Genomic DNA, 86,086 nt, shown 5'->3' on the forward strand with positions numbered 1-86,086 from the left:
GATGGTCCCGACGACGTCCTTCGCGGTCACGGCGTTGCCGTCGGTCCACTTGATCCCCGAGCGCAGCTTGATCGTCAAGGTGGTGGCGTCCAGGGTCACCGACTCGGCGAGCTGCGGGGTCCACTCCAGCGTGTCCCAGTTCAGGATCGCGCAGCGCGGGATGAACAGCTCCGCCACGGGGGCGGCGGTCAGCAGCACGCCGGTGTTCAGGGCCGCGTTGTAGTGCTCGACCGAGACGTCGAAGGGGTACACGTACACGAACTTGCCGCTCGCGCCGTCGCCGCCGTCGCCGCTGTCGGCCTGGCAGGCGCCGAGCACGGAAGTGGTCGCAACGGCGCCCGCGCCGAGGCCGACCGCCTGCATGAGGTTGCGTCGGCTGAGCTCGAATCGCTGAGAGGTCATCGCCGGTTCCTTTCAATGTAGAGGGCGATAGAAGTGATGAGGATGAGGAACAGTCCGAGTCCGACGGTCAGCGCGCTGACGGAGGACTCCGCGGTTCCGCTTGGGGTGAGGAGCAGGAGGAGCAGGGCGGCCAGGGTCAGCAGGACCCCGAACGCCAGCCCCGCGCGGGCGATCAGGCCGACCATGCCGCTCCCGGTGACTTGTTTGGATCGAGGACGAGCGTCCGGTCGTCGCAGCTCTGCGCATGTTGGACGCTTTCCCGCCGCTGGTCCCGCGCCACGATGTGGCACGCGACCCGGCGGCGGCCGCCGGCCGCGCCCGTGCCTTCGAGCGCGGGCTCGGTGCTGTCGCACACGCCCGGTTCGAAAGCGGGGCACCGGGGGTGGAAGGCGCACCCGGCGGGGAGGTCGGTGAGGGACGGGATCTCCGCGGAGCGGAGCTGCTCGGAGGACCGGTTGGCCCTGGCGAGGTCGGGGTCCGGCTCGCACACGGCGCCGATGAGCGCCTTCGTGTACGGGTGCTGCGGGTTCCCGATGACCTCCGGGGTGGGTCCGTGCTCGACGACCTTCCCCAGGTACATCACCGCGATCTCCCCGTCCCACGCGAAGTACTTCGCGACGGCGAGGTCGTGGGTGATGAACAGGAAGCCCACGTCGAGGTCGTCGCGGAGCCGCCCGAGGGTGTTCAGGAGGCTCACGCGGATCGAGACGTCCAGCATCGAGGTGGACTCGTCGCAGATGAGCAGCTCGGGGTTCATGGCGAGCGACCTCGCGACGTTGACGCGCTGGCGCTGGCCGCCGGAGAGCTGGTGCGGGTAGGAGTCGAGGTAGGACTCGGGCGGCGTCAGGTCGACGAGCGTGAGCAGCTCGGCGGCCTTCGCGCGGGCCTCGGTGCGGTTCTTCACCAGGCCGTGGCGCTTGAGCCCGGCGGTGAGGGTCGAGGCGACGGTGCGCGTGGGGTTGAGCGCCGCGTACGGGTCCTGGTGGATGTACTGGACGGCGCGGCGGTAGGCGGTCTTCTCGCCGGGGGTCATGTCGGTGAGGGACTTCCCGCGGAACTCGACGGCCCCGGCGGTGGGCCGGGTGATCCCGGCGGCCGCGCGGGCGGTGGTGGTCTTGCCGCAGCCGGACTCGCCGACCAGGCACAGGACCTTCCCGGCCTTCACTTCCAGGTCGACGCCGCCGACGGCGGCGACGGGGCCCTTCTTGGTCTCGAAGACCTGCTCCAGCGCGCGGAGCCTCAGCAGGGGAGCATCAGACATTGGCGTTCTCCTTCTGCTTGCGCTGGAGGCGGACCTGGTCGTGGTGGACGCACGCGACGGAGTGGCCCATGGCGAGCGGGCGCTCGGCGAGGAGTTCGAGCGGGACGCGGTCGCGCTTGCACTCCTCGGTAGCGAAGGCGCAGCGCGGGTTGAACGCGCAGCCGTCGGGCATGGCCTTGAGGCTCGGCGGGTAGCCGGGGATGGACTCCAGGGCCGGGCGCTCGCCCTTGACGGGCATGACGGCGTTGATGAGCCCCGCGGTGTACGGGTGCTTCGGCGTGTAGAAGATGTCGCGGGCCGAGCCGGTCTCGATGATGCGGCCGGCGTACATGGTGGCGACGCGGTCGGCGAGCTCGGCGGCGAGGCCGAGGTCGTGGGTGATGAACACCATCGTGAACCCGAACTTCTTGCGCAGCTCGTGGAGCTGCTGCACGATCGAGCGCTGCGTGAGCAGGTCGAGCGCGGTGGTCGGCTCGTCGAGGACGAGGACCTGCGGGTCGAGGGCGATGGCGAGCGCGATGAGTGCGCGCTGCTTCATGCCGCCGGACAGCTCGTGCGGGTAGGACTGGAGGACCCGGTCGGGGTCGAGGCGCACGGTCTCCAGGAGCTCCCCGGCGCGGGCCTCGACGGCGGCCTTCGTCCAGCGCTTGCCGTTCTCGGCGTGGTCGCGGAGGGTGTCGGCGAAGTGGTCGCCGATCTTGATGACCGGGTTGAAGGCGTTCATGGCGCCCTGGAAGACCATCGCGGCCTCGCTCCAGCGGAAGCGGCGCAGCTGCTCCTTCTTCATCTTGAGGAGGTCGGCGCGGGTGCCGTCCTTGAGCCGGTAGGTGAGGGAGCCGGAGGTGATCTCGCCGAGGCCGGGGAGGAGCCGCAGCAGGCCCAGGCCGAGGGTGGTCTTGCCGCAGCCGGACTCGCCGACGAGCGCGAGGGACTGGCCCTCGTACAGGTCGAGGTCGACGCCGCTGACGGCGGTCACGGACTCCTTGCGGCCGGTCCGGTACGCGATCGCGAGGTCGCGGACGCTGAGGATCGGGTCGGTCATGGTCTCACCTTTCCCGGAGGCGCGGGTTGAGGGCCTGGTCCAGGCCGCGGCCCATCGTCACGAGCCCGATCGTGAAGAGCACGATCATGATGAGCGGGGTGACGACGAAGGGCAGGGCGACCGGGTTGAGGTAGAAGTTCTGGCTCCAGGACTGGTGGATCATCAGGCCCCAGTTCGGCGTGCCGGAGGGCATGAGGCCGAGGACGTAGAGGCCGACGATCGCGTAGATCGCCTGGTTCACCGAGATCACGAAGTTGACGAAGATGAACCCGGCCATGTTCGGGAGGATCTCGCGGAAGACGATCCGGGAGGCCCCGAGGTTCTGGAGCCTTGCGGCCTCGACGAACTCGCGCTCCTTGAGGGACATGACCTGCGCGCGGATGGACCGGAACAGGAACGCCCACATGGTGGAGCCGACGACGATCGAGATGCCCCACGGCGGGATGTCCTCGAAGAACGCGACGACCGCGAGCATGAGGAGGAACTGCGGGATCGTGACGGTGACGTCGGTGAGCTGGAGGAGCACCGCGTCGATGCGGCCGCGGAAGTACCCGGCGACCGAGCCGAGGGTGACGGCGACGAACGTCGCCATGAGCGCGGCGAGCGTCCCGACCCAGATGGGCTGGGCGCCGGAGTTCACCAGGATCGTGAAGGTGTCCTTGCCCTCGTACTGGGTGCCGAGCCAGTGCTCGGCGGAAGGCGAGGTCCAGATCTGGGTCGTGTCGGTGGGGTTGTGCTGGTCGATCAGGAGCGGGCCGACGAAGGAGAACAGCACGATCGCGAGCACGAGGACCGTGCCGGCGAACCCGGCGGGGGAGCGGGTGAGCCCGGTCCACAGGCGTCCGAAGAACGATTCGGAGAAGTGCTTGCGGGGCTTGGCGATTACCGCGTCGAGGGTGGTGGTCACGCGTCCTGCCCTTCGGTCTTGATGCGCGGGTCGATCCTGACGAGGAACAGGTCCACGATGAGGCTGGCGATGACCACGGAGGTCGCGAGGATGATGACGGAGGCCTGGACGACCGGGTAGTCGCGGTTCGAGATGGCCTGCATGAGCATCTGGCCCGCGCCGGGGTACTGGAGGATCTGCTCGATGACGATGGAGCCGCCGACGAGCGTGCCGAGCTGGAGCGCGACCTGCGGGATGATCGGCAGCATCGCGTTGCGGCCCACGTAGCTGCGGCTGATGCGGCCGGGCTTGAGGCCGCGGGCCTGCGCCACGGTCACGTAGTCCTCGGTGAGGACTTCGGTGGTGGCGGCCTTCATGTTGAGCATGAAGGAGCCGGTGGCGGTGAACGCGAACGCGATGATCGGCAGGATCGCGTGGAACAGCGCGTCGCCGAAGAACACCGGGTCGAACCCGGGTTCAACGCCCGCGGTGATGCGCCCGCGCATGTCGAGGAACGGCAGGACCCCGAGGATCGTGTAGCCGACGACGATGACCGCGGCGATGAGGATGTAGTTGGGAACGCCGGTGAGGAAGGACCCGACGGAGGTCATCGCGTGGTCGAACCAGGAGCCGCGGCGGTAGGCCATCGCCATGCCGACGCTGAGGCCGACGACGATCGCGAGGACCACGCCCGCGCCGACGGCGAACAGCGTCCACGGCAGGTACTCCATGACGTGCTCGAAGACGGTCTTGGAGGGGTTGGTGAGGGAGTTGCCGAGGTCGAAGGTGACCAGGCCCTTGAGGAAGTCGAGGTACTGGAGCCAGACGCTCGCGTCGGGGTCGTACGCGATGATGTTCGACGCGGTGGCGACGGCCTGCTCGTGGCTCATGCCGGCGCTGTTGAGGCGCCCGGCCATGATCTCGATGGGGTCGCCGGGCATGAAGTGCATGAGCAGGAACGTGATGGTCGCGACCAGCCAGATCACGAAGACGGACTGGCGGATGCGGCGGAACGCGTAGGAGGCCCAGATCCGGCGGAGCAGGCTGCCGGCGGTGCGGGGCGGACCGTCCGCAACGCGGGGCTGCGGCGGGGGTGCGGCGGGTGCGGTCACCTCGGCACTCCTTCGTGCACTAGTCGAGCGACGGCCCGCGTACCAGCGGTGGGACGGGGCCGAAACAAATTGGAAAGATTGTTTCTAGTTAGAGACGCTACCTGTCGTGACCCGGGGCACGCCAGTCTTGAGACGGAATCGTTATCGGAGGTTCCGGGGCTGTGACCACCGACTCGCCGGGCTGGGGTTCGGCCTTGGAAGCTTAGCCAGTACGCTCGTACTGTTAGGAGCTGCTGCTCCCCGTCCCGACCACGCGCGGCGAAGCGCAAGGAGAGGTGCCGAAACCCATGGCGAAGATCAAGGTCGCGAACCCCGTCGTCGAACTCGACGGCGACGAGATGACCCGCATCATCTGGAGCAAGATCAAGGACGAGCTGATCCACCCCTACCTGGACGTGGACCTGCGCTACTACGACCTCTCGATCGAGCACCGCGACGCCACCGACGACCAGGTCACCGTCGACGCCGCGAACGCGATCGCCGAGCACCACGTCGGCGTCAAGTGCGCGACGATCACCCCCGACGAGGCCCGCGTCGAGGAGTTCGGCCTCAAGAAGATGTGGCGCTCCCCGAACGGCACCATCCGCAACATCCTCGGCGGCACCATCTTCCGCGAGCCGATCATCATGAGCAACGTGCCGCGCCTGGTCCCGGGCTGGACCGAGCCGATCATCGTCGGCCGCCACGCCTTCGGCGACCAGTACCGCGCCACCGACTTCAAGGTCGACCGCCCCGGCACGCTCACCGTCTCGTTCACCCCCGACGACGGCACCGAGCCGATCGAGTTCGAGGTGGCCCGCTACCCGGAGGGCGGCGGAGTGGCCCTGAGCATGTACAACTTCAAGAAGTCCATCGAGGACTTCGCCCACGCCTCGTTCCGCTACGGCCTCGCCCGGAACTACCCGGTGTACATGTCCACCAAGAACACCATCCTGAAGGCCTACGACGGCATGTTCAAGGACACCTTCCAGGAGATCTTCGACAACGACTACAAGGCCGACTTCGAGGCCAAGGGCCTCACCTACGAGCACCGCCTCATCGACGACATGGTCGCCGCGGCGCTCAAGTGGGAGGGCGGCTACGTCTGGGCCTGCAAGAACTACGACGGCGACGTCCAGTCCGACATCGTCGCGCAGGGCTTCGGCTCGCTCGGCCTCATGACCTCGGTCCTCATGACCCCCGACGGGCAGACCGTCGAGGCCGAGGCCGCGCACGGCACCGTCACCCGCCACTACCGCGCCCACCAGCGCGGCGAGAAGACCTCGACCAACCCGATCGCCTCGATCTTCGCGTGGACCCGGGGCCTGGCCCACCGCGGCAAGCTCGACGGCACCCCCGAGGTCGAGGGCTTCGCGAACGCGCTGGAGCAGGTCATCATCGACACCGTCGAAGGCGGCAAGATGACCAAGGACCTGGCCCTGCTCATCGGCAAGGACGCCGAGTGGCAGACCACCGACGAGTTCCTCGACACCCTCTCGGAGAACCTGTCGAAGGCGATCGCCTCGAAGTAGGGCGTAACCGGGCCCGCCCCGGACTCGTTGTAGAGGGAGCGGTCACCGTTCGCGGTGCCCGCCCCTTCCCAGTTGGAGGCCCCGGCCGACGTGTGCAGGCGCACACTCGGCAGGGGCCTCCCCCCTTTCGCGGCTTGTAAACTAGCCGGGTTGCACACCGGTTCGCGCAGATTGCGCCGCCGGTGCCCCCCGACCGAAAGGCAGACATGAGAGGCGTCATCCTCGCCGCCGGACAGGGGCAGCGCCTGCGCCCCGACACCGACCGCCTCCCGAAGACGCTCCTGCCGGTCACCGCGACCGAGACCATCCTCGACACCATCGTCCGCGGCCTCGCCGAGGTCGGCGTGACGGACATCGCGGTCACCGTCGGCCACGCCGCCGAGAAGATCCGCGAGCACGCCCCCGCACTCGAATCGCGCTACGGCGTCACGGTCGCGATCGTCGACAACGACAGGCCGCACTGGAACAACGCCTACTCGCTGTGGACCGCCCGCGAGCGGTACGCCGAAGGCGCGATCCTCGTCAACGGCGACACCGTCCACCCCGCGAGCATCGAGCGGAACCTCCTCGCCGCCGCCGAGGACGACCCGCGCCTGCTCCTGGCCCTCGACGACCACAAGCAGCTCACCGACGAGGCGATGAAAGTGCGCATCGGCGAGCACGGCGTGGAACTCATCCACAAGCAGCAGCCCATCGAGGCCGCCGCGGGCGAGTACATCGGCGTGAGCCTCATCCCCGCCGGGATCGCCGAGGATCTGACCAAGGCCCTCGAAGCGACCTTCACCCGCGACTCGACCCTCTACTACGAGGACGCCTTCCAACTGCTGGCCGAGGCCGGGCGCATCGGCACGGTCTCGACCGGGCCCGTCGCCTGGACCGAGGTCGACGACCACGCCGACTGGGCGCTGGCCCGCGACATCGCAAAGGCGCTGTAGTGCCGACGTTCGCCCGCACGGTGCTGGCCCCGATCACCGTCGAGGTCTCCGCGGGCGCCGTCGGGCGCCTCCCGGAGCTCCTCGCGGACTCCCGGATCTCCTCGGGCGGCCGCGTCGCCGTCGCGCTCGGGCCGGGCCTGGGCGAGACCATCGCCGACCAGCTCGACCACCTGCCCGACGCCACGGTCCACACCGTCGTCCCCGGCAGCCTCGACAGCGCCAAGGAGCTGACCAAGCGCCTGCGCGACGACCACCGCGTGGACGCCCTCGTCGGCATCGGCGGCGGGAAGCTCCTCGACACCGCCAAGTGGGCCGCCTCCGACCTGGGCCTGCCGATGGTCTCGGTCGCCACGAGCCTCGCCCACGACGGCCTCGCCTCCCCCACGGCCTCGCTCGAACGCGACGGCCACTCCGTCTCCTACGGGGTCCACCCGCCGCTCGCGGTCCTCGCCGACCTCGACTTCATCCGCAGGGCCCCGGCGCACCAGCTCCAGTCCGGGATCGGCGACGCCCTCACGAACCTGTCCGCGGTCTCCGACTGGCAGCTCTCGCACGAGGTGAACGGCGAGCCCGTCGACGGCCTCGCCGCCGCCATCGCGCGCACCGGCGCCGAAGCGGTGCTGCGCCACCCCGGGACGATCGCCGACGACGCGTTCCTGGCGACCCTCGCCGACGCGCTCATCCAAGGCGGCCTCGCCTCCTCGATGGCCGGATCGTCGCGGCCCTGCTCAGGCGGGTGCCACGAGATCGCGCACGCGATCGAGGAGCTGCACCCCGGCCTCGCGACGCACGGGGCCGAAGGGGCCCTCGGGGCGCTCGTGTGCACCTGGCTGCGGGGCGACGAGGCCCTGTTCGCCGAGCTCGCTTCGGCCATGAAGCGGCACGGGCTGCCGCGCACCGCGAGTGAACTCGGATTGACTTCGGCCCAGCTCGCCACAGCGGTGGCCTACGCGCCGAGGACCCGGCCAGGCCGTTATACGATTCTCGAACATCGTGAACTGGACTCGGTGGCGCTGGAGCGACACCTGACGGAGATGATGCATGAGCTCGATTAGCCCGCACCCCGACGGCGTCTCCGGCCCAGCCGGGAACCGCGACGGGAGCCCGGACTCCAACGACGCCGCAGCCCCCCAGGGCGGCCTCGGCGCCGGGCCGTCGGCCACTCCCGCGGGATACCCGCAGGGGGCCATGAGCTCCGGATCGGCAGCGTTCGCGAGCCCGCCTCCGTCGGCCGCTCCCGGCATCACCCCGCCGCCCCACCCGGGCCAGCCCGGGCAGCAGGGGCACGCCCCCGCCGCTCCGGGAGCGCCTGCGCCGCAAGGCTATGCGCCCCAGCCCGGCTTCAATCCCGCTGCGCCCCAGCACCCCGGCGCGCACCCGGCGCCCGGCCACCCGCAGGCCCCGCCGCCCGCCGCGTACGGCTCGCAGCAGCCTTACGGGGCCCCGCAGGCGCCCTACCACCCGGGCCAGCCGCAGCAGTCCCCGCAGCCGCAGCACCCCGGGCAGCCCCAGCACCAGACGCCGCCCCCGCCCCACCCGGGCCAGCAGCCGCCCCCCGGCTACGGGCAGCCCGGCCAGCAGCCGCCGCAGCCCTACGGGCAGCCGAACCACTTCCAGCCGCAGACGCCTCCGCCGCCCCCCGCGGTCGCGCCCCCGCCGCCGCACGTGGCCGCGGGCAGCCCGGGCCAGGTCCCGCAGGCGCCCTACGCGACCCGCGCCGAGCCGGGCCGCGACATGCCCATGGCCGGGCAGTCGCCGATCCGCCGGAACATCGACGACACCGCCGAGCTCCCCGCGTTCCTCGACTCCGCGCGCAGCGACGAGGGCCCGATCGACAACACCCGCGAGGCCGAGGCCAAGCCGCTCAAGCGGAAGTTCCCGCTGACGACCGGCTTCACCGCGCTCCTGCGCCACCGGTACGCGATGTCGGTCCTGGTCCGCCGCGACCTCGCCGTCAAGTACCAGTCCACCGTCATGGGCTACGTGTGGTCGCTCATCGAGCCGCTGGGCCTGACGCTCATCTATTGGTTCGTGTTCGACCTCGTCTTCGGCGGCGGCAAGTCGATGCCGAACGACCCGGGCACGCCGCAGGCGGGCTACCTGCTCTTCATCGTCTCCGGCATCTTCGCGTACCAGTGGTTCAGCACCGCCGTCAACCAGGGCCAGTCCGCCCTCGGCGGGCAGGCGAGTCTCATCACGGTCATGAAGGTCCCCCGAGAGGTCTTCCCGGTCTCGAAGGTCTTCGCGCGCTTCGCGGAGTACCTCGTGGGCTTCCCGATCCTCGTCGGCGTCGCGATCCTCGGCGGCGGCACGTTCGGGCTCAACCTGCTGTGGCTGTTCCCGGCGATCATCGTGCAGGCCATGCTCACCACCGGCATGGTGTTCGTGCTCGCGGCCGCGAACGTCCTCTACAAGGACGTCTCCCGGTTCATGCCGCTGGTGATGCGCGTGCTGTTCTACGCCTCCGCGATCATCTACCCGGTCTCGAAGGTCGCCGATGCGGACACGATGAAGGAGCACCCGTGGCTCTTCGACGTGTTCTCCTCGAACCCGCTCGTCGGCATCTTCTCGATGCACCGCGGCGCGTTCATCCCCGAGCTGGCCCCGAACACGTACCAGGTCTCCGTGGCCTTCGGCTTCTCGGTCTTCCTGCTCTTCTTCGGCCGCTGGATCTTCTACAAGCTCGAACCGCGCGTCCTCAAGGCGCTCTAGGCGAAACGCGGCCCCGACCTGCCAGGTCGGGGCCGCGTCGCCGTTCTGGTGCCCTGATGCGGTTGCGGGAGCGACATTTCGGGCCGTCAGGGCCCGTGCGGCACCGCGCGGCGGGACCGCCCTCGGTACGATGTGAGCAAGGCCCGCAACCAGTTGCGTGTCCGGTTGGTCGGATTGGTCACCACCGAGTCCGCGAGAGGGCCGGATGCGCCTAGGATGGGGCGCGACCCAGCCCCGGCGATCCGCAGACGGAGACACTCGCACCATGACCTCGCCCCAGCCCCCGCAGTCCCGAGCCGCTACCGGGGGCGGCGTCAACGAGGAGACCCTCCACCTGCCCACGACCACGCCCGGCTCCGCCGCCCATCCCGCCGCGGCCACTCAGCGCACCGCCCCCAGCCCCTACCCGGTCCGGCCCCCGTTCCGCGCCCCCGCGCCGCCGCCCGCGGCCCCGGCCCCGCCGGGGATGCGCACCACCGGCGCGCACCCGCGGCCCGCGCCCGCCCCGGTCCGCCCGCCGCAGCGCTGGGAGGGCGTCGGCTTCCGCCCCGACATCCAGGGCCTGCGCGCCGTCGCCGTGGTCCTGGTGCTCCTGTCGCACGCCGGGTTCGCGTTCGCGCAGGGCGGGTACGTCGGCGTCGACGTGTTCTTCGTCGTCTCCGGCTTCCTCATCACCTCCCTGCTCGTCAAGGAGGTCTTCGACACCGGGAAGATCTCGATCGCCGGGTTCTACGCCCGCCGCGCCCGCCGCATCCTCCCCGCCGCCAGCGCCGTCACCATCGCCACGGCCCTCGGCGCGTGGCTGTGGTTCCCCGTGACCCGCCTCGAAGCGGTCATGCAGGACGCGTTCACCGTGATCGTCTACGCCGTGAACTACCGGTTCGTGGCGACCGAGACCGAGTACCTCAACGCCGACCAGATGCCCTCGCCGTTCCAGCAGTACTGGTCCCTGGCGGTCGAGGAGCAGTTCTACGTCATCTGGCCGCTGCTGCTCATCGGCCTGCTCGTGCTCGCCAAGCGCGCGCCCCGCAAGTTCGCGAACGCGGCGCTCGCCGCGTGCGCGGGGCTGTTCGCGCTCAGCCTGGTCCTGTCGGTGCTGACGACGCAGGTGTCGCAGCCGACCGCGTACTACGCGGCGCACACGCGGATCTGGGAGCTCGCCGCGGGCGCGGTGCTGGCGCTCATGCTGCCGACGCTCAGGCGCATCCCGGCGGCCCTCGCGTGGGTCCTCGGCATCGCCGGGCTCGCCGCGATCATCGCCTCGGGCGTCCTCTACGACTCGTCGACGCCGTTCCCCGGCTACACCGCGCTCCTGCCGGTCCTCGGTGCGGCGGCGCTCATCGCCGCGGGCACGGGCGCCAAGAACCCGTCCAGCTCGCTGCTGGGCACCGGCCCGTTCCAGTACGTCGGGAAGATCTCCTACAGCCTGTACCTGTGGCACTGGCCGATCCTCATCCTCATCCCGCTCGCGGTCGACGCCGAGCCGACGGTGGGCCTGAACGTGGTGCTGCTGCTCGCGACGGTGGCCGTCGCGCAGCTGTCGTACCTGTACATCGAGGAGCCGCTGCGCCGCGCCCGGCCGCTGAAGACCAGCAACATGTGGGGCCTGGTCACCGGCGTCGCGTGCTCGCTGCTGGGCATCGGCATGGTCCTGGTCCTGACCCTCGGGTTCGGGAAGGTCCCGCCGCAGGAGGACGACGCGGTGGACCTGGAGGCCGTCGAGGAGGTCGAGGACGTCTCGCAGATCGAGGTGCGGCTCCAGGAGGGGATCGCGACCACGCAGGTCCCGGCCGACCTGGAGCCGTCGCTGACGGCCGTGGCGACCGACCAGCCGGAGATCTACGGGAACGGCTGCCACCTGGACGCGTGGACCGAGGACCTCCCCGGCGACTGCGTCTTCGGCGACACCGGCGGCGACAAGACCGTCATGCTCGTGGGCGACTCCCATGCGGCGCAGTGGTTCCCGGCGCTGGAGCCGATCGCGGAGGCGAACGGCTGGAAGCTGCTGACGCGCACTAAGAGCGCGTGCACCCCGGCGACGGTGACGGTCTCCAACAGCGACGTCGGCGGCGAGTACACCGGCTGCGCCGAGTGGCGCGAACGCGTCCTCGACGAGATCGACGAGCTCAAGCCCGCCATGGTGGTCCTCAGCGGCGAGGACGCGCCGCCGCTGGTCGACTGGGAGGACGACAGCCCCGAGCGGTGGGCCCAGGGCTGGACCGACACGCTCGCGCGGATCACCCCCTCGGCCGGGCAGACCGTGGTCCTCACCGACACCCCGCGCAGCCCGTACGGGCCGGTGCCCGACTGCGTCGCGCTGCACCAGGACGCGGTGAACGAGTGCGTCATGCAGCGCACGGAGGCCGTGGACGACTCGGGGAACCGCGAGGCCGCGTTCGCCGCCGAGCAGGAGGCCGGGGCGCAGGTCGTCGAGACCGTCGGCTGGTTCTGCTACGCGGGGGAGTGCCCGGTGGTCACCGGGAACCTGCTCGTGTACCGCGATTCGCACCACATGAGCACCCCGTACGCGCGGTCGCTGACCCAGCTGCTGGAGGAGCAGCTCCCGGCGCTGTGACCTGTGGCGCAGGCCGGTCGGCGCCCTGCTCGCGGGCCTCGTCCGTGGAGGGCGCTTGGTACAGTGTGTATCGAGCCCTTCCCCGTCGGGAGCCCGAGATCCCCCTTGAGAGGAACGCCCCATGCGCAGGCTGACCGCACTCGCCGCACTCGTGCTGCTGTTCGCCGCCGGCTGCACCGGGTCGGACGACCCCGGCACCGGCGAGGACCCGGGCGGCGACGAGTCGACCGCCCCGCCCGCGCCCACCGCGCCCCTCGAACTGGCGCTGGAGGCGCCGGCCGGGTTCACCGCGGCCGAGGGCGAGGACCGCGAGGTCCTCTTCGCGAACGACCACTTCACGTACACGTTCTACGTGGCGGGCGCCGAGGGCGGCTACGACCGCATCCAGGTCACCTCGTACCTGCTCAGCGAGGGCGCGGACACGTCCTCCTATGACGCGCAGGCGAACCTGGTGACCGACTACTTCGGGAAGCTGAACCAGGACATCTCCCTGGACAACTACTACCCGACCGTGGTGCACCGCCACGACGGCGTGTACCGGTTCGGCTCGGTCGACATCGACGGCGTCACCGTCAAGTGGCAGGACCACTTCGTGTTCGCGGGCCAGTACCTCATCGACATCACGTGCTCGTGGGACGCGGCCTTCGCGCAGGTCGACGCCGCGTGCGGCGAGATGACCTCGTCGTTCCCGTTCCCCGAGGACTTCACGGCCACCGCCGCCTCGTAAGGGGCCGCCTGCGGTCCGCTCCTACAGGTCGAGGCCGAGCGCGCGGAAGCGCGCCCGGTGCGCCTCGTGGCTGAACAGCCGCCGGGTGGTCTCGAAGCCCGCCTCGCGCTGCTCCAGCCACTTCGCGTGGTCCCCGGTCAGCTCGGTGACGAGCGCGGCCACGTCGGCGGGCTCGGCGTAGAGCGCCCCGGATCCGAACGCGGGCTTGAACACCGGCGGCAGGACCACCGGGACGCCCGCGGCCATCGCCTCGACGGGCGCGCGCCCGAACGCCTCCAGCCACGACGAGCACGTGTAGTACACGTACACGTCGAGGCCGCGCAGGAACTCGCCCACGGCGACCTCGTCGAAGCGGTGGCCCACCCAGTTGGACGGCAGCCGCCCGAGGGTCCGCCGCGGCACGTCGACGCCGCCGAGGACGCGGATCTCGAAGCCGGGACCGGCCGGGTAGCAGGCCCGCAGCTGCCCCGCGAGCTCCGGCCACTTCGACAGGTGGTCGCGGGAGTGGCGGCCGATGCGCACCACGTCCCCGACGGGCTCCTCGCCCCGGACCTCGGTGGCCTTCAGGTCGATCGAGGGGTACCAGTAGTCGGCCGAGAGGTCCACGCCGTCGAGCTCGTCGGCGTGGAAGTCGAGCAGCGCCTGGTGGACGAGCGGGCCGACGGTGACCCAGCGGTGCTCGCCGATCCAGCCGGTGAGCTTGCGGTGCACGCGGTCCACGTCCCACACGCGCTTGCGGCCCACGCCGCCCTCGTAATAGGTCATGGGCGCCTGGTTGACCACGAGCATCCGCTGCGCGGCCTCGATCTCGGGCAGGTCGTCGCGCAGCTGCGACGCGAACGGCGGGAACCGCATGAGCAGCAGGTCGGCCTTGACCTTCGCGCGGTCGCCGACGATGCGGACCCGGTCGCCGTCCACGGCGTCGAGGACCTTCCCGTTCAGCGGCCGCCCGGGGTGCATCTCGAACAGCGGGTTGTGGACCAGGCCCACGCGCATCCCCGCGGCCTTGAGCAGCGCGATCTCGTTCAGGTTCGAGGAGGTGGTGCCGCCGGGCAGGTTGAAGTTCGAGGCGATGACGACGTCGTACCGCTCCTCGGCGCCCGCACCGGTCGCGCGGGGCGTCGCGAGCGCGGCGGCCGCGGCCTTGCGGACGGTCCTCGTGTGGCCGCCGTCGGCGGCGATCGAGGCGAGCGCGGGCGACGCGGCGGACACGAAGCCCGCGTCGAGGCGCTCCTGCCACTTGCGCACGTTCGCGAGCGCGCGGGTCTCGCGCTGCGCGGCCCGCAGGCGCCGCCGCGACAGCAGTTGCAGCGGGCTCGCGACCCCGGAGTCGCGCATCCGGTTGCGCAGCAGGTAGACCACGAGCGCGGCCTCCCCGGCGAGGACCGCGGCCATCGCGGGCAGGTACACGACGGGCGGTGCGGCGAGGGCGAGCGCGGCGACCGCGAGCGTCACGGCCCCGAACACGGCCCCGGCGAGCGCGAGCCTCTTGGCGGTGCGCATGCGTGCTCCGATCATCGGCGGGCCGCCCGCCGCAGGAGGGCCTTGAACCGGGCGAACCCGGCCGAGGACAGCGCCGCGACGGCGGTGCCGCCCGACGCGGACAAGGCGATGAACGTCAGGGCCGCGGCGACATCGGCGCCCGCGACGAACCACGAGGCGGCCGCTGCGGCCCACAGCAGGACCAGCGCGGCGCCGAACGCCCCGGCGAGGACGCGGCGCGGGCCCTTCCCGTCGGGGCGGGACTCCTTGGACTCGCCGCTGCGCTTGGCGCCCTTCTGCTTCACGAGGGCCGTCTTCAGGGCCGCGGTCGGCGTGATCGTCCGCTCCCACATCTCGACGCGCCCGGTCTCGGTGAACGCGAACTCGTCCGACCGGCCCTCCCACAGGGACGGGTCGGTGACGACGAGCCGCACGGCCGCGACCTTGTCGACGGGTGCGACGAACTCGACCGGGTTCGGGCCGTGCGAGGACTCGTTGAGGAAGTCGAGGATCTCGGGGCGCAGGTGCCGCAGCTCGTCGCGCAGGCGCAGCAGCGACTCGACGTGCGCGATCCCGACGCGCTTCCCGGCGCCGGCGGCCTCGCGCACGAGGTCGAGCGCCCTTTGCTGCCCGTCCTCCCAGAACCGGCAGTCGAGCACGTACAGCTCGTCGAACTCCCGCCCGTCGAGGCGGATGCCGCGGCTCAGGCTGGGCGCGTACAGCTCCCGCTCCACCTGGTCGGCCTCGATGAACCCGCTGGACTGGCCGCGGCGGATGCGCTCGCGCCAGTGCTGGTGCGCGGACTGGTACGCGGACCGGGAGGGGTGCTGCCAGCCGTTGTCGATCTCGCGGGAGGTGAGCGTGTCGCCCGCGAGTCGCACGAGCGTGAACACCTCGCCCTGGAGCTTCTTGACCGCCCGGTTCCCGAACACGGCCTTGAACCGGAAGTGGAACTCGGTGTCGGCGCCCTTGCGCAGCGCGTCGAAGTAGCCCATGCGCTCGCGCACGGGCTCGGTCCGGAACATCACCGACGTCGACCGCGGCCCCTGCACCGGCCGTCCGGTGTGGACGGCCGTCAGGTCCTCGCGCACGCGGATGCAGTTCGCGAAGGTCATCACCAGCGCCGGGTCGGCGAGCATCGGCGCGACCTGCCGCTCCAGCCACCGCGGATGCGCCCAGTCGTCGGAGTCCAGGCCCGTCGTGAAGACCCCCTTGGCCTCCATGAGCGCCCGGTTCCGCGCCTTGTACGTCCCGGAGTTCTCCGGCAGCCGGAACAGCCTGATCCGCTCGTCGAGCGCCGCCGCCCTGGCGAGGATCTCCCCGTACTCGGGCCCCGACGCGTCGTCGACGAGCAGCAGCTCCCAGTTCTGCCAGCTCTGCGCCACCACCGAGTTCACCGCCGTGAACAGCGTCTCGTCCGGCTTGAAGCACGTCATGACCACGCTGATCCGCCGCTGCGTCCGCACCGGCGCGGCCGGCCCGGCCCCGAGCCGGTCGAACCGCACCCCGTCGCCTTCGGCCACTTCCAGATCGGGCATCCCCGCGAGCACCCGGAACCGCTCCAGCCACGCCGCTTCGTCCCCGCCCCGGTCCGGATGCGCCTCATCGGCTTCGAACGCATGCCGCCACCTTGGCACCATCCCGTCGAACCGCTCCAGCACCCCCGCAGCCGACCCGGTCGCCGCCAGCGCCGCCTCCGCGTACCGCACCTGGAACTCCGCGACGATCGCCCCCGGATCCAACCGCTCCGCCAGCCCGAACAGCGCATACGCGTCCCGGTACTCCCGCCGCCGCGACAGCGCGGCCGCATACCCGGCGAGCCGCGCGGCGTCGATCCCGGAGGTGTCGGGCGCGTCGGCTTCGGCGAGGGCCACGAGCTCCTCGCGGGAGAGGCCGGGGGCGGCGAGTTCGCGTGCGAGCTCGACGGCGAGCGCCGAGCGGGTGCGGACCGTCGTGGCGTAGAGGGCTTCGACCGGTTGCGACCTCGCTTCGTCGAGCAATGCCTGCCTGAGCTCCGCGGCGTGCGGACCGGGGTCGGCGGGCGCCGTGGGAGTGGACTGCTGTGCGGGCAGCGGAGTCGCGGAAGTCGTCGAGGTCATGAATGCAGTCAGTCAGCCATCAGGAGAAAGGAAAGAGGATTGCGAGAGGCGCACACCGGGCCGAGGCGATCCTAGCATGCAGGGCGGCCGACGCTGGTCGCCAGAGTTCGCGGGGGACGGCCTCCCCGCGTCCGCAGGCGCAGGTCAAGGGCGGTCCGGCGCGGCGGCCCCGAGCCGGGCGACCCGGCGGACCAGCGCGGCCGGGGAGAAGTCCTCCTCGACTGTAGCGAGGGCCCGCAACGCCTGCGCCGCATACGCGTCGGGGTCGGCGGCGAGCGCGCGCACGGTGTCGGCGACGTCCTCGGGCGCGCAGTAGACCGCGGCGTCGCCGAAGAGCGCCTCGAACCGGGAGTCCATGACGCAGGGGACGCCCGCGGCCATCGCCTCCAGCGGGGAGCGCCCGAACGCCTCGATGCAGTCGTCGGCGATGAAGTACACGAACACGTCGAGGCCGTAGAGGAACTCGCGCGCGGGGACCGACCCGAACGGCAGCTCCGTCCAGTTCGCCGGGAGCTCCCCGAGCATCTCGCGGGGCGTCGCGGCCCCGCCGAGGGCCCGCACCTCGAACGCGGGGTCGGCGGGGTAGCAGGCGAGGAGCTTCTCGGGGGTCTCGGGCCATTTCAGGGGCGCGTCCCTGGTGTGGCGGCCGATCCGGATCCGCCCGTCGCCGTCGGGGCGCGCGTCCCGGCGCCATTCGGCGGTCTCGATGATCTCGTACCAGTACTCGTCGGCGATGTCGATGCCCTCGATCGCGTCGCCGTGGTGGCGTTCGAGCGTGCGGCGCACCTCGGGGCCGACGAGGTACCAGGTGTGGTCGCCGAGCCAGGCCTGGACGGTGTCGTGGACGGCCCGCGGGTCCCACTGGGGGCGGCGGCCGCCGTCCGCGTCGTAGTAGGTGAACGGCACCTGGTTGACGATGAGGACGGTGCGCCCGGCCTCGATCCTCGGGAGGTCGTCCATGAGGCGGCCCATGATCGTGGGGAGGCGGACGATCGCGAGGCCGCAGCGGACGGTGTCGTGCGCGCCGACGAGGACCACGTGCTCGCCGTCGACGAGCTCGGTGATCTTCGTGTTGAGGGGGACGGCGACGTCCCACCGGTAGACGGGGTGGTGGAGCAGGCCCACGCGGAGCCCGGCGGCGGTGAGCGCGGTGATGTCGGCGACGTTCGCGGAGGTGTTGCCGCCGGGGAGTCCGAAGTGGGACACGATGAGGACGTCGAGGTCGCGCTCCTGGGCGGCTTCGCGGGCGAGCTCGTCGGCCTGGAGCCACGCGTCGAGGGTCTCCAGCACCTGGAGCCGGTGGTCGGGCGGGTTGTCCTGGTTGCGGGCGGTGCGCAGGAGCGGTTCGAGTGCGGTGGCGGAGAACCCGTGCTCCAGGCGCGCGGCCCACTTCTCGTGGAGCAGGCGCTGCTCCTCGGCCGGGTCCTCGGCCGGTACGGGCGCGGCGGCGCGTTCGAGGCCGCGGCGGACCGCGAGGTTGCGGGCGCGGCGGGCCACGGCGGCGAGCAGGACGGCGATGACCGCGAGTTCGGCCGCGGCGACGACCCCGGCGGCGGCGAGCGCGGCGGTCATCGGGCCTGCACCTCGACGCCGAGCTCGGCGACGCGGCGCAGCAGCGCCTCGTGGGAGAAGTGCTCGCGGACTGTCGCGAGCGACCGCTCCGACTGCTCGCGGTACCGGCCGGGCTCCATGAGCGCGCGCACGACGGCCTCGACCTCCTCGGGTTCGCAGTAGACGCCGCCGTCGCCGAACAGCGGCTCGAAGCGCGGCGGCATGACGCAGGGGAGCCCGGCGGCCATGGCCTCCATGGGGGAGCGGCCGAACGCCTCCACGTAGTCCTCGGCCGTGAAGTACACGGCGACGTCGAGGCCGTGGAGGAACGCCTCCGGTTCGACCGACCCGAAGGGATGGCCGGTCCAGTTGCCGGGGAGCCGCCCCAGCACCCGCTCGGGGGCGTCGGTGCCGCCGAGCACGTGGATCTCCATGTCCTCCGCGTCCGGGTAGGTCGCGCGGAGGTCCTCGGCGATCGTCTGCCACTTGAGGGCGTGGTCGCGCGAGTGGCGGCCGATGCGGATCGTCCCGTCGGCCTCGCGGGGGCCGTCGCGGCGCCACCGGTCGGGGTCGAGCGACCCGTACCAGTAGTCGTCGGCGAGGTCCACGCCCGCCATCTCGGGCCCGTGATGGGTCTCCAGGGCCTCGCGCACCGACGGCCCGATCGCGTACCAGGTGCTGTCGCCGACCCAGGACTTCAGGTTGTCGCGGACGGCGGCGACGTCCCACGAGAAGTGCCTGCCGGTGCCGTCGGGCCCGTACGCCTCGAACGGGGTCTGGTTGACCAGCAGCACGGCCTTGGCGGCCTTGATGCTCGGGCGGTCGTCCATGAGCCGCATGAGCAGCGGCGGGAACCGGACGATCATGAGGTCGCAGTCGACCTCGTCGCCGGGGCCGAGCATGACGACGCGCTCGCCGTCGACGAGCTCGCTGATCTTCGGGTTGACGTCGCGGGCGACGTTCCACTCGTAGACGGGGTGGTGGAGCAGGCCGACCGTGAGCCCCGCGTCCCGGTAGGCCTTGACCTCCTCGGCGTTCGACGCGGTCGTGCCGCCCAGGAGGTTCAGGTTCGAGACCAGGACGATGTCGAAGCGGCCGCGCACCGGCTCGGCCGCCTCGCGGCGGCGCCGCTCGCGCCAGTCGACGATCGCGCCGAGCATCGCGGCGCGGAACAGGTACGTGCCCTTCTCGTTGCGCGCGTAGCGGTACATCTCGGGTAGCGCGGTCGCGGAGAACCCGTTGTTGAGCCGCGCGGTCCAGCGCCGCAGCGGACGGAGCTTGCGCGCGGGCAGCCGCCCGGGCGCCGCGGTCCTGGCGGGCTTCGCGGGCTCGACCGGCTCGGGCGCGGCGACCGCGGCCTCCTTGAGGGCCCGCAGCAGCCTCGCCAGCAGGACCGCGACGAGGCCGAGTTCGAGCAGCACCACGACGACGGCGACCGCGAGCGCCGACTGCCGGTCGGGGACGACGGCGGCGGCGAGCACGGCCGCGGCGAGCCCCGCGGCGGCCGCGAACGGCACCGGGCCGAGCCGCAGCGTGCGCTTGACGAGCGCCTTCGCCCGCCGCGCCGCCCGCTTCACCGCCGGACCCTTCCCAGGACGAGGACGATGAGGACCGCGGCGATGGCCGCCGCCGACGCGACCCCGGCCGAGACCGCGGTCAGCGCCGTCACCGGCGAATCCCCGGTCGCGAGCGCGACCACCGCGGCGAGCGCGATCGCGCACGACGCGGCGGCCCCGAGCAGCAGGTCCTTGGTCCTGAAGCGCCGCACCGGCTTCGGTACATCAGCCACCGGGACACCGCCCTCCTTCGCGGCCTCCGTGCGGACACCGTCCAGGCCGTGGTCCGCGCTGAGGTCGGCGAGCAGCGCCTCGTCGGAGGCCAACAGCAGGTCGACGTCGACCCGGTCGAGGTCGGGGAAGTCCAGGCCGTGCTCGGCGGCGAACGCCAGCACCTGCGGGGCGATCGCGGACAGCCCCGAGTCGAGGCGCTCCCACGCGACGGCGTGGACGAGCCCGACCTCCTGCCCCGCCTCGGCCGCTTCGGCGGCCCGCTCCAGCAGCTCCCGGCGGGCCCCGTCGAGGCGCCGCCAGTCGGCCGCGACGACCAGGTCGAACCGGTCCGGTGCGGCGTCCCGTTCGAGGAGCGACCGCGACGCGGGAAACGGTCGCTCGGGCGCGGACGCGGCGAGGAACGGCCGCGACCGGCCCTGCTGGATGCGCCGGTGCCAGTGCCGGAACGCGCACGCGTACGCGTACCGCGCGGGCGCCGTCCACCCCGCGGACACGTCCCCTTCGGAGAGCGAGCCGGGGCGCTGGCGCACGACGGTGAGCATGTCGTCGAGGAACGCGACCCGCTCCCTGCCGAAGGTCCGCTGGATGCGCAGCTTGAACTCGGTGTCGGCGCCCTTGAGGACGGTGTCGTAGAAGCCGATGCGCTCGCGCACCTCCTCGGCGCGGTACATGACGCACGTCGACCGCGGCTCGGTCAGGCGCTGCACGGGCGAGATCGCCGGTTCGAGGTCCGCGGTGCAGCGGATCCCCCCGGCGACCGACATGACCAGGTCCGCGTCGGCCAGCAGCGGCGCGAGCTGGCGCTCCAGCCACCGCGGATGCGCCCAGTCGTCCGAGTCCAGCCCGGTGACGAACGCGCCCTCGGCGACCCCCATGGCCCGGTTCCGCGCCCGGTACGTCCCGCCGTTCGCCCGCTGCCGCAGCAGCCGCACCCGCTCGTCCCGCGCGGCCGCTTCGAGCAGCACCGGCTCGTACTCCGGCTCCGACGCATCGTCCACGAGCAGCAGCTCCAGCCGCCGCCAGCTCTGCGCGAGCACCGAGTCCACGGCCGTCAGCAGCTCCGGTCCCGGCCGGAAACAGGTCATGACGACCGACACGAGCGGGCCGTCCTCGACCGCCTTCACGTCTTTGCCCGCGAGCCTCGCGAGCAGGCGGTCCTCAGCCCCCGCCGAGCCGAGCACCAGGTCCTCCCACCCGGCGAACTCCAGGAACGCCGGCAGCCACCGCTCCGGCGCCTCCGGCGCTTCACGCCGCGCCAGCGCGTACTCCGCTGCGCGCCACCACATCCGGGGCACCTTCCGGTACGGCCTGCGCAGCGACGCCACCAGCTCCCGCTCCCCGGCCATCGCCGCCAGCCGCACATGCGCGACCTGGTCCCGCTCCGGCACCGCCCGCCCCAGCACCTTCCGCGCCCGCCCGTACATCGCGAGCGCCGCCGCCTGGTCCCCCTCGTCCAGCGGCTGCACCGCCAGCGCGTACGCCAGATCGCAGTACGCCGCCAGGTTCAACCGCGACGACCGCACCCCCGCGTCGAACCCGACATAACCCCGGTCGCTCCGCCCCGGCAGCGCCAACGACGCCAGCAGCTCCCTGCCCCGCCTCGACCTCGCCCGCAGCACCTGCTCCAACACGACACCGCCCGCCAACCCGCCAAGACGCGGCGGCACAGCGGCGGCCTCCAGGGAACCGGGGAACATGTCCGTCATACTCCGAAAATTTCTCTCATAGGCGAAGTGTGAGCGAGCGTATCAGACAGATATGCCCCGATTTATATTGCTAGGACGGCTTCAATCAAACATGACTGCCTTTTGGCCATTGTGTCCACCAGATCTAGTCCAAAAGCGTGTCGACAATAGGAAGCATTGATCGTCCACATCGGCGGAAATCAGATTTCCGCCTCCGCGGAAGGGCCTCCTGCGCCGACCGCGAGGACCGCCGAGGGCGCGGCCGACTGGTAGCATGTGCGACGCGGGGTCCGGCCGCGGCCGCCCCCCAAATCCTCGGCGAACGGCATTGCGCACCATGCCGGACCGGTCTGACCAGCCCTTCCGGTGATAGCATCTGACCAGGACCCCTGCCCGAATTCAGCCGATTTCCCCCGTGTAGAAAGCAAAAGACCAATGAGAATCGACGTGTCGACGCAGTCCCAGGAATCCGGGACCGCCGTTGCATTCCGAATCCATCGCGAAAGCGATGACCGGGACACTGCGTACGACGGCGCGATGCTCTCCGGGGACCTCGCCATCACGGTGATGCCGCCCGAATGGTCGGCCGACGCGACCCACCCGGACCTGATCGGCGTCGCCGCGCTGGCCTCCGTGCAGCCCTGGGTCGGCACCCGCCTCGTCCTCGACCGTCCGATCTCCCCCCGCCTCGCGGCCACGGTCCGGGAGGTCTTCGGCATCGAGTTCGGCCCCGTCGACCCCGGCATCGCCCCCCGCGACGTCGAGACCGGCACCGGCAGGCCCGGCATCGCCTACACGGGCGGGGTCGATTCCGCGGCCCTCGCCGCGCTGCTCCCACAGGGCAGCCTCTACTTCCTCAACCGCGCGAACCTCGCCGACCGCGACATCCGGACCAAGTACCGTGCTGACGCCGCCCTCGCCTCCTGCGAGGACATGCGGCGGCTCGGACGGACCGTCCGCGTCGTCGACTCCAACATCGAGTACATCCGGACGCCGATCGGCGCGCCGGTCCACGAACCGTCCGAGCTCTCGTTCGCGATCCCGGTCGTCCTCATGGCCGACGTCGACGGACTCGACGCCATCGGGGTCGGCGCCGTCGCGGTCGGCGCGTACGGCCTGGGCTACGAGCAGTTCACCGACATCGACGCCGACCACCCGATCACCCAGTGGGCGGCCGTGACCGAGGCCGTCGGACTCGGCTCGGTGAACGCCGTCGCCGGCCTCGGCGAGGTCATCACCGCGAAGATCACCTCCGGCACCTGGGGCGACCGGGTCCTGGTGCAGTCCTGCGTGCGGGGCGAGCCCGGCCAGCCGTGCAAGCGCTGCTGGAAGTGCTTCCGCAAGACCCTGATCGACTCGGCCATCTCCGGCGAATGGCCCGACGACGCCTGGCTCGACGAGGTCATCTGCAGCCGCGAGATCTCCGCCCGACTGCTGGAGATCCCCATCTACAGCGAGTCCAGCCTGCTTTACAGCCTCCAGCAGTACCGCGGCCGCCACCCCCTGCTCCTCGCGCTGAAGGAGCGCCTGCGCTGCGACGAGCAGGACTTCGGCCTCTGGTCGCGCTACTACGGGCCCGCGCTCGACCTCGTGGCCAAGCCCTACCGGGCCGAGGTCAAGGATCGGCTCGAAGCGTTCGCCAACCCGATGACCGAGCACGAGGCCGAGCGGCTGCGGAACTGGCGAAACCAGGAGTCCAGGTACTCGTACACCGCGGTCATGGCCCGCGACGAGTTCGCCCGCCGCCTCGCCGAGCACTCCGCGGACTCCCGGCTCGTCCCGATGAGCTGGGACAAGCCCACCGGCAAGGCCCGCGCCTACCCGCAGGTCAAGCGCGAGCGGTCGGCCGGGAGCATCGAGATCCGGCGGAACGACCACTCCCTGCTCGACGTCCCCGGCATCGGTGAATGGACGCCGCGCCTCAGCGTCTCGGTCGTCATCCCCGCCTACCGCGACCAGGAGAAGCTCGACCTCACCCTCGCTTCGCTCGCTGTACAGACCTACCCCGAGGAGCTCATCGAGGTCGTCGTGGTCGACGACGGCAGTGAGCCCGCCCTCCGGCTCCCCGAGATCCGCCCGGCGAACTGCCGCCTCCTGCGCAACGACACCCGGTTCTGGGGCTCGGCGAACGGCGTCAACCTCGGAGTCCGGAACACCACCGGGGACATCGTGCTGCGACTCGACGCCGACATGGTCGTCTTCCCCGGCCACATCGAGTCCCACATGCGCTGGCACCACCTCATCGACAACGCCGCGATCGTGGGCCAGAAGAAGTTCGTGACCTACGAGCCAGGCTCGCTGACCCCCGAGCAGGTCTACACAGCCGCGCGTGAGGGCCGTTGCGAGGACCTGTTCCGCCGCAGCTTCGACTCCTGGAGCGAGGAGCTCTTCGACCGCACCGAGCGTATGGCGAAGGCCCGCACCAAGGACGCCTACAAGGCGTTCGTCGGCGCCACCGGCTCGGTCAACCGCGACCTGTTCGCGACGGTCGGCGGGCTCGCCGAGGACCTGGTCCTGGGAGGCGACACCGAGTTCGCCTACCGGCTCGCCCTGGCGGGAGCGGTCTTCATCCCCGACGACGGCCCGCACGGGCGCAGCTGGCACCTCGGCATCCCCCAGATGAAGTCCAACCCCGATTCGGGCGCCAAGTTCCGCCGCCCCTTCGTCATGCACCGGGTGCCCGACTCGCCGCACCGCCCCGTGCTGGGCCACCTCAAGTGGGAGGTGCCCTTCGCCGACGTCGTCGTCGACACCCGCGGATTCGAGTTCGAGACGGTCGTCGACTGCGTCGCCCCGCTGCTGGCGGGTTCGCGCACCGACATCCGGGTCTTCCTCGTCGGCGACTGGCCTGGACGGCTCGGCGCGCGCCAGGGCACGATCGACCACCCGCAGCTCGACGCGTTCGCCGTCCAGGAGGTGTTCCGCCACGACGAGCGGATCCAGCTGGTGAAGCACGTGCCGACCGCGGCTCCCTCGGTGCCGTGGCGCCTGGTGCTGCCCTGCGGGGTCGTGCCCACCGCCGAGATCATCCCGACGCTGGTCGACCTGGCTGAAGAACACGGCAAAGGCCTCGTCACCGTGGACCTCCCGGGCGGCGGCCGGATCCGCCTCGAATGGCGGCCCGCCTTCGCCCGCGCGGCCTGGCACGGAGCGCTCGGCAGCGACATCGACCAGAAGGTCAAGGACCTCTTCGGGGCGCACCGGCTCAAGACCCTGCACAAGGCCGTGTTCGTCAACGGCTACAGCAAGGACCCGATGGAGCGGCTCGTCGGTGTGTCCCAGCGCCAGAAGGAGGAGCTGGCCGAGGCCCGCGAGGAGATCCAGCGGCTCCAGAAGCGCAACCGCGCGCTGGAGCAGCGCAAGCAGGTCCTCGAACGGCGGCTGACCGAGCGGGTCCGCCGCGCGGCCCGGCGGATGCTCGGCCGGCGCTGACCCCGATTAGGCCCCGACCGCCGCGGGGGCGGCGGCCGCTGCTCGGATTCGGGCGGCGAGGTGGTCGTGGTATTCGGGGATGAAGTGGAACGGCTCGTGGCCCCAGCGGCTGTTCGGGTCGGGGATGCGGAGCTCCTCGGGCATGGAGACGACGACGGCGCGCGGGCCGAGGGCCGCGATGAGGTGGTCGTAGGCCGGTGCGAGCCAGGCGTTGCGGCGCATGGACTCGTCGATGCGGCGCACGGGGGAGCCGTCGGCCTCGCGGAGGGCCCAGAACGTGCGGTGGACGATCACGCGCTGGTCGGGCCGCAGCAGGGCGGCGAAGCGGCGGCAGGCGTCGGCGAAGGGGCCGTCGGGGCGCAGCTCGGTGTCCTCGGGGACCTTCCGGTGGCCCTGGCGGCCGAGGAAGTCCTGCTTGTAGGACTTGGTGGCCGTGACGATGCCGTGGCCGGTGTGCACCATCGGGAGGCGCTCGTCTCCGAGGTCGATGACGATCGGGTGGCCGAGCCTCGGGAGGGTCTGCGCCGCGGTCTTGCGGTGCTCCTGGAGGATGACCTGCCGGTTGAACACGTTGTCGGTGGTGATCTCGGCCGGGTCGATCGGGGAGGGCGTCGAGACGATGCTCTGGATGCGCGTGCGCGAGAAGAACTTCACGGGCCGGTTCAGCGGAGCGCGGCCGACGTCGGCGGCGTCGCGGGTCACGCAGGTGCCCAAAATGGAGTATTGCAAGGGTTCGTCCGGGGTCATGGTCGTTCGCTTCCTGCCGGTTGCTATCCGAGGGTTATTCGGTTATGACCGAAACGACCATAGCAGAGGGCCGAAGGGGCGGCGGGTGCGAAGCGGGACGGTCCCGGAGTACGGGGGCAAAGCGAAAGGGGCGCTGCGGAATCCGCAGCGCCCCTTGCAAGCCGGTTGCTAGACCAGGCCCTTCTTCTCCAGGGCCGAGCAGACGGTGTCGACGATCTTGCCGGTGACGAGGTAGGGGTCCATGTTCGCGTTGGGGCGGCGGTCTTCGAGGTAGCCCTTCTTGTCCTTCTCGACCTGCCAGGGGATGCGGATCGAGGCGCCGCGGTTGGAGACGCCGTAGGAGAACTGGGTGTAGTGGGCGGTCTCGTGGGCGCCGGTGAGGCGGTCGGCGATGCCGTCGCCGTAGACGGCGATGTGCTCGGCGGCCTTCTCGCCCAGGGCCTCGCACGCGGCGATGATGGGCTCGTAGTCCTCGCGCATCGCCTTGGTGGAGAAGTTGGTGTGGCAGCCCGCGCCGTTCCAGTCGCCCTTGGCGGGCTTGGGGTCGATCGTGGCGGAGACGTTCCACTCCTCGGCGGTGCGGTAGAGCAGCCAGCGCGCGAGCCACAGCGAGTCGGAGACTTCGAGGGCGGACGCGGGGCCGACCTGGAACTCCCACTGGCCGGGCATGACCTCGGCGTTGATGCCGGAGATCGGCAGGCCCGCGGCGAGGCAGTTGTCGAGGTGCTTCTCGACGATCTCGCGGCCGAAGATCTCGTCGGCGCCGACGCCGCAGTAGTAGCCGCCCTGCGGCGCGGGGAAGCCGCCCTCGGGGAAGCCGAGCGGGCGGTCGCCCACCATGAAGGTGTACTCCTGCTCGATGCCGAACCAGGACTCCTGGCCCGCGTACTTCTCGGCGATCTCGGCGGTCGCGGCGCGGGTGTTGGAGGGGTGGGGGGTGAAGTCGATGTCGAGGACCTCGCACAGGACCAGGAGGTGGTCGCCGCCGCGGATGGGGTCCGGGACGGACTTCACCGGGCGCAGCACGCAGTCGGAGGTGTGGCCCTCCGCCTGGTTGGTGCTGGAGCCGTCGAAGCCCCAGATCCCCGGCTCTTCACCGGCTCCGAGGATCTTGGTCTTGGAACGCAGCTTGGCCGTCGGCTCGGTGCCGTCGATCCAGATGTACTCGGCTTTGATCGCCATCGGTGGGAGCCCTTCTTCATACGCGGTCCAGCCGTGAAGCTGTGCTGCCACGCTCCCAAAGGGCAATTTCCCGCTCGTTGATCACATGTAAACAGTCTGTTAAGCGGTGCTGCGGGTGAGCAAGCAGGGACTGTGAGTCCTTCTCGCCCTATTTTGGCTAGAAAATCTGATTCACCCCGTATCCACCGTTGGTCCGGTCTCGTTCTTTAGGTGCGAGCGGCCAGACCGCTCGCGCTCAGGTTCAGGACGACGGGGGAGACGATGGGACGCATCGCCGGAGGCAGCGGGGACACCCGCCGCGCCAGCGTGCTCCGGCTCCTCCTCGGCGCCGCGCTCACAGCATTCGGGTCCCTGCTTCTAGGGGCCTTCGCGATGGCGGCGTCCGCTTGGGCATCAGACGATTCCGCGTCATCACAAGGCCTAGCCGCGATGACCGACCCCCTCTCCGCAGAGGTGTCCGACATGTCGCGCCTGGCCGCGCGACTGGTCCCGCAGAACCAGCAGGGACATCGGCCGCCGGCGGTGCAGGGGGAGGTCACGGGGCTGGTGTCGGGCCTTGCCGACTCGACGGGAACGCTGGTGGACGAGACGGACGGCACCGTGCGCACGATGCTGCCGGGCGACCCCGGCTTGCTCGACCTGGACGACAAGTCCGTCGGAGACGGCACCGCCGAAGTAGTGGCACCGCTGGTGGGAACCCTCGTGCAGGGAACGGCGTCCATTGCGGACCGCCCCGCCCCCGCGGTGTCCGGTGTCTATGAGACTGTCGCGCCCCCGACCGATCCGGTCGGCGACCTGGCGCGACTGGTGACCGATGGCCTGCGGTTCGGCGACGCGACGACGCCCGGGAGCGTCCTCGCCGCTGCCGCAGGACAGCCGAGCTTCACCACACTTGCGGCGAATGCAGACTCCAGCGAGGTGGCGGCGGCGCTCCAAGGAGCGCCCAGCGGCCGGCCGGCCGCCGCCTTCGAGTGCTCCGCGGCCGATGACGGCGCGCGGGGGACGGACCGGTCCGAGGTCGAAGAGGTGCACGGCACGCCGCGCACCGCCGCGAAGCCGTGGGGGTACCACGGCGCCGCGCTTCCGGACCTGAAGATCATCCCCGGTGGAGCCACTGGCTCGACCGCCGGTATCAGCGTCGACAGCGGCCACAACGCTGTCTGCGTCTCCCCGTCCGCCGGGGGGGAAGAGGTGTCACTCTCCCGCACGGTGATCGGGGAATTGGGGCGGCCGCTGGACCGCGCCGCCGAGCTGTCCGTCGCCCCAGACTAGCGCCGCCGCGCGTCGACGCGCGGGAACCGAAGTCCGCCTTCGAAACTCCCAACGGAACCCGGGACGAGATCCCGGAGACTCCGGCGCGCCGACGCGCGGCAGGCCGTCAGTCACCGCCGCCTCCTCTGAGGCGGGGAAACCACATGAAGACGCCCGAACGAACGGGCGCGCAACCCAGAAGGAAACCGCACATCATGCGCAAGGTTCTTTACGTCGCCGCCGCGGCCGCCGCCGCCACCGCCGGCATCGCCTCCCCCGCCATGGCCGGCACCAGCTCCGGTGTCGCCGCCGGCCCGGTCAGCCTCGTCAACATCGACGCCTCCTCCGCGGCGCACTGGCAGATCTGCGGCCAGAACGTCCTGACCCAGTCCTTCGGCCAGGTCTGCGACAACCGCGACCACATCGGCGAGGGCCCCCAGTCCGGCATCGACGCGGGTGACGTGTCGGTCGCCAACCTCGACGCCTCCTCGGCCGCCCACTGGCAGATCTGCGGCCAGAACGTCGGCGTCGCGCCGTCGCTCGACCAGCAGTGCCTGAACTACGACCACCTGAACGAGTAGGACTTCCCAGGCCGGGCCGCCCGGGAGGGCGGCCCGGACCCGAGGAGCACCAAGAAATCCGACAGAGAACGGGGAAAGAAACAATGCGCAAGGCTCTCACCGTCGTCGCCGCCGCCGCTGGTGCGGTCGCCGCTCTCGGCTCCGCCGGCACCGCCATGGCTCAGAGCTCGGGCGTCTGGGCCGGCCCGGTCAGCCTGGTGAACGTGGACGCGTCGAGCGCGGCCCACTGGCAGATCTGCGGGCAGAACGTGTTCGCCCAGTCGTTCGGCCAGGTCTGCGACAACCGCGACCACATCGGCTCCGGCCCCCAGTCCGGCATCCAGGCCGGCGACGTGTCGGTCGCCAACCTCGACGCTTCGGACGCGGCGCACTGGCAGATCTGCGGCCAGAACGTCGGCGTCGCGCCGTCGCTCGACCAGCAGTGCCTGAACTACGACCACATCACGCACGCGGCCGAGTAATTCGACCAATGGGGCGGGCTCCCGAGGGGGCCCGCCCCTCCGATCTCGAAACAGAAGGAAGCACATCAATGCGTAAGGTTCTCACCGCCGCAGCCGTCGGCGCCGGCGCGATCGCCGCGCTCGGCGCCGCCTCGCCCGTCATGGCCGCCGCCTCCGGCGTCATGGCCGGTCCGGTCTCGCTGGTCAACGTCGACGCCTCGGACGCCGCCCACTGGCAGATCTGCGGCCAGAACATCCTGACCACCTCGGTGGACCAGAACTGCGACAACCGCGACCACTTCGGCGACGACCAGGGCTCCGGCGTGCAGGCGGGCGACGTGTCCGCAGTGAACGTGGACGCCTCGGACGCGGCGCACTGGCAGATCTGCGGCCAGAACGTCCTGACCCAGTCGTTCGGCCAGGTCTGCGACAACCGCGACCACATCGGCGACAACGCGGGCTCGGGCATCCAGGCCGGCGACGTCACGCTCGCCAACGCGGACGCCTCCAGCGCCGCCCACTGGCAGATCTGCGGCCAGAACGTCGGCGTCTCGCCGTCGCTCGACCAGCAGTGCCTGAACGCCGACCACGTGTCGGACAACGGCGACCACCCCGGTAAGGGCGCCGACCAGGGCGACTACTAGCCCGACCGTTTCCCCCGGTTTGGTCGAGAGACAAAGGTAGGAACATGCGTAACACCACCATGGTGGCGGTCTCGGCCGCCGCAGCCGCGGCCGCGGCCGCGTTCACGGGAGGGGCCGCCCAGGCGTCCACTCCCGACTGGCTGACGCTCGCCGCCGTGGAGTCCGAGCACGACTCGGTGCTGCCCGGTGTCTGCGAGGCCGGAGAGCTCGGTCCGATCACCGGCGCGACCTGCGACACCGTTCTCGGCTCGCCTTCGGCGGACGAGATCGAGGCGACCGGGCAGTCCGTTCCGGAGTCCCCGGACACCGCGGGCATGCCGTCGGTCGCCAACATCGACCTGCGCAACTTCGCGAAGTGGCAGGTCTGCGGCGTCGCCGTCGCGGCTCCGAATCAGGGCTTCGACTGCGACAACTCGATCGACGGCCCGAAGGAGCCGGTGGGACCCGGCAGCGGGATCTCGCTGGTGAACGCCGACACGACCGGCGCCTTCCAGTGGTCGGTCTGCGGCGTGGCCGTGGGCCAGGCGAACGTCGACACCACCTGCTAGCAGGTCAACCTTCATACCAAAGCGGCCGGAGTCCGATCGGACTCCGGCCGCTCCCCTTTGCGCTCAACAGTGTTAGACGTCGGCGGCCCACGGGACGCCGGCGTCGAGCTTCACGGCCCGGCCGAGCATGTGCACCTGGACATCCACTGAGGACACAAGTTCCACGGCGCTGACCCGGCCGCCCCGCCAGGCGAGGCGCTCGACGGTGACGCCGCCGCGGGCCCGCAGGCCCCGGACCTCCCCGTCGGGCCACGCGGACGGCAGCGCCGGGAGCAGCTCGATCACCGGCTCGCCGTCGACGGTGCGGTGCGACTGGACGAGCATCTCCGCGATGGCCGCGGTCGTGCCGAAGTTCCCGTCGATCTGGAACGGCGGGTGCGCGCACAGGAGCGAGGAGTAGACGCCGCCGTCGGCGTACTCGACGCCCGCGCCGCGGAAGCCCACGGGCGTCAGGAACTCCCCGAGCAGGCGGTGCGCCCGGTCGCCGTCGCCCAGGCGCGCCCACAGCGCGGTCTTCCACGCGAGCGACCAGCCGGTCCCGGCGTCGCCGCGCGCTTCGAGGCTCTTGCGGGCCGCCTCCAGCAGCTCGGGGGAGTCGGCGAACGAGTCGCCGGGGAACACCCCGTACAGGTGGGAGACGTGCCGGTGGTGCGGCTCGGCCTCCTCGCGCTCGGCGGCCCATTCGAGGAGCCGCCCGTCGGCGCCGATCTTCGGGCCCGCTAGGCGCGGCAGGGCCTCCTGGAGGTCCTTGACGAGGGTGAGGTCGTCGCCGTGGAGCGTCTCGGCGACGACGTCGGCGGCCTCCACGACGAACGCGAACAGCTCGCGCACGAGCGCCGCGTCCATCCCCGTGGACTCGTCGAGCGCGGAGTTCCCTGCGGGCGTGACGAACTCGTTCTCCGGGCTCGACGCCGGGTTCGTCACGAGCCTGCCGTCGCTGCCTTCGGAGAGCCGGTCGTAGGCGAAGCGGGCCGCGCCCAGGACCGCGGGGAGCCGGTCGGCGAGGAACTCCTCGTCGCGGCCGAACCGCCAGTGCTCGGCGACGTGCATGGCGAGCCACAGCCCGCCCATCGGCCAGGCCTGCCAGCACGCGCGGCCGTCGACCGGGGTGGTCAGCCGCCAGTAGTCGGTGTTGTGGTGGCAGCACCAGCCGCCCGCGCCGTACAGCTTCCGCGCGGTCTCGGCGCCGGTCGCGGCGAGCCCGTCGACGAGGTCGAACAGCGGCCCGTGGAACTCCGGCAGGCCGCAGGTCTCGGCGGGCCAGTAGTTCATCTCGACGTTGATGTTCGTGGTGTAGTCGCTGTTCCACGGCGGCCTGACCTCGCTGTTCCAGATGCCCTGGAGGTTCGCGGCCTGCGTGCCGGGGCGCGAGGACCCGGCGAGGAGGTAGCGGCCGAACTGGAACGCGAGGACCGCGAGGCCCTCGTCCGGCTCGCCGGAGGCCCGGCGGCGCAGCCGCTCCGCGGTGGAGGAGTTTTCCACAGGCCCCTGTGGAAGGTCGAGGCAGACGCGGTCCATGACGGCCCGGTGCGCCGCGACGTGGTCGGCGAGGAGCGCCTTCCAGCCGTTCGCGGCCGCGCGCCGCGCGTCGGACTGGGCCCGGTCCAGGGCCGCGGCCTCGTCGAAGTCGGAGTGCAGCGCGATGTAGACCTCGATCTTGCGGCAGTCGGCGAAGCGGTGCCCGCCGTTCCCGGGGACGATGCGGCCGTCGGCGCGCAGCTGCGCGTTCAGGCCGAGCCGCCGCACGCCCTCGGTGGAGGAGTAGTCGGGGCCGCCCGGCCCGTGGACCGTGGCGGGGGCGTGCCCGGTGACGCTCAGCTCGTCGTAGTCGGCGACGGTGGACCCGCCCTCGTGCGGCCACTGGAAGCCCAGGTCGAGCGCGAACGGCTCGTCGGCGCTCCAGCGGATCGCGATGACGCCGTAGGCGACCGAGACGAACGCCTCCTGGCGGACGCGGCCGCGCACAGTGGTCGCGACGCCGTCGCGCAGGTCGAGCTCGCGGTGGAACGCGGGGTCGTCCTCGCCGTCGCCGGAGTGGACCGCGACGAGCGCGCCCGCGGGCTGGTACGCCTCGGTGCTCGGGCCCTGGAGCTTCGTGATGAGCTGGTCGGCGGCGTGGAACTCGCCGCGGCGCACCAGCTCGGCGGCCTCGGCGGCGATGCCCTCGACGCCGTCGGGCACGCCTTTGTTGCCCGCGCCCGACCAGAACCCGTCCTCGTTCAGCTCGATCCGGTCCCCGACGAGCATCGCCCCGACGCGGCCGTTCCCGATGGGGAGCCCCTCGTGCCAGGCCTCCGCGGGAGTGTCATAGCTCAGCTTCAATGCTTGCGGCATGCCCTATATCCTATAGGATCCACGATCCGGGCCGGGCGCGGCGCATGCGCCCCCCGTCGCACCCTCCGTCACCTGAACGTGATGCAACCTCGGCTCTTACATGAACGTGATTCATCTGCCCAACCCCGAATCCGGCACATTCGCTCCGATGGCAGAAGAAATTACGGAGAGCTCTACAGTGCAACTCAAGCGAACCCTTCAGACCGGCCTCGCGGCCGCCGCCGGCATCGCCGCGGCCCTCGCCTTGGCGACGCCCGCCCAGGCCGAAGAGGTCATCATCCTCATCAACCGCGGCAACATCCCGACGACCGCGGCGGACTTCGAGAACCAGTCCTGCGACAACCTGCCCGACCTCGCCCCGGACGAGGACGGCTGGGTCTTCGTGCTCCCCGCGTCCGCCGGGGCCGAAGGCAACTTCATCTCCGTCACCGCGACGTACGCCGACGAGACCGGCACCGAGCGGACCCGCACCACCAGGAACGACGGCGGCATCGTCGAGGGCAGCGGTGACAACAAGGCGTACATCATCACGCCCGCCGGCTGGACCCTCCTCGACGCCGACGCCCTGGTCAACGACCCCGACGAAGGCGCCTTCTTCAACCTGACGCACGCCTGCGCCGGCACGCCCGGCGAGGAGCCGTCGAGCCCCGGTGAAGAGCCCTCGTCGCCGACCGAGGAGAGCTCCTCGCCCGGTGAGGAGTCCAGCGTCCCCGGCGAGGAGTCGACCTCCCCGACCGGCACCACCCTGCCGACCACCGGCACGCCGCTGACCATCGCGCTCGTCTCGGCCGCGGCCCTCGCCGCCGCCGGCGCCGCGCTGTTCCTGGTCCAGCGCCGCCGCCGCGAGGCCCAGGACTGGTAGGCGCGACCGCCCGTAGCGGCGTCCCCGGGGCCCGGCCCCGGGGACGGCGCCTTTTTTCGGCGATTTCGCGGTGAATTGGCAGGTCAGCCGTTCGGCCGATTTCTGAATCAGCCTCTCGAACCTGCAACGCGAGTGGCTGCGGTGACGTGGACAGTTCGCCGGCGCCTGGCCCAGGCGCACGTCGAACCCCGGCACGTTCGACACCTCCGACGACCCATCACGGAGTCCACTCCCTTGAAACTCACACGCCGCCAGAAGACCTTCGGCGCCGCTGCCGCCGCCGGTCTGGCAGGAGCCGTCGCGCTCGCCTTCGCCGTCCCCGCGCTCGCGGGCGGCACCGACTTCATCGAGATCAATCCCGGCAACGTGCCCACGACCGCCGAGGACTTCAAGTCGCAGAGCTGCGACCAGATCCCGGCCGACACCGCGGACTGGCTCGACGGCTGGGTGTTCGTGCTCCCGAACTCCGTCAACGCGGAGGGCAACTTCATCTCGATCACCGCGACGTTCGACGACGCCGACGGTGCCGAGCACGTCTTCACCACGGACCACGACGGCGGGATCGTCTCCGGTTCGGGGAACAACAAGGCGTACATCATCACGCCCGCGGGCTGGACCCTCACCGCGGCCAAGGCCGAGATCAACCGCGACGGCGACGGCAAGGACTTCTTCAACCTGACCCACGCCTGCCCGGCGACCGAGGAGCCCCCGGGGGAGGAGACCCCGAGCGAGGAGCCGTCGACGGAGGTGCCGACCACGGAGGAGCCTTCGACGGAGGTGCCCACCACCGAGGAGCCTTCAACGGAGGTGCCGACGACCGAGGAGCCCTCGACCGAGGTCCCGACGACAGACGAGCCTTCGAGTGAGGCGCCGACGACGGACGAGCCCTCGTCGGAAGTCCCCACCACCGATGAGCCGTCGAGCGAAGCGCCGACCACCGACGAACCGTCGTCGGAGGTCCCCACGACCGACGAGCCCTCCTCCGATGTCCCCACGACCGACGAGCCGTCGAGTGAGAACCCGACCACGGACGAGCCGTCCTCCGAGGCCCCGACCTCCGAGAGCCCGGCCGAGTCGAGCTCCGAGCCCGCTGCGACCAGCTCCGCGCCCGGCGGGGCCTCGACCACGCCGGTCTCGCAGCTCCCGACCACGGGTTCGTCGCTGACGTACTTCCTGGTCGGCGGTGGCATCGTGATCCTCGCGGGGATCGTGATCCTCGTTGTGCTGCGGCGGAAGTCCGAGCCGGACGCGGAATAGGCGCATGCGGGCGCGGTCGTGAAAAAAGCCGCGCCCGTTATCGAACCGTTATGCAACCGCACAAGACGCCGCCGCGTTTAGCAGTTGTCTCAGGGCAGGGAGCCCGGCGCGGTCGCGCCGGGGCGAGACCTCCGAACTACCGCCCGCTGCTTGACGGTGCGGTCCTTGTCGAGCCCCCGGAATCCTGCCACCGGGGGCTCGACCCTAAGTCGACGCCCCGGAGCCGTCCCCCCCTTGGCTCCGGGGCGTCGCCTTGTGCGCGGCGCGTGAAGACTGTGTAAAACTCACAACTTCGAGGCCAGCTCGCTTTTCTTTCCGTGGCGGACCCGGTACATTACCCGCAGGTTCAGCGCCTATCCATTTACCCTGGTCCCCGGGGTGCCAGCTGCCCGGCGCCCGACGACTCGCCTGCACAGGAGTGCCCGAGACATGGCAACTGAAGCCACAGAGAAGAAGGAGGCGCCCCAGCCCGGGCGCCTCGACAAGTACTTCGGGATGACCGAGAACAAGACCAACTGGAGGCGCGAGGTCCTGGCCGGGACCACGACGTTCCTGGCGATGGCCTACATTCTCGCGGTCAACCCCGGCATCCTCAGCTTCGGCCTGTCCGAAGCCGGGGTCGACGCGCCCAACCCGGGCGCCGTCTTCACCGCGACCGCGCTCGCCTCCGCGCTCGGCTGCCTCGTCATGGGCCTGTGGGCCCGCTACCCCATCGCCACCGCCCCCGGCATGGGCCTCAACGCGTTCTTCGCCTTCACCGTGGTGCTCACCCTCGGCATCCCGTGGCAGACCGCGCTCACGGGCACGCTCGTCTCGGGCGTGCTGTTCTTCATCCTCGCCGTCACCGGCGCGCGCGAGTCGATCATCAACGCGATCCCGCCGCAGCTCAAACTGGCGGTCGGCGCGGGCATCGGCCTGTTCATCGCGTTCATCGGCCTCAAGGGCGGCGGCATCGTCGTCGGCTCCGAGTCCACCCTCGTCACCATCGGCGACTTCACCTCCGGCACGGTCCTGCTCACCGTGTTCGGCCTGATCGTCACCGCCGTGTTCATGGTCCTGGGCTGGAAGGGCGGCGTGTTCTACGGGATGCTCGCCACGCTGGTCCTGGGCGTGCTCACCGGTGTCATCGACTTCAAGCTCGCCGAGGGCTTCACCCCGAACCTCGACTCGTTCGGCGCGGCCTTCACCGGCTTCGAGGACGCGTTCACCGTCCACATGATCGCGGTCATCCTGACCATGCTGTTCGTGGACTTCTTCGACACCGCCGGGACGCTGTTCGCCGTCGCCGGGCAGGCCGGGCTCGTCAAGGACGGCAAGCTGCCGCGCGCGGGCCGCGCCCTCGCCACCGACTCGATCGCGACCTCCGCGGGCGCCGTCCTCGGCACCTCGACCACGACCGCGTACATCGAGTCGACCGCGGGCGTCTCGGTCGGCGGCCGCACCGGTCTCACAGCCGTGACCACGGGCTTCTGGTTCATCGTGTCGCTCGTGGCGTTCCCGGTGTTCGGCCTGGTCGCGAACAACCCGGCGGTCACCGCGCCCGCGCTCATCGTCGTGGGCGTGCTCATGGCGAAGGCCCTCGGCGACATCGAGTGGGCGAAGCTGGAGTACGCGATCCCGGCGTTCCTCATCGTCGCCGCGATGCCGCTGACCTACTCGATCTCCAACGGCATCGCCCTGGGCCTGGTGTTCTTCCCGATCATGATGGCCGCCAAGGGCCGCTGGAAGGAAGTCCACCCGATCGCCTGGGTGCTCATGCTCGCTTCGATCGGCTACTTCCTCTTCTTGACGGAGTAAGGCCGCCTTACTCGACAGACGCGGTACGCGAACTGCGGGCCCTATATCCTATAGGATATAGGGCCCGCAGTTTACGTTGCGGCGCTAGGCGGCGCGGCGCAGCGCCTCGCTGATCTTCATGCGCGAGCCCGTGTACAGGACGGACCGCTTGTACAGCTGCGAGCCGAGTGCGAGCGCCCCGGCCGCGGCGAGCGCGAGGAGGACGCCGGAGAGGCCGATCTGCCAGGCCGGGACGTCGGTGATCGCCATGCGGGTGGGCATCGCGATGCCGGAGAACGGCGGGACGATCGACAGGACCTCCGCGAACGTGCTCGTCGGGGCGTTGAGCAGGAAGATCGCGCCGAGGTAGCTGAGCGTCAGCGACATGATGAGCGGGGTCAGGACCGACCCGGACTCCTCCTGGCGCGACACGAGCGAGCCGACGCCGCCCGCGAGCGTCCCGAACAGGGCGAACGCGATGAGCCACCAGCCGATCGTGGAGACCGCCGCGGAGGCGGTGCCCGCGGGCAGATCGTCGAGCATCCCGGTGGCGGCCGAGACGCCGAGGCCCACGGCGACCATCGCGACGAGGTTGACGAGGGAGATGACGCCGAGGCCGATGACCTTGCCGCCGAGGAGCTGCCACGGTTTGAGGCTGGTCAGGAGGATCTCGACGATGCGGCTGGACTTCTCCTCGACGACGCCCATCGCGATGTACTGCACCGGGGTCATGAGCATCATGAACATGATGATGGAGATGATGAGGCCGGTGAAGTAGTCGAGGGTGCTGCCGACGCCGCCCTCCGACTCCAGGGTCACCCACTCCAGGGGCTGCACGGTGAGCGCGTCGGCGATCTGCTGGTCGCTGAGCCCGGCGTCGGCGAGGTTCGTCTGGACGCTCGCGGCCTGCCAGGCGGCGTCGATCTTCGCCTCGACCTCGTTGCCGACCCCGTCGCGGCTGTAGAGCGACCCGTCGGCGACCGCCGTGTCGACGGTCTCGTCCTCGACGGCCTTCTCTGCCTCGTCGGCGCTGTCGTACATCGTGATGTCGAAGCTGCCCATGGCTTCGAGCTGCGCCTGCATGGCGGGGGCGGTGTCCCCGGCGAGGCCGATCTTCTCGTCCTCGGAGTCCCCGCCGATGAGGGTCGGGAGCGCGGCGAGGATGCCGACGATGACGACGGTGACGATGAGGCTGATGACGTTGGACTTCGACAGGCCGCGGACGCGGATCTCGCGCCCGGCGACGAGCAGGAGCCCGCGCAGCCGGGAGGGTTCGTTCTGCGTCATCGGGTCACGGCCTCTCGGAAGATCTCGGCGATGGTGGGCTGGTCGTAGGCGAAGCGGGTGACGCGTCCGGCGGCCGCGGCGATGCGCAGGGCCTCCTGGTCGTCGCCGTCCTCGATGAGGTAGTCGTCGCCGTCGCGGGTGACGGTGCCGGTGAACTTCGCGGTGAGGTCCTCGTCGGCGTCGACGCTGATGCGCAGCTGCTTGACCTCCTTGGCCTTCAGCTCGTCCACCGACCCGGAGGCGATGATGCGGCCGTTGCCGATGATGGAGACGGAGTCGCAGAGCCGCTCGATGAGGTCGAGCTGGTGGCTGGAGAAGATGACGGGCGCCCCGGCGGCGGCGCGGTCCCTGAGCGCGTTGCCCATGACGTCCACGGCGATCGGGTCGAGCCCGGAGAACGGCTCGTCGAGGATGAGCACTTCGGGGTCGTGGACGAGGGAGACGGCGAGCTGGACGCGCTGCTGGTTGCCCAGCGACAGGTCCTGCACGAAGTCGCCCATGCGCTCGGTGAGGTTGAGCTGTTCCAGCAGCTCGGCGGCGGAGCGCTTCGCCTCGGCCTTCGTCATCCCGTGCAGCTCGCCGAAGTAGGCGACCTGCTCGCCGGTCTTCATCTTGGGGTAGAGGCCGCGTTCGGAGGGCATGTAGCCGAAGCGGCGGCGCTGCTCGACGCCGAGGGGCGCGCCGTTGTAGACGATCTGGCCGGAGTCGGCCGCGAGGACGCCCATCGCGATGCGCATGGTGGTGGTCTTCCCGGCCCCGTTGGCGCCGACGAATCCGACGACTTCGCCCGGGGCTGCGGACAGCGACACCCCGTCGAGGGCAACGGTGTCGCCGAACCGCTTGTGCAGGTCCTTGATTTCCAACATGACTTCACCCTAGGCGCGGACGCGGGCGGGTTCCTCCTGCTTGAGAGGGATTCCGGCCCGGCTCGCTTCATTCCCGAGAAGTAATCACGTGAGCTTGGGCCGCGGCGCGGGCACCGGCCTGCGGAAGGACCGCAGCGTGAACACGCCGACCAGCAGCGCCGTCAGCGCGAGGAGCAGCAGCCCGATCGCGTACGAGTCTGTCGCCTGGTACACCGCGCCCATCACCAGCGGCGGGAAGTACCCGCCGAGACCCCCTGCGGCCCCGACGATCCCGGTCACGCCGCCGACCCGCGCGGGCTCCACGAGCTCGGCGACGAGCGCGAACACGCCGCCCGTCCCCAGGCCGAGGAACAGCGCCATGAGCACGAAGCACGCGCCCGCGGGCACTTCCAGGGGCGGCTGGAACGACAGGAGCACCGCCATGATCGCCGCCCCGAAGAACGACGTCAGGCAGATCCTCAACGGCCCCACCCGGTCCGAGAGGATCCCCCCGGCCGGGCGGGCGACGACGGCGGCGAGGCTGAACCCGGCCGTGCGCAGGCCCGCGTCGGTCTGCGCGAGGTCGTAGGCGGTCACGAGCATCGTCGGCAGGTACGTCGAGAACGCCACGAAGCCGCCGAACGCCACCGCGTACAGCAGCGACATCTGCCAGGTGACCTTGAGCTTCGCGACCGATCTCAGGCGCGGCAGCGCGGGCTCGGTGTTCGGGCTCCACTGGGGAGCGTTGCGCGCGAAGGTCCAGCAGACCAGGCCCATGGCGGCGAGCGCGGCGCACATGACCAGGTGCGTCGGCAGCAGCCCCATGCCGTCCACGAGGCGCGGCGTCAGGAACGCCGACAGCGCGGTGCCGCCCATGCCCGCGCCGAAGATCCCCGTCGCGAAGCCGCGCCGCGCGGGCGGGTACCAGGCGTTCACGAACGGGATGCCGACGGCGAAGCTCGTCCCGGCGACGCCGAGGAGGAAGCCCGAGGCCAGCAGTGCCGCGTACGAATCGCCGGAGAGCCCGACGAGGAGCACCGGGATGATCGAGACGAAGCACGAGAACGTGAGCATGGTCCGGCCGCCGAACCGGTCGGTGAGGATGCCCGCGGGGATGCGCCCGACCGCGCCGACCAGGACCGGGAACGCCACGAGGACCGACGTCTGCGTCGGGTTCAGGTCCAGGTCGTCCGCATAGGTCTTCGACAGCGGCCCGATGAGGTTCCACGCCCAGAACGTCAGCGCGAACGCGGCCGTCGCGAGCGCCAGGTTCCTCCCGGCGCCGCGCTGCACGGTCTCGGTGGTGCCCACGGGCGGCCTCCTCGGTGCTGCTGCCACAGCGCCGATCCTCGCAGGAGCGGCGGCGCGGGGACCCGGGCGAAGGGCCCGCCGACAGTATGCCGATTAGTCCTCTTCGCGGGGACCAAAGACCCTAATCTGGGCTCCGGGCGCCTGCTTCGATGCAGGGGACCGCACCGTTCGAGGCGAGGGAGACCAGCGTGGCGCGAACCGACCGGCCCGCCTCCGCGCTGCTGCTGCGCACCGGCGTCCACCTCACCCGCTCCGAGGCCACCGGCGACCTGCGCGTGGTGATCAAGGAGGGCGGGCGCGAAGGCGACGTGTTCTACCGCGACCGCTGGTCCCACGACAAGGTCGTGCGCTCCACGCACGGCGTCAACTGCACGGGCTCGTGCTCGTGGAACGTGTACGTCAAGGACGGCATCATCACCTGGGAGACCCAGGCGACCGACTACCCGTCCGTGGGCCCCGACCGGCCCGAGTACGAGCCGCGCGGGTGCCCGCGCGGGGCCGCGTTCTCCTGGTACACGTACTCGCCGACCCGAGTGCGCTACCCGTACGGGCGCGGCGTGCTCGTCGAGATGTTCCGCGAGGCGAAAGCGCGCCTGGGCGACCCGGTCGCCGCGTGGGCCGAGATCACCACCGACCCCGCCAAGCGCGCCCGCTACCAGTCCGCGCGCGGCAAGGGCGGACTCGTGCGCATCACCTGGGACGAGGCCGTCGAGATCGCCGCCGCCGCGCACGTCCACACCATCGGCGCCTACGGGCCCGACCGCATCGCCGGGTTCTCCCCGATCCCCGCGATGTCGCAGGTCTCCCACGGCGTCGGCGCACGGTTCGTGAACCTCCTCGGCGGGTCCATGCTGTCGTTCTACGACTGGTACGCGGACCTGCCGGTCGCTTCCCCGCAGGTGTTCGGCGACCAGACCGACGTGCCCGAGTCCGGCGACTGGTGGGACGCCGCGTACCTGATCCTGTGGGGCTCCAACGTCCCCGTCACCCGCACCCCGGACGCGCACTGGATGGCCGAGGCCCGGTACCAGGGCCAGAAGGTCGTCACCGTCGCCCCCGACTACAACGACGCCGCGAAGTTCGCCGACGAATGGCTGGCCCCGCACCCGGGCACCGACGGGGCCATGGCGATGGCGATGGGGCACGTGATCCTCAAGGAGCACTTCATCGAGCAGCGCACCGCGGCCTTCGACGCCTACGTGCGCAAGTACACCGACCTGCCGTTCCTCGTGGAGCTGGAGGAGCGGGACGGCGGGCTCGCGCCCGGGAAGTTCCTGCGCAGCGGCGCCCTCGACGACCCGTACGCCGCGTGGAAGCCCGTGTTCCTCGACGAGGCGACCGGGGAGCCGGTGGCGCCCAACGGGACCCTCGGGACCCGCTGGAACGACGCCGAGCCGGGGAAGTGGAACCTCGACCTCGAAGGCATCACGCCCGCGCTGACCCTGTACGAGGACGGCGGCTCGTACGCGCCGGTCTCCTTGCCGCGCTTCGATGGCGACGGGGACGCGATGGAGCGCGGCGTCCCGGTCCGCCGCGTGGACGGCCGCCTCGTCACGACCGTGTTCGACCTGCTCCTGGCCCAGTACGGCGTGCAGCGGCCGGGCCTGCCGGGGCGCTGGCCCAGCGGGTACGAGGACGCGGCCGAGCCGTGCACGCCCGCGTGGGCCGAGTCCGTGACCTCCGTCAAGGCCGACCGGATCGCGCGCATCGCCCGCGAGTTCGCCGCCACCGCAAGGGACTCCGGAGGCCGGGCCATGATCGTGCTCGGCGCGGGCACGAACCAGTGGTTCCACGGCGACACGATGTACCGCTCGTTCCTCACCCTCCTGCTGCTCACCGGCTGCCAGGGGAAGAACGGCGGCGGCTGGGCGCACTACGTGGGCCAGGAGAAGTGCCGCACCCAGACCGGTTGGGCCGCTTACGCGTCCGCAATGGACTGGACGCGGCCCGCGCGGTTCATGGCCGCCACGCCGTACTGGTACCTGCACACCGACCAGTGGCGCTACGACACGTACGACGCCGACGCGCTCCTGTCCGCCACCGGCCCGAACCGCTTGGCGGGCACGCACACCGCCGACCTGGTCGCCGCCTCCGCACGCATGGGCTGGATGCCGTCCTACCCCACCTTCGACCGCAACCCGCTGCTCCTCGCGCAAGAAGCCAAGGAAGCCGGGAAGGAGCCCGGCGAGTACATCGCCGACGAACTCGAATCCGGCGAGCTCCGCTTCGCCGCCGAGGACCCCGACGCGCCCGAGAACTGGCCGCGGGTCCTGACCGTGTGGCGCGCCAACCTGTTCGGGTCCTCCGCGAAGGGCGACGAGTACTTCCTCAAGCACCTCCTCGGCACCCAGAACTCCGTGCAGGGCACTGAAGCCGGGCCCGGCCACCGGCCCGCCGACGTCACGTGGCACGGCCTCGCCCCGCAGGGGAAACTCGACCTGCTGCTCTCCCTCGACTTCCGGATGACCTCCACGACCCTCCTCTCCGACCTCGTGCTGCCCGCGGCCACCTGGTACGAGAAGCACGACCTGTCCACAACGGACATGCACCCGTACGTGCACGCGTTCTCGCCCGCGATCGACCCGCCCTGGCAGGCCCGCACCGACTTCGAGGCGTTCCACGCCCTCGCCCGCCGCTTCTCCGAACTCGCCGAAGACCACCTCGGCACCGCCACCGACCTCGTCGCCGCACCCCACCAGCACGACACCCCCGGCGAGCTCGCCCAGCCCGGCGGCACCGCCCCCGACTGGAAAGCCCAAGGGACGCGACCGATCCCGGGCAGGACCATGCCCGCGATCATCGCCGTGGAACGCGACTACCCCGCCGTAGCCGCGAAGATGGCCGCCCTCGGCCCCCTCGCCGAGACCAAGGGCCTGCCCGTCAAGGGCGTCGCCTTCACCCCCGACGCCGAGATCGGCTGGCTCGCCGCCAGGAACGGCACCTCCGCACAGGAGCCCGCCGTCGGCCGTCCGCTCATCGACACCGACGTCAAAGCCTGCGAGATGATCCTCGCCCTCTCCGGCACCAGCAACGGACGCCTTGCCGCCCAAGGCTTCGAGCGCCTCGCCGCCCGCACCGGCACCGACTTCTCGGAGCTGATCCACGCCGGGGCCGAACGCCGCGTCGTCTTCGCCGACGCCCAGCACGGCCCCACCCCCGTCGGCGCCAGCCCCGAATGGTCCGGGAAAGAGGCGCACGACCGCCGCTACTCGCCGTTCACCATCAACCTCGAACACGACAAGCCCTGGCACACCCTCACCGGCCGCATGCACTGCTACGTCGACCACGACTGGATGCACGAGTTCGGCGAAGCGCTCCCCGTCTACCGGCCGCCCCTGAACATGGCCGCGCTCTTCGGTGAACCGGAGATCGGGCCCACGGGGGAGAAGGCCGTCGCCGTCAGATACCTGACCCCGCACTCGAAGTGGTCCATCCACTCCGAGTACCAGGACAACCTGCTCATGCTCACGCTCTCCCGCGGCGGCCCCAACATCTGGATGAGCCCCGCCGACTCGGACGCCATCGGCGCCAAGGACAACGACTGGGTCGAGGCCGTCAACCGCAACGGCGTCGTCGCCGCCAGGCTCGTCGTCTCCCACCGCATGCCACAAGGGACGGTGTACATGTACCACGCCCAGGAGCGCGTCGTGGACGTCCCCAAGACCGAGACCACCGGCAAGCGCGGCGGCATCCACAACTCCCTCACCCGCCTCCTCGTCAAACCCACCCACCTCATCGGCGGGTACGCGCAGTTCTCTTACGCGTTCAACTACATCGGCCCCACCGGCAACCAGCGCGACGAAGTCACGGTCGTGCGCAAGCGCAGCACCGAGGTGACGTACTGATGGCCCGCATCGGGAGAGTCATGGCCCAGGTCGCCATGGTCATGAACCTCGACAAGTGCATCGGCTGCCACACCTGCTCCGTCACGTGCAAGCAGGCGTGGACGAACCGCTCCGGCGTCGAGTACGTCTGGTTCAACAACGTCGAGACCCGCCCCGGCCAGGGCTACCCGCGCCGCCACGAGGACCAGGAGCGCTGGCAGGGCGGCTGGAAGCGCACGGCCGCAGGGAGACTCAAGCCGCGCGCGGGCGGGCGGCTGAAGAAGCTCGCCACGATCTTCGCGAACCCGAAGATGCCCGCGATCCAGGACTACTACGAGCCCTGGACGTACGACTACGAGCATCTCGTCTCCGCGCCACTCGGCGACGACATCCCCGGCGCGCGGCCCCGGTCGCTCCTCACCGGCGACCCCATGCAGATCACCTGGAGCGCCAACTGGGACGACGACCTCGCGGGCGGGGAGGAGCTCGCGTCGAACGACCCGATCGTGCAGCGCATCGGCGACAAGGTCCGCTTCGAGTACGAGCAGTCGTTCATGTTCTACCTGCCGCGCATCTGCGAGCACTGCCTCAACCCCAGCTGCGTCGCCTCGTGCCCGTCGGGCGCCATGTACAAGCGGGCCGAGGACGGCATCGTCCTTGTGGACCAGGACAAGTGCCGCGGCTGGCGCATGTGCGTCACCGGCTGCCCGTACAAGAAGGTGTACTTCAACCACAAGACCGGCAAGGCCGAGAAGTGCACGCTCTGCTACCCGCGCGTCGAGGTCGGCATGCCCACGGTGTGCTCCGAGACCTGCGTGGGGCGGCTGCGGTACCTCGGGGTCGTCCTCTACGACGTCGAGCGGGTCGGCAAGGCCGCCGCCGTCAAGGACGAGCGGGACCTGTACGCCGCGCAGCTCGACGTGTTCCTCGACCCCGACGACCCCGAGGTCGCCGCCGCGGCGATCCGCGACGGCATCCCGGAGCGCTGGCTCGCATCGGCGCGGCGCTCGCCGGTGTACAAGCTGGCCAAGCACTTCGGGATCGCGCTGCCGCTGCATCCGGAGTACCGGACGATGCCGATGGTCTGGTACGTGCCGCCGCTGTCGCCGGTCGTCGACGCGCTCAGCGAGACCGGGCACGACGGCGAGGACGCCGGGAACCTGTTCGCCGCCATCGACACGTTGCGCATCCCGGTCGAGTACCTCGCGGAGCTGTTCACCGCGGGAGACCCGGAGCCGGTGAAGGCGGTGCTCGCGAAGCTCGCGGCGATGCGCGCGTACATGCGGCGCCTCAACCTCGGGCAGGAGCCCGACGAGTCGATCGCGGCGGCGGTCGGCATGAACGGCACCGAGATCCAGGACATGTACCGGCTGCTCGCCATCGCGAAGTACGACGACCGGTACGTCATCCCGACCGCGTACGGGGTCGACGAGGCCGACCGCGGCGTCATCGACGAGATCGGGTGCAGCCTCGACTTCGAGGGCGGCCCCGGCATGGGCGGCATGGGCGGCATGGGCGGCATGGGCGGCATGGGCGGCGGCGTGCCGTTCGGCGAGGCGTCCGGGCGGCCGCAGCCGGCTTCCGTGGAGAACTTCCACGCCCTGCGCGACCGCCAGACCAGCGACGGCCGCTCGGGCCCCGCGCGCCGCTTCAACCTCCTGAACTGGGACGGCAACGGGCGTCCGCCGGGGCTGTTCCCCGAACGGGAGCGGGCGGACCAGAACACGAGCGACGGAAAGTACCTCAAAGAATCCGGGGAGGCGAAGTGACCGCCGTGATCCGCCAGGCCGCCGCGATGCTCCTGTGCTACCCCGACGCCGCGTTCTTCGAGCGGCTCCCGCTGATCGAAGCGGCTGCGGCGGAACAGGAACCGGGCGACGCCCGCGAAGCGCTCACGGCGTTCTGCTCCTATGCGCGCTCGCAGTCCGAAATGGACTTGGGCCGGGAGTACGTGCGCACCTTCGACCTCAAGCGCCGCAGGGCGCTCCACCTGACCTATTACACCGACGGCGACACCCGCAGGCGCGGGCACGCCCTCGCCCGCATCAAGGAGATCTATGGCGCCTGCGGCTGGAGACTCGACGCCGCCGAACTGCCCGACCACCTGGCAGTGGTGCTCGAATTCGCCGCCCGAGGGGACGTGGAGGCGGGTGAGCGGCTCCTCGTCCGGTTCCAGCCCGGCATCGAGCTCCTGCGCGCCGCCCTCCGCGACGCCGCCAGCCCGTACGCCGCTGTCCTCGACGCCGTGGCCGCAACCCTCCCGCCCCCCGACGAAGCCCGCCGCGAGGCCGCCCGCCTGGCCGCCGCCGGACCTCCCGCCGAGGACGTAGGGCTCGACCCCTACGGCGCGGTGCGGCTCGGCATGCCCGCGAGGATCGGAGCCGCCCGATGAACCCGACCGCCGTCGACTACCTGCTGTGGGGCGCACTGCCCTACGTCGTCCTCGCCGTCCTCATCGGAGGGACGGTCTGGCGCTACCGCTACGACCGCTTCGGCTGGACCACCCGCTCCTCGCAGCTCTACGAGTCGCGGCTCCTGCGCATCGCCAGCCCGGTGTTCCACTTCGGACTCATCGTCGTGATCATCGGCCATGTGGTTGGCCTCCTGATCCCCGAGTCCTGGACCGACGCCGTCGGCATCACCAACGACCAGTACCACGTCACCGCGCTCTCCTTGGGCGGCATCGCGGGCGTGACCACCCTCGGGGGCATCGCCCTCCTCATCTGGCGCCGCCGCACCACTGGCCCGGTCTTCAGCGCCACCACCGTCAACGACAAGGTCATGTACCTCGTCCTCGTGGCCGCGATCCTCGCCGGCCTCGCCACCACCCTCCTCAGCGCCGTCGCCGGCCTCACCGGCGCCCACGAGACCGACTACCGCGAGACCGTCTCCCCCTGGTTCCGCAGCATCTTCACCCTCCAACCCGACGTCGCCGCCATGACCGCCGCCACGGGCGCCTTCAAACTCCACGCCCTCATCGGCCTCGCCCTCTTCGCCCTCTTCCCCTTCACCCGCCTCGTCCACGCCTTCAGCGCCCCCGTCTGGTACGTCTTCCGCCCCTACATCGTCTACCGAACCCGCCCCGCCACCCCGACCCAATCCACCCGCCCCCTCCGCCGAGGCTGGTCCTGAACCCTGCCGCAGCAGGCACATGTCGATGCCTCTTCCGGTATGAGGGGACCCTCTAGAATGGGAGTTTCCTTGTCTCCCCGCAGGAAGAGCCCCTTTCGATGCTCGACGAGGCCGTTCGCCGCATTCGTGAAGCCAAGCGCACCAAGCAGACCGTCCTCGACCTCACTGATCTCGACCTGCGGGAGTTCCCGGAGGAGGTCTGCGAGCTGACCTGGCTCACCGAGCTGGACCTCAAGGACAACCGGATCACCTCCTTGCCTGATGCGATCGGGGATCTCACCGGGCTCACCAAGCTCGACCTCTTCGACAACCTGGTGGCCGAGGTGCCGGAGTCGATCGGCCGGCTTCGCGCGCTCACCTCGCTCGACCTGGACAAGAACCGGTTGACCCGGGTTCCGGAGTCGATCGGGGAGCTGACCGCGCTGACCCAGCTGGACCTCGCGCGGAACGACATCGAGGAGATCCCGGCGTCGATCGGGAACCTCACGGCGCTCACCCATCTCAACCTCTACGGCAACGACCTGCGCGAGCTGCCGGAGTCGATCGGGAACCTCACCGGGTTGACACTGCTGCATCTGAGCAACAACGACCTCAAAGCGCTCCCCGAGTCGCTTGGAAACCTCACCGGCATCACCCACCTGACGTTGAACGCCAACCGCCTGGCGTCGCTGCCGGAATCCATCGGGAACCTCACCGCGCTCACGAGCCTGAACCTGGAGGACAACCGGCTCACCGCATTGCCCGAGTCGATCCTGAACCTCACCGGGCTCACCAAGCTCGACTTGGACGACAACCGGCTCACTGCACTGCCCGACGGTATCGGGCGCCTGGCCGCCCTCACCAGCCTCACCTGCCGCGACAATGAACTGCGCTCCCTGCCCGACTCGATCCGCGACCTCAGCTCGCTTGAGCGCCTCAGCTTCTGGGACAACGACGTCGAATCTCTTCCGGAGTCGATCGGCAATCTCACCACGCTCACCGAGTTCGACCCGAGCATGAACCGGCTCGCCTCACTCCCGGAGTCGATCGGGAACCTCACCGGCATCTCCCAACTCGACCTCTCGTACAACCGGCTGACCTCACTGCCCGATTCCATCGGCGGCCTCGCCAGTCTCACCATGCTCCGCCTCTGCGACAATCGCCTCAGCTCGGTGCCCGCCTCCATCGGCGACCTCGCCTCGCTGACCCTGCTCGACCTCCGCAACAACGCGCTGGCGGCGATCCCCGAGTCCGTCGGGAACCTGACCAGGCTCACCAACCTCGACCTCAGCGACAACCGGCTACGGGCTCTTCCTGAGCAGATCGCCGAGTTCCCCGACCTGGAGCAGTTCTCCGCATCCGAAAACCCGCTCCCTCCGGAGATGGCCGCCGCTGAAGCGAGCGGTGAAGGCGGGTTGATGACCTTCCTGAAGGAGGTCGCCGCTGACGGCGTCGCAGTCCGTGAAGCGAAGCTCGTGCTCGTAGGGGAAGGCGCGGTCGGCAAGAGCACCTTGCTGTCCGCGATGCTGGGGGAGCCGTTCGAGGCCGACCGCTCCTCGACGCACGGCATCGAGGTCAGGGCGCTGACCCTTTCGCGCGGGACCGCCGACGAGTGCGTGCTGAACACCTGGGACTTCGGAGGCCAGGAGACCTATCGGCCCACGCATCAGCTCTTCTTCACGGCTCCTGCTGTCTACCTCGTGGTCTGGAAGCCTCGGCACGGGCCGCGGCAGGACAACGTCGAAGAGTGGATCGAGCTGATCCGAAGGCGGGCCGGGGACGATGTCCGCGTGCACGTCGTCGCGACCCACGGGGGACCGAAGGACCGGTTCGCGCACATCGACGAGCACCGGCTCCGCCAGCTCCACGGCGATGTCATCGTGGGTTTCCACCACGTCGACAGCAGCACCGGCGCCGGGATCGAGGACCTGAAGTCCGCCGTGCAGCGCACCGCCTCCGCGCTCCCGTACTTCTCCCGGAAACTGCCCGCGAGCTGGCGCCGCTTCCAGGACGACCTGCATCAGGTTCCCGAGCCGTACCTCGAATACCCGGACTACCTCGCCCGTGCCGCGGTGCACGGCATCACCGAAGCATCGGCGAGGACCCTTGCGTCTGTGGCAACGGACCTCGGCCGCTGGTGCCACTACCCGGACATTCCCGGCCTCGACCAGTTGGTGGTCCTCAAGGGCGACTGGCTCAGTACGGCGGTCAGCCTGGTGCTCGACGACGGACGGACCGTCTTGAACCACGGACTTGTTGAGCACACCCGCCTGAAGGAGATCTGGAACGACCCGACCAACCCGCCGCACCTGCGCTATCCGGAGAAGGTCCATCGGGTCCTGTTGCGGCTCATGGAGGAGTACGAAATCTCGTACCGCGTCGGCGGCGGGGGCCATGGTGGTCGTCCGCCGACGAGCCTCATCGCGCAGCTGGTCGACCCCGCCACGCCTTCACTGGAGGCATGGCACGACTACGGCGGCGACCTCGCCGTGCAGACCCGGATCTGCAAGTTCAGCGACGCCTCGGACAACTTCCACATCCCCGAGGGTCTGATCTACCGGCTCATCGTGCGGCTGCACTCGCTTTCGCTTGGGCGCGAACGCTACGAGGACAGCCTCCACTGGACCGGCGGCCTGGTGATCGACCACGGCCTCCACGGCCGGGCGCTCATCAAGCTCGACCGGAACCGGCTGATCGTCTCGGTCAAGGCCGTGGTCCCGGACTACCTCCTCACCTTGGTCATCGAGGAGATCAAGAGCCACGTCGCCGAATTCTGGCAGGGCGTGAAGGTCCGCACCTACGTCTCCTGCGGCGGCAACTGCAACGATCCCGAAGGGCGGCAGGCAGGACAGTGGGAAATCGAGCGGCTGTTCAACCGGCGTCTGAAGGGCAAGCGCGAGATCACCTGCGGCTCTTGCGATGAGGATGTCGCAATCCAAGACCTGCTGAGCGGCGTGGTCGCGCCGGTCGACCCCGACGAGCGCTTCGAGACGGCTGTCGGAACACTACTCAGCCCTGAGTTTGCGGCACAGACCGGCAAGCGGCTCATCACCCATGCGGAGACCTACCTCCAAGACCTCCTCCAGGCGTTCGAGAGCGAAGCCGCCAATGGGCCCCGCCTGGTCACGATTGCCGCCGATGGGAAGCCTAGAGAACTCGGCTCGGGCCACACGGTCGTGCCGCTGCGGGTGAAGTTCTTGTGCGAGCACTCACGGTCTCCGGCGCCGTACCAACAGGCAAGGATGGGCTACTTCGTCGAGGTTCCGGAAGTGTGGCTGCATGAGGCGCTGCCTTGGTGCAATGCAATGGCTATTGCGCTCCAGGTCGCGCTTCCTGATGAATCCGTGCCTAGTCTGAACTACTGGGACCGGTTGGTCGCCGTGAGCGCCGAACAGGCGCGATCTCATCTCAGCTATCTCCAAGCTTGGGTCCGCGAACAGGACCCCGCCTTCGGCGGCCTCGTCCGCGTCCGCCACCGCGGGCGGTACAAGTGGGTCCTCCCCGAATTCGAGGCCGAGTTCAATCCCGGGCTCCCAGACATGGGCGACGCCGAGGGGTGAGGTCAACGGGCGCGCAGGAGTTCGATGACGCCCGCAGGGGTCTGGAGGCCCGCGATGCCGTCGACCGAGATGGTGCCGTCGATGTAGATGAGGACCTGGTATTCGGGGAAGTCCTCGACTTGGAGGTCACCGGACGGGTCGACCTGGGGGATGACGCGGATCTGGACGTCGTCGCCGAAGTCGGCGGCCCAGTAGTCGCCGTAGAAGGAGCTGTCGCGGCCCTCGAACCGGTGGCCGATCACGGGCTCCAGCGCGGCGGCGACCGCCTCGGCGTCGCCGCCCTTCACTCCGTACAGGTTCTCAACCATGGCTGTCCTTTCGCTCCGCGGGGAGCCTAGTCATCACGTCCGCGGCATGTAGCCGTAGGGGGGCGTCAGGGAGACGGTGGGGGACTGGGCGCGGTTGACGGCGAACTGGGCGTCGCGGTACGCCATGAACGACATCGGGCGTCCGCCCGTCATATCGGTGAGCTCCTTGTGGAGGTCCTTCAACCCGACCTTCTCAAGGTCCCTGTCACGCTCGATCGGCCCGGTGCGGCGGCCGCCGTTGCGCATGTCGATCCCGGCGTCCTTCGCGGCGTCCACGAGCTTGTTGCTCTCGACGGTGAGGTCGTAGTCGCTCTTCTTGCCGCCGCCGTCGAACGGTCGGCTCCCCTTGGCCGGGTTGTGGCTCACGCCGTCGGTCGCGGAGCCCTGGAGCATGACCTTCGCGTCGTCGTACCCCGCGTCGTGCAGGCCCTGGTTCAGGCGGTCCCGGAACCGCTCGAAGTCGGCCTTGTCCTTGAAGCCCGCGGGCGGGTTCAGGATCGGGCGCTCGCCCGGGCCCGGAACGAAGTCGGGACGGTCCGGCACCGGGTCCGGCTTGGGCTTCGGCGCGGGCCCGGGCGCGTCCGGGGCCTTCCCACTGAAGTCGCCGCCTTTGGCGGGGCGCAGCGTGTCCCCGTCCTTGAGGATGTTCGAGACGACCGCGGCCCCCGGGACGTCCCGCTGCGGCTTCGGAGTCTTGCGCTTCCTACCGCCCATTCATCACCGCATTGATCGCCATGCCCATCAACTGGTCGAGGATGAGCCCCGTGATGGTCTTGAAAATAGGAATCTGGAGCAGGGACGCCCCGAACGTGATCGCGGCCGTCGCGATGGCCTGCGCGATCTGGAACGCCAGGATCGCCAGCTGCACGATCACCTGGATCTTCAGCGCCAGGACGATGCCCGCCGCGATCGTGAGGCCGATGTTGATGAGGTTCGCCGGGTCGCCGGCGTCGGCGATGTTCCGCACAGCCGACTCCTTGTCGTCCCACTCCTCTTTGAACGCGTCGATCTCGGCGCCGGAGTTGTTCTCCACCAGCGTCCTAGCCGCGTTGTTCAGCGACTCCACCCGGCCAGCGATCCGGTCGGCCATGCCGGTCCACTCCCCGGCGGTCTTGAAGATCTTCTCCTCATCGGACTCGGGCCATTCGTACCCGAGCGCGCCCATGATGCTGATGAGTTCCGACGGCAGCTGCATGCCCATTGGTCGCCGCGTCTCCTACTTCGGTCCGGTCGTGGTGCCGCCGAGCTCGCCCGCGAGCTGCTTGAACGATTGGGCGGACTCGTCGTCGCCGGCCTCATGGCCGTCGGCCATCTCCCGCAGCGCCACCGCAATCTGGCCGATCTCCTCGATGTTCGTCGTGAAGCACTCGTTGACCGCGTCGGTGCACGCCTGGTGCGCCATGCCGGTCAGGGACCCGATGGTGTCGCCGCCGAACCCGTCGGCGTACTGCTCCAGCGCCGCAGTGAACTCGTCGAGCAGCGCCTGCACTTCCTCTTTGCCGGCGTCGAGCTCGTCGGCCGACTTCCGCATGGTCTCTGGATCGATGCTGAAACCAGCCACCGCCGCGCCCTCCGGTCCCCTAAATGATGCGAACCCGGCTCAATATAGTCCAGACGTTCAAGCGTGAGAACGCTCCCCGTATCAGCGCACCGGCTGCCGCGGTCACCCGTTCGGAGTAAGAATGGGAGGCGGATCAACCGCCTACGGGAGCCGGAGCCGCAAATGAGTGCACCGTACGTCATCGTCGGAGGCGGCCTCGCCGCCTCCAAGGCCGCGCAGACCCTCCGCGACGAGGGATACGAAGGCGACCTCGTGGTCGTCACCGGGGAGCCGCACCGCCCGTACGAGCGGCCGCCGCTGTCCAAGGACTACCTGCGCGGGGACGCCGGGCGCGGGGCCCTGTTCACCGTCGACGAGGAGTGGTACCGCCAGAACGCGGACCTGCGCGTCGGCACGCCCGCGACCGGGCTCGACACCGCCGCGCACCGGGTCGCGCTGGCCGACGGGAGCGGCCTCGACTACGCGAAGCTGATCCTCGCCACCGGGTCGAGCCCCCGGGCCCTGCCCGTGCCGGGCGCGGACCTGCGTGGCGTGCACCTGCTGCGCACCGTCGAGGACGCCGACCTCCTTGCGGCCGAACTGAAAGGCGGCGATGGACGCGTTGTCATCGTCGGCGACGGCTGGATCGGCATGGAGGTCGCCGCGTCGGCCCGGCAGCTCGGCCGCGACGTGACCCTGTTCGGCATGGGCGCGCAGCCCCTCGAACGCGTCCTCGGCCCCGAGATGGGCCTGGTGTTCGCGCAGCTGCACCTCGACAAGGGCGTGGACCTGCACCGCCGCACCGAGATCGCGAAGATCGTCGGCGAGGACGGCCGCGCCGTTGGCGTCGAGACCACCGACGGGGAGCGCGTCGACGCGGACCTGGTGCTCGTCGCGGTCGGCGTCGTCCCCAACGCCGGGCTCGCCGCGGCCGCGGGCCTCGAACAGCGCGAGCGCGCGCTCGGCGGCGGCCTCGCCGTCGACGGGACCCTGCGCACCAGCGCCGAGGACGTGTGGGCCGCGGGCGACGTCGCGAGCGCCCCCTACCCGCACTACGGCCGCCCGATCCGCGTGGAGCACTGGCAGACCGCGATCGACACCGGCGAGCACGCCGCGAAGGCCGTGCTTGGCTCCGACGCGGCCTTCGACAAGCTGCCGTACTTCTTCACCGACCAGTACGACCTGGGCATGGAGTACCTCGGGTTCGTCGCCGGACCCGACGCCTACGATTCCGTGGTCGTCTCCGGCTCGGTCGAGTCGCTCGAATTCGTGGCGTTCTGGACCAGCTCCGGGCGCGTCCTCGCCGGGATGGCCGTGAACACATGGGACCGGATCGGCGAGATCGAGGCGCTCATCCGGGCCGAGGAGCCGCCCGGCGAGGACGCGCTCCGGTCATTCCGGTGACCTGACTACGAAGGGCCGCAGCAGGTCCGGCACGGCCTCGGCGGCGAAGTCGAGGATCTCGTGCTCGTCGGCGTCGATCACCGCGTAGTGGCCCTTCCCGGCCGCGGTGGTCGCGTCGAGCGTCATCAGTCCCATGCGCCGCTGGAACACCGACTGCGTGAGCCGCCAGCCGATGATCCCCGACCGGTCCAAGTGGACGGCGGCCCGCCGGGTGCTCCCGCGCCGCGACACGAGGTGCCGCGCGGTGAGCGCATGGCCAAGGGACGCATAGGAGTCGAACGCGGTCCACACCGCGAACACCGAGGCCAGCACCGCCGCTAGGACGATCGCGGCGCTCAGCAGCGCCGGAAGGTCCCACAGCAGGTGCGGCACGGTGGCCGCGGCGGCGAGCACGACGACGGCGACGGCGGCCCAGCGCAGCCGCCGCGCCCGCGCGGTCCGCGGGTGCGGCGTCAGTGCGCAGTCGACGGGACCGACGACGGCTTCGGCCGCGTCGACGACGGCGGGCAGCGGCGCGGCCGGGACGAGCGTCGACAGGTCGGAGCCCTCCTGGTCGGTCTTGAGGCCGATGGCGACGACGTCGAGGCGCCCGGCGCCCGCGGAGCGCACGCCGAGCGGCTCGACGATCTCGACGCCGCGGATGCGCTCCTCCTCCAGGCTGAGCGAGCGCGACACGAAGAGGCCGCGGCGCACCCGCAGCGTCCCGCCCGGCTCGCGGTCGAGCCGGTGCCCCCACCATGCTTCGCCTTGCAGCGCAAGGCTGGCGATCGCGCCGAGCACCAGCAGCCCGACGAGGCCGAGTCCGAGCACGGCCCACGGCCCGTACTCGCCGACGAGGTCGCCGACGACCTGCACGGGCAGGCCGCCGCGCCCGAACCAGTCGGCGACCTGGAAGACCGCGCCGACGGCGGCGCCCGCGAGCATCGGCGTCAGGAACGACAGGGGCGCGTACTTGAGCCATCCGGGCCGCCAGGTGGCGAGCCGCTGCTCGCCGTCCTCGCCGGCTTCGACCGCGCTGCGGCGCAGCAGTTCCGCGCGGAGCCGGTCGGCCTCGGCGCGGGCGACCGAGTCGAGGGTGAGGGTCTGCTCGCTCGTCGATCCGGAGCCGCTGCCGGTCTCGCCGGTGCCCACTTTCACCTTCGCGAGGCCGAAGACGCGTTCGAGCGGGTTCGCGGTGAGGTCCACGGAGCGGATGCGCTCGCGCATGAGCGAGCGCCGGGTCTTGAACAGGACGCCGGTGTGCATCTCCACGCGCGCGTCGGTGACGCGGTACCTGGTGACGCGCAGGCGGATCATTTCGTAGCCGACGACGAGGCCGATGACGACCGCGGCGCCGGGCACGACGAACGCGAGCGCGATGAGCAGCCCCGGGCCGGAGCCGATGCCGATGGCGACGGGCACGCCCGCGCCGACGGCGACGCCGAGCATGTACAGGGCGGTGACCTTCAGGCCGTCGCGGTGGAGGCGGCGCCAGGGCTCGGCGCCTTCGGCGTGCTCGATGCCGTTCACGTCGCGTCCCCGGGGGTCGCGTCGGTGAGCTCGGTGAGGCGCTCGGCGAGCGCCGACGCCTGGTCCTGGTCGAGCCCTTCGAGTTTCACCGCGCCCGCCGACGACGCGGTCGTGACGACCACCGTGGAGAGGCCGAAGGACCGCTGGAGCGGGCCCTGGGTGGTGTCGACGGTCTGGATGCGCGACATGGGGGCGACGCGCCAGGCCCGCCAGAAGTACCCGGTGAGCGTGTACACGGCGGTGTCGGTGACCTCCCAGCGGTGGACGCGGTGCCACCACACGGGCATCGCGAGGGACGCGGCGACGCCGAAGACGAGGATCGCGGCGGCGGGGAGGAGGAGCCAGGCGCGGGCCGGGGCGATGAGGAGGCCGAGGACGGCGAGCGGCACGACGGGCACGGCCGTGGCGATGAGGCACTGCACGCGCCACCAGGGCAGGACGCGCGGATCGAACTGGTGCTGGGGCGGGCGGAGGGCGGTCCGTGGAGCGGTCATGCCCGAATAGTAGGAAATGACCGCGCCCGCGGCTTCCGACTTGCGGTGGATTTCCGGGCGCGTCGCGTCATACCGAGGTATCGGTCGCGGGACCGCCGCACGCGCGACGGTCCCGCTGACGCCTTGCGGGCCTTGCTATCCGATGGACGCGGCGTCGATCGCGGCGAGCTCGTCGGCGGTGAACGCGAGGTTCGCGGTCGCGGCGACGTTGTCCTCCAGCTGCTTCACGGAGCTCGCGCCGATGATGACGCTGGTCATGCGGTCGTCGCGCAGGGCCCAGGCGAGCGCGGTCTGCGCGAGCGACTGGCCGCGGGCCGCGGCGATCTCGTTGAGGGCCTTCACCTTCGCCATGGTGGCGTCGTCGAGGCGGTCCTCGTTGAGGAAGTGGCTGGTGGCGACGCGGGAGTCGGACGGGATGCCCTTGAGGTACCGGTCGGTGAGCACGCCCTGCTCCAGCGGGCTGAAGACGATGCAGCCCGCGCCGACCTCTTCGAGGGCGTCCAGCAGGTTGTCGTCCTCGATGCGGCGGTCGAACATCGAGTAGCGCGGCTGGTCGATGAGCAGCGGCGTGCCGAGGTCGCGGAGGATCGCGGCGGCGGCCTTGACCTGCTCCGACGTGTAGTTTGAGACGCCCACGTAGAGGGCCTTGCCGGAGCGCACGATGGCGTCGAGCGCCCCCATGGTCTCTTCGAGGGGCGTGTCGGGGTCGGGCCGGTGGTGGTAGAACACGTCGACGTAGTCGAGGCCGAGCCGCTTGAGCGACTGGTCGGCGGACGCGATGAGGTTCTTGCGCGAGCCCCATTCGCCGTACGGGCCGGGCCACATGTAGTACCCGGCCTTGGAGGAGACGACGATCTCGTCCCGGTACGCCTTCAGGTCGTCGGCGAGGAGGCGTCCGAAGTTCTCCTCGGCGCTGCCCCCGGGCGGCCCGTAGTTGTTCGCGAGGTCGAAGTGGGTCACGCCGAGGTCGAAGGCGCGCCGCACGATCGCCCGCTGCGTCTCCAGCGGCCGGGTGTGGCCGAAGTTGTGCCACAGGCCGAGTGAGATCGCGGGGAGCTTGAGGCCGCTGCGTCCGGAGCGGCGGTAGGGCATGGACTCGTAGCGGTCGTCCGCGGGAAGGTAGGTCACGAAGGCAGCCTATCCGATGCGGCAAGCGTTATCCCTATATCCTATATCGTATAGGATATGCGATTTCCGGAGGTGAACGGCGGGCGAAGGCTCTGAGGGGCCCTTACGCGTGCGGGTCGAACTTGTAGCCGAGGCCGCGCACGGTGACGAGGTGGCGCGGCTTGCCCGGCTCGGGCTCGATCTTGGAGCGCAGGCGCTTGACGTGCACGTCGAGGGTCTTGGTGTCGCCCACGTAGTTCGCGCCCCAGACCCGGTCGATGAGCTGGCCGCGGGTGAGCACGCGCCCGGCGTTGCGCAGCAGCATCTCCAGCAGCTCGAACTCCTTGAGCGGGAGCTGCACGTCGCCGCCGCCGACGGTGACCGTGTGCCGGTCGACGTCCATGCGCACCGGCCCGGCCTCCAGGACCGTGACGATCGGGTCGTCGGGCTCGGCGGAGCGGCGCAGCACGGCCCGGATGCGGGCGACCAGCTCGCGCGAGGAGTACGGCTTGGTGATGTAGTCGTCGGCGCCCAGCTCCAGGCCCACCACCTTGTCGACCTCGGAGTCGCGGGCGGTGACCATGATGATCGGGACGTTCGAGTTCGCCCGCAGCTCCCGGCAGACCTCCGTGCCGGACTTCTCCGGCAGCATCAGGTCGAGCAGGACCACGTCGGCGCCGGCGCGCTCGTACTCCTTGATGGCGGCGTCGCCGTCCGCGGCGACGGCCACCTCGAAGCCCTCCTTGCGGAGCATGTAGGAGAGGGCATCGGAGAACGATTCCTCGTCTTCAACTACGAGCACGCGGGTCACGAGTGAACCTTCCTAACGGGCGGCTTGCTGGCTTGTTCCGATTTCAGCCGAGTCCGGTGCCGTGGCGTCGGACGGAAGGGAACGAGCAGGCAACATCAAGGTAAACACTGATCCGGCATCGGGCATACTGGACACTTCCACCCTACCCCCGTGATTGACCGCCACATGCTTGACGATCGCCAGGCCGAGGCCGGTGCCGCCGGTCTGGCGCGACCGCGCCGCGTCCACCCGGTAGAACCGCTCGAAGATCCGGTCCAGCTCCTCCGCGGGGATGCCGATCCCCTGGTCGCGCACTGCGATGCACACCATCTTGACACCGGCCAGATGCCCGGTGGGGGACGCCACCGACGTCTCCACCTCAACGGTGGTGTTCTCAGGTGAATAGGAGATGGCGTTGCCCACGAGGTTCTTCACGGCAGTGACGAGCTGCGCCTCGTTCCCGAGCACCTCGGTGTCCTCGACGCCGGTGAGCCGGAGCTCGATGCCCTTCTCCTCGGCCGCTATCCGCGTCTGGTCGAACGCCTCCATGACGATCCGGTCGACCTCGACCGGCTCGGGGTCCGGCAGCTTCTCCGCGCCCTGGAGCCGCGACAACTCCAGCAGGTCCGTGACCAGGTGGTTCATCCGCTTCGACTCGGAGCGGATGCGGTCGGCGAAACGCGCGGCCGCGTCGGGGTCCTCCGCGGCGTCCTTGAGCGCCTCGGAGAGGATCTGCATCGCGCCCACCGGGGTCTTCAGCTCGTGGCTGATGTTCGCCACGAAGTCGCGCCGGACCCGCTCCACGCGGTGCAGCTCGGAGATGTCCTGGAACTCGGCCACCGACACGCCGTCGGGCAGCGGCGTGATGCGCACGCTCACCGCGCTCGGCTCGCCCATGACCTGCTTGGGGACCTCGATCTCCGCGTCCCGGTAGCGGCCCGAGCGCCGCGCCTGCGCGAGCAGCGCCCGCAGCGTCAGCGACACGATCTCGTGGTCGTCCACCAGCCCCAGGTCCCGGGCGGCGCGGTTGGTGTACAGGACGCGGTTGTGGTCGTCGACGAGGCACACGCCGGTCCGCAGCAGGCCGACGGCGGCCTCCCACGGGCGGGTGTCGGGGACGGGTACGGTGCGCGGCTCGGGGTGGGGCGCCCCCCGGTGCCTGATCCGCATGAGGGCGGTCGCGGCGGCGCCGAAAGCGGCACCGGCGGCGAGACCGGTCAGGACGCGCCCGACGCCTCTCCCGAGGCTCTTGGGCTGCGGTTCGTTGTGGGCCACGACCCCAGATTAAGCAGGAAACGGCCCGGCGTCGAGCACCGGGCCGCTTCGGCGACGCTTGCGAGCCGAAAAAGTGGGCTCAGTCAATGTCACGCGCTGTTCACCCAGCGCGGCCGGTTCCCTTTACTTCTTGCCCTGCGCGGCCACCGCGGCGGCGGCCTCGGCGGCGGCCTCGGGGTCGAGGTACTCGCCCCCGGCCACGACCGGCTTCAGGGTCTCCTCGTCGAGCTCGTACTTGAGCGGCATGCCCGTGGGGATGTTCAGGCCCACGATCGCCTCGTCGGAGACGCCGTCGAGGTGCTTCACCAGCGCGCGCAGCGAGTTGCCGTGCGCCGCGACGAGAACGGTCTTATTAGCGCGCAGGTCGGGGACGATCCCGTCGTACCAGTAGGGGAGCATCCGCTCCAGGACGTCCTTGAGGCACTCGGTGCCTGGGCGCACCTCGGGGGCCAGGTCGGCGTAGCGGGCGTCGCCGTCCTGCGAGTACTCGGAGCCCGCCTCGATCACCGGCGGCGGCACGTCGTAGGAGCGGCGCCACGTCATGAACTGCTCCTCGCCGAACTCGGCGAGCGTCTCGGCCTTGTTCTTGCCCTGGAGCGCGCCGTAGTGGCGCTCGTTCAGCCGCCACGAGCGCTTCACGGGGATCCACGAGCGCCCGGCCTCGGCCAGCGCCAGCTCGGAGGTGTTGATGGCGCGGCGCAGCAGCGAGGTGTGCACCACGTCGGGCAGCAGGTCGGCCTCGGCGAGCAGCCGCCCGCCCCGCCGCGCCTCGTCCTCGCCCGACGCCGACAGCTTGACGTCGACCCAGCCGGTGAACAGGTTCTTGGCGTTCCATTCGCTTTCGCCGTGGCGAAGCAGCACGAGCGTGTAAGTCATGCCCCTATCCTGCCGCGTCCCGCCCGCCCCGCCATCCCGCTTGCCGCAAAGGTGTGGCGGCCGTCGCCTCCTCACAGCAGGCGACGGCCGCCGGTGCGGACCGCCCGCGCCGCGGGCGGTCCCGTCGCGGGTCAGCGGCGGGCGGCCGGGCCGCGCCAGAGGGACGCTGCGAGCCAGGCCAGCGCGGCCGCGAGGACGAGCAGCGACATCTGGAGCGCGGCTTCGGGGACGAAGGCGCGCAGGCCGATCGGGACCGCGGCGAGGGCGTACAGCGCCAAGGGGATGCGGGGCGCGCCGCCGCGCCACAGGCCCGCGGCGTAGACGGCGGTGGCGAGGATGAACAGGAGCGACGCGGCGGTGAGGGCGGTGCCGAGCGGGCCGCCACGCAGGTGGTCGACCTGGGCGGGTTCGAGGTAGGCGAAGACGAGGTTGATGCAGACCTCGGCGGCGGTGAGGCCCGCGACGGCCGCGAGGTTCGCGACGAGGCCCGCGGTGAGGAGCGGGCCGCGGCGGCGGGACGCCGCATAGAGGCCCAGGATCAGGCCGATCGCGAAGAGCTGCGCGAGCGGGGCGAGGAGCTGGGTCGCGGCCGAAGCCGGGAGGAGTTCGGCGCGCTTGGCGGTGTTGACGAGGACGATGGCGGCGCTGAGCCACCCGGCCACCGCCGCGAGTCGGAGCTGTACGGGCGCAAGGGATTCGGTCATCTCGACCTCCAGAGGGATGGAATAACGACTGTTATCGTGATAACGATTGTTATTGATCCGGCGGAAGCCGTCAAGCGCCGGGCCGAATCGTGATCAGGAGGACGCCGTGCCGTCACCGACCGTCGCCGAGCAGCTCGTGGCCGGCGGCCGCGACCTCATCGCCAGCGAAGGCACCGGCGACCTGTCCGTGCGCCGCCTCACCGAGGCCTCCGGCCGCTCCACCATGTGCGTCTACAGCCACTTCGGCAACCGCAAGCGGCTCCTCGCCGAGGTCTACCGCTCCTGCGCCGCCGACCTCACCGGCGCGCTCGCCGCCGCCGGACCCGGCTTCGCCCGCGCCTACGCCGCCTACGCCGAGACCGCGTCCCGCCACTTCCTCTTCCTCTTCGCCGCCGACCTCGACGGCCTCGGCGTCGACCCCGGCCTGCGCCTCGACCTCGCCGACGCCGTCACCGACCTGGCCGCCGCGAGCCTGGAGGGCGCGGCCCGCGATGCGGCGCTGGCGTTCTGGCTCCCGCTCCACGCCGCGGTCTGGCTCGACACCGTGCAGCGCCTCGCGGGCGAGCCCGGTCGGTTCCCGACCGCGGCCCTCATCGCCCCCTGAAGTCCCGCCTCAGCCCTCCTCGTTGCGTGGCGCGCTCCAGTCGCTGCGCTTGTCGCGTTCACGACACTCGGGCCCGGTCATGAGCCGAATTCGGCGAACTCCCGGTGACCCCTTGCGCCCTCCGGTAGCTTCGATCGGGCGCGACCTGCCGAAGGAATCTTCTTTCAGCAAGCGGCGCAAGGGAACAGAGCAAGACGAACACCTAGGGGGACCCTGCGATGAAGCGGGTGGGACAGGCGGCCGCTGCGGCCGCCGCGGCGGCGTTCATGCTGTTCGGCGGCGCGGGCGCCGCGCAGGCCGGGCCGATCGCCGCGCCGGATTCCGGGCCGGCCGCGCCGGCCTGGCTGACCGCGGTCGAGGAGGAGGGCTGCCAGGACGTCGACGGCGGCACCTGGTGCTACGGCAGCGGGTTCGACGGCTCGACGGGCCTGAAGGGCTGCTACTCCAACTACAAGCATCCGGACAACGTCCATACGGCGACGGCGATCATCGGCAACTCGGTCAACACCGTCACCGCGGGCCCCGGCGACTGGGCCCAGGCCTACGCGACCGCCGGGTGGGGGTTCACCTGCCACGCGAAGTACAACCCGAACCCCTGACCCGGGTCCGGTCCGAGGCGCGCTCCCGTGCGGGGGCGCGCCTCTCTTCACTCCTCGGGGCGCAGGTGCTCGAAGGCTTCGAGGTTCTTGGTGGACTCGCCGCGGGAGAGGCGCCAGCGCCACTCCTCCTCGATGGAGGACTTGAAGCCGAGTTCGAGGATCGTGTTGAACGTGTCGTCGGCGGCTTCGAGGACCTGCCCGAGGACCCGGTCGAGCTCGTCGGCGGTGAGCGCGGTGAAGGGGAGGCGGCCGACGAGGTGGATGTCGTCGTTGGCGTCGGTCGCGAACGCGACGGCGTAGAGCTTCCCGTTGCGGCGCAGCAGCTCCGCCCACACCGCTTCGCGGTTCTCCTCGGGTCGGCGGGCCACGAAGGCCTCGACGCGGAGGGCGTGGTCTTCGAGGATCAGGCCGCATTCGGTGGCGAGCTTGCGCCGTCCGGGGAGCGTGACGACCGCCGAGCGCGGCGTGTCCAGGCGGTAGTCGGCGCCGGTCCCGTCGAGGGCGGCCTTGAGTCGCTCGATCACCGGTTCAGCGTAATCGCCTGGGAGCGGCGCAGGACGGTGCGCCGGTAGGCGGCGCCGAGGCCCTCGGCGGTGGCCTGCCAGGAGAAGAGCGCGGCGTGGGCGCGGGTCCCGGCGGCGAGGCGCTCGCGCAGGGCGCCGTCGCCCATGAGGCGCCCGAGGGCCCCGGCCCAGTCGTCGGAGCGGTGGGAGTCGACGAGCATCCCCGAGACGCCGTCGGCGACGGCCGTGGGCAGGCCGCCGACTTTCGCGGCGAGCACGGGCGTGCCGGTGGCCTGCGCTTCGAGGGCCACGAGCCCGAACGACTCGTTGTAGCTGGGGACGGCGACGGCGTCGGCGGCCCGGTAGACCTGCGCGAGCGCCTCGCCCGAGCGCGGGGTGCGCCACTGGACGCGGTCGCCGAGGCCGAGCTCCCCGGCGAGCTTCGGCAGCCAGTACAGGTCGGTGTTCGAGGGCCCGCCGACGAACACGGGCACGATCCGCTCGGCCAGCTCCGGGTCGGTCTCTCTCAGGCGCGCAAGCCCTCGCAACAAGACGTCAGGCGCTTTGGCTGGCTGGATGCGGCCGACGAACGCGACGACGAGCGCGTCCTGGGGGAGACCGAGCGCGGCGCGCGCGGCGTACCGGTCGCCGGGGCGGAAGACCCCCAGGTCGACGCCGGGGTGGACGACCTCGACGCGGCGGGCGTCGGCGGCGTAGTACCGCTGGAGCTCGTCGGCCTCGGCCGCGGTGTTCGCGATGAGCAGGTCGGCCTCGGTGGTGATCTGCTCCTCGCCGCAGACGCGGCCGATCGGCTCGGGCTTGTCGCCCTCCGCGAGCTGCGCGTTCTTCACCTTCGCGAGGGTGTGGAAGGTCTGCACGAGCGGGACGTTCCACCGCTCTGAGGCGACCCACGCGGCCTGGCCGCTGAGCCAGTAGTGGGCGTGGATGAGGTCGTAGTGGCCGGGCCGGTTGTGGGCCTCGGCGCGCAGGAGGCCGCCGGTGAACGCGCACAGCTGCGTCGGGAGGTCGTTCTTGGACAGGCCCTCGAAGGGCCCGGCGGGGAGGTGGTGGACGAGGACGCCGGGGGCGGCCTCGACCGTGGGGGGCTCCTCGGAGGAGGTGGCGCGGGTGAAGATCTCGACCTCGACGCCCGAACGGGCGAGTTCGCGGGCGGTGTTGAGGACGTACACGTTCATGCCCCCGGCGTCGCCGGTCCCGGGCTGCGCGAGCGGGGAGGTGTGGACCGAGACCATCGCCACGCGGTGGACCGCCTGCTTGCGGCATCGGGCCCGGAACGCCGGTGTGCGCCGTTGACTCACGTGTTCTTCCTCTCCCGCGGTTGCCATCCCCTAGAGCAACGCGCAAAACCCTCGCCATCCTTCCGTCTCGGCGTGCCCGGGCACAACCGCCGCACGCGCGGGAGTGACCAACTCCGCATTCCCGCAAGTCGATGGACGACATGGAGCTTTCGATCCGTTTCGTGTCCGATTGGTGACACTCGGTCGGGGGAAGCCGGAATTTCTCTCGCGACACGACCGGGAATGAGCCTCAAATCCGGGCAAGTCGTCCATGATGGGGTGACTTGTCATCACGAGGGGGGAGACAACACCATGAGCACTGCCACCGTGCCGGCCGCGAGGCAGCCCACGATGTCACCGGTGTCCAAGTTCGGCCAGACGCACTCGCTTCGCCGCCTGCCCGTCCAGGAGCGCTCGGCCGCCCGCGTCCGCCGGATGCTCGACGCCGCCGCCGACCTGATCGAGGAGGTCGGCTACGACCGGCTCTCGACCACCGCCATCGCGCAGCGCGCCGACGTCGCGATCGGCTCGGTCTACCAGTTCTTCGGGGACAAGCGCTCGCTCGCCGAGGCGCTCTCGCAGCGGTACATCGACCTGTACTTCGAGCGCCTGACCGCCCGTTTCGACGCCGAGCCCCCCGCCGACTGGCGGGCCGGGGTCGAGGCCGCGATCGCCGAGTACGTGCACATGTACCGCACGGCGCCGGGCTTCCGCGTCCTCCACCTGGCCGACGCGATCGACCCGGGCCGGGCCGACGCGGTCACCACCGGCGGCGACGTGATCGCCGACCAGATCCTCGCGGGGCTCGCGCAGCGCTTCGGCATCGGCGGGGACGACGAGCTGGGCAAGACCGTGACGGTGGCCGTCGAGACCGGGCAGGCCCTGGTCCGCCTGGCGTTCCGCCGCGACCCCGAGGGCTGCGCGGCGTCGATCGCCGAGGCCAACGGCGTCGTCTGCGACTACCTCGCCCGCCGCCTTCCGTAACAGGACGTCCCAGGCCACTCTGAAGACCGCGCCGGGACGTGAGGCCGCATCGGGCCGACTAGTCTCGTAGTCGACCCGGTGCGGTCTTCTGACTTTCGAGGAGCAGCATGGCGAACACCTTTGCCGACATCCAGACGGTGCTGCGGATCAAGCCCTTCCGGCGGCTGTGGACCGTGCTCGGCCTGGCCTCCTTCGGCGACTGGCTCGCGATCTTCGCCACCGCGGGGTTCGCGCAGTCCCTGTTCGACGACCCCGCGGCCAAGGGCGCCGCGTTCTCCGCGACGATCGTGCTGCGGCTCCTGCCGTCCCTGGTGCTCGGGCCCGTCGCGGGCGTGTTCGCCGACCGGTTCGACCGGCGCAAGACCATGGCCGCGTGCGACACCGCCCGGTTCCTGCTCATCGCCTCCGTCCCCACGGTCTACCTCATCACGAACAACACGGCGTTCACCGTCGTGTGGCTCGCCGTCGCCCAGCTGTGCATCGAGGGCGCGGTCCTCATCTGGTCGCCCGCGAAGGAGGCCGCGGTCCCGAACCTCCTCCCGCAGGAGAAGTACGAGGCCGCGAACCAGCTCAGCCTCGCCACCACGTACGGCATCGCCCCGCCGCTGGCGTTCGCGGTCCTCGCCGTCCTCGAACGCGGCTCGAACGTGTGGTCCAACCTCGGCTCCTGGGCCGAGCCGATGGTCATCGCCCTGTACCTGACGGCGGCCATGTTCGCGATCCTCGCCGCCACCGTCTACTTCTTCATCCCGCAGATCTCCGGCCGCTACGGCCAGATCGCCGCGAAGACCACGAGCGTGTGGCACGACCTCGTCGAGGGCTGGGCCTACCTGCGCACGAACGAGCGCGTGCGCGGCCTCATCCTCGGGATGCTCGGCGCGTTCAGCGGCGCGGGCATCCTCATCGGCGTCGGCACCGTGTACGCGGCGACGCTCGGTGCCGGGGACGCCGCGTTCTACACCCTCGCCGTGTTCCTCTTCCTCGGCCTCGGCGCCGGGATCGCCTTCGGCCCCAAGCTCATCGGGGAGCTCTCGCGCCTGCGCTGGTTCGGCATGAGCATCGTCCTCGCAGGTGCCGGGCTCGCCATCGACGCGGTCGCCCCGCACATGGTCTTCTCCGTCATCGGCTCCGTCATCATCGGCCTCGGCGCCGGGATGGCGTTCCTCGCGGGGATCACGCTCCTCCAGCGGTCCACCGAGGACGAGATCCGCGGCCGCATGTTCGCGTTCATCGCCGTCTCCGCGCGCGTCATCCTCATGCTCTCCATGACGATCTCCGCGCCGCTCGCGGGCTGGCAGGCCGCCCGCCAGCTGGACCTCGGGTTCACCGAGGTCCAGGTGTCGATGAGCCGCATCCTCCTGTTCGTCGCCGCCGGGCTCGTCGTCTGGCTCGGCGTGACCGCGTTCAGGTCCATGGACGACAAGCCGGGCGTCCCGGTCTTCGCCGACCTGTGGTCCTCGCTGCGCGGACGCCCGCTCTCGGCGGCCGTCCCGCTCGCCAGCGACGGCTTCTTCGTGGTCTTCGAGGGCGGCGAGGGCGCCGGGAAGTCCACGCAGTCCGTGAAGCTCGCCGCGTGGCTGAAGCTCCGCGGCTACGAGGCCGTGCTCACCCGCGAGCCGGGCGCCACCGACATCGGCATGCGCATCCGCTCCCTCGTCCTGGACTCCGGCGGCGACTCCGCGCCGTCGCCGCGCGCCGAGGCGCTCCTGTTCGCCGCCGACCGCGCCCAGCACGTCGAGAAGGTCATCCGCCCGGCCCTCGAACGCGGCGCCGTCGTCGTCTCCGACCGCTACATCGACTCCTCGATCGCCTACCAGGGCTCGGGCCGCGACCTCGGCAAGGACGAGGTCGCGTGGGTCTCCCAGTGGGCCACGGGCGGCCTCAAGCCCGACCTGACGGTCCTCCTCGACGTCGACCCCGCGCAGGGCCTGCACCGCGCCAAGGCCGGCGGCGAGGGCGACCGCCTGGAGCAGGAGCGCATCGAGTACCACGAGCGGGTCCGCGAGACGTTCCTCGGCCTCGCCGCCGCCGAACCCAAGCGCTACCTGGTGATCCCCGCGGGCGGCACGCCCGACGAGATCGCCGCCGCGGTCCGCGAGGCCGTCGCCGAGCGCCTCGACATCCGCACCCAGACCGCCCGCACCGACGCGGGCTGGCCCGGCCTCGACTCCGACAAGGCGCCCGAGCGCGGCCCCGACGAGTACGGCTGGGGCAACGTCGCCGAGGAGGCCGGTCGCGCGTGACCGCCTCCGGGGTGTTCGACGAGCTCGTGGGCCAGGACGAGGCCCGCCGGGTCCTCGCCGCGGCCGCCCGCGGCACCGGCATGACCCACGCGTGGCTGTTCACCGGCCCGCCCGGGTCCGGCCGCTCCACCGCGGCGGTCGCGTTCGCCGCGGCCCTCCAATGCCCCGACGGCGGCTGCGGTGAATGCCACTCCTGCCGCACGGTCCTCGGCGGCACGCACCCGGACGTCACGCGCGTCATCCCCGAGGGCCTGTCCCTCGGCGTCGACCAGGTGCGCGGCCTCATCCTGGACGCCTCCCGCGCCCCCACCTCCGGGCCCTGGCAGGTCCTCATCGTCGAGGATGCCGACCGCCTCACCGAGGCCGCCGCGAACGCCCTGCTCAAAGCCGTCGAGGAGCCGCCGGAACGCACGGTGTTCCTGCTGTGCGCGCCGTCGACGAACCCGGCCGAGATCTCCGTGACGATCCGCTCCCGCTGCCGCGTCATGGGCCTGCGCCAGCCCCCGCCCGGCGCGATCGCCGACCTCCTCGTCGCCCGCGACGGCCTCGACCGGCGCGAGGCCGAGCTGTTCGCCGCCGCCGCCCAGGGCCACGTCGGGCGGGCCCGGCGCCTCGCCACCGACGCGGAGGCCCGCGCGAAGCGCCACGACGTCCTCCAGATCCCGCGCCGCCTCACCGGCCTCGGCGCGTGCTTCACCGCCGCCGTCGAGCTCATCGAGGCCGCCGAAGCGGAGGCCTCCGGCACGTACACCGAGCGCTCCGCGGCCGAGCGCGAGGCGCTGGAGACCGCCCTCGGCAAGGGCGGCACCGGCAAGGGCGCGTCCAGGGCCGCCCGCGGCGCCTCCGCGGCGCTCAAGGAGCTGGAGAAGAAGCAGAAGACCCGCGACACCCGCGCCCAGCGCGACTCGCTCGACCGGGCCCTCGTCGACCTCGCCGCGTTCTACCGCGACGCCCTCGCCGCCGGCTTCGGCGCCCGCGTCGACCCCGTCCACCCGGACATGGCCGACACCACCCGCGCGGCCGCCGCGCGTCTCAGCGCCGAGTCCCTGCTGCGCCGCATCGACGCGATCCTCGCCTGCCGCAAGGCCATCGAAGCGAACGTCCGCCCCCGCATCGCGGTGGAGGCGATGATGCTCGCCCTCTGGCGGGCCTAGCGCTCACTGCGTCCACAGGTGGTGGATGAACGCGTCCTGCGCCTTCGGGATCTGGCCGCTGCGCCGCCACCGGTACCAGGCGCGCTCCTCGACGACACGCACGCAGAAGTCCCCGTCGGTCTCGAACGGCTCCGAGACGCACCGGAAGTCGTCGCGGAATACCCCGTCGGTCCAGTTCCACACCCGCCGCCCGATCAGGTTCGGCACGTCCGACGCCGGGTAGGGCCGGCGCACCGGCGGCGCGTCGGGGTCGGAGAGCCGCTCGATGAGGTACCCGGGCCGCGGGGCGCCCGTGCCCGGCTCGGGCCGCTGCACCCACACGTCCTCGGCGGGAACGAGGCTCGCGTACGCGTCCCCGTCGCCGTCCACGGCCCGGTAGTAGTCGGCCTCGGAGATCAGCGGCACCAGCAGCGCCCCGTCCCGCGTCACGGGGTCGTCGGCGCGGAGGTCGAACTGCCACCCGCACCCGGGCGCGCCGGTGACCACCCGCGAGGAGTGGAGGTCGAACGCCCGGCCCGCGGGCACCGGGACCAGGGCCGGAGGCGGGTCCGGGACCGCGAAGGAGCTGTCCGACAAGCCCAAGGAACGCTCCTGACCTTCTGTGACAACTGCGCGCAAGGGGGACCGGAGAAAGCATAGGGGGTTGGCACACTCTGGGGATTCACGGCCCGGGGCCCGGCCGTAAAGTTCTTCTCACAAGCACCGAACACTTCAAGCCCTGAGGATGGAAGACATGAGCGAGTACGAAGAGCCCGCGGTCGAAGAAGACGTCACCGCCGAGGACTACACCGAGGAAGAGACCACCACCGACTACAGCGACGACTACGGCTACGACACCGAGGTCTCCTCGGTCGACGAGTCCTTCGACGTGAACGGCGACGGCATCGAGGACACCACGATCACCGCCGACGGCGTGACCCTGATCGACGCGGACGGCGACGGCGACGCCGAGGGCGTGGCCACCGACTACGACGGCGACGGCATCAGCGACGAGCTGATCCTCGACACCGACGGCGACGGCTCGCTGGAGTCCTACGCCTCCGACTCCGACCAGGACGGCTACCTCGACACCTACGAGTCCGACACCGACGGCGACGGCCTCGTGGACCAGGTCTCCGTGGACTCCAACGCCGACGGCTACATCGACCAGGTCGCCACCGACACCAACGGCGACGGCTACACCGACATCGTGGTCTCGGACAACAACGCCGACGGCTTCGCCGACGACATCTCGATCGACTCGGACGGCGACGGCGTGGCCGACGCGGTCCTGACCGACGAGAACGAGGACGCGTTCCTCGACACCGTCTACACCGAGACCACCCCCGAGGGCGACTCGTTCCAGTCCCAGACGGGTCAGGTCATCTAACAACCGGGTGCTTGAGACCGGACACCCCTGGCCTCAGTCCTTCCATACGCGAGGGCCGGATGCGACGCATCCGGCCCTTCGTCGCGTCCCCGCGCGGGTGCTCGCGTCCCCGTTCAGGCGCCGCCGCGCAGGAGCGACATCGCCTCCGCGCGGGTGCGCGCGTCGGACTGGAGGCTCCCGCGGACCGCGGACGTGATCGTCTTCGAGCCCTGCTTCCTGATGCCGCGCATGGACATGCACGTGTGCTCGCATTCGACGACGACGATGACGCCGGTCGCCTCCAGCGACTCGTACAGCTGGTCGGCGATCTGGCTGGTGAGCCGCTCCTGCACCTGCGGGCGCCGCGAGTACACCTCGACGAGCCGCGCGAGCTTCGAGAGGCCGACGATCTGGCCGCTGACGCCGGGGATGTACCCGACGTGGGCGACGCCGGTGAACGGCAGCAGGTGGTGCTCGCAGAACGACTGCACCTCGATGTCGCGCACGAGCACGAGCTCGTTGTGGTTCTCGTCGAACGAGGTCTTGAGGACTTCGGCGGGGTCGACGCGGAGCCCCGCGAACAGCTCGGCGTAGGCGCGGGCGACGCGCCGGGGGGTCTCCTTGAGCCCGGGCCGGTCCGGGTCCTCGCCGATGGCGGCGAGGATCTCGCGCACGGCGCCCTCGATGCGCTCCAGGTCCACCACGTCCTCGACGGGGCTCCCGTTGATCCTGCCGTCGATGAGGCGCGCGGCGAGGTTGTCGAGTTCAGCCATGGCGCCAAGCTTACGTTTCCGCCCCGACAATACGAGTGCGCTTCGTCACGCGCTGGAAACACTCGGGCCCGCCTACGCAGGTAGGCGGGCCCGAATCTACTTCGCTCAGTGTTACCGGTGTTACGGCAGGGGCGTCTGCCCCTCGGTGCCGGGGCCGACCTCGATGCCCTCGTCGGGGCCGTCGGCCGGGCGGGACCCGTTCGGCGTGGAGACCGGCGGCTGGCCGAGCTTGCGCTTGTCGGTGCCGTTGAACGGGGACATGGGCGGGCGCTTGACGACGCGCGAGGCGATCCGCTCCAGGTCCTCCTGGTTCAGGGTCTCCTTCTCCAGCAGCTCGGTGACCATCTGGTCGAGCACGTCCCGGTACTCGGTGACGATCGCGTACGCCTCGTCGTGGGCGATCTCGATGAGGGCCCTGACCTCGGCGTCCACGAGGGCCGCGATCTCGTCGGAGTAGTCCTTCTGGTGCCCGTACTCGCGGCCGAGGAACGGCTCGGAGCCGCTGGAGCCGTACTTGACGGCGCCGAGCTTGGAGGACATGCCGTACTCGGTGACCATGGCGCGGGCGACCTTGGTGGCCTTCGAGATGTCGTCGGAGGCGCCGGTCGTCGGGTCGTGGTAGACGAGCTCCTCGGCGGCGCGGCCGCCGAGCGCGTACGCGAGCGTGTCGATCATCTCCGAGCGCGTCTGCGTGTACTTGTCCTCGGTCGGCAGCACGAGCGTGTGGCCGAGGCTGCGGCCGCGCGGCAGGATCGTGAGCTTGTGGACGGGCGCGGCGTGCGGCAGCGCGTGGGCGACGAGCGCGTGGCCCGACTCGTGGTAGGCGGTCATCTTCTTCTCGGCGTCGCCCATGACGCGGCCCTTGCGCTCGGGTCCGGCGATGACGCGGTCGATGGCCTCTTCGAGGGCGTCTGCGGAGATCGCCTTCTCGTTGTGGCGGGCGGTCAGCAGGGCCGCCTCGTTGATGACGTTCTCCAGGTCGGCGCCGGAGAAGCCCGGCGTGCGGCGCGCGATCGTCTCGAACTCGACGTTGGGGACGAACGGCTTGCCCTTGGCGTGGACGGCCAGGATCGCCTGGCGCCCTTCCTTGTCGGGGGCGTCGACGGGGATCTGGCGGTCGAAGCGGCCGGGCCGCAGGAGCGCCGGGTCGAGGATGTCGGGGCGGTTCGTGGCGGCGATGAGGATGACGCCGCCCCGCGTGTCGAACCCGTCCATCTCGACGAGCAGCTGGTTGAGCGTCTGCTCGCGCTCGTCGTGGCCGCCGCCCATGCCGGCGCCGCGGTGGCGGCCGACGGCGTCGATCTCGTCGACGAACACGATCGCGGGCGCGTTCTCCTTGGCCTGCGTGAACAGGTCCCGGACGCGGCTGGCGCCGACGCCGACGAACATCTCCACGAAGTCGGACCCGGAGATCGAGTAGAACGGCACCCCGGCCTCGCCGGCGACGGCGCGCGCGAGGAGCGTCTTGCCGGTGCCGGGCGGGCCGAACAGGAGGACGCCCTTGGGGATCTTCGCGCCGAGCTCCTGGTACTTCTTCGGGTCTTCGAGGAAGTCCTTGATCTCGCGGAGCTCCTCGACGGCCTCGTCGGCGCCGGCCACGTCGTCGAACGTGGTCTTCGGGGTGTCCTTGGACACCATCTTGGCCTTCGACTTGCCGAAGTTGAGGACGCGCGAGCCGCCGCCCTGCATCTGCGACATGAAGAACAGCAGCAGCAGGACGATGAGGACGATCGGCAGCAGGCTCAGCAGGAAGCTCACGAACACGGAGGTCTCGTTGACCTCGGTGTCGAACTTGACGCCCGCGTCTTCGAGCTCGGTGGCGACGGTCTCCATCATCCCCGCGGGGAGGTAAGCCTCGACCTGGTCGCCGTCGGTCTTGGTGATCTGGACCAACTGCTCCTTGTCGAGGAGGTTCGCCTCTTTGACGTTGCCGTCGTTGATGTCCTTGAGGACTTCGGAGGTGGTGGCCTCGTTGTAGTCGGAGCCGCCGGACCAGAAGCTGCCGATGAGGACCGCGATGAGGGCGATGAGCACGATCCAGACGAGCGGCCTGCGGAAGAACCGCTTCCGCTCAGGTGTGGGTCTCCCGGCGTCGACCACTCGTTTCCTCCTGCTGCGTTCGTCGCGTATTCGAGCGGGGCCGCGGTCGTGCACGGCGCGCGGGGCCTCGCTGCGGCCTTGCTGGGTTTCCTTGGCCGCAAGGCTTTGACACCTCGAACGTACACGGTGTGAAGGATCGGCGTCCTATAGCGTTCGCACCCCGAAGATGGCGCTTCGCGCCGGTCGCTGCCCTTTACCCGCCCCGCCGATAGTCCGTAATTAGTACCACGGGCGGCTTGACTTCGCCCACCCAAGCCTGCGGCGCGAGCGAACGGGTGGCACCCTTGTTCCATGACGTCGGAGTTGGTCAACGAGGTGCCGTCAGCCGCGGCGCAGGACGCGGTGTTCGATCCGGAGGCGTGGTACGCCGGGGAGATCGAGCGCACCATCATCACCGAGCAGGAGCTCCGCGCGAAGGTCGCCGAGCTGGGCGCGCGGGTCTCGGCGGATTACGCCGATACCGCCGACGAGCTGCTGCTCGTGGGCGTGTTCAAGGGCGCGGTCATGTTCATGGCCGACTTCGCGCGGGCGCTGACGGTGCCCGTGAAGATGGAGTTCATGGCGCTGTCGTCGTACGGCAGCTCCACTACGTCGTCGGGCACGGTCCGCATCCTCAAGGACATCGACTCCGACGTGACCGGGAAGCACATCCTGGTCGTCGAGGACATCATCGACTCAGGGCTCACGCTGTCGTGGCTGCTCAAGTACCTCGAAGGCCTGCGCCCGGCGTCGGTCTCGGTGGTCTCGATGCTCCGCAAGCCGGGCGTGCAGCGCGTCGACATCCCGGTCAAGTACGTCGGCTTCGACATCCCCAACGAGTTCGTGGTCGGCTACGGCCTCGACTACGCCGAGCGCTACCGCGAGCTCCCGTTCATCGGCGTGCTCAACCCCGAGGTGTACCAGTAGGGGAGCACCCCGTCCGAATCCGTCCGAGGGCCCGCGCGGAGCGCGGGCCCTTTTCCATGCTCGGCACCGGTACCCGGCGCGGCTGCCCTGCTTACGGGATTCCGCCCGCCTGGCTCCGCTCCAGGGCCCGTTCGCCGCTTACTGGGAGTTCTCCCAGTTTCGCTATAAGCGGAAACCACTGGATCACATCCGGCCCGGGAGGGCCCTGGAACTGTCGGACCCCCGCCGGAGGATCGCACCTATATCTCCCCTGGGCGGGTGGGGGTTAGGGATGGTAATACGTCTACCCCACCCACCCGCCCTCCGGGCGGCGCACGCCGCCGCCCCGCGCTCCGCGCGAAGCGCGGCCGCGGCGCAGCCCGCGGGCGCAGTGAGCGAATTGAAGCGGCGGGGAACGGCGTCCGGAAGGCCGCGCTGAACCAGGTGCGACACCCTTCTATGGGCGGCGCGCGCGAAGGCGCCCGATCTCCGGCCTCTCCATCTGGATCTTCGGCGACCTACGGGCGGCGCGCACGAAGGCGCCCGTCCGCCCTCGTGACCTCGATGCCGCCGGGCAGGAACGCGGGGCCCTGCCCCCGCCAGTCGGCGACCAGCGCGTCGACCGCCGCGAGGTGCCGGTGGTTCAGCTCCGCGCCGTCCACCCCCGACTCCAGGACCCACGCCCGCAGCGCCCGCGTCCGCACCGGCCCCGGCAGCGCCGCGAGCCGCTTCGCGTCCAGCGCGCCGCCGTTCGATTCCTCGTGGCGCGGATCGCCGTCAGCACCCGGCCCGCCGATGCCCGACCCGCCGTCCCCACCCGCATCCGCAACTCGACACTCATCGAGCGCGGCCAGCGCGACCGCGTCCAGGTAGTCGGTGTCCTCGCCGACGAGCGCCGCGGTCCGCGCGAGGTTCGCGACGAGACCCTCCCCGAGCACGGCCACCAGCGAATCCAGCGCGGGCCGCAGCGCCGACCGCAGAAACCGCGGGTCCTCGTTGTGCGGGTCGGCCCAGGGCTTGAGCCCCCGCTCGGCGCACGCCGCATGCGTATCGGTCCGCGCGACGCCCAGCAGCGGCCGCCGGTAGCGCCCCCGCACGGCCCGCATCCCGGCGATGCCGCGCGGCCCGGCGCCGCGCACGAGCGCGAGCAGCACGGTCTCGGCCTGGTCGTCCCTGGTGTGCCCGAGTAGGACCGCGGCGGCGCCGTGGCGTTCGGCCGCCGCGTCGAGCGCCGCGTACCGGGCCGCGCGCGCGGCCCCTTCGGGTCCGCCGTCGGCGCCGACCTCGACGCGTACGGCTTCGGCCGGGTCGAGCCCGGCCCCGCGCGCCCAGTCCGCGACGGCGGCGGCGCGTTCGGCCGAGCCGTCCTGGAGTCCGTGGTCGACGCTCACGAGCCCGGCTCGCAGCCCCGCGCGCGGGGCGCAGAACGCGACGGTGTCGGCGAGCGCGAGGGAGTCCGGTCCGCCGGAGCAGGCGACGAGGACGAGCGATCCGGGCGGGAGGCCGTCGAGGCCCTCCCGGACGGCGGCGCGCAGGCGCGCCACCGCGGGCGGCAGCTTAGCCACGGGCTCCGAGGACGCGCGCGGTCCACAGCTCGGGCCGGTCGATCTCGGCCTCGGTGGGGAGGTTCGCGGGGGCGTCCCAGACGCTGTTGAACCCGTCGAGGCCCCGTTCGCTCATGACGTGGTCGACGAAGCGCCGCCCGGCCGCGTACTGGCGCATCTTCGCGTCGAGGCCGAGGAGCTGGCGCAGGAACCGCTGCAAGGTGGTCGGGTTGGTGCGGCGGCGGTCGAAGCGGCGGCGCAGGAGTGCGACGTGGTTGATGGAGGTGCGGCCGACGCCGTCCATGACGGACTCGGCGTGGCCCTCCAGGAGCGTCATGAGCGCCTGGATCTGCGAGATCGCTTGGCGCTGTTCGGGACTGGTGACGGCGGTCATGACGTCGGTGCCGGGGCCCTGCTGCGGCTCGTCGTCGCGGGCGGAGGCGAGGGCGCGGCGCACGGCGAGCGCGAGGCCGGCCGCGGAGGACCGGTCGGGCTCGGCGGCGTCGAAGAACGTCTGGATGAGGCCCTCGAAGTGGCCGCGCATCCACGGGACGGCGGTGAACTGGGTGAGGTGCGCGGCCTCGTGGACGGCGATCCACAGGCGGAACTCGCGCGAGGGCAGGCGCAGGCGCCGCTCGACCTCGACGATGTTGGGGGCGACGAACAGGAGCCGGCCGGTGTCGGAGGAGAACGTCTCGAACTGGCCGAGGACCCGCGAGGACAGGAACGCGAGGACGGCTCCGGCTTGGACGCCGGTGAGCCGGGCGGCGGCGCTGGGGACGCCGGCTTCCTCGACGTCGGCGCCGAGGCCGGTGAGGAGGCGGCGGAACCCGGCGATGTTGATGCGGCTCCAGCGGATGCGGTCGACGACGTCGACGGGCGCGCTGGTCGCGGGGACGAGCCCGGTGTAGTCGGTGACCAGGCCGATCGCGGTCTGCGCGTGGCGGTGGAGGTCGGCGACGACGTCGAGGGCGCCTTCGCGGCTCATGCGCGGCCCGCCCTTGCTGAACGCCTGCGAGCAGGACGCGGCGGTCCGCCAGTCGACTGACGGCAGCATCGGGTTCCCTGCGGGCGGCGCCATCGTCCAAGCCTATCCAGAGCGCAGTCGTCTCGCCACTATCCCGCGCAAGCGGGTCGAACCCGCTCAGTCCCGGCGAAAGCCCGCGCTCACGAATTCAAATATCGAACGTCTTGAAAGTTTCGGACCGGAGATGCTACGTTCTCTCCAAGCTCGCAACATCTTGCAGGATTGCGGGCAGAAATTGCACAAGGAGCAACGATGCCTCACTCCATCGCCAGGCGGCTGCTCGCCGCCTCCGGCGGGGCCGCCCTCGCCGCGGCCGCCGTGCTCGCCGCCGCCTACCCGCAGACCGCCCCCGACGTCCCCGCGGCCACCGCCGACCTCGCCCCCGCCGCGGCCCTGGGCGGCGGCGACTCCATCCTCAACATGTTCGAGTGGACCTGGAACTCCATCGCCGCCGAATGCGACGGCGCCCTCGCCGACTCCGGCTACACCTACGTCCAGACCTCCCCGCCCCAGGAGCACATCCTCGGTACCGACGCCTCCTCCGGCGAACAGGACGCCTGGTACATCCACTACCAGCCCGTCAGCTACGAGATCGAGTCCCGCCTCGGCACCCGCGCCGAATACGCGAACATGATCGCCACCTGCGAGGCCAACGGCATCGGCGTCATCGCCGACGTCGTCATCAACCACATGGCCGCCGGGTCCGCCACCCAGACCCGCTACGGCTGGAACGGCAGCGAGTACCGCCAGTTCTACTACCCCGACGCCGGCTACGACGCCGACGACTTCCACAACACCGGCTCCAACTACTGCGAGATCGGCAACTACCAGAACCGCACCGAAGTCCAGGAGTGCCACCTCGTCGGCCTCAACGACCTGAACACCGGCTCCACCCATGTCCGCGAGACCATCGCCGCCTACCTCGACGACCTCATGAGCCTCGGCGTCGCCGGCTTCCGCGTCGACGCCGCCAAGCACATCTCCGCCACCGACCTCGACGCCATCATGGACCTCGTCGACGGCGACCCCTACATCGTCCAGGAGGTCATCGGCGCCGCGGGCGAACCCATCACCGAGGCCGAGTACACCGGCATCGGCGACGTCCAGGAGTTCTCCTACTCCTACGACCTCAAGAACCACATCAACGGCTCCTCCGAGGCCCGCTACCTCACCACCATGGGCACCTCCTGGGGCTACACCTCGCCCGCGGGCGTCTTCGTCGCCAACCACGACACCGAGCGCGGCTCGCTCACCATGAGCTACAAGAACGGCCAGGACTACCTCCTCGGCGAGGCATTCATGCTCGCCTACCCGTTCGGGACCCCCGCCTCCTACACCGGATACTCCTTCTCCGCCAACCACTCCGGCCCGCCCCTGAACTCGGACGGCTCCGTCGCCGACGTCAACTGCGGCTCCGACGCCTTCACCTGCATCCACCGCTCCCCGTACATGAGCGGCATGGCCGGATTCCGCGCCGCCACCGCCGGGGACGCGGTCGTCAACACCTGGGGCTCCGGCGACGCCCTCGCCTTCGGCCGCGGCGACAGCGGCCACGTCGTCATCAACGCCGGGACCTCCTCGATCACCCAGACGTTCACGACCTCGCTCCCCAACGGGTCCTACACCGACGTCATCTCCGGCTCCACCGTCACCGTCTCCGGCGGGACCTTCACCGCGACGGTCGCCGCGAAGACCGCGCTGGCGATCTACGTCGGCAACGACTCCGGCGGCGGCAACGGCGGGGACACCGGCGACTGCGTCGAGGTGAGCGCGTACGTGACCGGCACGAGCGTCGGCGACGAGGTCTACATCGTCGGCTCGATCCCGCAGCTCGGCAACTGGACCCCGATCGCCTCGGCGCACCTCTCGGGCACCGGCTACCCGTACTGGAAGGGCACGGTCTCGGTCCCGGCCGGGACGACGTTCCAGTACAAGTACGTCATCGTCCGCTCCAACGGCAGCCTCACCTGGGAGTCCATCGGCAACCGCACCGCCACCGTCCCGGCTGCCGGATGCCTGGCGCTGAACCAGACCTGGAACACGGCCTGACCGACCGACCGACCGGCCCGGCCGATCCGGCCGCTACGGCCCGCGAGGCGGGCTTAGGCCGCCGACCCTCCACGGCCGCAACGGATTCGGGCCCAGGGCGCTATGCGCCCTGGGCCCTTTTCCGTACTTCCGCCCTGCTTCCTGCCCTGTTTCCTGAAGGCGCCTTCAGGCCGCTTCAGCGCAGCTTCAGGTCCGGCGGGCCACCATGGACGGGCCGCAGAAAGGAGGAGGCGAATGAACTAGACGAACCGGCGACCGCGGGCCGACGCTCCCGCCGACCGCCGACCGCCGACCGCCGACCGCCGACCGCCGACCGCCGACCGCCGACCGCCGACCGCCGACCGCCGACCGCCGACCGCCGACCGCCGACCGCCGACCGCCTGCCGCCTGCCGCGCAGGAGGCAGGCGTCCATCCGCCAGCGCCGCCGGTCAGCAGCCGCACAGTGCGACGGCCGTCGCGATCTCGTCCAGCGCCGCCTCGACCGCCGTCTCGCCGGAGGTCGCGCCGTTGCTGATGAGGGAGAAGATGAGCTGGCGTCCGTCGACGGTGGTCAGCGTCCCGGTCAGGGAGCTCACGCCGGTGAGCGTGCCGGTCTTGGCCCGTACGACGCCCTTGCCGTCCTCGGCGGTGCCGAAGCGGTCGTCGAGGGTCCCGGAGTACCCGGCGACCGGCAGGGACCCGAACACCGCCGACGACTTGGACCCGGCCGCGCCGAGCAGCAACTGCGTGAACGCGTTCGCGGTCATGCGGTTGGTGGGGGACAGGCCCGAGCCGTCGTAGAACACCAGCCCGGTGTTGTCGACGCCCAGGCTCTCCAAGGTCGCCAGGTGCACCGACGACATGGCCGCCCACGTCATCTCGCCCTCGACGGCCAGCGCCGTCTGGAGCGACACCGCGTCGGCGAGCAGGTTGTCGGAGGTGAGGATGAGCTCGTCGATGAGCGCCGCGAGCGGCGCCGAGTAGACCACGGCCAGCTCGGCCGCGCCCGCCTCGGCCGTCCCGTCGGCCACCGTGTCGGCGCCGAGGAGGTCCGCGAACTGCTCGGCCGCCACCTGCGCCGGGTCGGGGTAGTGCTGCGCGTACTTCTGGGTGTTGTCGACGCGGCCGCCGTCGACCATGAACGGCGCCATCGGCGCGGTCGCGGTCTGCAGGTCCGTGGCGGGCACGCCCTCGGCCTTCGGGTTGTCGGTGAACACGCTCGTGTCCAGGTAGACCGTGGTCGGCGCGGTGCCGCCGCGCGCCTCCAGCACCAGGTCGGCGAGTTCCTGGAGGCTCGCGCCGTCGGCGTACTCGGTGTAGTAGCCCTCGCCGTCGACGGTCAGCGTCACGTCGCCGCCCGCGACGAGCACGATGCTGTCCTCGGTGGGGCCCTCGACCACGGTCGTCGGGATCCGGTATTCCGCGCCGAGGTGCTCCAGGGCCGCGACGGCCGTGACCACCTTCATCGACGACGCGGGTGCGAGCGGCGTCGTGCCCTCCTGTTCGAACAGGACCTCGCCGGTGAGCGCGTCGGCGAACGACGCCGACAGGCTCCCGTTCAGGCGCGCGTCGGCGAGCAGCGCCGGGAGCACCGACTGGAGGTCGGGCACGGGCGCGTCGGCGTTCGACGAGGCCAGCACCGGCGCCGGGGCGGCCGGCGGGTACGCCTCGGGCGCGGTCAACGTGCCCGTCCGCGGGGCGGCGACCGCCGAGATCTGCCACACCAGGCCGCCCGCGGCGGCTACGGTGACCAGGACCGCCAGCGCCGCGAGCACGCCGGTCAGGACCCGGCGGCGGCGCCGCGGACCCTGCTTCTGGGGCCGCGCCGGAGCGGGCGCGGCGGGCCGGGCGTGTGGCGTACTACTCGCGACCTTGGGGTCGGCGTTGTCGCTGAGGGACATGCACAGAGACTAGGCCATTGAGAGCACTGCACAGGAGCCTGGAGGAGGTCGGCCGATGGAGTTCGACGTGACCGTCGAGATCCCCAAGGGGAGCGCCAACAAGTACGAGATCGACCACGAGACCGGTCGCATCCGCCTGGACCGGACGCTGTTCACCGCCACGGTGTACCCGGCCGACTACGGTTTCATCGACGACACCCTCGGTCAGGACGGCGACCCGCTGGACGCGCTGGTGCTCGTCGAGCCCACGTTCCCCGGCTGCGTGATCCGCGCCCGCGCGATCGGCATGTTCCGCATGCGCGACGAGAAGGGCGTGGACGACAAGGTCCTCTGCGTCCCCGCTGAGGACCCGCGAAAGGACCGCTTCAAGGACATCGCCGACGTCCCCGAGTTCGACCGCCTGGAGATCCAGCACTTCTTCACGGTCTACAAGGACCTCGAACCCGGCAAGAGCGTCGAGGGCGCGACCTGGACCGGCCGCGCCGAGGCCGAAGAAGAGGTCCGCCGCTCCTTCGACCGCGCGAAGGCCGCCGGCTACCACTCCAACCACTAGACGACGAACCGAAGGGGGCGGTCCGGGCGCAAGCCCGGACCGCCCCCTTCGCCGTCTCTTGCCGCGACCAGCGCCTTCAGCTCCCCTTCAGCAACCCCGAGGCACCATCGGCACCGGGGGCGCCGCTTACTACACGCGAGGGTAGGTCGCGACCTTCTTCAGCCTGGCTTCAGCGAACCCCGGGCACCCTTGATGCAGGGGGCCTGGCTTACTACACCCGAGGGTAGGTCGCGTCGGTCTTCAGCCGGGCTTCAGCATTGCGCGGGCATCATCGGCACCGGGGGTGCCGGTTACTACACGCGAGGGTAGCTTTCGGGTGGTCAGGCGCCGACGATGTCGAGGAGCCAGGGCTTGGAGCGGGTGGCGGGCTCGGAGAGTTCGACCTTCCAACCCTGGCCCGCGAGGAAGTCGCCGAGTTCGGCCGCGGATTCGGGGCGGGCGCCGCCGGCGAGGAGGGCGCGGGCGACTTCGCCGCGGGTCGCCTTCGCCATGTGGGTGACGACGCTGCGCCGCCCGTCGGCGTCCTCTTTGAACACGCGAACCGACACGCCGCGGTCCTTGGGGCCCCACACCTGCGCGTACGCGCCGGAGCGGAGGTCGACCACGAGCTCGTCGCGGGCGCCGAGCACTTCGGCGACGGCCGGGCGCCACAGCTTCGCGAGGGTCTCGGTGCCGGGGAGCTTCGCGCTCATCGGCATCCGGTACGGCGGCACCCGGTCGGAGGGCCGCAGGAGCCCCCACAGCGGCGACGCGATGAGGACCTGCTCGCCGTCGGGCAGGTCGCCGAGGCCGAGCCGGTCGTAGAGGACGCCGTTGTAGAGCTCCCAGGCCGCGAGGGTCGGGGCGCTGCGCAGCGCCCGGTTCGCCTGGACGTAATGCCGCTGCGTCGCAGGGAGTTTCAGGGTCCGCACGGCCGCCTCCTCGTCGGCGCACAGCTCGACGAGCCGGTCGACCAGGAGTTCGCGGATGGGGTTCAGCGCCGGTGAGGAGAGTCGCCCGAGGTCGAGGGACGGACCGTCGCCTTGGACGGCCTTCCCCTCTGACGGCGGCAGCAGTATGAGCACAGCAGGCGAGTCTACCTGCCCGTCCGCCTGGTGCCGCCGGGGCCGCACCCGCGCGGCGGGCCTCCCGGGTTTTCACCCGACCGGGGGTGCACGGGCGGGCGGCGATCCGCTATAGTACATATGTTCGATTCCAGCGGGAGCGGGCCCGCCCCCACCGAGGGCCACGTGTGACGCCGGGTCGAATAGGCGCGGCGGCGGTTCTCCGCGACTGCCGCCGCGCCGTCCAGCGGCGGCGTCGAGCCCACACCGCCCGCCGCGGGTTCCACCGCCACCGGCCCGGCGGTGGAGCTTGCCCGGAGGCCGTCCGGACCCGGTCCGCGAGTCCCTCCGCCCATCCTGCCCGACCCCTCCGACATTCCGAGTGCCGCAGGCCATCCGGACCCCGCCACCTGCGCCCCGTCCGCCCGGATGCGGTAAGGTCCCCGGCAAGGGCCTCTAGCTCAATGGCAGAGCTGCGGACTTTTAATCCGTAGGTTCTCGGTTCGAGTCCGAGGGGGCCCACCAACCAAGCCCCAAGCTCAAGCCAACAATGCCGCTGCTGACCTGCATGAATGCCGGTCCGTGGCGGTTTCTTCATGTGCGACCCTATGCGGCCGTAGGCGGAAAGCGGCGATTGGCTGTGGATACACCGTGGATACGGCCTCTCGTGCGCTGCGCCGCGGGGAAGGGCTGAAACAAGGGGGCTCCCTCGGAGGCTGAACCCTTCTGAACCCTTTCAATGCGAGGCTCTGACCTGTGTCTATACCGGTAAAGGGTTCAAGGGGTTCAAAGTTTCAAAATCTGCGTACAAACACGGAACCCTCTCTTTGTATGTTCTCTACAGAGAGAGGGGCCAGTGTCGCTGGCATCACCTTACGCATCTCACTTTGATGCTCGCTATGATGACGGGGCCTGGTTGTTGGGAGGTTCCAGCCGGATCGGGGCGGCCTTTCAGACACGGATCCACCGTGGACGACCCGAGAACGTCTGGGGCACAACCGAACAACGACCTACCACCAGAGGCAGGCAAATGAGGAATCCTGAAGAGAATCCGGCACCATCACCAAGAGATCCACCTCAGCACCGGACCACTGTCCGGTTCGACCGCATCACCTGGGAGTCGATCAAGTCCGCTGCGGAGATAGCCGGTCTTGCTCCGACAACGTTCATTGCGAAAGCCGCTGACGCGGCCGCCCTCCAGGCGGAGTTGCGGCAGTGGGTGCGCGATGGCGAACTCGATGACTGGGATGCGGCAAACCGGGAGGCGGGCCGGGACTGGGGTGACAACGAATAGGAGGGCACCCCCGTGCCTGAGTCCGAGTTTCGCCGCGGTGAGCTGTACCAGTGCAACAACGGGCCCGGCCGTCGGCCACAGCTCGTAGTCCTGGTCAGCCGCGACGACCTCAACCAGAATCCCCCGGACGGCGAAGTGTGGGTGATGCCGATCGTGCGCAAGCCCTCGCCCCTCGCCGTCCGGCTTGGGGAGGCGGATCCAGTCCGTGGCTGGGTGCGCGTTCACAAGGCCGCCTGGGTCGAACGGGGCCGGTTGTATGAGCCGGGCTCGATGCTGACCGGCGCCACGATGGAGGCCGTTCGGGAGGCGCTCGACCGGCTCCAGGCGGACGACGTTCCCGAGCTGGGAGACTAGGCACAAACGAATAGCGAGAGGGGCACCGGCTCAGCCGGTGCCCCTCTCGCTTGTGCTGCGTGCGAGGGCGCTTTCGCCTCCTTCTGGTGACTCCAGGGTCCACTCATGGATCGGCCACGGCGCGTCCGTCCACCAGAGTTCGGACTTGCCGCCGAGCGCGGCGAGGCATTCGCCCATCGTGTCGAACCAAAGATCCTCGAAACGCATTGCCGGGTCCGGGCGACCTTGGCGGCCCCAGGCCCGTATGAACACACGGCCGTCCGCCCATGCCCAGCCGAGCACAAGCCCATGAGCCAACGGCTCCAGGGTGCCGCCCACGGCGGTGGCGCGGAAGAGTCGAGCATCCGATGGAAGTTCGATCATATGTACGATAATAGGCCCGATCGGCGCAACCGATCGACAGCTCGCCCATCTGTCATCAATCATGCGTCTGACCTGCAGAAACACAACCCTCTGAGAGCGTCGCTGCGAGCCTGGCAGGGCCTATCCCTACCTCAAGTAAGGGCCGATTTCGTCTGGCGCCACCGAGAGGGCCGATTCCGCCCCTGTTTCAGCTCCCTTAGCAGTAGGACGCACCAACGTCGCATGGCTGCGGGGTGTAGACCGGTGCCCCGTCGTCGCCGGGGGCGGCGGTGCCGTTGGCGTGGACGTCGGCGGTGATGGTCCGTGTCTCTCCGGCGGCCGTCTCGTACTTCGCGACCGCGGTGCCCGGCGTCACCGTGGTGACCTCTACGCCCCCGGTGTAGTCGGGTGCGACCTCGACGGCGGGGTAGGTCTCGACGCTCCAGGGCGTGTCCGCGGGCATGATCGTCATCCAGCCGGTGTCCTCGCGCCACCCGCACGATGCGTCCGGGTACCCGCCCGCCGCGGCGCACGCATCGATGTGCGCGACCACGGCCGCGGTGACGGCCGCTTCGGCGTCGGGGCGGATGTCGGCCGACAGGACCGCGGCAACGTCCTCGCCGAGCGGGACCGCGACGGTGGTCTGTGCGTCGCTCCAGAGGCCGTCCCCGGCCGCGGTGGCGGTGTAGACCCCCGGCAGCACGAGCAGCCCGGGAGCGTCGTCCTCAGCGTCCCACTGCGTGGTGTCGGCGGTCTGGTCGACGCTGGCGGCGGCGAGCTGCACGGCACCCTCGCGCGTCGCCGACGTCCGCACCGTCGTCTCCAGGGGTGCGGGGTTGAGGCTCCAGGGCCGCGCCCATCCGGTGCCCTCGCGCGTCGCGTCCAGGTCCACCGTGTACGCCTCTCCCCCAAGGGAGTACGCGAGTGTCACGGTGGCGTGGTCCATGTCCGGGCGGCGGGTGTAGTCCTCGACCCATCGCACCGAGGTCCCGTCCCCGGTGCCCTCCCACTGGCCCGCGGTGTCGTACTCGACGCCGGTCACCTCGACGCCGGTCGGGGCCTCGTAGCCGGTGTCGAGGGCCCCGGCGGCGAGCATCGGGTGGTCGGTGGCCTCGACGCCGAGGATCGCCGCCACGGCGGGCCCGTCACCGGCTTCCAGAGCGGCGGCTAGCTCCTCTGCGGGCTGCTCGGGTGAGTACCGCTGTCCCTGCACGAGGTACAGCGCGCCGACCGCGGCGAGCACGAGCACCGCCCCGGCGGCGACGGGGACCACCACGCGACGCGGCAACCTCCGCCGCACACCCGGGGCTCGGTGCGGGATACCCGCCCGCGGCGTGGGCTCCACGGGCGCAACGGGATCGGGCGCGGCGATGGCGGCACCACAGGAGGAACAGAACCGGGCCCCGGCGCGCGCGCCGTCGTGGCGGCACACCTCCGAGGCGTCCTCGTCGGTGTCGGGGGTGTGGTCAGTCGGCATCGGCGGGCACCTCCTGGCGTCTGAGCTGGGGAAGCTCGGTCATGGGGAGTCGGGGCCGGCCCCTTCGTGGTCCGTCGTCGGCGAGGTCTGCGGCGAGGTCGCGTCGGGGGACTCCGGCGCGCTCCAGGGCATCCATTCGGGCCTCAGCGGGCGGGGTGACGTCGAACGCCTTCCGCCACGTCACGACGCCGGGGGCCTCGGGTACAGGCCCGGCGGCGAGCACGTCGGCGAGCACACCGCCCCAGCCGCACGCCGCCGCGGTCGCGTCGGCCCGCATCGTGGCCCGCTTCCACCAACCGGCTTGGATCGGAACCATGATCTTCTGCACCGTGAAGATGAACGGCCACAACAGCAAGTGCAAGGCCAATGTGGCGGGCCGCGCCCTGGTGTTGGTGGAGGGTGCGAGGAGACGGGACGCGACCTCGTAGACCAGGGTCAGCGGGAGCGCCACGCCCCGCACCCAGAGCTGTGTCACGGGGTGGCCTTCGCGCCAGTGGATCAGCTCCCGGCCGACTCGCGCGGTCAGCCGTGCAGGGTCGCCGACGCACTCGGCGAGCAGGGCCCGGGAGACGACGAGGTGCCGCGTGTGGGCGACGGCTTCGGCGGGCCCCTCGTCGGCAATGAGCAGGTGCGGCACCGACGCGACACCGAGCAGCCGGGCGGCGTCGGCGACAGCGGGGGCGAGCATGTCGGCCTCGCGCGCACTCGGCACCCGCGCCCCGCCAAACCGGGTCATTCGCCACCGCTCCGCGGCGACCATGACCAGCGTGAACGCGACGCCGAGGGTGAGCGCCGCGGCGACGTTCCCAAGCATCATGGACACCGGCCACGTCGGATCGGACTCGTAGAGCAGCTGGTACGGACCCGACAGACCCAGCCACGCCAGCGTCAGTCCCCCGTAGGCCGCGCCGATGAGCATCCCCAGCATCATGCCCACCTGCCACGCGATATCGGGGATGAGCTGGTCGATGGGGACCGGGAGCGGGATCACCAGGTCAAACGCGAACCACACGCGGTCCTTCACGCCTTCGCCGAGCGGCGTCGCCGAGAACGCGCCGAGAATCCCGCCCGTGACGGCCCCGACCGCGCCGAGGAGCACCGCCATCGGCAGACCGCCCCACGCGCACACGAGCGCCGCCACGATCCCGACCGGGTGCGCCGTGATCGCCGACCACACCCACCGCCCCACCGAGCCCACCGCCGGACGACCCGCCCACCGCGCGACCGGCCGCGGTACCACCTCGCCAGTGAGCGAGGCCCGG

Annotated in this window: 72 protein-coding genes and 1 tRNA gene (1 of these 73 running past the window's edge); 33 read left to right on the forward strand and 40 right to left on the reverse strand. The window is 70.9% G+C overall.

The annotated features are described in order from the left end of the window. The 6 genes in view from WA640_RS25940 to WA640_RS25965 are tightly spaced (at most 4 nt apart) and all read right to left on the reverse strand, a layout consistent with a single transcriptional unit that may run on beyond the window. On the reverse strand, window positions 1-402 hold the start of the coding sequence (locus WA640_RS25940) for an ABC transporter substrate-binding protein (protein WP_106364173.1). The gene continues 1,383 nt to the left of window position 1, outside the view; 402 of the gene's 1,785 nt are visible here — the first part of the coding sequence; it begins with the start codon at window positions 400-402; its stop codon lies beyond the left edge, outside the window. Next, window positions 399-587 carry a hypothetical protein gene (locus WA640_RS25945; protein ID WP_106364172.1) on the reverse strand — a complete coding sequence of 63 codons (189 nt, stop codon included), beginning with the start codon at window positions 585-587 and terminating at the stop codon, window positions 399-401. The genes WA640_RS25940 and WA640_RS25945 overlap by 4 nt, the downstream gene beginning before the upstream one ends. Next, a complete protein-coding gene (locus WA640_RS25950; RefSeq protein WP_335991752.1) occupies window positions 575-1,663 on the reverse strand; it encodes an ABC transporter ATP-binding protein in 1,089 nt (362 codons plus the stop codon). Before WA640_RS25950 ends, WA640_RS25945 begins: the two co-directional genes overlap by 13 nt. Beyond that, window positions 1,656-2,705 (reverse strand): ABC transporter ATP-binding protein, encoded by a 1,050-nt coding sequence (locus tag WA640_RS25955; RefSeq protein WP_335991753.1) that lies wholly within the window; start codon window positions 2,703-2,705, stop codon window positions 1,656-1,658. Before WA640_RS25955 ends, WA640_RS25950 begins: the two co-directional genes overlap by 8 nt. Window positions 2,706-2,709: 4 nt before the next feature. Further along, window positions 2,710-3,612: an ABC transporter permease gene (locus tag WA640_RS25960; protein WP_335991755.1), complete on the reverse strand. Its 903-nt coding sequence runs from the start codon at window positions 3,610-3,612 to the stop codon at window positions 2,710-2,712. Next, window positions 3,609-4,703, reverse strand: a complete 1,095-nt coding sequence (locus WA640_RS25965) for an ABC transporter permease (protein ID WP_335991756.1) — start codon at window positions 4,701-4,703, stop codon at window positions 3,609-3,611. The genes WA640_RS25960 and WA640_RS25965 overlap by 4 nt, the downstream gene beginning before the upstream one ends. Window positions 4,704-4,990: 287 nt before the next feature. Between WA640_RS25965 and WA640_RS25970 the strand changes: the two genes are divergently transcribed. From WA640_RS25970 to WA640_RS25995, 6 genes are all read left to right on the forward strand, one after another. Next, on the forward strand, window positions 4,991-6,214 hold the full coding sequence (locus tag WA640_RS25970) for an NADP-dependent isocitrate dehydrogenase (RefSeq protein WP_106364168.1): 1,224 nt from the start codon (window positions 4,991-4,993) through the stop codon (window positions 6,212-6,214). A 206-nt stretch (window positions 6,215-6,420) separates the two neighbouring features. Continuing rightward, on the forward strand, window positions 6,421-7,149 hold the full coding sequence (locus WA640_RS25975) for a phosphocholine cytidylyltransferase family protein (protein WP_335991757.1): 729 nt from the start codon (window positions 6,421-6,423) through the stop codon (window positions 7,147-7,149). After that, window positions 7,149-8,204: an iron-containing alcohol dehydrogenase family protein gene (locus WA640_RS25980; RefSeq protein WP_335991758.1), complete on the forward strand. Its 1,056-nt coding sequence runs from the start codon at window positions 7,149-7,151 to the stop codon at window positions 8,202-8,204. Before WA640_RS25975 ends, WA640_RS25980 begins: the two co-directional genes overlap by 1 nt. Further along, window positions 8,191-9,861 carry an ABC transporter permease gene (locus WA640_RS25985; RefSeq protein ID WP_335991760.1) on the forward strand — a complete coding sequence of 557 codons (1,671 nt, stop codon included), beginning with the start codon at window positions 8,191-8,193 and terminating at the stop codon, window positions 9,859-9,861. The genes WA640_RS25980 and WA640_RS25985 overlap by 14 nt, the downstream gene beginning before the upstream one ends. A gap of 265 nt (window positions 9,862-10,126) precedes the next feature. Then, a complete protein-coding gene (locus WA640_RS25990) occupies window positions 10,127-12,436 on the forward strand; it encodes an acyltransferase family protein (protein WP_335991762.1) in 2,310 nt (769 codons plus the stop codon). A gap of 121 nt (window positions 12,437-12,557) precedes the next feature. Then, window positions 12,558-13,163 (forward strand): hypothetical protein, encoded by a 606-nt coding sequence (locus WA640_RS25995; RefSeq protein WP_335991763.1) that lies wholly within the window; start codon window positions 12,558-12,560, stop codon window positions 13,161-13,163. A 21-nt stretch (window positions 13,164-13,184) separates the two neighbouring features. Here WA640_RS25995 and WA640_RS26000 read toward each other — a convergent pair whose 3' ends face one another. The 5 genes from WA640_RS26000 to WA640_RS26020 form a co-directional block, all read right to left on the reverse strand. Next, on the reverse strand, window positions 13,185-14,666 hold the full coding sequence (locus tag WA640_RS26000; protein WP_181245769.1) for a glycosyltransferase: 1,482 nt from the start codon (window positions 14,664-14,666) through the stop codon (window positions 13,185-13,187). Between the two features lie 11 nt (window positions 14,667-14,677). Next, complete coding sequence (locus WA640_RS26005) at window positions 14,678-16,744, reverse strand: glycosyltransferase family 2 protein (protein ID WP_335991765.1); 2,067 nt, start codon at window positions 16,742-16,744, stop codon at window positions 14,678-14,680. A gap of 144 nt (window positions 16,745-16,888) precedes the next feature. Then, entirely contained in the window at window positions 16,889-18,316 is a 1,428-nt protein-coding gene (locus WA640_RS26010; protein WP_335991766.1) for a glycosyltransferase family protein, read from the reverse strand. Further along, window positions 18,313-19,872, reverse strand: a complete 1,560-nt coding sequence (locus WA640_RS26015) for a glycosyltransferase (RefSeq protein WP_335991767.1) — start codon at window positions 19,870-19,872, stop codon at window positions 18,313-18,315. Before WA640_RS26015 ends, WA640_RS26010 begins: the two co-directional genes overlap by 4 nt. Then, window positions 19,869-21,782, reverse strand: coding sequence for a glycosyltransferase family 2 protein (locus tag WA640_RS26020; RefSeq protein WP_335991768.1), 1,914 nt, complete (start codon window positions 21,780-21,782; stop codon window positions 19,869-19,871). Before WA640_RS26020 ends, WA640_RS26015 begins: the two co-directional genes overlap by 4 nt. Window positions 21,783-22,307: 525 nt before the next feature. Between WA640_RS26020 and WA640_RS26025 the strand changes: the two genes are divergently transcribed. After that, window positions 22,308-25,202 (forward strand): DUF6395 domain-containing protein, encoded by a 2,895-nt coding sequence (locus WA640_RS26025; protein WP_335991769.1) that lies wholly within the window; start codon window positions 22,308-22,310, stop codon window positions 25,200-25,202. Window positions 25,203-25,208: 6 nt separating this feature from the next. Here WA640_RS26025 and WA640_RS26030 read toward each other — a convergent pair whose 3' ends face one another. Both WA640_RS26030 and glnII read right to left on the reverse strand, forming a co-directional pair. After that, on the reverse strand, window positions 25,209-25,949 hold the full coding sequence (locus tag WA640_RS26030; RefSeq protein WP_335991770.1) for a DUF6270 domain-containing protein: 741 nt from the start codon (window positions 25,947-25,949) through the stop codon (window positions 25,209-25,211). A gap of 168 nt (window positions 25,950-26,117) precedes the next feature. Next, complete coding sequence (gene glnII, locus WA640_RS26035; protein WP_335991772.1) at window positions 26,118-27,131, reverse strand: glutamine synthetase; 1,014 nt, start codon at window positions 27,129-27,131, stop codon at window positions 26,118-26,120. Window positions 27,132-27,560: 429 nt separating this feature from the next. Here glnII and WA640_RS26040 point away from each other — a divergent pair, with 429 nt between their 5' ends. The 5 genes from WA640_RS26040 to WA640_RS26060 all read left to right on the forward strand — a co-directional run bounded on the left by WA640_RS26040 (window position 27,561) and on the right by WA640_RS26060 (window position 30,595). Then, complete coding sequence (locus WA640_RS26040; RefSeq protein ID WP_335991773.1) at window positions 27,561-28,403, forward strand: hypothetical protein; 843 nt, start codon at window positions 27,561-27,563, stop codon at window positions 28,401-28,403. A 194-nt stretch (window positions 28,404-28,597) separates the two neighbouring features. Next, on the forward strand, window positions 28,598-28,963 hold the full coding sequence (locus tag WA640_RS26045; RefSeq protein ID WP_106364152.1) for a hypothetical protein: 366 nt from the start codon (window positions 28,598-28,600) through the stop codon (window positions 28,961-28,963). Window positions 28,964-29,046: 83 nt separating this feature from the next. Further along, complete coding sequence (locus WA640_RS26050) at window positions 29,047-29,424, forward strand: hypothetical protein (RefSeq protein WP_106364151.1); 378 nt, start codon at window positions 29,047-29,049, stop codon at window positions 29,422-29,424. 68 nt (window positions 29,425-29,492) lie between these two features. Next, the gene (locus WA640_RS26055) at window positions 29,493-30,047 is read left to right on the forward strand and encodes a hypothetical protein (RefSeq protein ID WP_335991776.1); all 555 of its coding nucleotides are present in this window, start codon (window positions 29,493-29,495) and stop codon (window positions 30,045-30,047) included. A 44-nt stretch (window positions 30,048-30,091) separates the two neighbouring features. Further along, entirely contained in the window at window positions 30,092-30,595 is a 504-nt protein-coding gene (locus WA640_RS26060) for a hypothetical protein (protein WP_335991777.1), read from the forward strand. 72 nt (window positions 30,596-30,667) lie between these two features. On the opposite strand, the gene WA640_RS26065 is transcribed toward WA640_RS26060, so the two are convergent. Further along, complete coding sequence (locus tag WA640_RS26065; RefSeq protein WP_335991778.1) at window positions 30,668-32,929, reverse strand: glycosyl hydrolase family 95 catalytic domain-containing protein; 2,262 nt, start codon at window positions 32,927-32,929, stop codon at window positions 30,668-30,670. A 178-nt stretch (window positions 32,930-33,107) separates the two neighbouring features. Here WA640_RS26065 and WA640_RS26070 point away from each other — a divergent pair, with 178 nt between their 5' ends. The 3 genes from WA640_RS26070 to WA640_RS26080 all read left to right on the forward strand — a co-directional run bounded on the left by WA640_RS26070 (window position 33,108) and on the right by WA640_RS26080 (window position 36,845). Beyond that, on the forward strand, window positions 33,108-33,791 hold the full coding sequence (locus WA640_RS26070) for an LPXTG cell wall anchor domain-containing protein (protein ID WP_335991779.1): 684 nt from the start codon (window positions 33,108-33,110) through the stop codon (window positions 33,789-33,791). A gap of 234 nt (window positions 33,792-34,025) precedes the next feature. Continuing rightward, window positions 34,026-35,048: an LPXTG cell wall anchor domain-containing protein gene (locus tag WA640_RS26075; protein ID WP_335991781.1), complete on the forward strand. Its 1,023-nt coding sequence runs from the start codon at window positions 34,026-34,028 to the stop codon at window positions 35,046-35,048. A 429-nt stretch (window positions 35,049-35,477) separates the two neighbouring features. Continuing rightward, window positions 35,478-36,845 (forward strand): NCS2 family permease, encoded by a 1,368-nt coding sequence (locus WA640_RS26080; protein WP_106364145.1) that lies wholly within the window; start codon window positions 35,478-35,480, stop codon window positions 36,843-36,845. 84 nt (window positions 36,846-36,929) lie between these two features. Here WA640_RS26080 and WA640_RS26085 read toward each other — a convergent pair whose 3' ends face one another. From WA640_RS26085 to WA640_RS26095, 3 genes are all read right to left on the reverse strand, one after another. After that, complete coding sequence (locus tag WA640_RS26085) at window positions 36,930-38,111, reverse strand: ABC transporter permease (RefSeq protein ID WP_335991782.1); 1,182 nt, start codon at window positions 38,109-38,111, stop codon at window positions 36,930-36,932. After that, entirely contained in the window at window positions 38,108-38,977 is an 870-nt protein-coding gene (locus WA640_RS26090) for an ABC transporter ATP-binding protein (RefSeq protein ID WP_335991783.1), read from the reverse strand. The genes WA640_RS26085 and WA640_RS26090 overlap by 4 nt, the downstream gene beginning before the upstream one ends. 84 nt (window positions 38,978-39,061) lie before the next feature. Beyond that, entirely contained in the window at window positions 39,062-40,267 is a 1,206-nt protein-coding gene (locus WA640_RS26095; RefSeq protein ID WP_335991784.1) for a nitrate/nitrite transporter, read from the reverse strand. A gap of 149 nt (window positions 40,268-40,416) precedes the next feature. Between WA640_RS26095 and WA640_RS26100 the strand changes: the two genes are divergently transcribed. The 5 genes from WA640_RS26100 (at window position 40,417) to WA640_RS26120 (ending at window position 50,762) form a co-directional block, all read left to right on the forward strand. After that, entirely contained in the window at window positions 40,417-44,112 is a 3,696-nt protein-coding gene (locus WA640_RS26100; RefSeq protein ID WP_442904832.1) for a nitrate reductase subunit alpha, read from the forward strand. Continuing rightward, window positions 44,112-45,860 carry a nitrate reductase subunit beta gene (gene narH / locus WA640_RS26105; RefSeq protein WP_335991787.1) on the forward strand — a complete coding sequence of 583 codons (1,749 nt, stop codon included), beginning with the start codon at window positions 44,112-44,114 and terminating at the stop codon, window positions 45,858-45,860. The genes WA640_RS26100 and narH overlap by 1 nt, the downstream gene beginning before the upstream one ends. Beyond that, entirely contained in the window at window positions 45,857-46,483 is a 627-nt protein-coding gene (narJ, locus tag WA640_RS26110) for a nitrate reductase molybdenum cofactor assembly chaperone (protein ID WP_335991788.1), read from the forward strand. The genes narH and narJ overlap by 4 nt, the downstream gene beginning before the upstream one ends. After that, window positions 46,480-47,223: a respiratory nitrate reductase subunit gamma gene (narI, locus tag WA640_RS26115; RefSeq protein WP_335991789.1), complete on the forward strand. Its 744-nt coding sequence runs from the start codon at window positions 46,480-46,482 to the stop codon at window positions 47,221-47,223. Before narJ ends, narI begins: the two co-directional genes overlap by 4 nt. Window positions 47,224-47,321: 98 nt before the next feature. Further along, window positions 47,322-50,762, forward strand: coding sequence for a leucine-rich repeat domain-containing protein (locus tag WA640_RS26120; RefSeq protein WP_335991790.1), 3,441 nt, complete (start codon window positions 47,322-47,324; stop codon window positions 50,760-50,762). A 2-nt stretch (window positions 50,763-50,764) separates the two neighbouring features. Here WA640_RS26120 and WA640_RS26125 read toward each other — a convergent pair whose 3' ends face one another. The 4 genes from WA640_RS26125 to WA640_RS26140 are packed head-to-tail and all read right to left on the reverse strand — an operon-like array spanning window position 50,765 to window position 52,631. Continuing rightward, window positions 50,765-51,070 carry a hypothetical protein gene (locus tag WA640_RS26125; protein WP_335991791.1) on the reverse strand — a complete coding sequence of 102 codons (306 nt, stop codon included), beginning with the start codon at window positions 51,068-51,070 and terminating at the stop codon, window positions 50,765-50,767. Window positions 51,071-51,103: 33 nt separating this feature from the next. Then, window positions 51,104-51,784: a hypothetical protein gene (locus tag WA640_RS26130; RefSeq protein WP_335991792.1), complete on the reverse strand. Its 681-nt coding sequence runs from the start codon at window positions 51,782-51,784 to the stop codon at window positions 51,104-51,106. Then, window positions 51,774-52,271, reverse strand: a complete 498-nt coding sequence (locus WA640_RS26135) for a WXG100-like domain-containing protein (RefSeq protein WP_335991793.1) — start codon at window positions 52,269-52,271, stop codon at window positions 51,774-51,776. The genes WA640_RS26130 and WA640_RS26135 overlap by 11 nt, the downstream gene beginning before the upstream one ends. A 15-nt stretch (window positions 52,272-52,286) precedes the next feature. Further along, a complete protein-coding gene (locus WA640_RS26140) occupies window positions 52,287-52,631 on the reverse strand; it encodes a WXG100 family type VII secretion target (RefSeq protein WP_335991794.1) in 345 nt (114 codons plus the stop codon). Window positions 52,632-52,793: 162 nt separating this feature from the next. On the opposite strand from WA640_RS26140, the gene WA640_RS26145 reads away from it, so the two are divergent. Continuing rightward, entirely contained in the window at window positions 52,794-54,014 is a 1,221-nt protein-coding gene (locus tag WA640_RS26145) for an NAD(P)/FAD-dependent oxidoreductase (protein ID WP_335991795.1), read from the forward strand. Here WA640_RS26145 and WA640_RS26150 read toward each other — a convergent pair. The 7 genes from WA640_RS26150 to WA640_RS26180 form a co-directional block, all read right to left on the reverse strand. After that, the gene (locus WA640_RS26150; protein ID WP_335991796.1) at window positions 54,003-55,523 is read right to left on the reverse strand and encodes a PH domain-containing protein; all 1,521 of its coding nucleotides are present in this window, start codon (window positions 55,521-55,523) and stop codon (window positions 54,003-54,005) included. The two genes, WA640_RS26145 and WA640_RS26150, sit on opposite strands and share 12 nt — an antisense overlap. Continuing rightward, complete coding sequence (locus WA640_RS26155) at window positions 55,520-56,017, reverse strand: PH domain-containing protein (RefSeq protein ID WP_335991797.1); 498 nt, start codon at window positions 56,015-56,017, stop codon at window positions 55,520-55,522. The genes WA640_RS26150 and WA640_RS26155 overlap by 4 nt, the downstream gene beginning before the upstream one ends. A gap of 135 nt (window positions 56,018-56,152) precedes the next feature. Next, window positions 56,153-57,145 (reverse strand): L-glyceraldehyde 3-phosphate reductase, encoded by a 993-nt coding sequence (gene mgrA / locus WA640_RS26160; protein WP_335991798.1) that lies wholly within the window; start codon window positions 57,143-57,145, stop codon window positions 56,153-56,155. 103 nt (window positions 57,146-57,248) lie between these two features. Further along, on the reverse strand, window positions 57,249-57,935 hold the full coding sequence (locus WA640_RS26165; RefSeq protein ID WP_091048759.1) for a response regulator transcription factor: 687 nt from the start codon (window positions 57,933-57,935) through the stop codon (window positions 57,249-57,251). A 12-nt stretch (window positions 57,936-57,947) separates the two neighbouring features. Further along, window positions 57,948-59,189: a sensor histidine kinase gene (locus WA640_RS26170; RefSeq protein ID WP_335991800.1), complete on the reverse strand. Its 1,242-nt coding sequence runs from the start codon at window positions 59,187-59,189 to the stop codon at window positions 57,948-57,950. Between the two features lie 123 nt (window positions 59,190-59,312). Further along, window positions 59,313-60,065, reverse strand: coding sequence for a phosphoglyceromutase (locus WA640_RS26175; protein ID WP_335991801.1), 753 nt, complete (start codon window positions 60,063-60,065; stop codon window positions 59,313-59,315). A 131-nt stretch (window positions 60,066-60,196) separates the two neighbouring features. Next, window positions 60,197-60,769, reverse strand: coding sequence for a hypothetical protein (locus WA640_RS26180; RefSeq protein WP_335991803.1), 573 nt, complete (start codon window positions 60,767-60,769; stop codon window positions 60,197-60,199). A gap of 106 nt (window positions 60,770-60,875) precedes the next feature. Here WA640_RS26180 and WA640_RS26185 point away from each other — a divergent pair, with 106 nt between their 5' ends. After that, window positions 60,876-61,373, forward strand: coding sequence for a TetR/AcrR family transcriptional regulator (locus tag WA640_RS26185; protein ID WP_335991804.1), 498 nt, complete (start codon window positions 60,876-60,878; stop codon window positions 61,371-61,373). Window positions 61,374-61,591: 218 nt separating this feature from the next. After that, window positions 61,592-61,972: a lactococcin 972 family bacteriocin gene (locus tag WA640_RS26190; protein ID WP_146148065.1), complete on the forward strand. Its 381-nt coding sequence runs from the start codon at window positions 61,592-61,594 to the stop codon at window positions 61,970-61,972. A gap of 47 nt (window positions 61,973-62,019) precedes the next feature. On the opposite strand, the gene WA640_RS26195 is transcribed toward WA640_RS26190, so the two are convergent. Beyond that, complete coding sequence (locus tag WA640_RS26195; protein WP_442904835.1) at window positions 62,020-62,493, reverse strand: YbjN domain-containing protein; 474 nt, start codon at window positions 62,491-62,493, stop codon at window positions 62,020-62,022. Further along, complete coding sequence (mshA, locus tag WA640_RS26200; RefSeq protein ID WP_442904836.1) at window positions 62,493-63,728, reverse strand: D-inositol-3-phosphate glycosyltransferase; 1,236 nt, start codon at window positions 63,726-63,728, stop codon at window positions 62,493-62,495. Before mshA ends, WA640_RS26195 begins: the two co-directional genes overlap by 1 nt. Window positions 63,729-64,085: 357 nt before the next feature. Between mshA and WA640_RS26205 the strand changes: the two genes are divergently transcribed. The 3 genes from WA640_RS26205 (at window position 64,086) to WA640_RS26215 (ending at window position 68,154) form a co-directional block, all read left to right on the forward strand. Beyond that, window positions 64,086-64,757, forward strand: a complete 672-nt coding sequence (locus WA640_RS26205) for a TetR/AcrR family transcriptional regulator (protein WP_335991808.1) — start codon at window positions 64,086-64,088, stop codon at window positions 64,755-64,757. Between the two features lie 107 nt (window positions 64,758-64,864). Next, window positions 64,865-67,000: a dTMP kinase gene (gene tmk, locus WA640_RS26210; protein WP_335991809.1), complete on the forward strand. Its 2,136-nt coding sequence runs from the start codon at window positions 64,865-64,867 to the stop codon at window positions 66,998-67,000. Further along, window positions 66,997-68,154, forward strand: coding sequence for a DNA polymerase III subunit delta' (locus WA640_RS26215; protein ID WP_335991810.1), 1,158 nt, complete (start codon window positions 66,997-66,999; stop codon window positions 68,152-68,154). Before tmk ends, WA640_RS26215 begins: the two co-directional genes overlap by 4 nt. A gap of 3 nt (window positions 68,155-68,157) precedes the next feature. On the opposite strand, the gene WA640_RS26220 is transcribed toward WA640_RS26215, so the two are convergent. Further along, window positions 68,158-68,730: a hypothetical protein gene (locus WA640_RS26220; protein ID WP_106364125.1), complete on the reverse strand. Its 573-nt coding sequence runs from the start codon at window positions 68,728-68,730 to the stop codon at window positions 68,158-68,160. A 157-nt stretch (window positions 68,731-68,887) separates the two neighbouring features. Between WA640_RS26220 and WA640_RS26225 the strand changes: the two genes are divergently transcribed. Then, window positions 68,888-69,523: a hypothetical protein gene (locus WA640_RS26225; RefSeq protein WP_335991812.1), complete on the forward strand. Its 636-nt coding sequence runs from the start codon at window positions 68,888-68,890 to the stop codon at window positions 69,521-69,523. A 113-nt stretch (window positions 69,524-69,636) separates the two neighbouring features. Here the strand turns inward: WA640_RS26225 and folE are convergent, their stop codons facing one another. Beyond that, window positions 69,637-70,275, reverse strand: a complete 639-nt coding sequence (folE, locus tag WA640_RS26230) for a GTP cyclohydrolase I FolE (RefSeq protein ID WP_335991813.1) — start codon at window positions 70,273-70,275, stop codon at window positions 69,637-69,639. 120 nt (window positions 70,276-70,395) lie between these two features. Then, window positions 70,396-72,375, reverse strand: a complete 1,980-nt coding sequence (gene ftsH / locus WA640_RS26235; protein WP_335991814.1) for an ATP-dependent zinc metalloprotease FtsH — start codon at window positions 72,373-72,375, stop codon at window positions 70,396-70,398. Window positions 72,376-72,666: 291 nt separating this feature from the next. Here ftsH and hpt point away from each other — a divergent pair, with 291 nt between their 5' ends. Further along, window positions 72,667-73,281 (forward strand): hypoxanthine phosphoribosyltransferase, encoded by a 615-nt coding sequence (gene hpt, locus WA640_RS26240; RefSeq protein WP_335991816.1) that lies wholly within the window; start codon window positions 72,667-72,669, stop codon window positions 73,279-73,281. Window positions 73,282-73,778: 497 nt separating this feature from the next. Here hpt and tilS read toward each other — a convergent pair whose 3' ends face one another. Together tilS and WA640_RS26250 are read right to left on the reverse strand one after the other, a co-directional pair. After that, a complete protein-coding gene (gene tilS, locus WA640_RS26245) occupies window positions 73,779-74,825 on the reverse strand; it encodes a tRNA lysidine(34) synthetase TilS (protein WP_335991817.1) in 1,047 nt (348 codons plus the stop codon). Next, a complete protein-coding gene (locus tag WA640_RS26250) occupies window positions 74,818-75,885 on the reverse strand; it encodes a zinc-dependent metalloprotease (RefSeq protein ID WP_335991819.1) in 1,068 nt (355 codons plus the stop codon). Before WA640_RS26250 ends, tilS begins: the two co-directional genes overlap by 8 nt. A gap of 198 nt (window positions 75,886-76,083) precedes the next feature. On the opposite strand from WA640_RS26250, the gene WA640_RS26255 reads away from it, so the two are divergent. Next, window positions 76,084-77,880 carry a carbohydrate-binding module family 20 domain-containing protein gene (locus tag WA640_RS26255; RefSeq protein WP_335991820.1) on the forward strand — a complete coding sequence of 599 codons (1,797 nt, stop codon included), beginning with the start codon at window positions 76,084-76,086 and terminating at the stop codon, window positions 77,878-77,880. 429 nt (window positions 77,881-78,309) lie between these two features. On the opposite strand, the gene dacB is transcribed toward WA640_RS26255, so the two are convergent. Then, window positions 78,310-79,761 carry a D-alanyl-D-alanine carboxypeptidase/D-alanyl-D-alanine endopeptidase gene (gene dacB, locus WA640_RS26260; RefSeq protein WP_335991821.1) on the reverse strand — a complete coding sequence of 484 codons (1,452 nt, stop codon included), beginning with the start codon at window positions 79,759-79,761 and terminating at the stop codon, window positions 78,310-78,312. A gap of 55 nt (window positions 79,762-79,816) precedes the next feature. On the opposite strand from dacB, the gene WA640_RS26265 reads away from it, so the two are divergent. Continuing rightward, window positions 79,817-80,314 (forward strand): inorganic diphosphatase, encoded by a 498-nt coding sequence (locus tag WA640_RS26265; protein WP_106364117.1) that lies wholly within the window; start codon window positions 79,817-79,819, stop codon window positions 80,312-80,314. Between the two features lie 320 nt (window positions 80,315-80,634). Here WA640_RS26265 and WA640_RS26270 read toward each other — a convergent pair whose 3' ends face one another. Beyond that, the gene (locus WA640_RS26270; RefSeq protein ID WP_106364116.1) at window positions 80,635-81,378 is read right to left on the reverse strand and encodes a YaaA family protein; all 744 of its coding nucleotides are present in this window, start codon (window positions 81,376-81,378) and stop codon (window positions 80,635-80,637) included. A 429-nt stretch (window positions 81,379-81,807) separates the two neighbouring features. On the opposite strand from WA640_RS26270, the gene WA640_RS26275 reads away from it, so the two are divergent. The 3 genes from WA640_RS26275 (at window position 81,808) to WA640_RS26285 (ending at window position 83,005) form a co-directional block, all read left to right on the forward strand. Beyond that, window positions 81,808-81,882, forward strand: a tRNA-Lys gene (locus tag WA640_RS26275). A 505-nt stretch (window positions 81,883-82,387) separates the two neighbouring features. Further along, window positions 82,388-82,651: a hypothetical protein gene (locus WA640_RS26280; RefSeq protein WP_335991822.1), complete on the forward strand. Its 264-nt coding sequence runs from the start codon at window positions 82,388-82,390 to the stop codon at window positions 82,649-82,651. A 12-nt stretch (window positions 82,652-82,663) separates the two neighbouring features. Further along, window positions 82,664-83,005 (forward strand): type II toxin-antitoxin system PemK/MazF family toxin, encoded by a 342-nt coding sequence (locus WA640_RS26285; protein ID WP_335991823.1) that lies wholly within the window; start codon window positions 82,664-82,666, stop codon window positions 83,003-83,005. Window positions 83,006-83,035: 30 nt separating this feature from the next. Here the strand turns inward: WA640_RS26285 and WA640_RS26290 are convergent, their stop codons facing one another. From WA640_RS26290 to WA640_RS26300, 3 genes are all read right to left on the reverse strand, one after another. After that, the gene (locus WA640_RS26290; RefSeq protein WP_335991824.1) at window positions 83,036-83,368 is read right to left on the reverse strand and encodes a hypothetical protein; all 333 of its coding nucleotides are present in this window, start codon (window positions 83,366-83,368) and stop codon (window positions 83,036-83,038) included. 196 nt (window positions 83,369-83,564) lie between these two features. Beyond that, window positions 83,565-84,623: a hypothetical protein gene (locus WA640_RS26295; RefSeq protein ID WP_335991826.1), complete on the reverse strand. Its 1,059-nt coding sequence runs from the start codon at window positions 84,621-84,623 to the stop codon at window positions 83,565-83,567. A 190-nt stretch (window positions 84,624-84,813) separates the two neighbouring features. Beyond that, the coding region (locus WA640_RS26300) for a hypothetical protein (protein WP_335991827.1) at window positions 84,814-86,086 on the reverse strand (1,273 nt) is incomplete at its 5' end.

This window comes from Glycomyces sp. MUSA5-2 (assembly GCF_037034145.1).
Lineage (GTDB): Bacteria > Actinomycetota > Actinomycetes > Mycobacteriales > Micromonosporaceae > Glycomyces > Glycomyces artemisiae.

Excerpts from the sequence above, each read along its gene's own strand:
- WA640_RS26120 (WP_335991790.1), top strand. The coding sequence starts at position 47,322 with ATGCTCGACGAGGCCGTTCGCCGCATTCGTGAAGCCAAGCGCACCAAG.
- narI (WP_335991789.1), top strand. The coding sequence starts at position 46,480 with ATGAACCCGACCGCCGTCGACTACCTGCTGTGGGGCGCACTGCCCTAC.
- glnII (WP_335991772.1), bottom strand. The coding sequence starts at position 27,131 with ATGGCGATCAAAGCCGAGTACATCTGGATCGACGGCACCGAGCCGACG.
- WA640_RS26020 (WP_335991768.1), bottom strand. The coding sequence starts at position 21,782 with ATGTTCCCCGGTTCCCTGGAGGCCGCCGCTGTGCCGCCGCGTCTTGGC.
- WA640_RS26180 (WP_335991803.1), bottom strand. The coding sequence starts at position 60,769 with ATGACCGAATCCCTTGCGCCCGTACAGCTCCGACTCGCGGCGGTGGCC.
- WA640_RS26280 (WP_335991822.1), top strand. The coding sequence starts at position 82,388 with ATGAGGAATCCTGAAGAGAATCCGGCACCATCACCAAGAGATCCACCT.
- tmk (WP_335991809.1), top strand. The coding sequence starts at position 64,865 with ATGGCGAACACCTTTGCCGACATCCAGACGGTGCTGCGGATCAAGCCC.
- WA640_RS26225 (WP_335991812.1), top strand. The coding sequence starts at position 68,888 with ATGAGCGAGTACGAAGAGCCCGCGGTCGAAGAAGACGTCACCGCCGAG.
- mshA (WP_442904836.1), bottom strand. The coding sequence starts at position 63,728 with ATGGTCTCGGTCCACACCTCCCCGCTCGCGCAGCCCGGGACCGGCGAC.
- WA640_RS26190 (WP_146148065.1), top strand. The coding sequence starts at position 61,592 with ATGAAGCGGGTGGGACAGGCGGCCGCTGCGGCCGCCGCGGCGGCGTTC.
- WA640_RS25985 (WP_335991760.1), top strand. The coding sequence starts at position 8,191 with ATGAGCTCGATTAGCCCGCACCCCGACGGCGTCTCCGGCCCAGCCGGG.
- WA640_RS26265 (WP_106364117.1), top strand. The coding sequence starts at position 79,817 with ATGGAGTTCGACGTGACCGTCGAGATCCCCAAGGGGAGCGCCAACAAG.
- WA640_RS26080 (WP_106364145.1), top strand. The coding sequence starts at position 35,478 with ATGGCAACTGAAGCCACAGAGAAGAAGGAGGCGCCCCAGCCCGGGCGC.
- WA640_RS26255 (WP_335991820.1), top strand. The coding sequence starts at position 76,084 with ATGCCTCACTCCATCGCCAGGCGGCTGCTCGCCGCCTCCGGCGGGGCC.
- WA640_RS25990 (WP_335991762.1), top strand. The coding sequence starts at position 10,127 with ATGACCTCGCCCCAGCCCCCGCAGTCCCGAGCCGCTACCGGGGGCGGC.
- WA640_RS26050 (WP_106364151.1), top strand. The coding sequence starts at position 29,047 with ATGCGCAAGGCTCTCACCGTCGTCGCCGCCGCCGCTGGTGCGGTCGCC.
- dacB (WP_335991821.1), bottom strand. The coding sequence starts at position 79,761 with ATGTCCCTCAGCGACAACGCCGACCCCAAGGTCGCGAGTAGTACGCCA.
- WA640_RS26130 (WP_335991792.1), bottom strand. The coding sequence starts at position 51,784 with ATGGGCGGTAGGAAGCGCAAGACTCCGAAGCCGCAGCGGGACGTCCCG.
- WA640_RS26205 (WP_335991808.1), top strand. The coding sequence starts at position 64,086 with ATGAGCACTGCCACCGTGCCGGCCGCGAGGCAGCCCACGATGTCACCG.
- WA640_RS26060 (WP_335991777.1), top strand. The coding sequence starts at position 30,092 with ATGCGTAACACCACCATGGTGGCGGTCTCGGCCGCCGCAGCCGCGGCC.
- WA640_RS26005 (WP_335991765.1), bottom strand. The coding sequence starts at position 16,744 with ATGACCTCGACGACTTCCGCGACTCCGCTGCCCGCACAGCAGTCCACT.
- WA640_RS26135 (WP_335991793.1), bottom strand. The coding sequence starts at position 52,271 with ATGGGCATGCAGCTGCCGTCGGAACTCATCAGCATCATGGGCGCGCTC.
- folE (WP_335991813.1), bottom strand. The coding sequence starts at position 70,275 with ATGGCTGAACTCGACAACCTCGCCGCGCGCCTCATCGACGGCAGGATC.
- WA640_RS25970 (WP_106364168.1), top strand. The coding sequence starts at position 4,991 with ATGGCGAAGATCAAGGTCGCGAACCCCGTCGTCGAACTCGACGGCGAC.
- WA640_RS25955 (WP_335991753.1), bottom strand. The coding sequence starts at position 2,705 with ATGACCGACCCGATCCTCAGCGTCCGCGACCTCGCGATCGCGTACCGG.
- WA640_RS26175 (WP_335991801.1), bottom strand. The coding sequence starts at position 60,065 with ATGACTTACACGCTCGTGCTGCTTCGCCACGGCGAAAGCGAATGGAAC.
- WA640_RS26290 (WP_335991824.1), bottom strand. The coding sequence starts at position 83,368 with ATGATCGAACTTCCATCGGATGCTCGACTCTTCCGCGCCACCGCCGTG.
- narH (WP_335991787.1), top strand. The coding sequence starts at position 44,112 with ATGGCCCGCATCGGGAGAGTCATGGCCCAGGTCGCCATGGTCATGAAC.
- WA640_RS26145 (WP_335991795.1), top strand. The coding sequence starts at position 52,794 with ATGAGTGCACCGTACGTCATCGTCGGAGGCGGCCTCGCCGCCTCCAAG.
- WA640_RS26030 (WP_335991770.1), bottom strand. The coding sequence starts at position 25,949 with ATGACCCCGGACGAACCCTTGCAATACTCCATTTTGGGCACCTGCGTG.
- WA640_RS26000 (WP_181245769.1), bottom strand. The coding sequence starts at position 14,666 with ATGCGCACCGCCAAGAGGCTCGCGCTCGCCGGGGCCGTGTTCGGGGCC.
- WA640_RS25975 (WP_335991757.1), top strand. The coding sequence starts at position 6,421 with ATGAGAGGCGTCATCCTCGCCGCCGGACAGGGGCAGCGCCTGCGCCCC.
- WA640_RS26065 (WP_335991778.1), bottom strand. The coding sequence starts at position 32,929 with ATGCCGCAAGCATTGAAGCTGAGCTATGACACTCCCGCGGAGGCCTGG.
- WA640_RS26155 (WP_335991797.1), bottom strand. The coding sequence starts at position 56,017 with ATGACCGCTCCACGGACCGCCCTCCGCCCGCCCCAGCACCAGTTCGAT.
- WA640_RS26250 (WP_335991819.1), bottom strand. The coding sequence starts at position 75,885 with ATGGCGCCGCCCGCAGGGAACCCGATGCTGCCGTCAGTCGACTGGCGG.
- WA640_RS26045 (WP_106364152.1), top strand. The coding sequence starts at position 28,598 with ATGCGCAAGGTTCTTTACGTCGCCGCCGCGGCCGCCGCCGCCACCGCC.
- WA640_RS26125 (WP_335991791.1), bottom strand. The coding sequence starts at position 51,070 with ATGGTTGAGAACCTGTACGGAGTGAAGGGCGGCGACGCCGAGGCGGTC.
- WA640_RS25950 (WP_335991752.1), bottom strand. The coding sequence starts at position 1,663 with ATGTCTGATGCTCCCCTGCTGAGGCTCCGCGCGCTGGAGCAGGTCTTC.
- WA640_RS26055 (WP_335991776.1), top strand. The coding sequence starts at position 29,493 with ATGCGTAAGGTTCTCACCGCCGCAGCCGTCGGCGCCGGCGCGATCGCC.
- WA640_RS25995 (WP_335991763.1), top strand. The coding sequence starts at position 12,558 with ATGCGCAGGCTGACCGCACTCGCCGCACTCGTGCTGCTGTTCGCCGCC.
- WA640_RS26100 (WP_442904832.1), top strand. The coding sequence starts at position 40,417 with ATGCAGGGGACCGCACCGTTCGAGGCGAGGGAGACCAGCGTGGCGCGA.
- WA640_RS26085 (WP_335991782.1), bottom strand. The coding sequence starts at position 38,111 with ATGACGCAGAACGAACCCTCCCGGCTGCGCGGGCTCCTGCTCGTCGCC.
- WA640_RS25945 (WP_106364172.1), bottom strand. The coding sequence starts at position 587 with ATGGTCGGCCTGATCGCCCGCGCGGGGCTGGCGTTCGGGGTCCTGCTG.
- hpt (WP_335991816.1), top strand. The coding sequence starts at position 72,667 with ATGACGTCGGAGTTGGTCAACGAGGTGCCGTCAGCCGCGGCGCAGGAC.
- WA640_RS26090 (WP_335991783.1), bottom strand. The coding sequence starts at position 38,977 with ATGTTGGAAATCAAGGACCTGCACAAGCGGTTCGGCGACACCGTTGCC.
- WA640_RS26040 (WP_335991773.1), top strand. The coding sequence starts at position 27,561 with ATGACCGACCCCCTCTCCGCAGAGGTGTCCGACATGTCGCGCCTGGCC.
- WA640_RS26010 (WP_335991766.1), bottom strand. The coding sequence starts at position 18,316 with ATGACCGCCGCGCTCGCCGCCGCCGGGGTCGTCGCCGCGGCCGAACTC.
- WA640_RS26025 (WP_335991769.1), top strand. The coding sequence starts at position 22,308 with ATGCTCTCCGGGGACCTCGCCATCACGGTGATGCCGCCCGAATGGTCG.